The organism is Microcella sp., from assembly GCF_025808395.1.
GTDB lineage: Bacteria > Actinomycetota > Actinomycetes > Actinomycetales > Microbacteriaceae > Microcella.
The window spans coordinates 56,430-170,315 of record NZ_CP075524.1; the positions used below are offsets into that span (position 1 = coordinate 56,430).

The following is a 113,886-nucleotide window of genomic DNA, read 5'->3' on the forward strand; positions in this document are numbered from 1 at the left end:
CGGGCGCCGGGGTCGAGCACCCCGCGAGGGCGACGAGCGTGAGTGCGGCCACTGCCGCGAGTCGAGTGCGCATGAGCCCAGCATTGCGCGTGCGAGTTGCGCGAGGCAATGAGCAGTATCTACTCGGGGTGCTCAACAATAGGTATGATCTATGCATGAACACTGCGGTTCACACGACTCTGCTCATGCACGACACCGTCGACGACGCGTTCGTCGAGCAGTACGCGCGCGACGGCTACGCGATTCTGCGCAGCGCCCTCACCCCGGCCGAAGTGGCTGAGGTCAACTCCGAAGCCTTGCGCATCTGCCGGGCCGGTCTGAACCCGGTCGATTCTGGGGCGGATGCTCACCCGGGGCAGAGCGACGCCGACGTCTTGCGGCAGTACCTGTGCATCCACCACCCGCACAAAATCAGCGACGTCGCCCGGCAGATCATGCACCACCCTCGGATCGTCGACGGCCTCACGCGGGTGATCGGCCCGAACGTCAAGGCTATGCAGTCGATGCTGTTCATCAAGAGCGAGGGCAAGCCCGGCCAGGCTTGGCATCAAGACGAGCACTTCATTCCGACGCGCGACCGCTCGCTCGCCGGGGTCTGGATCGCCCTCGACGACGCCACCACCGAGAATGGCTGCCTGTGGGTGCTGCCCGGCTCGCACGCGTGCGGCGTGCTCTACCCCGACCGCGAGCAGACCGACGAGCGCTTCGACTGCACCGACGAGGCCTTCGGGTTTCCGTACACGGACGACGAGGCGGTGCCGGTCGAGGTGCCCGCGGGCGCTGCGCTGTTCTTCAACGGCTACTTGCTGCACCGTTCGCTCGAGAACTCAGGCGCCCACGGCTACCGACGCGCGCTCGTCAACCACTACATGAGCGCCGAGTCGCTGCTGCCGTGGCAGAACGCCGAGGGTCGGCACTTCGCCGAGTACGACTTTCGCGACATCGTCATGGTTGCGGGCGAAGACCCGTATGCCTACAAGGGGCTGCGCGACCTCAACGTTCCCGGCTCGCGTGCCGACAAGTCGGGCGGCTGCGACCGCTGAGGCCGACCTCGCCTGTTGCGGTTCGCGACGCCGTCGGCAGTGCCGGGGGGCGACGGTGCCAACGTCAGCGCGAAAGGGCACCACCATCATCCTCGGCATAACATAAGTGCCTCACTTTGACGAGACGCCACACGTTTCGACGCCCGTCGCTCCGCGGGAGCTGGTGACTACGACGCTAGAAGAGGGTTTCAGCGCGCGACGCGACGTGCGTTGGGTTACCAGGCTGTAGCGGCGGCTAGGCGGTAAGTAGAAACTCCGAGAACGAGTCGACGGGCGTCTGGCCGAAGTAGTGCCCGTGCGTACGCATGACCGTATCGATGCTGTCCGAGCCAATGAGGACAATCTCATAGTCGACTTCGTCGTGATGAAGCTTCTCCGCGGCCGTGTACGCAGCAGTCGCACGCGTCGAATCCGAGTAGGTGTTGGTGCTGATGAGCTTCTGCTGCGAGTGGCTGTACACGAGCAAGAAGTGAACTGTGGGCGCTGGCATTATTCTCCCTTTCGGCGGAAGTAGCCATCGTTGATGACTTTCTCCCGGGCCTCGCGGAACTTCGTGATGGACGAATCGCTACGCGGCACTCCGTATTCGAGACTATAGATCATCTCACCAGCTCCTGAGAAGTAGTCCATGAGGCTTTCGGGGCCGACTCCGTCCTTGAGGGTAAGGCCGTGTCGCGAGTCCGTTCGCTCGATGGAGTCGGCCCATCTCTGTTGACCAACGGTTCGCAACTGCACTTCTATCTTGCGGTCGAACTTGAGGATGGTCAGGTGGTAGGCGCGATACCCCATTGACGTCGGCGAGTGCACGTTCCGACGCTCAGCGATGATGATGTCTTTCCAAGTGCGGCCCACATGCTCTCGAACATGCTCCAAGACGTCCGCGTCCGGGAGTACCGCTCGACAACCCCCGATGTCTTCGAGGCGAGCCAGACCGCCATGACCCATCCGGTTGAGCTTCCTCAGTATTCGAGGGACGCGCTTGAGTCTTTGGGAAACGATCGGTTGTACGCCGGTCTCGCTACGTACGATCTGACGAAGCCCCTGGGAAGTAGCACCGAGAGGTCTTTGATGCGCAGCGCGGTAGTCACTTACTACCCTTACGGCCGCGGCATATTTCTCCGGGTCGTAGTTCTTGACGAAGTCCACCCCGCTCATAGCAAGCAGATCGGACAAGTAGTCGCCCGCTTTGTTGATCTGGTTCTTGCTCGGTAATTGAGGGACGGATGGCACGGCCTGAGCATACGGGATGTGTGAGTTATGGTCAGTGGCGTATCCAGCGTTTTTGCCGTGCCGTGCCGTGCCGGGCACGGCGTCACCCCTCTCCGACAGAATGACTACATGCTCGATGCGAAGATCTCCCAACTTGTCGCCGACTATGGCGTCGAAGTGAAGGCGAAGCTGGCCGGCACGGGCGAGCCCGAAGAGGCGTTGCGCGTTCCCATCGAGCACCTCGTCACCGCGATTGGCGAGTTCGGCGGCAAGAAGACCATCCTCGACGGCGAGGCGCACCTCACCGAGCTGAGCTCGCGCCCCGACTTCGCCGTGCGGGTGAAGGGCGCCGTCGTCGGCTACATCGAGGTGAAGAAGGCGGGGCTCTCGCTCGACCCGAGCACGTTCTCGGGCCACAACCGGGACCAGTGGAACCGCCTGAAAGACCTGCCGAACCTCGTCTACACGAACGGCTCAGAGTGGCGCCTTTACCGGGGCGAGCCGCAACCCGCGCTCGTCGCGCAACTGAGCGGAGGCCCCCTCGATGTCGCCGGTGCCGCGCTGACCCCCGACTCGAACTTTGCGCACCTCGTCTCTGACTTCTTGAACTGGTACCCCGTGCCGATCAAGACCGTTCCCAAGCTCGTCAGCACGATCGCTCCGATCACGCGGATGCTGCGCACCAAGGTCATCGAACAGCTCGCCTTTGAGACCGCGCGGGTGAAAGCTGGCGCCCCGAAGCACCAGCAACTCTTTCTCGGCCTCGCGAACGACTGGCGCTCGCTGCTGTTTCCCGACGCGAGCGACGAGGTCTTCGCCGACGGCTATGCCCAGACGGTCACCTTTGCTCTGCTGCTCGCGCGCACCGAGCAGATCGACCTCGAGTCGACGAGTCTCTATGAGGTCGGCCAGCAGCTTGGCGCCGACCACTCGCTCATGGGCAAAGCCTTGCAGTTGCTCACGAACGATGTGAAGGGCGACTTCGTTCCGACGATCGACCTGCTACGGCGGGTGATCGGCGCGGTGCAGTGGGATGCCGTGCGCAAGAACAAAGACACCTACCTACACCTCTACGAGAACTTTCTCGCCGAGTATGATCCCGAACTACGTAAAGCCACCGGCACCTACTACACCCCGCACGAGGTCGTCGATCAGATGGTGCGCTTGGCCGAAGAGGCGCTCGTCATCAAGCTCGGCAAGCCCAAGGGTTTTCTCGACCCGAGCGTAACCACGATCGACCCCGCGATGGGCACCGGCACCTTTCTCCACTCGATCATCGAGCATGTAGCCGAGAAGGTCGAGCACACCGAAGGCCCCGGTGCCGTGCCCGGTACGATCACCGAGCTCGCCTCGCGGCTGATCGGCTTCGAGCTGCAGCTCGGCTCGTACACGGTCGCCGAGCTGCGCACCACCGACCTGCTGCGCAGCTACAAAGCGAACCCGCCTAAGGGTGGAATGCGCATGTTCGTGGCCGACACGCTCTCTTGATCCGGATGCTGATGTCACCGCGATCTCGTCTGGTCTCGCCGCGATTTCGGAGAGCAAGCGGCAGGCCAACCGCATCAAGGCCGACGTGCCGGTCACGGTCGTCATCGGAAACCCGCCCTACGCCGAGCGTGCGGAGGGCATGGGTGGCTGGATCGAGAAAGGCTCGGCCGCTACACGCAACGACAAGAAGTCGGTCGCGAAGGCAAAGCTCGATGACTTTCGGATGCCCGGCAACGGTCTCACCGAGTACGTGCTCAAGAACCTCTACATCTACTTCTGGCGCTGGGCGACGTGGAAGGTCTTTGAGTCGGTGCCTGCCGACCAGGCCGGTGTCGTGTGCTTCATCTCGACCGCCGGGTACCTGCGCGGGCCTGGCTTCAAGGGCATGCGCTCGTACTTACGCCGCGAGGCCGACGAAGGCTGGATCATCGACCTCACCCCCGAGGGCCAGACGCCGGACGTTCCGTCCCGCATCTTCCCCGGTGTGCGCCAGCAGCTTGCCATCGGCATATTCGTGCGCCGGGCCGACCACGACGCCGCGACTCCCGCGCCCATTCAATACCGGTCGCTGCACGGGAAGCAGGCTGACAAGTTCCGGGCTCTCGCGCAGCTCGATCTGACGACTGGGTGGGAGCGTGCGCGTGATGGGCTGACCGAACCGCTCACGCCCGCCGCCGGCGCGTGGGACGCCTTTCCCGCGGTCGGCGATCTACTCGCCTGGGTCTCGCCAGGAGTTAAGGCCAACCGAACGTGGGTGTACGCGCCGAGTGCAGCAATCCTTCGCGATAGATGGTCGACATTGCGAACCTCACGCGGTACATCGAACTTTGTGTCCAACTTCAAGGTCACCCGGGACTCTCGAGTGGACCAGGGCAAAGCCCCGCTTTCTGGCTCGGCCAGCGTGGATTCGACCGTTGGCCTGGACAAGTCGATGGATGGTGAGCCCGATACGAGTCGTGTCTCCTACCGTTCGCTGGACCGACAGTGGATAGTTAGCGACCACCGCGTTATTGATCAAGCACGTCCGGACCTTTGGGCTGCCAACGAAGCCGCCAGGTCCGTCTTCGTGAACGAGCAGCATTCGAAGCCCATTTCAAGCGGACCGGCATTGACGTTTTCCGCGCTACTTCCAGACATGGACAACTTCAAGGGGAGCGAGGGTGGCCGAACCCTGCCGCTCCTGCACCCCGACGGAACCCCGAACCTCGCGCCGGGGCTGCTGGAGGGGCTCGCCGCCGAGGCGAGCATCCAGGCTGATCATGAAGACCTGCTCGCCTACGTGGCGGGGGTCGTCGCGCATCCGGCGTTCACGGCGACCTTCGTCGACGAGCTGACCACTCCGGGGGTGCGCGTGCCGATCACGCGTGATGTGGCGCTGTGGGCGCGGGCCGTCGAGCTCGGGCGCGAAGTGATCTGGCTGCACACCTACGCCGAGCGCTACGTCGACCCCGCCGCGGGGCGCGAAGCCGGCAATGTTCGCAGCGGCTGGCCGATGGATGCTCAACCCAAGTCGCTCGAAGCCGTCACCACCATGCCGGTGAAACTGCAGTACGACGACGTGCGCGGGCACATCGTGTTCACCGACGATGACGGCGACCGCAACGGAGCCTGGGGTCCGGTGCCGCGCGAGGTCTTCGACTACACCGTCGGCGGCATGAACGTCATCAGCAGCTGGTTCAAGTACCGCAAGAAGAACCCCGGCGGCAAGAAGACGAGCCCGCTCGACGACATCCACGTCGACGAGTGGCCGCACGAGTGGACGCTTGAGTTCACCGAACTGCTGACCGTGTTGACGCGGCTTGTGAGTCTTGAGCCCGCTCAAGCGGAGCTGCTTGAGCAGGTGCTTGCCGGTTCGTTGATCACGAAGGACGAGTTGGCGTCGGCGGGGGTGCGGTGGCCAGAGACGCGCGACGACCGCAAGCCGCGCCGCAAGGTGGCCGCCAACACTCTCGACATTTTCGGCGACGAGACCGAGTAGTGAGGGAGTTCGCGAAGCATGAGGCGCGGTGACTACATCGTCTATGTGGACGAAAGCGGCGACCACAACCTGGTTGACTTCGACCCTCACTACCCGCGCTTCGTGCTCGCATTCTGCATAGTCAAGATCGACCACTACGTCGATCACGTCGTGCCATTCGTGCAGCGCCTCAAGTTCGATTTCTTCGGCCATGACATGGTCGTTCTTCATGAGCGGGAGATCCGCCAGAGGGCTCAACCATTCGACATTCTGATGAGGGAGGACACTCGCACGAAGTTCATGAGTCGCCTCGATGAGTTAATCAGTTCTTCTCGAATCGGAATCGTCGCAACGGTGATCCGCAAGCCAGAGTTCCGCGATCGTCGGGGCTCACAGTTGAACCCCTACGAAGTAGCCCTCGAGTTCGGCCTCGAACGCGTCTTCCTTCAACTCCAGGTTCGGGGACAAGTGGGGCGCAAGACATTCGTTGTTTTCGAGGGTCGAGGCCGTCTCGAAGACAAGGAACTCGAACTCGCCTTCAGGCGAATTCTCGACACCACGAAAATGCGCGGCATGGCGCAGACGCTGGACTTCATGTGTGTCGACAAGAAGACCAACAGTTCGGGACTACAGATCGCAGACCTTGTCGCACGACCCATCGGTATCCACGACTTAAGGCCGAAGCAGCCGAACCACGCCTGGGCCGTCATCGAGCCGAAGCTGGTCAAGTCTGACGACGGGCAGGTGCGCGGCTACGGGCTCAAGATTTACCCGTGAAAGCGAAAAGCCCCCGGAAATCCAGGGGCTAGACGCCGACCGGGCACTCCCAGTCCACTTGCCCAAAGTCTACCAAAGTAGACCCATCGGTGCACTAGTTCTCCCGAGCCAGGGACTCGATCCTCGACCATGGGATGAGCCTGCGGATCGCCGCGCATTGAGAGGCAGGTCGGCCGAAACCGCTAGCCGATTGAGCCGCTCCATGCACCACCTCCGGATCTTCGCCCAATGCTTCCGCGATCCACAACAAGCCCGGCGCGCACTGGAAGTGGTTGTAGGCGTGCCGCGCGCCAAGCCCGCGCGTCACTCGCCCGTATGCTCCTGGCCCGTCGATCTCGTCGAGCCACGCAGTGACGTGCTCTTGTTGGCTCGACCACCAGTGCGCACCCGGAAGGTATACCCGCTCGTACTCGTCAGAGATCGGATAGTGCGGCTCGGCTCTGCGAAGAATTTCGGCAAACTCTGCGCCAGTCATGTCGAACCGTTCTGCCATATTCGCTTTACCCGCCGCCTAAGCCAGCGCGGCAGGACGACGGTCGGCAGCATCTACATCAGCCGCTGCGCCGGTTCGCCCGACGCTCGTGCCGCAGATGCGCGCGAGGTCGGCGACCTCGGTCACGTCGTGCCGCTTCGCCGCGTGCACGATGATCGCGGCGCAGGCCTCGGCGTCGGCGAGGGCGTCGTGGTGGGCGAAGTCTTCGAAGCCGGCGGCCATCGCCGCGACGGGCAGGCGGTACGAGTCGAGGTGGTAGGTCTTGCGGGCGACCCGCAGGCTGCACACGTACGACAGTCTCGGCACCTCGAGCGCGCTCGCCCGCTGCGCGGCGCTCAGCACGCCTATGTCGAACCCCGCGTTGTGGGCCGCGAGGGTGTCGCCGTCGACGAAGTCGAGCAAAGCATCCACCTGTTCAGACCACAGGGGAGCGTCGACGATGTCGGCGGCGGTGATGCCGTGGATGCGCGTGTTCCACTCGAGCATGTCGTCGAAGCCGAACGGCGGGCGGATCAGCCAGCCCGCGCGATCGACCACTCGGCCATCGCGCACCTTCACGAGCCCCACCGAGCACGCCGAGGCCGCATTGTTGTTGGCGGTCTCGAAGTCGATCGCGGTGAAGTTCAGCGGCACCCCTCGATGCTCGCATGCGCCGCCGACGCGGCACGTCGGGCACGCCGCGCGGGCCTAGCCTTAGCTGGTGAACCTGCTTCGCCGCTACTCGCCCGCCGTGCTGGCGCAATTGTTCTGGGCCATGAACTTCGTCGTCGCCGATCGGGTGATCGCCGAGTTCACGCCGCTCGAGCTGACGTTCTTGCGCTGGCTCGGCGCGTTTCCGATTCTGCTCGTGATCACCGTGTTCATCGAGCGACGGCACCGAGACAAGTGGCGGCTCGCGGCGCGCGAGTGGTGGATCCACGTCATTCAGGCCGTGCTCGGCATGGTCGGATACACCCTGCTGCTGTACGCGGCACTCGAGACCACCTCGCCGGTGAACGCGAGCGTGATCAGCGCCGTCAACCCCGCGCTCATCGCGCTCGCCGCCGTCGTGGTGCTGGGCGAGCGCATCCGTCGCGGGGGTGTGCTCGGCATCGTCATCTCGTTCGTCGGCGTCGTCATCGTGGTGGTGCTCGGCGGGTCTGCTGCGGTCGAGGGGTTCAGCATCGTGCCCGGCGACCTGCTCATTCTCGGAGCCATCGCCACCTGGACCGCCTACGTCATCATCAGCCGCCGCATCACGACTCCGCCGATCACGGCGACGACCGTGCAGGTGGGGCTGAGCGCGCTCATGCTCGCGCCGGTCATGGCTATCGTCGGCATCCAGGCCCAACCGACCGCCGAAGGCTGGTGGGGGCTGGCGCTCATCATCGTCTTTCCGAGCGCGCTCGCCTACCTGCTGTGGAACGTCGCCGTCACCCAGCTCGGCCCGTCGCGCACGGGAGTCTTCTTGAACCTGCTGCCCGTCTTCACGGCGATCATCGCCGTCTCGCTCGGTGATGCTCTCACCGTCTGGCAGGTGATCGGTGGTCTCGTCGTGCTCGCGGGCGTGTATCTGACGACGAGGCCGGGGGCGACGGTGGCGGCGGTGGATGCTCGCGCCGAGCATCCACCGAGGGAATAGTTCTTCATTCGCACGCATTGACTCGGGTATGACGAAGCTCGGGTTTCTCTCGTTCGGGCACTGGCAAGACGTGCCCGGTTCGCGCACGCGCACCGGTGCCGAAGTGCTGCAGCAGGCGATCGAGCTTGCAGTCGCGGCCGAAGAGGTCGGCGTCGACGGCGCATACTTTCGAGTGCACCACTTCGCGCGGCAGCACGCGTCGCCATGGCCGTTGCTCGCCGCCGCGGGTGCGCGCACGAGCCGCATCGAGCTCGGCACCGGGGTCATCGACATGCGCTACGAGAACCCGCTCGCGATGGCCGAGCTCGCCGGGCAGGCCGACCTCATCGCGGGTGAGCGCCTGCAGCTCGGCATCAGCCGAGGGTCACCCGAGACGGTCGTCGACGGCTGGCGCGCGTTCGGTTTCGAGCCCGCCGAGGGTGAGACTGATGCCGACATGGCGCGGCGCCACACCGAGGTCTTCCGTCGAGCGATCGCTGGCGAAGGCTTCGCAGCGGGTAATCCGCGCATGACGGGCACGAGCGCTCCGCAGCCGGTTCAGCCGCAGTCGCCGAGTTTGAGCAACCGCATCTGGTGGGGTGCAGGCACCCGCGCGACCGCCGTCTGGACTGCCGAGCAGGGCATGAACCTCATGAGCTCGACGCTGCTCACCGAAGACACCGGGGTGCCGTTCGATGAGTTGCAGGCTGAGCAGATCGCGATGTTCCGGGCGGCGTGGGTGTCGGCTGCGCACGCGCGCACGCCTCGGGTGTCGGTGAGCCGCAGCATTCTGCCGATCATCGACGACGAGACGCAGTACTACTTCGGCGTGCAGGCGCAGGGGCCGCAAGAAGACCAGGTCGGCATTCTCGACGGATCCCGCTCGCGCTTCGGCCGCTCGTACATCGGCACGCCCGACGCGATCGCCGCCGAACTCGCCCGCGACGCGGCCGTGCAGGCCGCCGACACGCTGCTGGTGACAGTGCCGAACCAGCTCGGCGTCGAGTTCAACGCGCGCGTGCTGCAGTCGATCGTGCGCGACATCATGCCGGTCGTCGACGCCGAGGTCGCGCCCTCGCTGGCCTAGACGGGTCGCACGCTGAGGGCGAGGCCGTCAGCGCTCGCTGTGTCGAGCAGGATGCCGGCCTCGAGCTCGGCGAGGGTCATCCGCTGCTCGGCGCCGCTCCACTCGTCGCGCACGAGCCAGGCATCCGCGCTCGACGCGAGCAGGGGGTGCCAGCGCACCTCGGCGCCCACGGCAGACTCGGTGACCGCGAAGGTCGCGAGCTGCGCGCCATCGGGCCGCGGGGTGCACGCGAGACCCGTCACCCCGGCCGAAGAACCCGAGAGCACGGGCGGCACCGCGCGAGCATCCATCGACGCCGTACGCCAGTCGCGGTAGATCTCGATCGCGCGCTGCATCTCGGCAAGCTGCGAAGGCGCCCAGCCCGGCAGGTCGCCCATGAGAATCCACGGGCCGCCGACGAGGTACGGTGCGAGCTGCGCCCGCAGGGGCTTGTTCGGCTCATCGCCCATGTACTTGCTCGTCCACGACGAGGGCAGGTAGACGCCGAGGCCGAGGGCCGCGAGCCGGTTCTCCTCCGAACGGCACCAGTCGTCGCCGATCGTCGTGTCGTGGTGGGCGATCATCTGGAGGTCGAGGGGCTTGCCGCCGTTCCAGCAGTTCTCGATGAGCAGCGCGGGGTGCGACTCGCGCAGCGACGCCAGCACCGAGTACCAGCCCGCGACCCCAGCCGCCTCGCCTGCACCGGGGTCGTGCGTGTGGTGCTCGGCGTCGCACCGGCTGATGGTCTCGAAGTCGTGCAGCAGCCAGTCGACGCCGTCGCGCACCAGGCGGTCGAGGCAGGCGAGCACGTGCTCGCGCGCGGGCTCGTGCCCGAGGCACAGCGAATGGTTGCGGTGCGACACCATCTGGTGGCGGCCGTTCCAGGTGGCGAGCCAGTCGGGGTGCGCGGTCGCGACCGCCGAGTCGGGGGAGGCGTTGCCAGCCCCCACCCAGAGCCCGAGCTTCATTCCGCGATCGTGCGCAAGCGCGGCGATGCCGGCGACCCCGCCCGCGTAGCCGGCCTGCGCGTTCCAGTCGCCGACGTGGTCTTCCCAGCCCTTGTCGACCGTCACGACCTCGACGCCGAGGCCGGCCGCGACGTCGAAGAACGCCGTGACGCGCTCGGGGTCGATGTCGGTGCCGAAGCCCCAGGTGTCGGCGATGAGCGGTGGCGGGGCGGTGGATGCTCGGCTCGGCACCGTCGCGGCCAGCAGCTCGCGCAGCCAGGCCTCGGCGGTGTCGTGGCCGCCGACGCCGTGGCGCACGAACAGGCCCGGGAGGGCATCCGGGGCCGGAAGCTCGGCGGGGCGGAAGGTCTGCCACGGCAGGCGCGACTGCACGGTCAGACCGTGGTCGTCGGCGAGCAGGTCGAGCAGCACGCAGTCGCTGCGGTCGAGGGCCATCGCCAGCGCGACCTCCCGCCCGTCGGCGTCGACGCCTGCCACGGTGCACCAGCCGGCTGCATCCTGATAGCGCTCGTCGACCTCGGGGGAGTGCCCGACAGAGCGGTAGAGCACTCCGTCGTGGCGGTCGCCTTCGGGAAAGTCGAAGGGCGTGCGCGAGCCGCGTGCGTCGTCGTGATTGAGCACGGCGGCATCGGCGACCGAGTAGGCGCCGCTCACGAGCGTGCGCGGCCGGGCCGGGCTCATCGCGAGCTCATCGATGCGGAAGCCGCGAAACTTCGCATCCCACGTGAAGGGGTGCAGCACCCGCACGGTCACGTCGTGCCAGCCGTCGAGCCGCAGGCGGGCGACGATCGTGTCGCCGGGCTGTGCGGCGGAGTGGTCAGGACGCTCGGGGTGCGCGACGATGCGCTCGAAGCCGTTGGGCATGACTTAGATCATACCTTTGCTGTTGCCCCGAGGGGTTCGCACCCACGTCACCCGTTCGGGAACCCTCCTCCTGTTCCGGGACGGGTGCAGTGTTCCCCGTGGGGCGGGTGAGCCTGCGAGTGCCTCATCGACCCGAGCCCGCGGTAGTGCTCGATGGTCACGGCGGCAGGCGCAGCGCCTTGGCCAGCGAGCACGAACGGATGCTCTCCCGCGGGCGCCACGATCGCCGTCAGGTCTCCGCCCGGCCCGTTGAGGTGCGGCTCGACGACGTGCAGCACGAAGGCGGCGGGCACGGCGGCGTCGACCGCGGTGCCGCCCCGCCCGAACAATGACGCCCCCGTACCAGCGCCGCGCATCCGGAGCCCCGGTCGACCGCCGGTAGGCTGACCTCTCGTGGCTCTCACTATCGGCATCGTCGGCCTGCCCAACGTCGGCAAGTCCACCCTCTTCAACGCGCTCACCGAGAACGACGTGCTCGCGGCGAACTACCCGTTCGCCACGATCGAGCCCAACGTCGGGGTCGTCGAGCTGCCCGACCCTCGCCTTAAGGTGCTCGCCGAGATCTTCGGCAGCGAGCGCATCCTGCCCGCCGCCGTGTCGTTCGTCGACATCGCGGGCATCGTGAAGGGCGCGAGCGAGGGCGAGGGGCTCGGCAACCAGTTCCTCGCGAACATCCGCGAGTCCGACGCGATCGCGCAGGTTGTGCGCGCCTTCACCGACTCCGATGTCGTGCACGTCGCCGGAGCCGTCGACCCCGCCAGCGACATGGAGACCATCAACACCGAGCTCATGCTCGCCGACCTGCAGACGCTCGAGAAGGCGATCCCGCGGTATGAGAAAGAGGTGAAGGGCAAGAAGCTCGACCCCTCGGTCTTGCAAGCGGCACAGGATGCTCACGCGCTGCTCTCCGCCGGCACCACCCTCTCCTCCGCCGGATTCGACGCCGCGCCCATCCGCGAGCTCGGCCTGCTCAGCGCGAAGCCCTTCATCTACGTGTTCAACGTCGACGAGGGGGTGCTCGGCGACACCGCGCGCATGGACGAGCTCGCCGCGCTCGTGGCGCCCGCCAAGGCCGTCTTCCTCGACGCGAAGATCGAGAGCGAGCTCATCGGCATGGACGCCGACGACGCGGCCGAACTATTGGCGTCGACGGGTCAAGCCGAGAGCGGGCTCAACCAGCTGGCGCGCATCGGCTTCGACACCCTGGGTCTGCAGACCTACCTCACGGCCGGCCCGAAAGAGTCGCGCGCCTGGACGATCGGCAAAGGCTGGAAGGCTCCGCAGGCCGCGGGCGTCATCCACACCGACTTCGAGAAGGGCTTCATCAAGGCCGAGGTCATCGGCTTCGACGACCTCGTGGAGTGCGGCTCGGTCGCCGAGGCCCGCGCAAAGGGCAAGGCCCGCATCGAGGGCAAGGACTACGTCATGCAAGACGGCGACGTGGTCGAGTTCCGGTTTAACGTCTAACGCCCAACAGTGGCGCTCGTTGCCTGCACGCCGAACAACGTCGGCTTCGCAAACTCCCAGTAGCCGAAGAGGTCTCCGGCAGCGGCCTCGTCGCGGCCCGTGTCATCGGCTCCGGCTGTACCTCGATGGCTACCGTTCCTCGTGCGATGCAGTACAGGGTGGTTGAGTAGCTGGCGAGGCGTCCACAGTGATCGCTCTCTGAGGGCGATGTCGATGAACGGCTTGCTGAGGACGGTACTCAGCGGGAGGATGTCGCCTGCACCCCTCGGAACGCAACTCCACTCGGTGGCACACCGTGCACGCCAATATTCCTTGACAAGACTATTCGTGTATACGAATATAGAGTTGTGTTCGACTCGTTCAAGGCCGTGGCTGACCCCGCGCGATGGCGGCTGGTGGAGCTGCTGGCCGAGCGCCCTCGGCCTGTTGGTGTCCTTGCGCAACTCGCTGGGGCGCGTCAGCCACAGACGACGAAACATCTTCAGACGCTGGAGGCCGCAGGGCTCGTGACCGCACAGCGCAGCGCGCAGCGTCGTATCTACGCGCTTCGGCCTGATGCGTTGCGTGAGCTGGCTGCCGAGCTGTCGCGGATCGCGGACGTCAACGACCGGTCGAATCGTGAGACTTTTGATCGCTATGGCCAGAATCTGGAGATGGAGCGGCACACTGCCCAGCAGCCCGGCTGGGCAGATGGTCGTTCGTTCCGATTCCGCCGCGCCCTGGCGGCGCGACCCGACATTGTGTGGGCGCACCTGACAGAGCAGGCTTTGCTCCAGCAATGGTGGAAACCAGACGACCTGCGCGTCTCCCGGCTGGAGTTCGACGCCCGCTTCGGAGGGCGGATCGTGCACGAGTACCGGGATGTTGAGGACGTGGACGATGCGGATGTCGTCGCAGGTCACGCCGAGGGGGTCGTCGACCTCGTCGATCCGGAGAAGCGCCTCGCGTATCGCCTGTCACCGGTACTTCCCGACGGGCGCGTGGCCTTGACAGCGCACCTGGATATGCGCCTCTCCCCGGCACCGATCGGGACCGTGCTCGATGTCGAGTTCCGCATCACGGACTCGGCCGTCGAAGGAGCGGACTTCGTCGCCGGCATCGAGATCGGCTTCGGCCAGAGCCTCGACAAGCTCGCCGCGATCCTCAGCGCAGAGACCGCGGAGGGACGGTAGCTCCGCAATCACACCATCACCTCGCACAACAACACGCATATCGGAAAGCATGGAGAAAGAGAGAACATCATGGGGCGACTGATCATCAACGTGGCGATGACCGTCAACGGGGCGTTCGAAGCGCCGGCACCGGAGCCGATGGGGGGCTGGCTCGTCACCGACGCAGACAGCATGGAGGCCGGTCGGGAGATGTGGCAGGCCGCGGACGCGATGCTGCTGGGCCGTAAGACCTACGAGGGACTGGCAGCCGCCTGGCCGCAGCTGGCGGACGCACCCGGCTTCGAGGCCTACGCGGCACGCATGAACAGCATGCCGAAGTTCGTTGCCTCCCGAACGCTCACCGCACCCCTTGAATGGAACGCGACCCTGCTCGGCGGCGACATGGTCGACGCGATCCGACACCTCAAGCACGAGCACCCCGGTACCCTGATCGCTCCCTCCGCCGGCGAGTTCGCTCGGGAACTGATCGCGCACGACCTCGTCGACGAATACTGGATCACCGTCAGCCCGTATCTCTGGGCGAACGGCCCCCGGCTTTTCGACGGTATCGGGCCGATCCGTCTGGAGCCGACAGGAACCACGATCTACCCCTCTGGGCTGGTTCGCCTCAGCTACCGACGGGTTCCGCAGGTCGAAGCATGAGAACGCAGAGGACGTCGCGAACGGCGATACCCAAGAGGCTGGTGAGTGTTGTTCCCAACGGTGACGACGTGGTCGAGTTCCGATTCAACGTGTAGGTCTGCGGTGTCTCGTCCCTTCACGCCGCATGAGCGCGAGGTCTTGCTGCGGATTGTCGACAAGGCTCCCGATGCCGAGATCTTGCGTTTGCAGATCGACGCGAGCGAGTACGGCGAACCTTGGTTCGAGGGTTCTCAGAGTCATTCCTAATGGCGATGCGCCTCTATACCCGCACTGCGAATCGATCGGAGGCGGGCGCGCGATAGTGTCAGGCGTCGGCGTCCACGAAGCTGGGGCCACTCCACACCGGGACGAAAACTTCACGGGCTCGATGTTTCTCTGGCTGTACGACGGCCGTATCGGTGACCTTGAGTACTGGTGGGTGACGGACGAGATGCCCGATTGCCTTCCACGCCTCGACCAACTGTCTGATTGAGCTCCGAAAGATCAGCGCGGTGCGATGCCCTCTTCGATGATCACCGCCAGGTCGGCAACGTCATCGAGCCCGCCGGCAGCAGTGCTCCCGATGAGGTCGTGCGCCTCATCGTGAGCACTGCTGTCGGTGGCGCCGGGTAGCCTTGGCCACGCGCGAGGGCGCGGCCTTTCTGCCGGGGATGGTTCCTTGATCTGGATGGTGGTCCATGTCCGATACTCCGGGTGTCGAGTTGTATCGATCCGCGTCAGGCGGATTCGAGTTGTCCGTCAAGACGGATGGCGAGGCAGTGTGGCTTTCGCGCGGGCAACTCGCGTTGCTGTTTGGCCGAGACGTCAAGACGATCGGCAAGCACGTGCTGAACGCTCAACGCGAAGAGCTCGACGGAATCGCAACTGTCGCAAAATTTGCGACAGTTCAGCGCGAGGGCGATCGACTAGTTGAGCGCCAGGTGGAGCACTACAACATCGACATGATTCTCTCGGTCGGGTATCGCGTGAAGTCGGCCGAGGGCGTGCATTTTCGACGTTGGGCGAATGACGTACTTCGCCGATACGTGCTCGAGGGCAGCGCCCTGAACGAACGACGGCTACAGGAGCTTGGGTCCATCGTGCAGGTGCTATCCCGGTCGTCAGACGAACTCGTCGCGGGTGTCGCTGAGGTCGTCGACCGCTACTTGCCGAGCCTTCGCACACTCCGTGACTACGACAACGGGAGAGTCGACGAGTCGCCAGGTACGGCTCCGACGTGGCAGCTGACCTACGAAGAAGCCCGATCAGTGATCGACCAGGTCGCGGCCGAGTTTCCGGCAGACACGCTTTTCGGCGGCGAGCGCGGCGACGCACTGCGCGGCATCATCGCGACCCTCTACCAGGGCTTCGGAGGCGTCGAGCTCTACCCGACCGTGCAGTCCAAAGCGGCGAACCTGCTGTACCTCGTCATCAAAGACCACCCGCTCACCGACGGCAACAAACGCAGCGCTGCTGCGCTGTTCGTCCACTTCCTCCAGCGGAACGGTGCGCTTGCGGGCCGCAGCGGGTCATCCCTCATTTCCAACAACGCACTCGCCGCCATCACCCTCATGGTTGCCATGAGCGACCCCAAGGAGAAGGAGCTGATGATCGCGCTCGTCGTCAGCATGCTCGCCGACGCCCCGCTGTGACAGCGCGACGATTCAACTCGTCTCGCAAACAATGCTGTGAGTCGCCCGAAGGCCAAGTCGCGACGACGTGACTCGACAGTGCCGTGCCGTCGGCGAGTCACTCTGAGACGAGAACGCACTCGTAGCCGGCGCCTTGAAGAGAAATGGCGTGAAAGGTGTGTTCCGCGTCGGGCGGAGTGTCTCGCAATCGGTGCGCGGCGAATCTCTGCCGGGTCCAACGCGTCTTGTTCCATTCCTGCTCGCCCGAACTCGTGACAGCGGACGATCCACTCGCCGACGGCGTGGAAAGATGAGGCATGACCACCCCATACCCACCCCGCACGAACACGCTTGCTCTGATCGGCTTTCTGGCCAGTTTCATCATTCCGATCGCCGGCATCGTGCTGGGTGTCATGGCGCAACGGCAGATCGCCGTCACACACGAGGGGGGCCGCGGGTTGGCGCGTGCGGCCATCATCATCGGAGCCGTCTTCACGACCGCGGCGGCCATCTACTTCGTCGTCTTCATCTCGATCTTCATCACGGCGATCAGCCAAGCGCCGTTCTTGCGCTGAAGGGAACCATCGCAGTGGTGTAGCAGGCCCGCACACTACGCACTGGTCTCGTCAGGGTCTGCCGTTGTGTCGGCGAGTAGAGCCGTGACCTCCTCGGCAACCACTGTCGGAAACCGCACCATGAGTTCACCGCCGTTGGTGGTGATGATGAAGCCCACACCGGCGACGTCACCGGCGAGCGCGTTGGGAGTCGGCGCACGACGGATGCTGTGCACGGGCACCATGCGGTCGCCGACGATGCCAACCGATGGGCTGAAGCGCAGCATCCCACGTTCAATGTGCGCGATGCCTCCGCTCCAGTTGGTGCCGATATTGAGCACACGCCGGTCGATCGCGCGCATCGAGCACCGCACCTCGCCGTCGAGCAGCCGCTTGAGGTCGCGTCGTCTGTCGACTTCTTCGGGAACAAGCCACCACAACCACCCCAAGAGCAGGTCGCCGAGAATCCCGAGCACGAAGGTCACTCGAGCATTGTTGTGCGTGTCTGAGAGCCGAGTCACCCCTTTTATCGACGCCGCGATTTCACTACCGTCGAGGGCATGATCACCGGCATCCACACTGTTCTCTACAGCGACGACCCGCCCGCCACGCGCGCCTTCTTCCGCGACGTCATCGAGTGGAGCTTCATCGAGCCCGCGCCCGGTTGGCTCATCTTCGCGTCGGGCCCGAGCGAGCAAGGCATCCATCCGCGCACGTGGAAAGGTCAAGACGAACCATACGATCAGCGCCACGAGATCTCGCTGCTGTGCGACGACCTCGACGCCACGCTCGCGCAGCTGCGCGCCAATGGTGCCGAGTTCGACGACGAGATCTGGCAGCAGAACTACGGGCGCGGCCTGAATCTGCATGTTCCCGGAGTGGGGCCCGTCATGCTCTACGAGCCGAATTACGCACCCGCCTGGAAGTGACGAGACGGGGTCATCGTCGTCGTCGCCCCGGGGTCACTGGCCTTTCGGAACAACTCACGACTGGGTGAGCTCTTCGCGCAGTCGCGGCTCGACTCGGTGCTCGGGTCGCACCCCCGACTTGTCGGCGTAGAACGCGCGAATGCGGTGCATGTCAGCCGCCACATCGCCGGTGAGGTCGATCGTCGGGCCGAGCCCGGTGGTCATCGTGGTGCGGTCGACATAGCCGAGCGTCACGGGCAGCTGGGCCTCGCGGGCGATGCGGTAGAAGCCTGACTTCCAGTGCGTGTGCCCCTTGCGAGTGCCGTCGGGGGTGACGACGAGGCCGAACACGTTGCCCGAGCGGATGCGCTCGAGCACCTCCGAGACCACGAGAGACGGAGCATCCCGGTCGACCGGTATGCCGCCCAGGCGCAGCATGATCGGCCCCTTCCACCCGCGGAACAGGCTCTTCTTGCCGAACCAGCGGAAGCTCATGTCGAGTCGCCATGCGATCGCGAGCATGAACACGAAGTCCCAGTTCGAGGTGTGGGGGGCGCCGATCAGCACGGTGGGCCGGTCGGGTGCGGGCTCGGTGACGAGCTTCCACCGGCTGAAAGCCCAGAAAGTGCGGGCGAGGAGTCGTCGAAGCGCCATGGGTCAAGCGTAGGTTGCTGTGAACCTCAGATGTCGGCGAAGTCGTTTCCTGGCACTTGCATACTCACGACGACGTCGCCTTCCATCAGTAGCAGCACGAACTGCCGCCCGACGGTTCCTGGGCGAACGAGTGACTCGGTTCCAGGCACGTCAACCGCATCGAGGCCCAAGAGGTCTGCGACGCCATCGCCGTCGCGATCCCACTCTTCAAAGGCCCCGGCTGTCACGGCGTCGGCGCGAGACGACCCGACACCTATCCCCGACTCAGTCACAATGATCGTTCGGTCGGACTGCGAAGACGTGATCGAGATGGAGCTTCCGGAGCCATCATTGTTGGCGGTGACCGTGATGCCGGCCCACGCGTAGCTCGTCAGCTCAAGATCGAGTCCGTCGTAGGGCGGAACTGCGACTCCGGCCGGAATCGGCCCGGCCGCGAGAGCGACGATCTCGAGTATCGCAGCGGCGTCAGCGAAGTCTGCTTGCGACTCTTCACCGTCCGCCAAGAAGGTCAGTCCTTCCGTCGACACGATGAGCATGGGTGGCGGGCTCGAGACGACACTCTCTGAGGGTGCCGATGAAGGGCTCTGAGTTGACGGTGCTGGGCCGCTATCGGGCCCCGCGCAACCAACCAGGGCGATGGCGAAGATGCCCACGGTGAATGTCCAGACCTGTAGTTTCCTCACAGCGACAGCCTAGATTCTTCTCTCGGTCGAGGCATGTGCCATCCGCGGCACACGCCCGAGCGCGGAGACCCGGTGGACGCGCCCCACGGCTCAAGAGTAGCCTCACGCGCATGTTCCTTCTCGAGCTCAACTGGCTGGGCGTGCTTGCCGGCTTCGTCGTCTACTTCATCTCGGGTGCCCTCTGGTTCGGCCCCAAGACCTTCTACCCGGCGTGGATGCGCGCCAAAGGCAAAGACCCCGCAGAGCCGCAAGGTTCGCACGGCATGGCCGTCGTGTTCGGGATGACCGCTCTCGGCGCTCTCGTGCAGGTCATTGCGCTCGCGAGCGTCATCTGGTTCGTGGCCGAAGTGCAGGGCCCCGTCGGGCCGCTCGGCGGAGCGATCGCCGGATTGCTCGTGGGCATCGGGTTCGCCGCCGCAAGCTCGCTGTCGCACCGGCTCTTCGGCGGCGACGGTTTCAAGGTCTGGGCGATCGAGGTCGGCGGCGACGTCGTCGGCCTCACGCTCGCGGGCCTCGTCGTCGGGCTCATCGGCTGACCCCACACCGGGTGAACCCATAGGGTGATGCGGTGACCGACCCCACCCTGAGGCTGCCGAACCAGAGGTTTCGGGCCGTGCTCGACCTGGGCGATGGCATCGGCACCCTTCCGCCGATTCCGCGCGGCTTCGGGCGACCCGAGCTCGACGCCGACGTCGACGACGAGACAGGAGTGGTTAGCCTGTTCGTGCACTTCCCGACCGGCCAGCTGCACCTCGACGTGAGCGACGAGGGGGTCGAGCACCACTTCCACACCGCCCGCGGCGACGACGTCGACGGCAGCCCGTGGAAGCGCGAACCGACCGCCGCTCTTCTCGACTGGGCGCGGCAGTTCGCGATGAGGGCGTTTGCCGTCGTGCCCGACCTGCTGGCCGACGCCGAAGAGGCGGCCGAGTGGCACGCGGCCGGCCTTCGCGTCTTCGCCCGCGAGACCGGTCCGGTTCCGCTCGAGATCATCGAGGTCGAGCTCGAAGGCGAGCTGATGCTGCTGCCGTGGCTCGGCAGTGGCAGCGTCGAGCACGAGCACATCGACGGCGATCATCACCCGATCGAACTGCTGTGGGACCCTCTGGGCGTCGAGCCGAGCATCCGCATCGCGCGCGCCTGGCTCGACCCGCGCACCGACGCGCCACGCGCAGCCGCCGAGCCGGGCATCGACTGGAACGCGGTGGGCATGCCGCCGGCCGAGGTGCTCACCTGGCTCGAAGGCGTCTACCTCAACCACCATGTCATCGCCCACCCCGCGCACGTCATCGTGCAAGCCGCGCTCGAGCGTCTCGCGGGCATCGACTGAGTCCCCCGTCGCGCCCGTCGCGCATCCATGCGGGCAGGGCAGGATAGAGCCGTGGATGCTCGCCGCGCGCTGACCGACGCCCGAGCCGCGCTCGCCGCGGCCGCCGAGCGACTCGCCGCAGCGGGTGCCACCCCTGAGCAGCTCGCCGTCACCGTGCCGGCCCGCCGCGTTCTCGGGTTCATTCCGCGGCCCGAGACTTTTCGACCCGACGGCGAGGCGTTCTTGCTGGGCGCGCTGCTCGTCTCGAGCACCGGTGACGCCTTCGAGCCTGGGCGCATCGCGCGCGCGAGCAGGAAAGTGCTGCCCGGCCACCAGTCTGAGAGCGCTCGCGAACGCAAAGAGCTGCGGCAGCGGCTGCTCGATGCGCGCTTTGCTGAGGGCACCACCGTCGTGATCGACGCTCGGCCCCTGCCGCTCGACGACCCGGCAGCGATGGCCGCCGAGCGTGGGCCGCTCGTGCTGAGCGAGAGCGAGAGCGAGTCGCGCGCGGCGGTGCTCGTGCGCTGGGTTCCGACTGCGCCCGACACCGCGCTGCGACCGCTCGACGCCTATCTCGCCGAGCGCCTCGACCTCGCGCTCGGTACGCTCGAGTCGCTGCGAGCAGAGAGCGAGCATCCATGAGCACGCCGCTGAGAGAACGCCGCCCCGACCCGGTCGTGCGCGCGGTGCGCGCCGTCGTCGCGCCGCTGACGCGCACGAGGGCTTTTCGCTGGGCTGCGCCGCGCGTCATGCCGCCCATCGAGCAGGCGATCGCGGCGATGACCGGCCGCAGCGTGCAGTTGAGCAGTCTGCTCGTGCCCTCGCTGATTCTCACGACCACGGGTGCGAAGAGCGGCCTGCCACGCGACTCGGTGCTCATGTACACGGCCGATGGCCGGGGCAGCGCGATCGTCGCGGGCACGAGCTTTGCCCGCGACAAGCACCCGGCGTGGACATACAACCTGCTCGCGCACCCCGAGGCGCACATCGAGGTTCGCGGGCGCCGCTTCTCGGTGCGTGCTTCGCTCATCGACGGCGTCGACCGCGACGCGGCCTGGCAGCGCATCGAACGGCAGTGGCCCGGCTACCGCGCCTATGAGCGCGAATCGGGTCGCGTCGTGCGACTCTTCAGGCTCGTGCTCAGGGCAGAAGTGCCGACATCGGGTGCCGAGCGGTGACCGAGCTTCGACCCCTGCCCACCGCCGACCCGGTCGTGACGACGGTGCGCACAGTCGTCTCGGCGATCACGCGCACGAGCGCCTGGCGGTGGGCGGCGCACCGGGTGATGCCGCCGATCGAGAGCGCCCTCGCTGCCGCCACCGGCGGTCGAGTGCAGTTCAGCAGCCTGTTCGTGCCCTCGCTCATCCTCACCACGATCGGCGCGAAGAGCGGGCTGCCGCGCGACACCGTGCTCATGTACACCGCCGACGGCTACGGCCGGGCGATCGTCGCCGGCACCAACTGGGCGGCGACGACCCATCCGGCGTGGACGTACAACCTGCTCGCGAACCCTGAGGCAGAGATCACGGTGCGGGGGCGGCGATACGTGGTGCGGGCATCCCTCATCGAGGGGGATGCCCGCGAGCGGGTCTGGCGCCACCTCGAGTCGCAGTGGCCCGAGTACCGGGCCTACGAGCGCGACTCCGGGCGCACCGTCAGGCTGTTCCGCCTGCGATTGATCGCCGAGCTCTGAGGCGGCTGACCGTGTGGCGCACGGCGGGCTGACCGAGCAGGATGCCCGCCACGACGATCGCCATACCCGCCACTTGCGCGCCGCTGAACGCTTCGGCGGCGACGATGACACCGAGTGCGACACCCGCCACGGGGTTGAGCAGCCCGATGAGCCCGACGGCCCCAGCCGTGAGGTGCTGCAGTGCCGCGAACCAGGTGACGTAGGCGAGAGCCGTGGCGATGAGGGTGAGGTAGGCGAAGCCGAGCAGTTCTGCGGCGTCGAGCGGGGGCGGAGCGCCTTCGACGATGAGTGCCGCGATGACGAGCGCGAGCCCACCGCCCGTGAGTTGCCAGGCGGTGACGGCGAGCACCGGCGTGCCGTCGTTCCAGCGGCGTGCGAGCACGAAGCCGAGCGATGACATGAGCATCGCGGCGAGCGAGGCGGCGACTCCCCACGGGTCGATGGGGCCGGTCGCACCGGCCAGCAGCACGACGACGCCGGCGAAGCCCACCGCGGCACCGGCGAGCGACAGCAGGGCGGGGCGCTCTGCGGCGAGGGGCCACGCGAGCAGCAGCATAACGGCGGGCGCCGTGGCCATGAGCATGGCGGCGACGCCCGAGGGCAGCAGTTGCGCCGCCACGTAGACGAGCACGAAGAAGGCGCCGACGTTGAGCACGCCCAGCACGGCCGATCGCCACCACCATGGGCCGCGCGGCCGTTGCCGCGCGAGGGCGAGAAGGATGAGCCCTGCCGGCAGCGCGCGCAGGGCCGCGCCCCACACCGGGTTGTCGATCGGCAGCCACTGAGCGGTGACGACATACGTCGACCCCCAGGTGATCGGAGCGATCGTCGCCACCAGAATCCAGCGCCACGGTGAGTGCATGAGGGGCAAAACCTTTCCGTGGAAAGTATTATTCCCGCATGAGCGCGCGCAGCACGACGCCCCCCACCGATGCGCCCGACCGAGTCGCCCGCATCCAAGCCGAGTGGCGTCGCGAGCGCCCCGAGCTCGACGTGTCGCCGCAGGGCGTCTTCGGCAGGCTCGCGCGTCTGGCGGCGGCGATCGAGGAGGAGCTCGACCGCGTCTTTCAGCAGTTCGACCTGTCGGCGGGGGAGTTCGACGTGCTCGCAACCCTGCGCCGGGCTGGTGCGCCATACGAACGAACCCCGAGCGCCCTCGCCGACAGCACCATGATCACCGCAGGCGGTCTCACCAAGCGTGTCGACAGACTTGAAGCGGCCGGCCTCGTGCAGCGCCGCATCCCGCCGCACGACGCGCGTGTTCGGGTCGTCGCGCTCACCGACAGAGGCCTGGCGCTCATTGACCGGGCGTTCACGGCACACCTGGCCAACGAGCACCAACTGCTCGAGTCGTTGTCAGAGGCCGACCGACGAGACCTCGAACGGTTGCTGTGTCAATGGCTTACCGGCCTGCGCCCAGACTCGTAGGCTGAACCCGTGCTGCTATTAGACATCGTGCTCGTCGTCGGCGGGCTCGTTCTTCTCGTGGCGGGCGGTGAAGCGCTCGTGCGTGGGGCCTCAACGCTCGCTGCGAAGGTGGGCGTGTCACCGCTCGTGATCGGCCTCGTCGTCGTCTCGGCGGCGACCTCGGCTCCTGAGCTAGCGGTGACCGTGGGCGCCGTGTTGAGCGGAGAGCCCGAACTAGCACTCGGCAACGTCATCGGCAGCAATATCGCCAACATCCTGCTGATTCTGGGCCTCTCTGCCCTCGTACTGCCGTTGCTGATCAAGCGCCAGATCGTACGCTTCGACCTGCCGGTCATGGTCGGCATGTCGGTGCTGCTCGTCGTCGTGAGCCTCGACGGCGAGATCGGCCTGCTCGACGGAGTGCTACTGCTCGCGGGTCTCGTCGCTCACGCTGTGATGAGTATCATCGTCGGTCGTCGCGAGGTGGTCGACGCCAGCGCCCCGGTCGACAGCATGCCGCTCAACAGCCGACCCGTGCCGCTGTGGCTGGCCGCACTGCTCGTCGTCGCCGGCATCGGTCTGCTCGTCGGCGGAGCCCAGTTGCTCGTCACCGGTGCCGTGAGCATCGCGACCGGTCTCGGAGTCAGCAGCCTCATCGTCGGCCTCACGGTCGTGGCCGTCGGCACGTCGTTGCCCGAGCTTGCGACGTCGATCATCGCCGTGCGCCGGGGCGAGCGAGACATGGCGGTCGGCAACATCGTGGGCAGCAACATCTTCAACATTGGCATGGTGCTCGGGGTACCGGCGATCATCTTCGGCCAGGGCATCCCGGTGCCGCCCGCTGCCATCGCCCTCGACCTGCCGCTCATGCTGGCCGCCGCGATCGCGCTGCTGCCGATCGCGTTCACGGGCTTCATCATCGCGCGCTGGGAGGGCGGCATGTTCGTGGCCCTCTACGTGGCCTACACCGCGTATCTCATCCTCGCCGCGACGCAGCACCGCGCTCTCGAAGGCTTCACCGACGTCATGCTGTGGTTCGTGCTGCCGCTCATCGCGATCACGCTCATCGTCGTCACCGCGTTCGAGGTGGGCGTGCACCGCGGGCGTCGACTTGCTGCGCGTGAGAAGGCCGGCGGCGCGTCGAACGCACCGCCGGCCGAGTGACGACGTCTCGAGCTAGCCGAGCAGGTCTTTCATCTGCTTGTAGATGAGCCCCGCGGCATTCTTGGGGTTCAAGCGCGACAGTCGCGACATGATGCGCGCATCGCCGCCGATGAAGATCTCGTAGCTGCCCTTTTCGATCGCCTCGACGATCTGCCGGCCTGCCTCGGCAGGGGCAGTCGTCTTGCGCGGCTTGCCGTCGCCCGCTTTCGCGGCCATGGCCTCCATCTCGGCGGCCGTCATGATGCCCGAGTTCTGAGCGATGTTCGTGCCGATGGCTCCCGGAAACACGCCCGTGACCTGCACGCCGGTCTCCATGAGCTCAGAGTGCAGCGAACGGCTCAACTGGGCGACAGCCGCCTTGGTGGCGCCGTAGACCGACTGGCCGGGAACAGGAGCATACGCACCCATGCTCGCGACGTTGACGATCGAGGCCTCGGGCCGCGTCAGAAGCTCGGGCAGGAAGGCCTTGACGGTGTTGAGCACCCCGTACAGGTTGACGTCGATGACCCGTTCGATCTGGTCCCAGTCGAGTTCGTTGACCTTGACGAACTTCTGAATGATGCCGGCGATGTTGAGCAGCCCATCAACCTGTCCGTGCTGCTTGATGATGGCGGCGGGCAGCTTCTCGACGGCCTTGCGGTCGGTGATGTTGACGACGTGCGTCGAGATGCGCTCGCCGTGGTCGCCGGCGAGCCGAACGGTCTCGGCGAGCCCTTCCTCGCTGAGGTCGAGCGCCGCGACGCGCCCGCCCTTGGCGACGAGGGCGAGCACGACCTCGCGCCCGATGCCGTTGCCGCCACCGGTCACGGCGAAGACTTTGCCACTGATCTGCATGATGCTCCTTGATCTGAAGGGATACGCGGCGATGCGCTCCTCCAGGCTACGGGCTTTCCGACCGATCGGTCAGGGTCGAACGTCCCGAGCGCTCTCGCTGTGCTGAGCGCCGGTGCACCACTTGTGCATCACCCCGATTCGGTGTGGAGTGACCCCATGAGAACTCAGCGACGCATGATGGCGGCGGCAGTGCTCGCCATCACGCTGTCGGCGTGTGCTCCGGCATCTCCACCGGCGACGCAGAGCGTGACCGTCGACGTGTTCTTCGCGCACGCGCAGCCGACCAGGGTGACGCTCATTAGCGAACCGCACACGATCGAGGTCGTCGATGACGTGATCGCGGGCGTGCTCAGCGCGCTCGTTGCCGGCGAGGTGCAGCCGCTCGACGCCGACTACGAGAACCTGTGGGGCGCGGGCAGTGCTGTGCTCTCGACGAGCCGATCCGCAGACGTGCTCACAGTCGACCTCAGCGTCGCTCCGCTGTCGCTGGGTGCCGAGGCCGAGAGCATCGCGCTGGCGCAACTGGTCTGGACGGCGACGTCGATCGACACCTCGCTGTCGGCGGTGCTCGTCACGATCGACGGTGCCGGCGCTGAGACCCTCGCGGGTCATGTCGACATCACGCGGCCGATTGCTCGCGATCGCGCCGAATCCGTATTGTCTCCGCTGCAGATCCTGGCGCCAGAAGAGGGGTCTGCCGTCAGCAATCCGGTGGTCGCCGCCGGCATGGCCTGCACGTTCGAAGCCTCGTACTCGTGGACTCTTGAGGGGCCGAGCGGCGTTGTCGATGAGGGGTTCGGGATGGCCTCCGAGGGCTGCCCGACGCGCGCACCCTGGCAGCTCGAGCTCGGCAGTCTCTCTGCTGGCGACTACGTGCTGACGGTGTTCGAGCTCTCGGCAGACGACGGCTCGGTGTGGGCTGCCGACAGCAAGAGCTTCACCGTCACGAAGTAGCGCACTGTCTTGCCTGCCAACGCGCAGAAACGGATGGCACGCTCGACGCATGACCGTCATGCCGATGTTCCCCCTCGGCTCAGTGCTGTTTCCGGCGATGCCGACCGCGCTGCGGGTGTTCGAAGAGCGCTACATCGTCATGCTGTCGACGATTCTGGGTGACGAGCCTCCTGAGTTCGGCATCGTGCTCATCGAGCGCGGCAGCGAGGTCGGAGGAGGCGAGCACCGGTTCGCGATCGGAACCGTCGCGCAGATCACCAGGGTCGAGACCAGTGAAGGGTTCATCGGGCTGATCGCGCACGGCGAGCGCCGCATCGAGGTGACTTCGTGGCTCGACGATGACCCCCACCCGCGTGCCGAGGTGCGCGACCTGCCCGCGTTGGCCTGGGATGACGAGCTGCAGCCCCTGTTCGAGCGAGCCGAGCAGCTCGTGCGGCGCACCATCGCGCGCGCGAGCGAGTTCGTCGAGCAGCAGTGGCCGGCAGACATCGTGCTCAGCGATGACCCCGTCGAAGCGTCGTGGCAGCTCGCCGGTATCGCACCCCTCGGCCCTCTCGACCAGGTTCGACTCTTGCAGTCTGCTTCAGCGGGCGAGCTGCTGTCGGGCGTGATCGAGTGCACCGAGGCCGCGGCAGAGATGCTCACCGCACCCTGGGACGACGGCTTTTCGGCATTCTCCGACGACGACGGCACCGACGGCCGGTAGCCTGCCGTGATGAACGAGTTGCTCGCGTTTCCGATTCCCGTCGACGGCGTCGCATCGCCGTGGCTCGCCCCGATCTTCGGGCTCATGGCTCTCGCCGGGTTCACCGTGGTCATCTGGCAGGCAGTGCGATACCTGCGCAACAGCGACAACGACAGCGACCCTCGATTCGACGACGAGCCTGGCGCACCGCCGCGCGACGACCGAGTAGAGTGAGCGCCAGCAGCACCCTCAAGTGAATACCGGCCGTTTCTGCGATGCGGGAGAGCCGTGAGCTTCGGCTTCGCGGCACCGAAGGAGCAAGCCTCCCCGCCAATCTCTCAGGTATCTGTACCGCATCAGCAAGGCCACTCTGAAAAGCAGGGAACGAACGCGTTCGCGCCCTCGCCCACGGTGAAAGCGCCGCTCGATCTGAGTCGAGGGCGTGAAACTCTCAGGCACCATGACAGAGGGGGAGTTCCACCGGCCTTCGGCGTCAGGAGAACTCAGTGACACTCGACACCCCGTCAGAACACCTCGCACCGCTGCAGCAGTCGCCGCTGCACCGAGAGCACGAGGCGCTCGGCGCCGCCTTCACCGACTTCGGTGGCTGGCAAATGCCCGTTCGCTACCAGAGCGACCTCATCGAGCACCACGCTGTGCGCGATGCCGCGGGGCTCTTCGACATCTCGCACATGGCAGAGATCTCGGTGACCGGTGCTGATGCCGGTGCCTTTCTCGACTACGCCCTCGCCGGCAGGCTGTCGACGCTGCCGCTGCTGAAGGCAAAGTACTCGCTGCTGCTCGACGAGAGCGGAGGCATCGTCGACGACCTCATCGTCTATGCCAGCGCCGAGGCCGAATTTCTGGTGGTCGCGAACGCGAGCAACCGCCACGCCGTCGTCGAAGCGCTCGTCGCTCGACAATCTGGCTTCGATGTGCAGCTCGCCGACCTCACCGAGCAGCTCGCCCTCATCGCCGTGCAGGGCCCCGCCGCCCGAGCGGTGCTCGCCGCGGTCGACGATCTCGAGTTGCGCGACGACCTCTCGCGGGGGCGCACCCTCGAGACGCTCGGGTACTACGCGGCGATGGGAATGGCGTGGCACGGCACCTCGGTGTTCGTGGCGCGCACTGGCTATACGGGTGAAGACGGCTTCGAGCTCTACGTCGACGCCGAGCAGGCTGTCGACCTGTGGCGTGCCCTGCTCGCGGCGGGGCAGGCCTACGGGCTCGTACCGTGCGGGCTGGCTGCGCGCGACACGCTGCGGCTCGAGGCAGGCATGCCCCTGTATGGGCATGAGCTGGGGCGCAGCATCCAGCCGGTGCAAGCGGGATTGGGGCGTGTGGTCGTGACCGACAAGCCGGCCTTCGTCGGCAAAGCGGCCATCGAGGCAGGCCCGGCACCCGATGCGCGAGTGCTCGTCGGGCTCAGCACCGAAGGGCGCCGCGCACCCCGCGCCGACTACGTCGTGCTGCACGGCGACACCGAGGTCGGTGTCATCACGAGCGGTGCGCTCTCGCCGACCCTCGGGCACCCGATCGCCATGGCGTTCGTCGACCCCGCGCACCGAGAGCCCGGCACCGTGCTCGATGTCGACGTGCGCGGTACGCGCATCGCCGCCACCGTCGTCTCCCTTCCCTTCTATCAGCGAAAGGCCACATCATGAGCGTTCCGAACGACCTGCAGTACACCGCCGAGCACGAGTGGGTTCGCCTCGACGGCGACATCGCGACCATCGGCATCACGCAGTACGCTGCCGACGCTCTCGGCGATGTTGTCTATGTCGACCTGCCGAAGATCGGTGCCACCCTGACCACGGGGTCGATCGTCGGCGAAGTCGAGTCGACGAAGTCGGTCGGCGAGCTGTACGCACCGCTCGACGGTGAGGTCGTCGAGGCCAACGAGGCCGTCGCCGCAGCGCCCGAGACCATCAACGCAGACCCCTACGGCGACGGCTGGCTCGTCAAGATTCGGGTCACGGGTGAGCACGCCCTGCTGAGCGCCGACGACTATCGCGCCCTCATCGGCGGCTGACACCGCACCCCGACCGACCACGCACTGAGACGAGAACACCACGTGAGCATCCCCTTCGCCGAACGCCACATCGGCACCGACCACGACGCGCAGCAGCTCATGCTCGATGCGCTGGGCTATCGCAAGCTCGACGAGCTGATGGATGCCGCGGTGCCGACCGCGATTCGCCAGACGTCGGTGCTGCGTTCGCTGCCGGCGCCCGCCACCGAGGCCGAGACGCTCGCCGAGCTGCGCGCACTCGCCGCCGAGAACCGAGTGCGGCGCAGCATGATCGGTCAGGGCTACTACGGCACCGTGACACCGTCGGTGATTCAGCGCAACGTGCTCGAGAACCCCAGTTGGTACACGGCATACACGCCGTATCAGCCCGAGATCTCGCAGGGCAGGCTCGAAGCGCTGCTCAACTTTCAGACGATGGTCGCCGACCTCACGGCACTGCACACCGCGAATGCCTCGATGCTCGATGAGGCGACCGCCGTGGTCGAGGGCATGCTGCTCGCGCGCAGGGCATCCGGTGTCGCGGTCAACCGCTTCATCGTCGACTCCGACGCTTTCGCGCAGACCCACGCCGTGCTCGCCGGTCGAGCCGAAGCGCTCGGCATCGAGCTCGTCGTCATGCCGCTCGCCGACGCCGACCCCATCGATATGCCCGAGGCCTTCGGCGTGCTCGTGCAGTATCCCGGAGCGTCGGGCCGGCTGTGGGATCCGAGCGCGGTCATCGCGCAAGTGAAAGGCACGGGGGGCCTCGCCGTCGTCGCGGCAGACCTGCTCGCGCTCACCCTCGTGACGCCTCCCGGAGAGCTCGGCGCCGATGTCGCCGTCGGCTCGACCCAGCGCTTCGGCGTGCCCATGGGCTTCGGCGGCCCGCACGCCGGCTACCTCGCCGTGAGCGAAGGCCTCGAGCGCCAGCTGCCCGGCCGCCTGGTCGGAGTCTCGCGCGACGCAGACGGACGCCCCGCCTACCGCCTCACCCTGCAGACGCGCGAGCAGCACATCCGGCGCGACAAGGCCACCTCGAATATCTGCACCGCCCAGGTGCTGCTCGCCGTCATGGCGGGAATGTACGGGGTCTATCACGGGCCAGACGGCCTGCGCCGCATCGCCGAACGCGTGGCGGGGCACGCGGCGACCCTGGCTGCCGCGCTGACCGCTGCTGGCCATGAGGTGCAGCACGCCGGCCACTTCGACACCCTCAGCGTTCGACTGCCCGGCAGAGCCGACCACGTCGTCGACGCCGCCGCCGACCGAGACGTGCTGCTCTGGCGTCAGAGCGACGACGAAGTGCGCATCTCAGTCGACGAGACGACGACCGCGGCCGACGTGCGCGCAGTGCTCGCCGCCTTCGAGGTGACCGATGCGCCCGAGGTCGATGACACTCGAGTGCCGGCGAGCCTGCGGCGAGCATCCGAGTTCATGACGCACCCGGTGTTTCACGCCCACCGCAGCGAGACCGCGATGATGCGATATCTGAAGCGGCTTGCCGACCGAGACTATGCGCTCGATCGCGGGATGATCCCCCTGGGTTCGTGCACCATGAAACTCAACGCGGCCACCGAGATGGCGGCCGTGAGCTGGCCCGAGTTCAGCGCGCTGCACCCCTTTGCGCCGCTCGACGACGTGCAGGGCTCGCTCGTGCTCATCGGCCACCTCGAGACGTGGCTCGCCGAGCTCACCGGATACGACGCCGTGTCGCTGCAGCCCAACGCCGGGTCGCAGGGCGAGCTCGCCGGGCTGCTCGCCATTCGCGGGTATCACCGCTCACGCGGAGACGAGCACCGCACCGTCTGCCTCATTCCGTCGAGCGCGCACGGCACCAACGCGGCCTCGGCAGTCTTGGCGGGCATGCGCGTCGTCGTCGTCGCGACGACCGATACCGGAGACGTCGACCTCGCCGACCTGCGCGCCAAGATCGAGACGCACCGCGACGAGCTGGCGGCCCTCATGATCACCTACCCTTCGACGCACGGGGTCTACGAGCACGGCGTCATGGAGGTCACCGCCGCTGTGCACGAGGCGGGCGGGCAGGTCTACATCGACGGCGCCAACCTCAACGCGCTGCTCGGCTATGCGCGCTACGGCGACATCGGCGGCGACGTCAGCCATCTCAATCTGCACAAGACGTTCTGCATTCCGCACGGCGGGGGAGGGCCGGGCGTCGGCCCGGTCGCGGCCAAGGCGCACCTTGCAGAATTCTTGCCAGGGCATCCGCTCGCCCAGATGCATCAGCACCCGCCGTTCGACCACACCACCGGAGCGGTCGGGGCGGTCGAGCACCGCGGTGCGCCCGTCTCTGCGGCGCCCTACGGCTCGGCGAGCATTCTGCCGATCTCGTGGGCCTATGCCCGCCTCATGGGGGCCGAGGGCCTGCGCGAGGCGACCGCGAGCGCCGTGCTCGCCGCCAACTACATCGCCGTGCGGCTGCGAGAGCACTACCCGGTGCTCTATGCGGGCGAGAACGGGCTCGTCGCGCACGAGTGCATTCTCGACCTCCGGCCGCTGCGCGACGCGACCGGCATCACTGTCGACGATGTCGCCAAGCGCCTCGTCGACTACGGATTCCACGCGCCCACCATGTCGTTCCCCGTCGCGGGCACCCTCATGGTCGAGCCCACCGAGAGCGAAGACCTCGCCGAGCTCGAACGCTTCGTGAGCGCCATGATCGCCATACGGCTCGAAGCCGACGCTGTGGCGCGCGGCGAGTGGCCCGCCGACGACAACCCGCTCGTGAACGCTCCGCACACGGCCGAGAGCGTCATCGCCGGCGAGTGGACCCACCCGTACTCGCGCGAGATCGCGGCATACCCCTCGACCCTCGCCGGTTCGACCGTCGACGGCGGATTCGGAGCCACACGAGCCGACAAGTATTGGCCGCCCGTGCGGCGCATCGACCAGGCCTTCGGCGACCGCAACCTGGTCTGCGCCTGCCCGCCGATTGAGGCGTTCGCCTGAGGGCGAACGCTTCAATCGGCGTCCCCGCGATGCTTGTTGGCGCGCCTTCGGCGCGCCGTGACGCGTTCGCCTAGCGGCGAACGCTTCACTCGGCGTCCGTGCGGGCAACTGCTAAGGGGCGGGGGGTGCGAAGAGGCCGGGCCAGGCGGCCGCTGCCCACGCGTAGCCGACGAACACCGCCGCGTCGATGAGAAAGTGCGCGAAGACGAGCGGCAGCAGCCGACCGTAGCGCGTGTAGAGCCAGCCGAACAGCACGCCCATGGCGAAGTTGCCGATGAACCCGCCGAACCCTTGGTAGAGGTGGTAGGTGGCACGCAGCAGAGCACTCGTGAGAATGATCGCCCACGGCCCCCAGCGCAGGTCGCGCAAGCGTGCGAACAGATATCCGACGACGATCACCTCCTCGACGATGCCAGCGCGCGCGGCCGCGAGCAGCAGCACCGGCACCGTCCACCAGTGCTCATCGAGGGCGGTCGGTACAACAGTCACGGTCAGGCCGAGTTCGCGCCCGGCGAGGTAGACGAACAGGCCGGGCACGCCGATGAGCAGCGCCAGCCCCACGCCGTCGCGGGCGTCGCGCCACGGCCTCGAGCCGTCGATGCCGAGGCGGCCAAGGTGGGGGCGGGTCGTGCTCCAGAGCAGAAAGACCACAAGAGCCACCGGCACGAGGTCGGCGACGACGCCGAGCAGCTGGTAGATCAGATCGAAGATCGGTCGTTCGCTGCGCGACGGGTTCAGGGTGGCCGTCTGATCGCCGAGCGGCACCTCGCGCGTGAGCCGATTGATGATGGCGACGAGCGAGTACACGGCGCTGATGCCGAGTGTCAGGCCGAGCACGATGAGTATCTCTGCTCGCAGGCGCCGCGGGCTCGGGCGAGCGGCGGGCGCGAGGGGGGCATCCGGTGGCAACGGCACGCCCCCATTCTCGGTCACCCCGCCCTCGACGGCGACGCGGTCGACCCGGCGCCTTGTGCAGAACCGGCAAGGTGACCAGTTGCGATGTGTCGAAATTGTCGGGTGGCGACAGGCGCTCGGGCGGTGTGATGGGCGCCGTCGTCGCACGTTCACCTGGTGCGGTGAAAGATCTGACCAATGGCGCACGATTGTTGCGTATGGTGGGGGATGCTCTGCACCAATCCTGCGTTTGTGCTCGGTAGCGCGCGGTGGCGTTACCGGTGTGTAACGAAACGGCCTACAGTTTGGCGGGGGTGTCTCTGGGTATCTAGGGTCGAACCCAACAGGCGCGTCGGTGCGCTCACGAGATGTGCCGCCGCGTATCCATCTTGCACAGGAGGAAAATTGCGTATCAGCAGATTCGGGGTCGCCGGCATTGCCGCGATCGCGGCGAGCACCCTTGTGGTGAGCGCCTGCGCGACACCCTATGAGTCCGAAGTCATCGAGGGCACAGAGATCACTGTGGCCTGGAACGACCTCATCAACGAGTTCAACCCGAACAGCGCGAGCGGCAACAACACCGCCAACGCGATCGTCACCTACATGACGAGCTCAGGGTTCAACTACTACAACAGCGACCCCGCGCTCATCGACGACACCGGCTTCGGCACCTACGAGAAGACGAGCGACGACCCGCTGACGGTGGAGTACACCATCAACGACGGCGTGGTCTGGTCTGACGGAGTCGACATCGACGCCGCCGACCTGCTGCTCGCCTGGGTCACCATCTTCGCCGGTGTGACCGACGCCGATGGCAACCCGCTCTTCCTGCACGCCAACCCGCGCGCTGAGCTCGCCACCGCGACTCCCGAGATCGACGGCCGCAAGCTGACCCTCGTCTACGACATCGCGTACGTCGACTGGCCCACGCAGTTCGGTCTCGGCGTCTCGGCGCACGGCACCGTGCAGATGGCCTACCCCGAGATCGAAGACGCTGGCGAAGCCAAGCGACTGCTGATCGAGGCGATTCAGGAGAAGGACGTCGAGTGGCTGACCCCGGTCGCCGAGGCCTGGAACACCGGCTACCAGTCGCCGAACACTCCTGAGAACCCGCTGGTGACGCTCTCGAGCGGCCAGTACGTGGTCGAAGAGCTCGTCGAAGACAGCTACGTCACGCTCGTCGCCAACGAGCGCTACACCTGGGGCCCGAGCCCCAAGTACGAGCGCATCACGGTGCGCGAGATCAGCGACCCGACGGCCGCTGTGCAGGCCGTCGACAACGGTGACGTGCAGGTGGCCTCGGGCCAGCCCACGCCCGACGTGCTGCAGCTCGTGCAGGCGCTCAGCAACGGTGAGTACGCCACGGGTGACGAAGCGACCTACGAGCACGTCGACCTGACGTTCAACAACGGGGGTCCCTTCGACCCCGCTGCCTACGATGGCGACGCTGAGACCGCGAAGCTCGTGCGTCAGGCGTTCCTCTCGGTGATCCCGCGTCAGCAGATCATCGACACGCTCATCGCGCCGCTGAACCCCAACGCCGAGATCCGTAACTCGATCCTGCTCATCCCCGGCTCGCCCGGATACGACGACATGGTCGCGCAGAACGGTTCGGCGTTCTACTCCGAGAGCGGCACCGAGGCTGGCATCGCCCAGGCTCGCGACCTGCTCGCGCAGGCTGGCGTCGAGACGCCGGTGGATGTTCGCTTCTGGTACCCCGAGGGCAACGTTCGTCGTGCCGCTGAGTTCGAGCTGATCGCCCAGGCGGGCGCCCAGGCCGGCTTCAACGTCATCGACACCTCAGAGCCCAACTGGGAGTTCACCGACCCGTCGATCAACCCCGTGAACCCGCACGACGCGGTCATCTTCGCGTGGCAGTCGACGAGCCTCGCGGTGACGGGTTCTGACCAGTTCCTCGGAACCGGCCAGCCCTCGAACTTCGGTGGCTACTCGAACACCGAGGTCGACCGTCTGCTGAAGAGCCTCGAGACCGAGCTCGACGAGGCGCGTCAGATCGAGATCCAGATTGAGGTCGAGAAGCTCCTCTGGGAGGACGCTTACGGCACCACGATCTTCCAGTTCCCCGGTCTGACCTGGTGGGACGCGGGAGTCGAGGGCATCGACCCGAGCCCGCTGTCGCCGACCTACTTCTGGAACTTCTGGGAGTGGGCACCGGTCGGAGCGGTTGCGCAGTAAGCGCTGATCCGATCACGGTCGGGTCGTCGAGCGATCGACGGCCCGACCACGGATAGCCCCGCCGCGGTGCCGGTCGCTCAGCTCGAGTGACCGGCACCGCGCATCCCACTCGATCTCGGAAAGTTCCTCGTGCTCACTTTCGTGCTCCGGCGCACTCTTGCAACCATCGTCGTGCTGCTGATCGCGTCGTTCGTGGTCTATCAGCTCACCGCCAACTCGGGTGACCCCCTCGAGCAGCTGCGCGGCAGTCGCGACCCCGACGCCCAGCAGAAGATGGCAGACCTCAGTCGCCGTCTCGACCTCGACACACCTCCCCTGCTGCGCTACTTCAAGTGGCTCGGCGGAGCGGCAGGCTGCCTCATCGGCCGCTGCGACCTCGGCATCTCGGTCTCGCGCGGCGACCAGCCCGTCATCAACGCGATCGGCACCGCTGCAGCATCGACGCTGCAACTGGTCACGCTCGCCACCATCCTCGCCATCCTGGTCGGCGTCGCCATCGGCATGACGACCGCGTTGCGCCAGTACTCGGGCTACGACTACACCGTCACCCTCTTCGCCTTCATCTTCTACTCGCTGCCCATCTTCTGGGTCGCGGTGCTGCTCAAAGAGTACGGAGCGATCCGCTTCAACCAGTTCCTCAGCAATCCAGAGTTTCCGTGGTGGTTCATTCTGATAGCGACGCTCGGGCTCGGCTTCATAGGCTCTGCCGTCGTCGGCGGCGAGATCAGAACCCGATTGCGCAGCTTCGCGCTCGTGGGTGGAGCAACCGCGGCCTTCTTGATCTTCTTGCAGGTGACGCAGTGGCTCGCGAGCCCGTCGCTCGGCATCATCGGCGTGGTCGTGCTGAGCGTGCTCATCGCTGCCATCGTGGTCGTGCTCTCGACCGGTGTCACCAACCGCCGCGCCCTGCTGACCGCGGGCATCATGATCGCGGCCGCGGCTGCGCTGTGGTACCCCTTCCAGTTCTTGTTCTTCTACCTGAAGAACCCGCTGTCGATCGTGATCGCGCTCGTCGTGCTCGTGGGCATCGGCCTCATCGCGGGCTTCTTCACCGGAGGCGATGACAAGCGCATCATGATGCGAGTCGGTGTGCTGATCGGCGGCCTGCAGCTCTTGCCGTTCATCCTCGACCAGATGCTGTTGCGCTGGGACGACTACCTGCGGCTGATCCCGCTCTCGAACGGCGTCATCTCGACGATCGGCGCGACGACGCCGTCACTGGCCCGCGTCGACGACATGTGGATGCACTTCCTCGACAGTTCTGCCCACTTGGTTCTGCCGACCATCGCGCTCATGATCATCTCGGTGGCTGGCTACACCCGCTACGCACGGGCGAGCCTGCTCGAGGTCTTGAACCAGGACTACATCCGTACCGCTCGCGCGAAGGGCCTCACCGAGCGCACTGTGGTCATGCGTCACGCGTTCCGCAACGCCATGATCCCGATCGCGACGATCGTCGCCGTCGACATCGGCGCCGTGATCGGTGGGGCTGTCATCACCGAGCAGGTGTTCGCCTGGCAAGGAATGGGGCAGCTCTTCACGCAGGGCTTGAGAGCCGTCGACGTCAATCTCGTGATGGGCTTCTTCCTCGTCACGGGCGTGCTGACGGTGGTGTTCAACGTTGTTGCCGACCTGCTGTACTCGGCGCTCGACCCCAGAATCCGAGTGAGCTGACATGGCCAAGAAATCGACACCTCCCGTGACCGCACTGCCCGCCGATGAGTCGCGCGGCAACGAGATCACCATCGAGCAGAGGGCCACTGAAGGTCTCAGCCTCGGCACGCTCGTGCGCCGCAAGTTCTTCAGGCACAAGGTCGCGGTCGCCGCGCTCTTCGTGCTCGGATTCATCGTGCTGGTGGCGTTCACCTCGGTGGGAACAGTGGTCGGCGGCTCGGGCCGGCTGGTGGCCGACCCCGAGACGGGTCGGCTCGCCGTCGACGGCTTCAGAATCGCCGGCTGGTGGAAGTACAACTGGTACGAGTCGTACGCCCTCGTGAACCCGGGCGGTGCGCCGACGCTCACCCTGTGGCCGTTCGCGATCGGCGAGCACCCGTTCGGTCAAGACACGACGGGCAAAGACATCTTCGCCCGCGTGATGCGCGGCACGCAGCAGTCGATCACCGTCATCGTGCTCGTCGGTGTGCTCTCGACGGTCATCGGCACGACGATCGGTGCGACCGCCGGGTACTTCCGCGGCAAGGTCGACTCGCTCCTCATGCGCGGCACCGACGTGATTCTGATCATCCCGCTGCTCGTGCTCGGCGCCGTGCTCGGCCGCTCGGTGGGTGGCAACACGATCGCCCTCGGCATTCTGCTCGGGCTGATCGCCTGGCCGCTGCTCGCTCGACTCGTGCGAGCCGAGTTCTTGGCGCTGCGTGAGCGCGAGTTCGTCGACGCGGCTCGCGTCGCCGGCGCGAAAGACGGTCGCATCATCTTCCGGCACATTCTGCCGAACACCGTCGGCGTGATCATCGTCAACGCGACGCTGCTCATGAGTGCGGCCATTCTCATCGAGACCTCGTTGAGCTTTCTCGGATTCGGCGTGAAGACTCCCGACATCTCGCTGGGTCAGATCATCAGCGAGTACCAGGGTGCGTTCAACACGAGGCCATGGCTGTTCTGGTGGCCCGGTCTCTTCATCATCATCATCGCCCTCGCGATCAACTTCGTCGGCGACGGGCTGCGCGACGCATTCGACCCGCGTCAGAAGGGCATGCCGAACCTGCGCCCGCTGCGCAAGCAGGCCTCTGACCTGGTGCGCGGCTGGGTGGCGGGCAGCCGTCGTGAGCGCGACACCACCTCGCTGAGGCAGTGACGACGATGATGCCGAGACTGGTGGCCGCGCGCCGCTCAGATCAGCGCAAGCACTGCCCAGATGGTCAGCGCCGCGGCGATGCCGAGGGTCGCCACGTGCCACCGTCGGTGCACGGGCTGGCCGTCAGCGGGCGACTCGCCCTGCGCATCGCGCCAGCGATCCCACGCGCGGCGAACGATCTCGGCGGCCTGACCCGAGTCGCTCGACAGCGCATCGCCGGGGCGGATGGTTCCGGCCAGGTAGGTGTCAGCGGCGAGGTTCTGATTCTCGCCTTTGGTCACGCGGTACAGGCCGTGCCTGCTCGGCGCCGGAGCGGCCCAGGCTGTCACGACGCCCGACGTGGTCTGCAGCGTCAGGGCCCACCGCGTGTCGATGGTGCGGATGCTCGCCCACGGCACCTGGGTGGTGGCGATGACCCCGACCACCGTGACGCCCGAGTCGTCGACCACCACGGCGGGTCGCCAGTAGGCGGCCCAGCCGAAGCCGCCGATGAGCGCGAGCACGGGCAGCACGGTGAGGGCGCCGGCAGCGCCCTCGGTCATGACGACCGCGACCAGAGCCACCAGCGCGCCTCCCGAGATGATGCCGGCGAGCACGCGGCTGCTGGTCGATCGAAACACGATGGGCTGCCCAGTCACGACGACCATCGTGCCACGGCCACCCATGACGACGGCGACGAGAGCCACAGAGAGCGAGAAGCACAGTGACCGAGACAACGACGCCGAAGGCGCCGATTCTGGAAGCGACCGACTTGGGAGTCGACTTCTGGGTCGAGGGCGAGTGGGTGACCGCAGCTGAGGGAGTCACCTATTCGGTGCAGCCGGGTGAGGTGCTCGCCATCGTCGGCGAGTCAGGGTCGGGCAAGAGCACGTCGTCGATGGCGCTGCTCGGCCTGCTGCCGCAGAACGGCCGAGCCTCGGGCAGCGTCAGGCTCAAGGGCGAAGAGCTCATCGACGCTCCCCTCGAGCGACTGCGCGAGATCAGAGGCAGCGGCATCGCCGTCATCTTCCAAGAGCCCATGACCGCGCTCAACCCGGTCTACACCGTCGGGTTCCAGATCGTCGAAGCGCTCAAGGTGCACAACCCGCGCATGCTGCGCAAGGCGGCGCGCGAACGTGCGCTCGAGCTGCTGCGGCTCGTCGAGATGCCCGACCCCCAGAAGGCATTCGACTCGTACCCGCACCAGTTGTCGGGCGGGCAGCGCCAGCGCGCGATGATCGCGCAGTCGCTGTCATGCGACCCCGCGCTGCTCATCGCCGATGAGCCGACGACGGCTCTCGACGTGACGGTGCAGGCCGAGATCATCGACCTGCTGCGCGACCTGAACGCTCGCCTCGGCAGCGGCATCATCCTCATCACGCACGACATGGGAGTGGTGGCCGACCTCGCCGACTCGGTCATCGTCATGAAAGACGGCAAAGTCGTCGAGTCGGGTTCGGTGCGGCAGATCTTCAAGAAGCCCGAGCACCCCTACACCCAGGCGCTGCTGGCGGCGGTTCCGCACCTCGGCACCGGCATTGCGGCCGAAGAGAGCATCGCGCACCGTGAGCCCGGAGTCGAGCCCGTCTTGCGCATGAGCGACCTGGTCGTCGAGTACCCGAAGCGCGGTCGAGTGCCCGCCTTCCGCGCCGTCGACAGCGCGAACCTCGAGATCTATCCGGGTGAAGTGCTCGGGCTTGTCGGCGAGTCGGGCTCGGGCAAGACGACGATCGCTCGCGCCGTTGTGGGCCTCATGCCCGCAACGAGCGGTGAGCTGTCGGTGGCCGGCCAGAACATGGTCGGGGTTCGCAGAGACGATCTGCGCAGCATCCGTCGCAAGATCGGCATCGTGTTTCAAGACCCCGGCTCGTCGCTCAACCCGCGCTGGCCGATCGGCGACTCGATCGGTGAGCCGCTGCAGCTGGCCGGCGAGAAAGACGAGAAGGTGGTGACGGCCAGGGTCGAGCACCTGCTCGAGATGGTCGAGCTTCCGCAGAGCTACCGCAACCGTTTTCCGCACGAGCTCTCGGGGGGCCAGCGGCAGCGGGTCGGCATCGCCCGTGCGCTCGCGCTCTCACCCAAGCTGCTTGTCGCCGATGAGCCGACCAGCGCCCTCGACGTCTCGGTGCAGGCCCGCGTGCTCGCGATTCTGCAGCAGATTCAGCGCGAGCAGCAGTTCGCGATCTTGTTCGTGAGCCACGACCTCGCCGTCGTCGACCTGCTGGCCGACCGCATCGCGGTGATGCACCGCGGCGTCATCGTCGAGCAGGGCTCGAAAGAGCAGATTCTGCGCAACCCGCAGCAGGACTACACGAGGCGTCTCATCGCCGCGGTGCCGGTGCCCGACCCTGACGAGCAGCGCGAACGACGCGAAGCGCGACGCGTCGCCGGCTAGGGCTCACGAGGGGCTGACGATCGCGCTGCAGGGCTGCGAACCGAAGTCGGCTCGCAGTCTGGGAGGATAGACCAATGGCTATCCGCACCCGCACCGACTTGCGCAACGTGGCGATCGTCGCCCACGTCGACCACGGCAAGACCACCCTCGTCGACGCGATGCTGCGGCAGACCGACTCGTTCGCTGCCCACGCGCACCTCGAAGACCGCGCAATGGACTCGAACGACCTCGAGCGAGAAAAAGGCATCACGATTCTCGCCAAGAACACGGCGGTCACCTACAAGGGCAAGCACGCCGGCGGTGACGAGATCACGATCAACGTCATCGACACTCCCGGGCACGCCGACTTCGGCGGCGAGGTCGAGCGCGGGCTGAGCATGGTCGACGGCGTCGTGCTGCTCGTCGACGCGAGCGAGGGGCCGCTGCCGCAGACTCGCTTCGTGCTGCGCAAGGCCCTGGCGGCGAAGCTTCCGGTCATTCTGCTCGTCAACAAGACAGACCGACCGGATGCCCGCATCGAGGCCGTCGAAGAAGAGACCCATGACCTGTTGCTCGGGCTCGCGAGCGACTTGCAAGACGAGGTGCCCGACCTCGACGTCGACGCCATTCTCGATCTTCCGGTGATCTACGCCTCGGGTCGCGCGGGCGCTGCGAGCCGCACGCGCCCGGCCGACGGCCAGTTGCCAGACAATGACGACCTCGAGCCGCTGTTCGAGGCGATTCTGCAGCATGTGCCGGCGCCGAGCTATGACGACGAGCACCCGCTGCAGGCTCACGTGACCAACCTCGATGCGAGCCCCTTCTTGGGTCGCATCGCGCTGCTGCGCATCTTCCACGGCACGCTCAAGAAGGGCCAGACCGTGGCATGGGTGCGCCACGACGGCTCGCACAGCTCGATGCGCATCACCGAGCTCATGAAGACGCGAGCTCTCGAGCGCTACCCGGCCGAGTCGGCGATGGCCGGCGACATCGTCGCCATCGCGGGCATCGAAGACATCACGATCGGTGAGACGATCGCCGACCCCGATGACGTTCGGCCGTTGCCGGCGATCACGGTCGATGAGCCGGCGATCTCGATGACGATCGGCACCAACACCTCACCGCTCGTCGGCAAGGTCAAGGGTCACAAGCTGACGGCGCGCATGGTGAAAGACCGCCTCGACCGCGAGCTCATCGGCAACGTCTCGATTCGCGTGGTCGACGTCGGCCGGCCCGACGCGTGGGAGGTGCAGGGGCGTGGCGAGCTCGCCCTCGCGATCCTCGTCGAGAACATGCGCCGCGAGGGCTTCGAGCTCACTGTGGGCAAGCCCCAAGTGGTGACGAAGACGATCGACGGCAAGCTGCACGAGCCGTTCGAGCACCTCACGATCGATGCACCCGAAGAGTATCTCGGCGCCATCACCCAGCTGCTCGCCGCTCGTCGCGGACGCATGGAGGGCATGACCAACCACGGCACGGGCTGGGTTCGCATGGAGTTCATCGTGCCGAGTCGCGGGCTCATCGGGTTTCGCACCGAGTTTCTCACCACGACTCGCGGCACCGGCATCGCCAATGCGATCGCGCACGGCTACGAGCCCTGGGCGGGCTCGATCGTCTCGCGCAACAACGGCTCGATCGTCGCCGACCGCGCGGGTGTCGTGACGAGCAACGCGATGATGACGCTGCAAGAGCGCATGACGTTCTTCGTCAAGCCGACCGAAGAGGTCTACGAGGGCATGGTCGTCGGCGAGAACTCGCGAGCCGACGACATGGACGTCAACATCACGAAAGAGAAGAAGCTCAACAACATCCGCTCGTCGACGGCCGAAGAGCTCGAGCGCCTCACGCCGCCTCGTCAGCTGACGCTCGAAGAGTGCCTCGAGTTCGCGCGCGAGGACGAGTGCGTCGAGGTGACTCCCGAGATCGTGCGCATTCGCAAGGTCGAGCTCGATCAGACCCTTCGTGCGCGCGCGGCGTCACGGCTCAAGAAGCAGAACGCCTGAGTGGTTCAGTTAGGCTGAACAGGTGAAGATCGCGCGGTTCAGCACCGGAGAAGACCCGCAGTTCGGCATCGTCGACGACGACGAACTCGTGGTGCTCGCCGGAGACCCCATGTTTCACGGCTACGAGACCACGGGCGAGCGCGTGAGGCTCGCTGACGCGCGCATTCTTGCGCCGGTCATCCCGCGTTCGAAGGTGGTCTGCATCGGCATGAACTTCGCCGCCCACGTGCAGACCATGCAGTACGACGGGCCGCAGAACCCGCTGATCTTCTTGAAGCCGAACACCGCGGTGATCGGGCCGGACGAGCCGATCATTCTGCCTCCCGTCGACGGTCGCATCACGCACGAGGGCGAGCTCGTCGTGGTCATCGGCGCCGTTGCCAAACGGGTGAAGCGAGAGAACTGGCGAGACGTCGTCTTCGGGTACACGATCGGCAACGACGTGTCTGCACGAGACGTGATGTTCGCCGACGGGCAGTGGGCGCGTGCGAAGGGCTTCGACACCTTCGCCCCCATCGGCCCGTTCATCGAGACCGAGCTCGACCCGTCGAACCTTGAGATCACGACGTTCGTCGACGGCGAGCCGCGTCGGGCAGGCAACACTCGAGACATGATCTACGGCGTGCCCGAGATCATCGAGTTCGTCAGCGACGCGTGGACCCTGCTGCCCGGTGACATCATCATGACGGGCACGCCAGACGGCCTGGGCGGCTTCACCGACGGCCAGACGGTCGAGATCACCATCGAGGGTCTCGGCACCCTGCGCAATCCGGCGAAGAACCGCGACGACCGCGTCGACGAACCGGCCTGAGCTCGCCTTCAGTGACCACCCACACCGTCGTCTCGGTCGCAGCGCTGCAGCGACGCACTCGGACGGTGCTCATGGCGGGTCAGATTCTCGCGGGGCTGGGCATGGGCGCCACGCTCTCGATCGGCGCGATTCTGGCGGCCGAGATCTCGGGCTCGCCCGCATTCAGCGGCATGGCGGCGACCATGGTGACGCTCGGCGCGGCGCTCGCGGCGATTCCCCTCGCGCGGCTGGCACGACGCGCTGGTCGGGCGCCCGCTCTCGCCACCGGAGCCCTCACCGCCGCCCTCGGCGCCATCCTGTCGATGGTGGCAGCGGGCACCGAGAGCTTCGCGCTCTTGCTGGTCGGCATCGCCCTCATCGGTTCAGGCACTGCCGTCAATCTGCAGTCGCGCTTCGCCGCCGTCGACTTGGCCGCCCCCAGCACGCGAGGCCGAGACCTCTCGCTCGTCGTCTGGGCGACCACCGTCGGCGCCGTCTCGGGCCCGAACCTCATCGGCCCCGGCGAGACCCTCGGCGCCTACCTGGGGCTGCCCGAGCTCAGCGGGCCCTTCCTCTTCACGGTGCTGGCACAGAGCCTCGCTGCCGCGCTCTACCTCATCGGCCTTCGCCCCGACCCTCTGCGCGTCGCCGCCGAGTGGCAGGCCGAGCAGCAGCGTGCGAGTCGCGCCGACGCCGAGCTGGCCGGTGTCGAGCAGCCGATCGTCGTGGCGGCGGTCGACGATCGGCCGGGCATCCGTCTCGCCATCCTGTCGATCGCGCTCAGTCACGCAACCATGGTCTCGGTGATGGCGATGACTCCCGTGCACCTGACCGCCCACGGCGCCAGCCTGGTCATCGTGGGGTTCACCATCAGCCTGCACATCGCGGGCATGTACGCGCTGTCGCCCGTCTTCGGAATCTTGGCTGACCGCGTCGGCCGGCGATTCACGATCGCGGTGGGGCAGGGGATGCTCGCCGCGAGCCTGCTCATGACGGGCTTCGGCGCCGAGAGCGAAGGCTGGGTGGTTGCCGGGCTCATCTTTCTCGGGCTGGGCTGGAGTGCCTCGACCGTTGCCGGCTCTGCGCTGCTCACCGAGTCGGCGCGGCCGGATCGCCGCACAATCGTGCAGGGGCGAAGCGACCTCGTGATGAGTGCAAGCGGGGCGGTGGGCGGCGCCCTGGCCGGTGTGGCGCTCGCTGCGCTCGGCTATTCGGGTCTCTCGTTCGTCACGATGGTGCTCGTGGGAGTCGTGATGTTCGTTTTGAGCACTACCCCGCGAAAGGGGGGAGCGGTCGAACCGGCCCCTCTCACCTAGACTTGCCACACATCACGACAGGGGGTCGTGAGGGGCTGCTGTTCAATCGGGGGGTCGAACAGTCAGGTCGAAACGGGTTTCGGGGGGAACCGTGAAGACGCACGTTGCAACCGCAGTCGTCGTGGCATTGCTGCTGATCGCGCCACCGATGACGGCTACCGCAGCGCAAGAAATCGCCGAACCGGCCCCCGGCATCGAAGCGCCCGTCGAGCACCGCGTCGACATCTCGACGTCGACCGGAATCGATGCCACGGCGTCATTGCTGCCGACCGCGGGGGTCTTCGCCGATGAGCGAGCCCTCATCCTGCAGCAGACGAACGCGCTGCGGGCCGCGAACAACCTGCCGCCGCTGCGGTTGAACGCTGCGCTCAACGACATCGCTCAAGACTGGTCGGTGCAGCAGGCGAGCGTGTCGACGATGTCGCACCGGCCGAGCTTCCACCTCTTGTATCCGGCCGGGTGGAGCCGGGCGGCTGAGAACGTGGCCGCAGGCTACGCCGCTTCGGCCGTGGTGAATGCGTGGGCGAACTCGCCGGGGCACAGAGCCAACCTGCTCTCGACCAACACTGACATCGGCATCGGTGTCGCCGCCAACGCTAACGGTCGGCTGTACTTCACCCAGAACTTCGGTCGATACGCATCGGCACCGCCGACACCGCCCGGCGCCGTCAACCGCATCTCGGGCAACGACCGGTTCTCGACATCGGCACAGATCTCGGCTCGCACCTTTCCGTCGGGCGCCAGCACGGTCTACATCGCCTCGGGTTTCGACTTTCCTGACGCGCTGAGCGCAGCCGCGCTCGCCGGCGCAGCGAACGGACCCCTGCTGCTCGTGCAACCCGGCTCGATTCCGCCGGTCATCATGAGCGAGCTGCGGCGACTGAACCCGAGCCGCATCGTGGTGGCGGGCGGCTCGGGCGTCGTGTCTGACTCGGTGCTCGCCAGCCTGCGCACGGTGACTACCAACGTGCAACGGGTCTCGGGCACGACCCGCTACGCGACGTCGCGCAATCTCGCGCTCGACGCATACAGGTCGACCGGAGCGCCCGTGGTCTACCTCGCCACCGGCACCGGCTTCGCCGACGCACTGGCTGCCGGGCCGGCAGCGGCATCGGTCAATGCTCCGGTCGTTCTGGTGTTCGGTCTCGCCCCTGCCGCCGATGCTGAGACCCTCGCCCTGCTGAACACCTTCTCGACCAGACGAGTCGTGATCGTCGGCGGTGAGGGCGCTGTAAGTGCCGGCATCGAGCAGTCGCTCGTCGCGGCGGGGCTCGAGGTCTCGCGGTTCTCGGGAGCAGACCGCTACTCGACCGCATCGCTCATCGCCTCGCACCACTTTCCGCACGCGGCGCGCAGCTACCTCGCCACCGGCACGAGCTTCGCCGATGCGCTCTCGGGCGGTGCGGCCGCGGGTGCGCTCGGTGCTCCGCTCTTCACGGTGCTCTCGAGCTGCGTGCCGTCGTCAGCCCATTCGGCGCTCAACTCGCAAGACCCAGACGACCTCGTGCTGCTCGGTGGGCTCGGCGCGCTGAGCCCGACCGTCGCGGGGTTCTACCGCTGCTGAGCCGCGCGAGTCGAGGCGGGGCTCTCGCGAGGCGAGCATCTGGCACCGCCTAGACTGGCTCGCTGTGACCAGCCCCGCCTTCTCGACCGCGACCGGCGCCGATGTGCGCGTGCGGTTCTGCCCCTCACCGACCGGAACCCCGCATGTCGGGCTCATTCGCACCGCCCTGTTCAACTGGGCGTACGCGCGGCACACGGGCGGCACCATGGTCTTTCGCATCGAAGACACCGACCAGGCGCGCGACAGCGAAGAGAGCTACCACCAGTTGCTCGATGCGCTGCGCTGGCTCGGTATCGACTGGGATGAAGGCGTCGAGACGGGCGGACCGCACGCACCATACCGGCAGTCGCAGCGGGGCGAGATCTACGCGGGCGTCATCGAGCGCCTGCGCGCGAGCGGCCACCTCTACGAGAGCTTCATGACGGGGGAGGAGATCGAGGCGAAGAATCTCGAGCTCGGCCGAGACCCGAAGCAGGGCTACGACAACTGGGAGCGTGAGCTCAGCGACGAGCAGAAGGCCGCCTACCGTGCCGAAGGCCGCGAGCCCGCCCTGCGTCTGCGCGTGCCAGACACCGACCTCAGTTTCACCGATCTCGTGCGCGGCGAGATCACCTTCCCGGCGGGCAGCTTCGTCGACTTCGTCGTGGTGCGCCCCAACGGCGCACCGCTCTACACCTTCGTCAACCCGGTCGATGATGCGCTCATGGGCATCACGCACGTGCTGCGCGGCGAAGACTTGCTGTCGTCGACCCCGCGGCAGATCGCGCTCTATCACGCCCTCATCGAGGTTGGCGTCGCGACAGCGATTCCGCAGTTCGGGCACTTGCCCTACGTCACGGGCGAGGGCAACAAGAAGCTGTCGAAGCGCGACCCCGAGTCGAACCTGTTCCACCACCGTGATCGCGGCTTCATCCGCGAGGGGCTGCTCAACTATCTCTCGCTGCTCGGCTGGTCGCTCGCCGCAGACCGCGACGTCTTCACGATGGACGAGATGACGGCCGCATTCGACGTCGTCGATGTCAACCCCAACCCCGCGCGATTCGACGTGAAGAAGGCCGAGGCCATCAACGGCGACCACGTGCGGCGGCTGGCGCTCGACGAGTTCGTCGAGCGCAGCATTCCGTATTGCAGCGGTGCGGGCCTCTTCAACGACGTGCCCCGCCCTGCTGAGCGCGCGATGCTCGCGGCCGCGGCCCCGCTCGTGCAGGAGCGGGTGGCGCTGCTCGGCGAAGTGCCCGGCATGGTCGCCTTTCTTTTCACGGCCGACGACGACCTCGAGATCGAGTCGGATGCTCGCGCGACGCTCGGCGACGATGCTGCAGCGGTGCTCGACGCCGGGGTCGCCGCCCTTGAGCAGCTCGCCGACTTCACCCCTGCGACCATCGAAGAGGCATTGCGCGCAGCCCTCATCGACGGGCTCGGTCTCAAACCGCGGCTCGCGTTCGGGCCTCTGCGCGTTGCAGTCTCGGGGCGCCGCGTGAGCCCGCCGCTGTTCGAGTCGATGGAACTGCTGGGTCGCGAGTCGACCCTGGCGCGGCTGCGGGCGCTGCGCGCCTCTCTCTAGGGCCGATCTGCTCTCGGTGGTGCCGGCATGCGCCTCACGTCGGCGACCCGCTCTGCGATGGCCACTTGCACGGGCGGGCGCAGCAGCACCCACGCCGCGGCCATGACGACGACAGAGCCGGCGAACACGAGCACGCCGAGCCAGCTCGCGCTGTCGTCGAGGCCGAGATACATGGCGTTGAGGTTGCGGCGGGCTCCGGTGAGCAGCACGAGACCGACGTGCACGGCCGTGAAGGCGAGGTAGTACCAGAGCACGAGCGAGTGTGTCTGCCGCGCCCAGGCGTCGCTCAGCGGGCCGGTGCTGCGCATCCACCGTTGAGGCCACACCGGCGAGAGCCGCAGCCCGGTGACGAGCGCGAGCGGTGATGCGATGAAGACCGTGGCGCCGTAGAACAGCACCTGCAGGCTGTTGTACCGCACCCAGCTCTCGTGAGCGGGCCAGTCGAGCGACAGGTACTGCGCGGCCGCTGAGATCGCGTTCGGCACGACCGCCCACTCGGTGGGCACGACTCGCGCCCAGTGCCCCGTGACCACCAGCAGGGTCACGTAGACGAGGCCCGTCGCGACCCACAGCGTGACCACCACGAGGTGCCACCACGTGTGAATGCCCAGCCGTTTCGGTGCACCGGCTGTGCGCAGCGGGCCGCGATTGCGGCGCGTCACGAAGGCGATCGGCCGGGCACTCGAGCGCAGGTGCAGCCCCGAGCTCACGATGAAGAGCAAGAAGAAGCCGTTGGCGAAGTGCGTCCAACTGAGCCAGGGCGCGAAGCCTGCAGGGGTTCCGGCCGGCACGTCGACCGACCCGGGGTGGTCGGCGATGAACGCCATGCCGGCGGCCGTCGACCTCCACGCCTGCGCGGCCGCGATGGCGACCGCGAGCAGCGCCAGACCGACCACGGTGACGATGGCGATGCGCGCGATGCGAGACCGTGAAACCAGCACCTCTCGAGCGTAGGGTAAACTCGCTCACTGGCCCGCTCGCGGGCCTCTTCAGCGGGGCTCTGGCCCGGTTGATGGGGTGTGGTGTAATTGGCAACACGGCTGATTCTGGTTCAGTTGTTCTTGGTTCGAGTCCAGGCACCCCAGCTCTGAGTAACGACCGACCGCGCGTGCAGCGCGTACTCTCGAGGGCATGCGCCTCGGAGTGATCGACGTCGGCTCGAACACCGTTCACCTGCTCGTGGTCGACGCGCATCCCGGTGCGAGCCCCGTGCCTTTTCACTCGCAGCGGTCGACGCTGCGCCTGATGCGCTATCTCGACGCAGACGGTGCGATCGTCGATGAGGGGCAGCAGTTGCTCGTCGACGCGATTCGCGAGGCGGTCGACGCGGTCGACGCCATCGGGGTCGACGACCTCATGAGCACGGCGACATCGGCGATTCGCGAGGCGGCGAACGGCGAGCAGGTGCTCGCGCGCATCGCTCACGAGACGGGTGTCGCACTGCAGGTGCTGTCGGGTGAAGACGAAGCGCGCATCACCATGCTCGCCGTACGGCGCTGGTTCGGCTGGTCTGCCGGTGAGATCTTGCTGTTCGACATCGGCGGCGGTTCGTTCGAGATCGCCCAGGGCGCCGATGAATATCCCGATGTGCAGGTGTCGATGCCTCTCGGGGCCGGTCGCACGACTCTCAACTTTCTGCGCGACGACCCGCCGCGGCGCGAGGCGGTCTCGGCGTTGCGCGCGCATGCTCGATCGACGTTCACCGAGGTGCGCGAGAGGCTGTTCGCCGGGCGCCCGACGCCGACGCGAGTCGTGGGCACCTCGAAGACCATCCGTTCACTGGCACGACTCGTCGGCGGCCCCGCCGACCCGGTCACTGGTCGGCTCGCGCCCATCCACTACACGGGGCTGCGCGAGTGGGAGCCGACTCTGCGCGAGATGCCGTCAGAGGTGCGGCAGTACCTGCCGGGCATCACCCCCGAGCGCGGGTATCAGATTCTCGCCGGAGCGATCGTGCTGCGCACGGCCATGAAGGTGTTCGAGGTGTCGACCCTGACGGTGTCGCCGTGGGCGCTGCGCGAGGGCGTCGTGCTGCGCTACATGGATGCCCTCGCCGCGTCGCCTGGTCTGTCGCGCTAGTCGCGCGGCCGGGTGCACGCTGGGTGCACGGTCACTCGAGCCAGTCGGCGTCGTCGGCGGGGCGAGCGTACGCGGTGCCCGTCGCGCGGTCGAACTCGATCTCGCACCGCCAGCAGACGTGCGTCGGGTCAGGGTCGCGTTCGCCGACGGTGCATCCGCCGAGCACGATGCGCCCAGCCTCTGCCGATTCGCGGTCGGCACTGCCCGGGTAGCCGTAGATGATCGGCACCACCTCGGTCGAGCCGCATCGGGGGCACTTGGCGCGTTGTGCGGTCATGAGGGCAGTGTGACGCGGCCCTCTGACATCGTCGGCAACTCAGGGGCGCCCACCTCGGCATAGATATAGACAGTGGCACTATCGATAGTGTTACTATCTGTGCATGAGGATGTCCGAGCTCAGCTCCACGACCGACACACCTGTGCCCACGCTCAAGTTCTACCTGCGCGAGCACCTGCTGCACGCCGGCGAGCGCACGAGCCCCAATCAGGCGCAGTACGACGATGGTCACGTCGAGCGCGTTCGCCTCGTGCGCGCGCTGCTCGAGGTGGGGGGCCTCAGCGTCGCGCAGGCCGCCCGCGTGGTTGCCGCCCTCGACTCTGAACTGCCGTTGTCGAGCGTCTTCGGTGTGGCGCAACGCGCGGTGAGCATCCCCGCCGCGATCGCAGGCGACGACACGACACCGGATGCTCCCGCCCGGCCGAGCGCAGGCCGAGCCCGCATCGATGCCCTGTGCGAGAGCCGCGGCTGGCGGGTCTACCCGAACAACCCCGGCCTGCCGCTCGCCGCGCGCGTGCTCGACACCTATGCCGAGCTCGGGCTGCAGCACATCACCGACACAGCGCTCGAGGGCTACGCCGAGGCGGCAGATCTCGTCGCCGCCGCAGACCTCGCGGCGGTCGGTGCGGTCGCCGAGCCCACCGAGATGACCCGCACTGTCGCCGCGGGCACCGTGCTCGGCGATGCGCTGCTCGCGGGGCTTCGCCGCATCGCGCAAGAGGCAGAGTCGTTCCGCCGGTTTCCCGCACCACCCTCCACCACGACAACCACGACCGACCCTGAGGACTGCTGATGCACACCACACATCCCGAACCCCAACCCGCCTCGAGTGGTCAGTTGTTGTCGCAACGCACTGCTGAGGCGGCAACAACTGACCACTCTGGGCGAGGAGCAGCCGACTGGCGCCTCGACCTTCCGCCGAGCCGCTGGCACCGCCCCCTGCTCGCACTGGGCATCCTGCTGGCAGGCCTGACGGTGGCGACGGCGGTCGGCTGGCTCATCGACGACCGCGAGCTGCTCGGCGTCAATCTGTGGGAGAAGCCGCTGAAGTTCGCCATCTCGGGCACCATCTACGCCGTCACCTGGGCGTGGATCATCGGCCACTTCACCCGCTGGCAGCGCGTGGCGTGGTGGGCCGGCACGGTGATCGCGATCACGCTCGCGATCGAGCTCGTCGTCATCACCGGTGCCGCGATGGCGGGCATCACGAGCCACTTCAACGTGTCGACTCCGCTCGCGACCACCCTGTGGTCGATCATGGCGGCAGCGATCACCACGCTGTGGGTCGCCACGTTCGTCGCCGCCGCCGCCCTGTGGCGCAACCCGGGGGCCGACCCCGCGCGTCAGGCGGCGATTCGCACCGGCGTCGCGATCTCGTTGCTGGGCATGGGTCTCGCCTTTCTCATGACGGGCCCGAATGCCGAGCAGCTGAACGACTTTCAAGGCATCGCCGGTGCCCACGCGGTCGGAGTCGCCGACGGCGGCCCCGGCCTGCCCCTGCTCGGCTGGAGCACCGAGGGCGGCGACCTGCGCATTCCGCACTTCATCGGCATGCACGCCCTGCAGGCGCTGCCCCTGCTCGCGCTGCTGCTCGAGCTCGGCGCGCGCCGACTGGGTGTGCTGCGCGACTGGGCCGTTCGGCGCGGCCTCGTGCTCACGGGCGCGGGCGCCTACCTCGCGGTCGTCGGTCTCGTCACGTTGCAGGCTCTGCGCGGCCAGTCGATCGTGGCACCGGATGCCCTGACTCTCGCCATCGCTGCCGCCATCGCCGCACTGGCTCTCGCCGCATCGCTCGGGGTGCTCGTCGCGGGATCGCGACGGCGAGCCTCCCGAACGACCCACGAGCAAACCCTGTGAATGGCCCCCAGGGCGCCTGAGCGCCCCGTACGTTGGAGGCATGAGCTCGAACACGGCAGTGGTCGTCGGCTCGGGGCCGAACGGTCTCGCGGCCGCCGCCGTGCTCGCGCGCGCCGGGGTGCGCACGACGGTGCTCGAGCGGGCCGACTCGATCGGCGGTGGCGCCCGCACCGCTGAGCTCACGCTGCCGGGCTTCGCGCACGACCTGGGTTCGGCGGTGCATCCGCTCGCCGTCTCGTCGGGGTTTTTCCGCCGGTTCGAGCTGCAGAAGCGCATCGAGCTCGTGACGCCCGAGGTCTCGTACGGCCACCCGCTCGATGACCGACCGGCGGTGCTCGCCTATCGAGATCTCGAGCGCACCGTCGAGCATCTGGGTGTCGACGGCTCGGCATGGCGCAGCCTGCTGGGCCCGCTCGTCGAGCGCGCCCAGCGCGTGGCGCAGTTCGCTGGGTCGTCGCTGCTGCGGGTTCCTGCCCACCCGGTGACGACCGCACTGTTCGGCCTCAGAGCACTCGAGCAGGGCAGCCCTGCCTGGAACCTCCGCTGGCGCGAGGCGGCTGCTCCGGCGCTGCTCTCGGGTGTCGCGGCGCACTCGGTGCAGCCGATGCCATCGCTGTCGACCTCGGGTGCCGCTCTCGCGCTCGCCACGGCGGGGCACGCGGGCGGCTGGCCGATTCCGATCGGCGGCAGTCAGTCGATCATCGACGCGCTCGTCGCCGACCTTCGAGCGCACGGGGGAACGATCGAGACCGGCGTCGACATCACGTCGCTCGCCGAGGTGGAGCACGCCGATGCCGTGCTGCTCGACATCACTCCTCGCGCCCTCGTGCGCCTCGCGTCAGACAGCATGCCCGCGTCGTACCGCCGACGACTGCTCGCATACCGTCACGGCGACGCCGTCGCGAAAGTCGACTTCGCTCTCAGCGGCCCCGTGCCGTGGATCGACCCCGCGCTGAGAACCGTGCCGACCCTGCACCTCGGCGGAACCCGCGAGCGCATCGCCGCCGCCGAAGCCGCGGTCGCGCGAGGGCAGCACGCCGACGACCCCTACGTGCTCGTCTCGCAGCCGTCGACCGTCGACCCTTCTCGAGCGCCCGACGGCAAGCACGTGCTGTGGACGTACACGCACGTGCCGCACGGCTCGACGCTCGACCAGACCGAGGCGATCATCCGCCAGATCGAACGGTGGGCACCAGGGTTCCGCGACGTCATCGAAGCGTCGACGAGTGCGACGGCGATGGACATGCAGCGCCAGAACGCCAACTACATCGGCGGCGACATCGCGACAGGGGCGGCGACGCTCTGGCAGTTGGCCGCCCGGCCCACCCTCGCGATCACCCCCTGGCGCACGCCGATGCCAGGGGTCTACCTGTGCTCGTCGGCGACGCCACCGGGGCCGGGGGTGCACGGGCTCGCGGGCGCGTACGCCGCACGGTCAGCGCTGCGGCACGAATTCGGCATCGAACGGCTTCCGTTTCTGGGAGTCACCAAGGGGGAACACTGATGGCACGCACGACCACAGTCATGAACTGCCCGCCCGAAGCAGTCTTCGCGGTGCTCGCCGACGGCTGGACGTATCCGTCGTGGGTCGTAGGGGCGTCGCGCATGCGCGGCGTCGACGAGTCGTGGCCCGAGCCCGGCTCGTGCATCCGCCACTCCGTCGGTATCTGGCCGGCGGTCATCGACGACGAGACCGAGGTGATCGCATGGGATGCCCCGCGCCGAGCAGAGTTCATCGCGCGCGGGTGGCCGATCGGCGAGGCACGCATCGTCATGGAGGTGCGGCCGCACCCGAAGGGCTGCATCGTGCGCATGACCGAGTATGCGGTGCGCGGGCCAGTGCAGTACCTGCCGCGATTCGTGACCGACCCGCCGCTCGATCTGCGCAACCGCGAAGCGCTGCGGCGCCTCGGCTATCTGGCCGAGGGCATGTGGCAGAACGACGAGACCGAAGAGCGGTCGAGTGCCGAAGACCGCGGCGAAGAGTAGTCAGTCGAGCTCGAGAGATTCGCCCGGCTGCAGCACGGTCACGCGACCTCCGTGCGCTTCGACCGCCGAGGTGATGCGCGCGTTCGCCATCGCGTTGCCGATCTCGGAGTTGACGCGCTCGTGGGTCGGAAACGCGTGCCGGGGCTTCACCGCGTCGAGGTAGTCGATGACCTCGCCGATCTTGAGCCACGGAGCGCTCGACGGCACCGCGAGCACTGGCACGTCGCTCGTCGGCACGGTGAACGAGTCGCCGGGGTAGTAGAGGGTCTCGTTGACGAAGACTCCCACGTTGTCGATGATCGGAATCGAGCGGTGGATGGTCGCATGGTGTCCGCCCGAAAAGGCGAGCGCGAACGGCCCGGCAGTGCGCACGTCTCCCGCGTCGACGACCTGCCAGTGGTAGTCGGGGTGCGCCGCGGCGACCCCTGCCGGAGCGAACAGCTCGACGGCGCCCGACGCGTGCGCCAGCAACCGATCGAGGTGCTCGCGCGTCACATGGTCGGCGTGCTCGTGCGTGACGACGATCGCCGCGAGCGCGTCGACGACGAACGGTTCGGTGTAGGTGCCAGGGTCGATGACGAGCGTCGCCCCATCGTGCTCGACGACGAGGCACGCGTGCTCTCGTTTGGTGATGTTCATGCCGCCACCCTAGCCAGCGCGCCTCGACGCGACACCCCCGGGGGGTACCCTGGTCTCGTGATCGACGACATCAAGAAGCGCGCCCTGCACCGCTCACGCATCCTCCAGGGCCAATTGCGCGGCATCGAGAAGATGATCGAGAGCGAGGAGTACTGCGTCGACATCATCACGCAGTCGCTCGCCGTGCAGAAGAGCCTGCGCAGCCTCAACAAGCTGCTCGTCGAGAACCATCTGCGCACCCATGTCACCGACATGTTCGACGCGGGCGCCGACGAGCGCGAGAAGGCGGTCGCCGAGCTGCTCGCAGTCTTCGAGCTGCAGCAGAACCGGGGCAGCTGAGCCGCGCGCGGGGCGGGCCGCCGACGCGCCATAATCAGCGCATGACATCGTCGTCGAAACGCATCGTCGTGGCCATCAACCCGAACGCCTCGTTCGGCCGCGGTCGAGAGGTCGGCCCGGCCGTCGTCACAACGCTGCGAGGTCTCGGCCACGAGGTCACGAGCCTCATCGAACCCGACTTCGCCCAGCTGCTCGAGGCGACTCGCGCCGCCGTGCGCGAGAAGCCCGACGCGCTCGTCGTGGTCGGCGGCGACGGCATGGTCAACCTCGGGGTGACCGCGCTGCAGGGCACGAAGGTGCCCCTCGGGCTGGTGCCGAGCGGCACCGGCAACGACGTGGCGCGCGGGCTGGGCATCCCGATCGGCGACACCGAAGCGGCCATCGAGCACCTCGCAAGCGCCCTGCAGAAGCCGCCCCGAGCGATCGATGCCGGGTCTATCTCGTTCGAGGGCGGGCGAGCGCGTTTCGGGTGCATTCTGTCTGCCGGCTTCGATGCCCTCGTCAACGAGCGCGCCAACCGCATGACTCGCCCGCGCGGACGCAGCCGCTACACGATCGCCCTGCTCGTCGAGCTCGCCAGACTGCGCCCCATCGACTACACCCTCACCCTCGACGGCGTCGTGCACCGCGAGCGGGCGATGCTCGTCGCCGTCGCCAACAACCTGTCGTTCGGCGGCGGCATGAAGGTGGCCCCCGATGCGAGCCTCGACGACGGGCTGTTCGACGTCGTCTACGTGAAACCGCTGGGCCGGCTCGCGTTCTTGCGCATCTACCCGCGCGTCTTCGCCGGAACTCACGTGACCGACCCCCGCGTCGTCGCGCAGCGCGCTCGCTCGGTGCGCATCGAGGCAGCCGGCGTCGTCGCCTACGCCGACGGCGAGAGAATCGCGCCGCTGCCGGTCGATATCGAGATGGATGCCGGCAGCCTCCGCGTGCTCGCCTGACCCCGGCCCGCGGTTTGGTCGGGGTGAGAGCGCTGTGGCATACTCGTACGGTTGCAGCCGCGGCCCCATCGTATAGCGGCCTAGTACGCCGCCCTCTCACGGCGGTAACGCGGGTTCGAATCCCGCTGGGGTCACCACCAGAAACCGCCCGGAGTCGTCCGGGTGGTTTCTTTGGTTAACGCGCGAAGCGGTGCTTCGCGGGGTTCGAATCCCGCTGGGGTCACCACCAGAAACCGCCCGGAGTCGTCCGGGTGGTTTCTTTGGTTAACGCGCGAAGCGATGCTTCGCGGGGTTCGAATCCCGCTGGGGTCACCACCAGAAAAGCGCTCTCGACGCGCCCCCCGCCGAGGTCTACGCTGAGCGCATGACCCGACTGCGCGCCTTTGCCGCCATTGCTCTCTCGCTTGCTCTCGTCGCCGGCACCTCGGCGTGCTCGCTCATTCCCGGCCTCGCGCCCGACGCGACTGGTGAGCCCCTCATCGACACCACGTGGTCGGGCACCGACTCCGACGGCGACGAGTGGGGCCTGCTCTTCGAGGACGACGGCACCGTCGGTCTGACCTACAACGGCAACGAGTACGACGACGCCACCGACACCTGGCGCGTGGCGAACAACACCCTGACGATCTCGATCGCCTTCAGCGAGGGCGTCGCCACGATGACCGGCCCATACTCAGACGGTGCGACCTCGGTCGACCTTGAGGGCAGTCAGGGTGCGGCAACGTGGACGCTGACGATCACGCAAGACTGAGGCACCGGCTCCGATAGGCTTGCCCGCAGCGAAGGGGAGTATCCCGCTCTCGCCGATCCCGTCATCACGGCGCGCACCGTAGCGAGCCCGGGTTCGGCGCCGCCTGAGGGCGGGGGAGAGACTTTCGAGTTTCACCGACCCTCTTCGAAAGGCCACTGTGTCGAGCTTCGTCATTCCCGTCTGGTTCGAAGTGGGCTCGCTCGTCATCTTGAGCGTGATCCTCATTCTCGACCTGCTGCTCGTCATCAAGCGGCCGCATGTGCCGAGCCCGAAAGAGTCGAGCCTGTGGGTGGCGTTCTACGTCACGCTCGCACTCATCTTCGGCGGGCTCATGTTCGTGGTCGTCGGGCCGCAGGCGGGCGGCGAGTTCATCGCCGGCTGGCTCACCGAGTACAGCCTCTCGATCGACAACCTGTTCGTGTTCGTGCTGATCATGTCGCAGTTCGCGGTGCCCAGGCGCATGCAGCAGCGGGTGCTCATGATCGGCATCATTCTGGCGCTGCTGTTCCGCGGCATCTTCATCCTGCTCGGCGCAGCGCTCATCGAGAACTTCAGCTGGATCTTCTACATCTTCGGCGCCTTCCTGCTCATCACGGCGGTGCAGCAGGCGCTGTCTGGGCGTGAAGACGATGAGGCGCGCGAGAATGCGCTCATCAGGTTCTTGCGCAAGCGCATCGCGATCGCCGACGACTTCCACGACATGAAGATGCGCGTCACGGTCGACGGTCGACGGCTGTGGACTCCGCTCATCATCGTGCTCATCGCCATCGGCACGACCGACGTGATCTTCGCGCTCGACTCGATTCCGGCGATCTTCGGCATCACGCAGAGCCCGTTCATCGTCTTCACCGCGAACGTCTTCGCACTCATGGGCCTGCGGCAGCTCTACTTCTTGCTCGGCCACCTCGTCGACAAGCTCGAATACCTCAAGTACGGCATCGCCTTCATTCTCGCGTTCATCGGCGTCAAGCTCGTCTTCCACGCCATGCACGAGAACGAGCTGCCCTTCATCAACGGCGGTCAGCCGATCGAATGGGCGCCCGACATCAGCACCTGGACGTCGCTCATCGTCATCATCGCGGCCATGCTCGTGGCCGTCGTCGCCAGCCTCGTGAAGCTGCGGTTGAGCAAGCGATACATCCCCACCGCCTTGCTGAGAGCAGAGATCGATGATGAGGTGGATGCTGTGGCCGACCAGGCAGCACGCACCCCGTCAGACAGCGCTGCGAAAGAGGGCAATTCGTGATTCCGCACCCCACCGAAGAGCAGTTTCTCGCCGGACACGTCACGCCCGACGAGAGCCGCGAGTGGCTGGAGAGCGTCGAGAGCGAGTTCGAGCACGCGTTCCAGACGCTGGGCGGCATGCGGTTGGGGGTGTCGGTGTTCGGTTCGGCGAGGGTCGCTCCCGAGCACCCGCGATACGCCCTCGGTGTCGAGGTGGGTCGCCGCATCGCCGAAGCGGGCTTCCCCGTCATCACGGGTGGCGGCCCGGGGCTCATGCAGGCCGCCAATAAGGGCGCGCACGGGCGAGACGTGCCCTCGGTCGGGCTGACCATCGAGCTGCCGCGTGAAGAGCAGGCGAACCCTTACGCGACCACAGTGGTGCCCTTCGAGCACTTCTTCGTGCGCAAGACGGTGTTCGTGCGCTACTCGTGCGCGTTCGTGACGCTGCCGGGCGGCTTCGGCACGCTCGACGAGCTGTTCGAGGCGCTGACGCTCATTCAGACCGGCAAGCTGCAGAACTTTCCCGTCATCCTCATCGGCACCGAGTTCTGGTCGGGCGTGGTCGAGTGGCTGCGCGACGCCCTGCTCGCCGACGGCAAGATCTCGCCGCGCGACCTCGACCTCATCACCGTCACCGACGATCTCGACGAGATGATCCGCATCATCGAGGCGTGCGTCGAGTGCCACACTCCGCCCAGCTCCGCGCTCTGAACGACCACTGACCGCCCGGTGCTACCCTGAACTCCATGCAGCGCGTGCGTCTTCTCCTTCGTCGCCGCGGCGAGTCCTGATCACCCAGGTCGCTCTCTCGCCGCGGAGTTCTGACGCGGCCGATTCGCACAGTTCGCTAGAAGGGTGATCTCACCGTGAATGACATTGACCGCCGCCCCCGCACCCTGGCCGAGAAGGTCTGGGATGCCCATCTCGTCGCTCAGGGCGAGAACGGCGAGCCCGACCTGCTGTACATCGACCTGCACCTCGTGCACGAGGTGACGAGCCCCCAGGCCTTCGACGGCCTGCGCATGGCGGGCCGCCCCGTGCGCCGCCCCGATCTGACGATCGCGACCGAAGACCACAACACGCCGACGCTCGCGATCGACAAGCCCATCGCCGAGCCCACGAGCCGCAAGCAGATCGAGACACTGCGCGCCAATTGCGCCGAGTTCGGCGTGCGCCTGCACTCGCTCGGCGACATCGAGCAGGGCATCGTGCACGTCGTGGGCCCGCAGCTGGGTCTCACCATGCCGGGCATCACCGTGGTGTGCGGCGATTCGCACACGAGCACGCACGGCGCGTTCGGCGCGATGGCCTTCGGCATCGGCACGAGCGAGGTCGAGCACGTGCTGGCCACGCAGACCCTGCCGCTGAAGCCGTTCAAGACCATGGCCATCACGGTCGAGGGCGAGCTCAAGCCGGGCGTCACTGCGAAAGACATCATTCTCGCCGTCATCGCGACGATTGGTACCGGCGGCGGGCAGGGCTATGTGCTCGAGTACCGTGGCTCGGCCATCCGGTCGCTGTCGATGGATGGCCGCATGACGATCTGCAACATGTCGATCGAGGCGGGCGCGCGGGCCGGCATGGTCGCCCCCGACGAAACGACCTACGCCTACCTGCAGGGCCGGCCGCACGCGCCGCAGGGCGCCGACTGGGATGCCGCCGTCGAGTACTGGAACACGCTGAAGACCGACGACGACGCCGTCTTCGACGCCGAGGTGTTTCTCGACGCCAACGAGCTCGAACCCTTCGTCACGTGGGGCACCAACCCTGGGCAGGGCATCTCACTCAGCGACTCGGTGCCCGACCCTTCGACGATCATCGACCCGAATGAGCGGGCCGCCGCAGAGCGGGCTCTCGAGTATATGGCGCTGACTCCGGGAACCCCGATGAAGCAGATACCGGTCGACGTGGTCTTCATGGGCTCGTGCACGAACAGTCGTCTCGACGACCTGCGGGCGTTCGCGTCGATCATCAAGGGCCACAAGAAGGCCGAGGGCGTCGACGTCATCGTCGTGCCCGGCTCTGCGCGCGTGCGACTCGAGGCCGAGGCAGAGGGCATCGACAAGATCGTCGAAGCATTCGGAGGCGAATGGCGCTTTGCCGGATGCTCGATGTGCCTGGGCATGAACCCCGATCAGCTCGAGCCCGGCCAGCGCTGCGCCTCGACGAGCAACCGCAACTTCGAGGGTCGGCAGGGCAAGGGCGGGCGCACCCACCTCGTGTCGCCGCTCGTGGCGGCGTCGACCGCGATTCGCGGCACGCTGTCGAGCGTGAGCGACCTACTGGCCGACGGCATCGACGTCGACGACAGATTCGTCTCGATCGAAGGGGCGGCGGTGTAGTCATGGAGAAGGTCAGCACCATCACCGGAGTCGCCGTGCCGTTTCGGCGCAGCAATGTCGACACCGACCAGATCATTCCCGCCGTGTTCCTCAAGCGAGTGACGAAGACCGGCTACGACGACGCGCTGTTCTCGGCGTGGCGCCAAGACCCCGAGTTCATTCTCAATCGCCCCGAGTACGCCCACCCGCGCATTCTCATCGCAGGCCCCGACTTCGGCACCGGGTCGAGTCGTGAGCACGCCGTGTGGGCCTTGCGCGACTTCGGGTTTCGCGCGGTGATCAGCCCCAAGTTCGCCGACATCTTCCGAGGCAATTCGGGCAAGCAGGGGCTGCTGACGGGCGTCGTCGACGAACCGACCGTCGAGCGGCTGTGGGCCGAGCTCGAAGCGCACCCCGGCATGGAGGCCACGGTCGACCTCGAGGCCCGCACGGTCACCGTCGGGAATATCACCGTCGCTTTCGAGATTGACGACTACACGCGATGGCGCTTGCTCGAGGGGCTCGACGACATCGGCCTCACCCTGCGCGACGAGCAGGCGATCACCGACTTCGAGGCTCGCCGCGAAAGCTGGCGGCCGACGACCCTTCCCGCCCGCTGAGGGCCGACCACCACCACCTGAGGTCACATGAACTCGCTCTCGAAAGACTCGCAGAAGGCCGCCGCGCGCGTCGGTCTCACCTCTGACACGATCGTCATCCACGGCGGCAAGCCGCTGCGGGGCCGCATCGAGGTGCGCGGGGCGAAGAACCTGGTCACCAAGGCTATGGTCGCCGCGCTGCTCGCCGATACTCCCAGCGTGCTGCGCGGGGTTCCCGAGATCAGCGATGTGCACGTCGTGAGCGGGCTGCTGAAGGCGCACGGGGTCGAGATCACCAGCACGGCGCCCGGCGAGCTCACGCTCGACACGAGCAACGTGGTCGGCGCGCACTTCGCCGAGATCGACGCGCACGCCGGCTCGAGCCGCATTCCGATTCTGTTCTGCGGCCCTCTCCTGCACCAGCTCGGCGAGGCGTTCATTCCCGACCTCGGGGGCTGCCGCATCGGCGATCGCCCGATCGACTTTCACCTCAACGCGCTGCGCGCCTTCGGCGCGGTCGTCGAGAAGTCGCACCAGGGCATTCACCTCACCGCTCCGCAGAAGCTCGTCGGCGCCCACATCGAGCTGCCGTTCCCGAGCGTCGGCGCCACCGAGCAAGTGCTGCTCACCGCCGTGCGCGCCGAAGGCACGACCGAGCTCAAGAACGCTGCGATCGAGCCCGAGATCATGGATCTCATCGCGATTCTGCAGAAGATGGGTGCCATCATCTCGGTCGAACCCAATCGGGTCATCGTCATCGAGGGCGTCGAGACCCTCAGGGGCTACCGGCACACCGCCATCGGCGACCGCAACGAGGCCGCGAGCTGGGCCGCTGCCGCGCTCGCCACGAAGGGCGACATCACCGTCGGCGGGGCGAAGCAGCAAGAGCTCATGACCTTCTTGAACGTCTACCGCAAGGTCGGCGGCGAGTTCGAAGTGCTCGACGACGGCATTCGCTTCTGGCACCCCGGCTCGCCCCTCAAGCCCGTCATGATCGAGACCGATGTGCACCCCGGCTTCATGACCGACTGGCAGCAGCCCCTCATCGTCGCACTCACGCAGGCCGAGGGCGAGTCGATCGTGCACGAGACCGTCTACGAGAACCGCTTCGGCTTCACCGAGGCGCTCAACGAGATGGGTGCCAACATCGTCGTGCACCAAGCCGGCATCGCGTCGATCACCCGTCGGGTGCCGCGCCGCCCGCTCGAGCAGGCCGCCGTCATCACCGGGCCGACCGCGCTGCACGGCGCATCCGTTCGCGTTCCCGACCTGCGGGGCGGCTTCAGCCACCTCATCGCCGGTCTCGCCGCGACGGGCACGTCGACGATCAGCAACGTCGGCATCATCAGCCGCGGGTATGAGCTGTTCATCGACAAGCTGCGCGCACTCGGGGCCGACTTCGAACTCGTCTGAGGCGCGCCACGCACTACCCTTGAGCCGTGCCTGACACCGCGAAGAAGCCGAAGCGCCGGCGAGAGAAGACCCTGCTCTGGCATGCCATCGCCGCACTGTGCCTGCCGCTCTTGACGGTCATGGCGCGGTTTCCGGTGATCGACGGCGAGAAGCTGCCCAAGACGGGTGCCTTCATTCTCGCGCCCAACCACTACAGCGAGATCGACCCCGTCATCATGGGTCGCTTCATGTGGAAGCTCGGTCGGGTGCCGCGATTTCTCGCCAAAGCGTCGGTGTTCAAGGTTCCTGTGCTGGGCGCCGTGCTGCGCTGGTCGGGGCAGATTCCGGTCGAGCGTGAAGGGCGCGGGCGGTCGGATGCCCCGCTCAAGGCGGCGCAGCAGCTCGTCGAGCGCGAACTCGCCGTCATCATCTACCCCGAAGGCAGCCTGACGCGCGACCCCGACCTGTGGCCGATGCGCGGCAAGAGCGGCGCGGTGCGCATGGCGCTCACGGCCGGGGTGCCCATCATTCCCGCAGCCCACTGGGGCACGCAGCAGATCATGGCTCGCTACTCGAAGAAGATCAGCTTCTTTCCGCGCAAGACCATCTACTGCAAGATCGGCGACCCTGTCGATCTGAGCGACCTCGTCGGCCGGCCACTCGACCAGGCGACGCTCAACGAGGGCACCGAGCGGGTGATGGCCGCGATCGCCGCGCTGCTCGGCGACTTGCGCGAAGAAACCCCTCCGGCCGAGCGGTGGGACCCACTGAAGCACGGCCAGAGCGAGACGGGCAAGCTGTGAGCGGGGGACGGCAGGCGCAGGGGCACGACGCGACCCAGACCGAGCATCCGCCCCTCACCGAGGCGATCTCGCTGCCGTCACCGGTCGTCGCGAACGGTGCGCTGCGCATCGCCGTGCTCGGCGCCGGATCGTGGGGCACCACGTTCGCCAAGGTGCTCGCCGATGGGGGAGCCGACGTGCTCATCTGGTCGCGCCGCCGCGAGGTCGCGCATGAGATCACCGAGACCCACCGCAACTCGGGGTACCTGCCCGGCATCAACCTACCGCGCAACCTGCGGGGGCACGACTCGCTCGAGACCGTGCTGGCCGGCGCCGACCAGGTGTACCTCTCGGTTCCGAGTCAGAGCCTGCGCAGCAACCTGCACTCGATTCGCGACATCGTGCCAGTCGAGGTGCCCATCGTCTCGCTCATGAAGGGCGTCGAGCGGGGCACCGGCCTGCGCATGAGCGAAGTCATCGAGACCGAGCTCGGGGTCGACCGCGAACGCATCGCGGCCGTGAGCGGCCCCAACCTGGCGCTCGAGATCGCGCGGCGCGAGCCGACCGCGGCGGTCGTGGCAAGCATCCACCGCCCCACAGCGGTCGCCGTCGCGCAAGCCGCCACCAACGACTACTTCAGAACCTTCGTCAACACCGACGTCATCGGCACCGAGTTCGGCGGTGTGCTCAAGAACCTCATCGCGGTCGCGGTCGGCATCGCCGACGGCGTCGGGTATGGCGAGAACACGAAGGCCTCGATCATCACGCGGGGGCTCGTCGAGCTCACCGACTTCGCGGTCGCGTTCGGCGCTCGACCCGAGACGATGGTCGGGCTCGCGGGGCTCGGCGACCTCATCGCGACGTGCGAGTCGCCGCTGTCGCGCAACAACGCGGCCGGGCGCCTGCTCGGGCAGGGCTACGGATTCGAGCAGGTGATCGCGCAGATGAACCAGACCGCTGAGGGGCTCGCCTCGGTCGGCCCCATTCTCGAGCTCGCGACGTCGAAGGGTGTGGCGATGCCGATCGTGGCGCAAGTGGCGCGCGTGCTCGAAGGCACTCTCGACCCGCGCGAGCTCGCGCCGCACCTCGCCACCGACAGTGACGAGCCTCAGGCCGAGTGATCGGCGCCGCGAGCCTCAGGCTGAGTGATCGGTGCCGCGAGCCTCAGGCTGAGTGGGCGCGCCGATAGGCTTGCCGGGTGATCACGTCGTTGGCCGGGGGCCGTGTTCTGGCCGAGAAGCACGGGGCGACGCCGCCTCGCGTGGTGGCCCTGCACGGCTGGGGTCGCGACGGCACCGACTTCGCAACGGTGCTCAGCGGCCTCGACGCGGTGAGCATCCACTTGCCGGGCTTCGGCCCTGCGCCCGCGCCCGAAGAGGTGTGGGGCAGCGAAGACTACGCCGAGCTCGTCGCCGAGGCCGTGGCCGCCTTTGCTCCCGTCGTCATCGTGGCGCACTCGTTCGGAGGTCGCGTGGCCGTGCGCCTCGCGGCCCGACGGCCCGAGCTCGTGCGCGGACTGGTGCTCACGGGGGTTCCGCTCGTGCGCCTCGCGCCGCCGACCCGCCCGCCGCTCAGCTTTCGCCTCGCGCGCTGGGCGAATGCTCGCCGACTGCTGAGCGACCGACGAATGGATGCCCTGCGCGACCAGCGCGGATCAGCCGACTATCGCGCGGCCCACGGCGTCATGCGCGGCATCATGGTGCGCGCTGTCAACGAGCACTACGACGACGAGCTCGCGGCGCTCGCCGGCCAGACGATTCCGACGCGCTTCGTCTGGGGAGGCGACGACACCGCGGCCCCCACCGACGCCGGTCGGGTGGCTGCCGAGCGCGCGGGCGCACCGTTTCGCACGGTCGAGGGCTGCGCGCACCTGCTCACCGGCGATCTCGAGCTCGCCGTGCGCGAAGAACTGCTGGCCGTGCTGGCCGAGACTGAGGAGCCTGCGTGATCGAGCTGCTGCTCTACCCCCCGACGCTGGTGTCGCTGGTCGTCGCCCTCGTGGCCGCGGTGCCGATCGCAGCCCGCTGGCTGAGGGTCGCCCAGCGTGAGCACTACGTGCCTGGCTCCGTCTCGCGCATGGCCTGGCTGTGGGTGATGCGCGAGCCGTTCACGGCGGTGATTCTCGTGCTCGTGATCGGGGCTACCTACGCTGCGGTACTGAGTGGTGTGCCGCCCCTGGGCCCCTACTGGTCGCTCGTGTCGCTTCTGCTGCTGGCGCTCGTGCCGCTCGGGCTGCCGGTGCGCGGGCGCTCTGCGAAGTTCGCCATCACCGCTCGCGTCAAGCGCCTCATGGTGTGCTGGATCTCTCTGCACGTGGGTGTGACGGTCGTGCTCGTGTGGGTGCTGGGCTATGGAGCAGCCGCCGCACCCGCCCTCGTTCTGCTGCTGAGCGCGCCGCTCACCGACCTCGCGCTCGCGATCATGGCGCCCATCGAGAAGGCAGCGTCGCAGCGCTTCGTCACGCAGGCTCAGAAGCGGCTGCAGCAGACGGGCGCTCGCGTGGTCGCGATCACGGGCTCGTACGGCAAGACGAGCACGAAGAACTACGTGGCGCACCTCTTGAGCGCCTCGTTCACGACGGTGGCGAGCCCGGCATCATTCAACAATCGACTGGGTCTCGCACGCGCGGTCAACGACAAGCTCGTGCCCGGCACCGAGATGTTCGTCGCCGAGATGGGCATGGCCGCGCCCGGTCAGATCGCGCAACTGTGCCGACAGTTTCCGCCGTCGATCGCCGCGATCACGGTCATCGGCGAGGGGCACTTGCAGCGCATGCGCACGACTGAGGCGATTCTGCGCGAGAAGTCGTCGATCACCGAGCACGCGCCGATCGTGGTGCTGCCGATCGACGACCCGCGGCTGGCCGAGCTGGCCGACCGCTGCCGTGCCGCGGGCAAGACCGTCGTCACGACGACGTGCCAGGCGGGCGTCGACGCCGACGTCGCGCTGACGCCGCCGGCCGACGGGGCGCCGGATGCTGAGCCGTGGTTGATCCGCCTGGGCACGGGTGCTGAACCCGTGCCGGTGAGCATCGGCAGCACGGGTCATGCGGTGAACGTGGCCGTCGCCGCCGGTATCGCCGTGGCGGCCGGGGTGCCCGCGGCGGCGATCGCGGCGCGCCTCGGCGACCTGCCCGGCTCGCAGCACCGCGCAGAGGTGCAGCAGGCTCCGACCGGTGCGCTCGTGATCGACGACACCTACAACGCGAACCCCGTCGGTTCGCTGCGCGCCCTCGAGGGCGCGGCATCCCTCGCTGCTGAGCGTGGCGGCACGCTCGTGGTGGTCACGCCCGGCATGGTCGAGCTGGGCCCGGTGCAGGCCGAGCGCAACAGGGCGTTCGGTGCCGCGATCGGCGCGGCGGACGGCCTGCTCTTCGCGGTGGCGCGCACGAACCGCGCGGCTCTGCTCGCGGGCTATGCGAGCACGGCGACGAGCGAGGCTCCGGGGGCGATGGCGGTGACGACGCGCGAGCAGGCGGTGCGGCGGGCGGTCGAGGCGGCGGGCGACCGGGGCGTTATCCTCTACGAGAACGATCTGCCCGACCACTACCCCTGATCGGCCGCCCGGGCAGGGGTGCGACTGCCGCGGCGAACGATCACGTGAGGTGTGAACATGGCTGGTACTGCCCCTTGGGCCGTCGTCTTCGGCGGCCCGAGCCCCGAGCATGAGATCTCGATTCTCACGGGGCTGCAGGCCGAGCGCGTGCTGACCGCGGCGGGCCACAGCGTCGTGCCGATCTACTGGTCGCCGACGGGCGAGTGGTTCCGCGTGCCCGACGCGACCGAGGCGAAAGACTATCTCGAGGGCGCGCCGCAGGGTTCGACCCCGCTTGAGGCCCGCATCTCGGGCGAGCCGGGGCTGTATCGCCGCAAGAAGCTCGGCTCTGAGCGCCTCAACGTCGAGGCGGCGCTGCTGTGCTTGCACGGTGGGGTAGGCGAGGGCGGCGGGGCGGCCGCGCTGTTCTCGCTGCTGGGCATTGCTGCCACGGGCTCCACTCTCTTCGCGGGAGCAGTCGGCATGGACAAGCTCGCGTTCGGCGGCCTCATGACGGCGGCGGGCATCCCTTCGCTTCCTCGTGAGGCTGTGTCGACGCTCGTCGAGCCGAGCTTCGCGGGCCCGTACATCGTCAAGCCGCGCTTCGGTGGCTCGTCGATCGGCATCGAGATCGCTGACGACGTGGATGCTGCGCGCGCGCTCGCCGCCACGAGCGTTCACCTGCGCACCGGCGCTGTCGTCGAGCCGTACCGCCCCGAACTCGTCGACCTCAACATCGCCTTCCGCACGTATCCGTCGCTCGAGATCACGCAGCTCGAGAAGCCCTTGCGCGGCGAGGCGGGCAGCGCGCTCTACTCGTACGCCGAGAAATACCTCGCCGGCGGCGCAGGAGCCGAGGCGGGCTTCATGAGCGCCCCGCGCGAGTTTCCGGCCGACGTGCCCGAGGCCGTGCACGCGCGTGCTCGCGAGCTCGCCGAGCGCGTGGCCGAGGTCACGCGGCTCACGAGCATCGTGCGCGTCGACCTGCTGCTCGACGAGTCGACGGGCGAGCTCTTCGTCAACGAGGTCAACTCGATTCCGGGCGCCCTCTCGCTCTACCTGTGGGCACCTCAGCAGCCGGCAGCCACTGTGCTGCTCGACGCCCTCACCGAGGCCCGCGACCGCCGAGTGGTGTTCGCGCAGGCCGGCTTCGGCGGAGGGGCCGCGCTGCGTGCCGCGGGCGGCATCGCCGGCAAGCTCGTCGGGCTCGACGGCCCCCGCGCCTAGATCTGCCTAGGGCGTCGGCTCGGGCGAGGGCGTCGGCGTCGGGCTCACGGTGCCGCCGCCGAAGACGTCGGTGGCCGCGAGGCACCGGGCATCAGCATCCACCGCCGAGACGGGGCCGCTGAGAGCGCGCACGGCGTCAGATCCCGCGATGAAGGTGATGTCGACGATGACCTCGGTCACCGGAGTGCGCCCGTAGGTCGTGAAGACGTAGCGCGGGGCGTTCGACTCGTCGAGCAGCCAGTCGACCCCGTCGACGTCGAAGCAGGGCAGGTCGCTGGGCGGTTGGGGCGGCAGCCCGCAGCGGTAGATGACGGCGGCAGGGTTGCCCCACGCGGCGGTCGCCTGAGCGTTGGTGGTGCGCCGCTCGAGGCCGCCGATGGTGTCGGGCACGCGCACCGAGATCGCCGCGCACTCGGGGTTGTTCGAGTCTGGCCCTGGGTCGAGCGGCACTGTTCCCGCGCAGCCGGCGAGGGCGAGCGCGGCGACGAACGCCATGACGGATGCCCGGCGGGCGCGAGCGGGCAGGGTGCGTGTCGACATCGACACCACGCTATCGCGGCGCGGGTGGGCGCACGCTGCAGGTGGCTCAGCCGCCCCCGATGATGACGCCGACGACGAAGCCGAGACTCAGCAGCAGCACGACCGCGATGACGCTCACGACGGCCAGCGCGAGGGTGACGCCGATGATGAGGCCGACCCGTCCGCCCGAGGTCATGCGCCCCAGCGGGCGCAGCAGCATGCGCCAGATCAGCAGATTGAGCGCGATGACGAACAGCACGGGGCTGCCGAAGACCATGACCCACGTGATGGCTTCTTCGACGCCCGCGAGGTCGTTGTTGGCGGTGCCGAGCCCCAGTGAGATCAAGATGATGAGGCCGATGAGCAGCAGCACTGAGAGGCCGCCGGTGATGAGCACGGCGAGCAGCAGAATTCTCTTGCCCTGGGCGACCCACGCCGGTGAGTCAGGCTGCGGCGCGGGCGGGTTCGGCGAGGCGGCGGGGACCGGCGGCTCAGCGGGGTTCGGCGGCTCAGTGGGATTCGGCGGCTCAGTGGGGTTCGCCGGCCCGTAGGGAGATTCTGCCGATGCTTCGCTCATGAGCAGACAGTACTGCGGCTGCGCGGTCGGGGGCTAGCGTTGAGTCGTGAGCCGCGACCAGCACCCCGACGCCACCCTCGGTGAGGTGGGTGAGCTTGCGGCGCTAGCGCGCATCATTCCTCTGCTGCCGTCGAGCGATGCCACCGTGCTCGGCCCCGGCGACGATGCCGCTGTTCTCGCGGCCCCCGATGGTCGCTACGTCGTCACGACCGACATGATGATTCACGGCCCCGACTTTCGCACCGCATGGTCGACCATGCACGACCTCGGGTTCAAGGCCGCGGCCACGAACCTCAGCGACGTCGCGGCGATGGGCGCGCGGCCCACGGCGCTCGTCGTGGCGCTCGCGGCCCCCGCCGATACCCCGGTCTCACAGCTCGAGGCGCTCGCCGAGGGGCTGCGCGACGCGTGCGAGGCGCTCGCGCCCGGCTGCGGAGTCGTCGGGGGCGACCTGAGCGTGTCGAGCGTGCTGACCATCGCCGTGACGGCCTTCGGTGACCTTGACGATCGTGAGCCCGTGACACGCTCTGGCGCGCGGCCGGGCGACTGGGTCGCGGTCTCCGGCCCGTTGGGGTTGGCGGCCGAAGGGCTGCGTCTGCTGTTCGAGCGTGGGGTCGATGCGACGGGGGCTCCGGATGCTGATGCCGCGGCTCGGCTGCGTGCCGAGCATCCGGTGCCGATCGTCGCCCAACTCACCCCCCACCCGCCGATCGCCGACGGGGTCGCAGCCGCCCTCGGCGCGGCCTCGTCGATGCTCGACCTCAGCGACGGTCTCGCCCTCGACGCGCGCCGCATCGCCCGCGCGAGCGGCGTCTCGCTCGACTTCTCGAGTGCGCGGGTGCGCGAGGTCGCGCTCGCCCATGGGCTCGACCCCGCCGCGCCGGCGTCGCTCGCGCTCACCGGGGGAGAAGACCACTCGTTACTGGCGACCTTCCCACCCGATGTGGCACCGCCGCTGGATGCTCTTCCCGGCGGCTTCCGCGTCATCGGCCGGGTCGTCGCGGCTGACCGTCACGGGCCGGCGCTACTCGTCGATGGCCGCGTCTTCGACGAGCGCGGCGGCTGGGACCCGTTCGCGGAATGGAGCGGGCAGGGTGGGTGACCCCCTGATGTACATCGAGGGTTCCAAGATGTACAATGAGAACGTGAATCCCCTCAGCGTCGCCGACGCCCGCAAGCAGTTCTCTGAGGTCATCGATCGCTCGCAGACCGAGGCGGTGTTCATCGAGCGCCGCGGACAGCGCGCAGCGGTCGTCATCAGCCCCGAGCAGTACGAGCGCATGCTCGACGCCCTCGAAGAGGCCGACGACGCGGCCGCGTTCGACGCGGCGATGGACGAGGAGGGGCCGAGCGTCCCCTGGGCGCAGGTGAAGGCCGACCTGGGCTGGACGTGAGCTACCGCATCGAGTTGCGACCGGCCGCGATTCGAGCCCTGAAGAAGATTGAACACCGCGATCGCGAGCGCATCCGCGGGGTGATCGCCCTGCTTGGTGACGACCCTCGGCCGCCCGCGGCTAAGCCCTTGCGGGGACGTCCCGCCTGGCGCGTGCGCGTCGGCGACTATCGCATCATCTACACGATCGATGACGGCGTGCTGCTGGTTGTCGTCGTGACGCTCGGGCACCGCCGCGATGTGTACGAGCGCTGAGCAGCCACATCCTTAATCAGTGGTTTCCGGGTTCAGCCAATAGATCGCCGTCTCGCCGTAGCGCGACACCTTGTCGAGCTCGAGCCCGGCAGGCCAGGCCGGAGCCGGGGTGCGCGTCGAGCGCTCGAGCGCGACCACAGCATCCGGAGCCAATCGCGGCACGAGCCCTTCGAGCACATGGTCGAGCTCGAGCCCGCCCACCTCGTAGGGAGGGTCGATGAAGACGAGGTCGAACTCGTCGAGCGCCGACGAGAGGTATGAGGTCGCGGGTTTGCCGATGATGCGGATGCTCGGCCTCTCGCCGTGCCCCGCTCGACCACTGACGAGCGCAGCATTGGCCTTGCACACCTGCACCGCGGCGTACGACTTCTCGACGAGCACGGCCGAGGCGGCGCCGCGACTGATGGCTTCGAGCGCGAGGGCTCCCGAGCCGGCATAGAGGTCGAGCACGCGCGCCCCGGCGATCGCGTCGCGGGCTTCGAGCGCGCTGAAGAGCGCCTCGCGCACGCGGTCGCTCGTGGGCCGGGTGCCGGCGCTGGGCACCTTGAGCGTCAGCGAGCCTGCGAACCCGGAGATGATGCGTGTCACGGCCTCCACGCTACTCGGCGCGAGCATCCCGAACCTCGCGCGTGGCCGCCCGACCGCAATGCCGCGCCGCTCACTGCGGCCCATCGCACCCTCTATCGGTCACTTGTTGTCGAGTGCTGCGGTTTACGGCGCAACAAGTGACCGATACACGCGTGCAAGGCACGCACGTGATGTTCGGGGCGGCGCCCGCGCCTCGGCGCGAGACGGTCGGGCGGCGCGAGTAGCGTTGAACCCGTGAACACCGGCCCGGGCGTTGTGGACCCACTGAGCGCCAAGCTCAGCAGCGCCGTGGGCGACCGCAGTGCGAACTCGCTGAAGAAGGCGTTCGGGATGCTCACCGTCGGTGATCTGCTCACCCACTATCCGCGGCGCTACGCCCGGCGCGGCGAGCTCACGGCGCTGAGCGAATTGCGCGTCGACGAGTCGGTGACGATCGTCGCCGAGGTCATCGAGGTGGTCGAGCGGTCGATGCGGCAGCGCAGGGGCAGCATTCTCGAGGTGCGCATCACCGATGGCAAGGGCATTCTCGTGCTCACGTTCTTCAACCAGGCCTGGCGCAAGAACGACCTCACCCCGGGCAAGCGGGGCATCTTCGCGGGCAAAGTGGGCGAGTACCGCGGCACTCGGCAGCTCGCGCACCCCGACTACGAGCTGTTCGACGAGGGCGACGAGCGCGACTCGGGGCCCGAGGCGAAGAAGTGGGCGATGCAGCCGATTCCGATCTACCCGGCGACGTCGACCGTCGCGAGTTGGCAGATCGCGAAAGCGCTCGAGGTGGTCGTCACCTCGTTGCCGCCCCTCGACGACCCGGTGCCTGCCGAGGTGCGCGCCGAGCAGCAGCTCATCGACCTGCGGCAGGCCTACCAGTGGGTGCACCGGCCCGACGACGACAGCCAGTGGCGGCGAGCGCGCGACACGCTGCGGTTTCACGAGGCCTTCGTGCTGCAGGCCGCACTGCTGCAGCAGCGGGCGGCGTTGCGGGCGCAGCCTGCGACTCCTCGCACGCCCGGCCTCGAGCTCGCGGGCTTCGATGCCGAGCTGCCCTTCACCCTCACCGACGATCAGGTGCTCGTCGGCGACGAGGTCGCGCGCGACCTGGCGGCACCAGTGCCGATGAACCGACTCGTGCAGGGCGAGGTGGGTTCGGGCAAGACCCTCGTGGCGGTGCGCGCGATGCTGACCGTGGCCGAGAGCGGCGGGCAGAGCGCCCTGCTCGCTCCGACCGAGGTGCTCGCGGCGCAGCACCTGCGCTCGATCGTGCACACTCTCGGCCCGGATCGCGCGGCGCGACTGCGGCCGGTACTGCTCACTGGGCAACTGCCGACGGCCGAGCGGCGCAAGGCGCTGCTGGCGATCGCGAGCGGAGCATCCCGCATCGTCATCGGCACCCACGCCCTCTTGGGTGACCAGGTGCAGTTCGCCGACCTCGGCCTCGTGGTGGTCGATGAGCAGCACCGCTTCGGGGTCGAGCAGCGCGAGAGCCTGCGGCGCAAAGGCGCCCGACCGCCGCACGTGCTCGTGCTCACGGCCACGCCGATTCCGCGCACGGTCGCCATGACGGTGTTCGGCGACCTCGACATCTCGACGATCGCGATGCTGCCGGCGGGTCGCACGCCCATCGTCAGCCACGTCGTGCCGCTCGCCGATAAGCCGGGGTGGTGGAATCGTGTCTGGCAGCGCCTCGGCGAAGAGCTCGAGCTGGGCCGACAGGGCTTCGTCGTGGTGCCCGCGATCGACCCAGCGACACGTGAAGACGACCCTGATGCGCTGGCCGACGATCCGAGCGATGGATCTGCCGACGACGTGGATGCGGTGGCTCGCCCACCCGCGACGGTCACCGAGCTGACGCCCCTGCTGCGATCGCACCCAGCGCTCGCCGAGCGCCGAGTCGAGCCGTTGCACGGCCGCATGTCGACCGACGAGAAAGACGCCACGATGCAGGCCTTCGCGCGCGGCGAGATCGACGTGCTCGTCGCCACGACCGTCATCGAGGTCGGGGTCGATGTGCCGAACGCGTCGACAATGGTCGTCGTCGACGCCGACCGGTTCGGCGTGAGCCAGTTGCACCAGCTGCGCGGCCGCGTGGGGCGCGGCGGGGTTCCTGGGCTGTGCCTGTTCGTGACCGCCGCGCTGCCCGAGACGCTCGCTCGCCAGCGCGTCGAAGCGGTGGCGAGCACGCTCGACGGCTTCGAGCTCGCGCAGATCGACCTCGAGCTGCGGCGCGAGGGCGACGTGCTCGGCGCGACCCAGAGCGGCGGGCGGTCAAGCCTCAAGCTGTTGCGCGTGGCGACCGACGGCGACCTCATCGGCACCGCTCGCGAAGCCGCGGCCGGGGTGCTCGAGGGCGACCCGACGCTCGGCGAGCATCCCGCGCTGAGGTCAGCGCTCGATCGCCGCCTCGATGACGCGGCTCGAGAGTTTCTCGCCAAGAGCTGACCGCACCCTCGATTTCGCGCGCGCCCGTGCCCGGGAGAGGATAAGGGCGTGAGGGTGATTTCGTACAACCTGCGCAAGCACGCCGCGCGCAACGAGCTCGAGCAGCTCGTCGAGACCTACACTCCCAACCTGCTCTGCCTGCAAGAGGTCGACACCGCAGATCTGCCGCGCGAGCTCGGCCCGCTGCACCTTGCCGACTCGACGAGGCTGAACCGCCTCGGCCTGGCGATCTTCTACAACCGCGAGCGGTTCGACGCCCTCAGCACGAAGGCTTTCGCGTTGAAGCGCTCGCTGCACGACATCATCGCGAAGCCCGCGCACGAACGCCTGCTGGGCACGCACCTCATCGATCGTGATCACGACCGCGAACTGGTCGTGGGCTGCTTCCACGCCGCCCCGCTCACGGCGCTGAACTCGTTGCGGCGCACCCAGATTCGAGCAGCTCACGAAGCGCTCGACAGCTTCGGGCCCACCCTGCCGACCCTCATGGTGGGCGACTTCAACTACCCGATCTTCAAAGATCACTTGTCGACGAGTGTGCAAGAGACCGGGCATGAGGTGACCCTGAGCGACTCGCGCACCTACACCCGCTACAAGTTCTTTCGCGGCCACTTCGACTTCGCCACCTCGATCGGTCTCACGATCATCAAAGTCACGACGCTTCCGCAGGGGCAGTCAGACCATCTGCCGATCTTGGTGACCGCGAACTATGCAGACTCCGTCATCGAGCCGGTGGAAACACCGCTGCAATGAGCGCTCGGTAGGCTGAGGGGCATGAGCAGGATCGCCGTTGTTCCTGGGTCGTTCGACCCCGTCACCCTGGGCCACCTCGATGTCATCGAGCGCGCGTCGGCCATCTTCGATGAGGTGCACGTGGTGGTGGTGCACAACCCTGCGAAAGAGGCGATGCTGCCGATCGCGCGGCGCGTGTCGCTCATCGAGCAGGCTGTGGCCGATCGTGCTCTGCCGACCAGCATCCTGGTGACGAGTTGGAGCGTGGGCCTGCTCGTCGACTACTGCACCGATGTGGGGGCGAGCGTGCTCGTGAAGGGGGTTCGCAGCCAAGTCGATGTCGCCTACGAGACTCCGATGGCCATCGTGAACCGCAACCTCGCGAACGTCGAGACCATCTTCATGCTGCCCGACCCTGCGCACGCTCATGTGTCGAGCTCGCTCGTGCGGCAGGTGTCGGCGCTCGGCGGCGACGTCGCCCCGTATGTGCCGCGAGCGGTGGCCGAATACCTCGACACGGTCGACCGCGACTGACGGCGACGCGCCGCGTCGTCAGAAGCTGCTGAGCGCTTTGCCGATGAGCAGCACGCCGATGAGCAGCAGTATCGCCCCGACCATGGCCGAGTTGTGCTGCACCAGCCACGCGCGCAGTCGCGCGAGCGAGGCGCTGACCCGGTCGAGCGCGACGAGCGAGACGATGACGGGCACCAGTATCGGTATCGACGCGATCACGACGACCATGGCGAGCACGGCGCCCGCTTCGGCAGCAGTGAGTGCTTCGGCTTCGAGACTGATGCCGAGGCCGATGCAGAGCAACAGGTTCTTGGGCTTGATGCCGCCGAAGATGGCGCCCAGCGTGAAGGCCGACGCCGTCGTGATCGTCTCGACCTTCGAGATCCACCCCGGCAGCTCGAGCTCGTCATCGCTCGTGGGTCGTGCGCGCCACTGCCGCAGTGCGAGCGCGACGGCGACGACACCGAGCCCCAGCAGCAGGAAGGGGGCAGAGATCGACACGTCGTCGTCGCTGTGGGGCAGCACCGACGCGAGTAGGTAGGCGAGCGATGTGACGACCGTGATGGCGATCGCGAATCCGAGCAGGAAGGCGACGCTGGCTGCTCGCGGTCGGCTCGACAGCAGCATGAGCACGACGGAGGCGATGGCGAGCGGGCTCAGCGCCAGTGCGACCGCGAGCGGAAGGGCGTTGCCGAGGGCGTCGAGCATGGTGACTCCTTGGTGTGGCTGCGCGGTTGCACCGCGCACCTGCGCGACCACCTCACAGTGAACACCAGCCCAGTCACGGGCGCCAGTGGCTAGGTTGGTCACACTCGGCCGCGCGGCGACGCCGTTGAGATAGCGGATTCTGGATACAGTATGCAAGAATGGCGACCATGACTCTTCCCTTGACTCTCGGATACAAGGCCTCGGCCGAGCAGTTCGACCCGCGCGAGCTGGTCGAGATCGCGGTGGCGGCTGAAGCGCACGGCATGCAGAGCGTCGCCGTGAGCGACCACTTTCAACCCTGGCGGCACACCGGCGGGCACGCTCCGTTCTCGCTGACGTGGATGTCGGCGGTCGGCGAGCGCACCTCGAGCATCCGGATCGGCACGTCGGTGATGACGCCGACCTTCCGTTACAACCCCGCTGTGCTGGCCCAGGCCTTCGCGAGCATGGGCGTCATGTACCCCGGCCGCATCTTCTTGGGGGTGGGCACGGGAGAAGCGCTCAACGAGATCGCCACCGGGTTCGCGGGCGCGGGCGAGCAGGAATGGCCCGAGTTCAAAGAGCGCTTCGGGCGGTTGCGCGAGGCGATCGAGCTGATGCGTCAACTGTGGTCAGAAGACCGTGTGAACTACCGCGGGCAGTACTACTCGACGCACGACGCGTCGATCTACGACCGGCCCGACGTGCCGGTGCCGGTGTACGTGGCAGCGGGCGGGCCCTTCGTGGCGAAGTTCGCCGGAAAGGTCGGCGACGGGTTCATCTGCACCTCGGGCAAGGGCGTCGAGCTCTACACCGAGAAGCTGATTCCGGCCGTCATGGAGGGCATCGAGCAGGCTGGCAAGTCGGCAGACGACGTCGACCGCATGATCGAGATCAAGCTCTCGTACGACACCGACTACGACGTGGCGCTCGACAACACTCGCTTCTGGTCGCCCCTGTCTCTCTCGGCCGAGCAGAAGCACGACATCACCGACCCGGTCGAGATGGAACGCGCGGCAGATGCGCTGCCGATCGAGCAGATCGCCAAGCGGTGGATCGTCGGCAACGACCCAGACGCGGTCGTCGCCGAGGTCGCCAAGTACGTCGACTACGGCATGAACCACCTGGTGTTCCATGCTCCCGGGCAAGACCAGCGGCGCTTCCTCGAGCTGTTCGAGCGCGACCTTGCCCCCCGATTGCGGGGGCTCGCGTAACACAAGCGCAACCTGCGCGGAACGAGGCACGAACACTGCCGCCCTAGCGTCAGTGTCATGAGCGAGCCAGCACCTGTGCCACCCCTGCCGTCGGGGTGGACGGGAGCTGCGATGGCGATTCATGCCGCACGACGCATGCCGAGCGCCATGCTCGTGAGCCTGCAGCCCGAGGGCCTCGAGCCGATGCTCATCGACCTGCGCGGCTATGTGTATCGCTGGAGCCTGCCCCTGGATGATCTGCCGCTGTCGCCGAGCTCGGTGGCCATCGGCACGACGGCGCTCGAAGAGGCTGCTCCTGCGTTCGCCGGAGCCGATTACTCATACGTGCGACCGGCCTTCGCCGGGCGCCCTCTCGAAGAGCTGCTGTGGCTCATCGGCACCCGTGCCTTCGACGGCGGTCGCGCGTCGTGGCTTCGCGCTGGCGACCGATACCGACTGTATCGCTGGCCCGAGTTCGAGAAGCTGTCGATCACCGCCGAGCAGCAGCACATCGTGAAGGTGAGTGCCCGGGGGTTCATGGTCGTCGAGAAGCTGGCGGCGAAGGCCAAGGTCGAGGTCGATGCCGCGCAACGTGTCATCAATGCCCTCAGCCTGATGGGCCTGCTGCGCCGTCATCCCGCATCGAATGCGGCTCCAGATGCGCCGCCGCCTCCGCCGCCGGGGTCGTTCGCGGTCGAATGAGGGTGGCGCTGGTAAACTGGAAGACTGTCGTGCGCCGGTCACCTCGCGCACGCGCTCTACCGGGGGATGCCACACCATGTCGAAGCACCGTCACGTCAGGCGAGGGTCGAGCTATCGGCGGCATGTCTGGTCGAGCACCCGTACGGTGTTCGTCTCGATCATCTCGAGCCTCGTGGTCTTGGCCAGCATGGGCTTCTCGACCCCGACTCGCGATGAGCTCTTCGCGGCCTACATCGATGAGAACGCTCAGTCTCTCGAGGTGCAGATCTCGGCGGTGGATGCTCTGCCGATCGCCGAGCGCCATGACTTCAGTGCCACGCCGGGCTATGAGACGTTCATCGCCGGTGGCACGAATCATGACTGGGCGAAGCTCGTGCTGCTCATGGGCGAGTTTCCGCTCACCGACAGCAATGTGATCGTCGTGACGCGGTGGATGCGTCAAGAGAACTACGTCGACCGGTGGTGGACCCGCAACAACCCCCTCAACAACGGCTGGGGCTCGGGCGGAGGTGGGGGCACGGGCCGCTACGCGACGCTCGTCGATGCCGCCGAGAACGCAGCCGAGGCGCTGCACGCTCTGCCGCGGTATCGCGAGATCGTGCGCACGCTCAACGAGTCGGCGCCCACGAGCGAGGTCGAGCGGGCGATCTGGTTCTCGGGCTGGGCAACGGGCATGTACAACAACGGTGCGCACTGGTCGTACGCCGATGTGCCGGTGGTCACGGCACCGCCGAGCGCCTGGGGCCGATAGCTCCCAGGCGCCCAGCTGAGCACCCCATCCACGATCACTACCGTGGGGGCAGCAGCTGCAGCATGAGTCGCTGCATCTGGCGCTCGCGTTGCTCGGTCGTGAGCTCGCGCTCGACGCGTCGCGCCAGCCGGTCTCGCGAGTCGAGCTCGCGCGGGCGACGGCTCCACGCGACGAGTGCCACGCCCAGTCGCAGGGCGAGCCGGTCGACGAGGCCGACGCGCTGCCGTTGCCACGAAGCATCGCTCGTCGAACTCGGCGGGTGCTGGTGTTCGGTGCGACCCACAGGGGTCGCCAGGGTGGTGTTCATCAAGAGATTCCTCACTGCAGTCGAGCGCGTGAGTGCGCACTCGCACGGGTGACCGCGCTGGTGGCGCGGCCTGCGGTCGCGGCGTGCCTGCGTGGGCGCGTCGCGGGATGGCTCTGCTGTGTGCGACCTGGTGGGGTGCGGGCGTCAGAGCCGTGGCGGATTCGAGCTGGGTCGAATCGGGCTTCGAGAGCGTCGCCACCGGATGAACGGGCGGCGTCAGAGTCGCTGCGGCCCGATCAGGCGGTGAGGTCGCCGACGAAGCCGGCGGTGAAGGGGGCGATCCCCTGGGTGATGATCAACATTCCGCGGCCTCCTTTCGTCGTATGGCGCTCGCAGAATCTAGCGCCTTTTCCGTGCCGCGCGCAACGACCTCATCCGTGGCGCGTCGCGACCGTTGCCAGTTCGTTACATGACCGGCGGTGAGGCCGGATCAATGAATACCCCAGGGGGTATGCGCTAGAGTGGTGCAGACGATGTCGAAGGGAGCCATGATGTGCCAGAAGATCACCTGCCGCAAGTGCGGCAAAGCCAGTTGGACGGGGTGCGGCCAGCACGTCAATCAGGTCATGAGAGGAGTCGCGCAGCGTGACCGGTGCCAGGGTCACGAGAACGAGCCGGGCTTCTTCGCCCGTCTGTTCTCGCGCGCATAGGGCGCCTTTTCTTCACCGTCGCGCCCCGATCTCCTACAGTGCATCTGTGCTGGTCGCGCACGGCGCGGGTCACGTGAGAGGAAGAGCGATGTCATTTCAGGCGTATCTCGATGCGATCGAGGCGAAGACGGGCAAGACGCCACGGGCGATTCTCGACGAAGCGGTAGCGAAGGGTTTCGACGATGCGAGTGTCAAGGCCGGCGTGATTCTGCAGTGGCTCGCTGACGAGTACCAGCTCGGCCGAGGTCACGGCATGGCGATGGTGCACGTGATCAAGAAGGGCACCACGATCGACGCGAAGCACGTCGGTTCGACCGGAACTCACCGCGACGCCAGCGATACTCTCTGGATCGATGGGGTCGCGACGAAGCCCGAGTAGCAGGCGTCGCACCTCGCGCCTACGCTGACACCGTGGTCGCGAACTCTGAGAAGCCCATCCTGCTCTTCGAGAGCGTGGCGTCATGGGAGCAGTGGCTCGACGCCAACGTCGATCACGTGGGCGTTCGTCTGAAGATGCGCAAGAAGCGATCGACCGCACCGGGCATCACCTATGGCGAAGCACTCGAGTCGGCGCTGTGCTTCGGCTGGATCGACGGCCAGATCTACCGGCTCGATGACGACTACTCGTTGCAGGTCTTCACCCCGCGGCGACCCCGGTCGGTCTGGTCGCAGCGCAACGTGGGGTTCATCGAAGAACTCACCGCGGCGGGGCGGATGAGACCGACGGGGCTGGCGCAGGTCGAGCGTGCGAAGGCCGACGGTCGGTGGGATGCCGCCTATCGGCAGAAGGGCATGGTGACGCCCGACGACCTGCAGGCCGCTCTCGACGCGTCGCCGGCCGCCAGCGCAACCTACGCGGCTCTCAGCGCTCAAGTGCGTTTCGGCATCGTGTTTCGCCTCAATGGCGTCGTTCGCGCCGAAACCCGCGCGCGCAAGCTCGACGCGTTCGTCGAGATGCTCGCCCGCGGCGAGTCGCCCCTCTGACGCACGTCACGACGACCCGACAGAATGGGCGCATGACCGCACCCGCCATCGGCTACGCCACTGCGCTCGAGCAGCTCGAGCCCCGCGAAGCGGTGCGGCTCGCCACTCTCGCCGAGCACCACGGGTTCAGTGGCGTGATCGCGGCAGACGCAGCGCAGCCGTTCACACCCACGCAAGGGCAGGCGGGCTTCGTGTGGAACATCGTGTCGGCTCTCGGCGCGCACACGACTGGCGAGCTGGGTGTGGGAGCCTTGGCACCCACCTACCGTTGGCACCCGGCCCTTGTCGCTCAAGCGTCGGCGACGCTCGAGAGCCTGTACCCCGGCCGGCACTGGCTGGGCCTCGGCAGCGGTGAGGCGATCAGCGAGCACGTCGTCGGCAGCTACTGGCCAGAGCCCGCCGAGCGCATCAACCGCATGTTCGAAGCAGTCACCATCGTGAAGAAGCTGTTCTCATCGGCGATGAGCGGCCGCGATGTCAAGCATGAGGGCACGTGGTATCGACTCGAGTCGAGTCGCGTGTGGTCGAGCCTCGCTGCGCCGCCGCCGATACTCATCGCCACGGCCGGCCCGGTGACGGCGAAGCGCGCGGGGCAGGTCGCCGACGGCCTGCTGATCGACTCGGTGCCGTTCGACAAGATGAGCGCGCTGCTGCACCGGTTCGCCGAGGGTGCACGAGAGTCGGGTCGCGACCGTGAGCATGCGGTGCGGCATGCGGTGCGCATCCACCTCTCTTGGGCGCCCACCGATGCTGCCGCGATGGCGAACGCGCTCGCTGAGTGGCCGCAAGCGGGCATGCGGTTCGCCAAGAGCGACATTCGCTCGCCCTACGATCTCGAGCAGATCGCCAAGCTCGTGCGCGCCGAAGACTTCGACGAACGGATGCTCATCTCGAGCGATCTCGATGCGCACCGGGCGAACATCCAGCGATACCTCGACCTCGGGTTCTCACGCCTCTACCTGCACAACGTCGGTCGCAATCACGATGAGTTCGTGCAGGTCTTCGGCCGCGAGGTGCTGCCGCGCCTCGTGGCGTGAGGGGCGAGCGCTCGGCGCACCGGCCGGTGAGAGAGAATGGGAGCATGCCGAACCCGCTTCCTCCGATCTCGATCTTCGGCATCGACGGCCTGCCCGAGATCGCCGTCGGGGACGACCTCGCGGCGATCATCACTGCTGCAGCGCACGACGCGGTGCAGCCCGGCGACATTCTCGCTGTCACGAGCAAGATCGTCAGCAAGGCAGAGGGGCGCATGCTGCAGGCGGCCGATCGAGAGCAGGCGATCACCGATGAGTCGGTGCGCGTCGTGGCCACGCGCGAGCACCCCGGCGGCGTGACGCGCATCGTCGAGAATCGACTCGGGCTCGTCATGGCCGCCGCCGGTGTCGACGCGAGCAACACCCTCGATGGCACCGTGCTGCTGCTGCCTCTCGACCCGGATGCGAGTGCTGCGGCGATTCGTGCGGCGGTGGGTGCGGCGGTCGGCGGCGAGGTGGGCGTGGTCATCACCGATACCGCAGGGCGGCCGTGGCGCGAAGGGCAGACCGACATCGTCATCGGCTCGAGCGGGGTGCGCCTGCTCGACGATCTGCGCGGTCAGCACGACGCCGCCGGAAAGCTGCTCGAAGTCACCGCTCCGGCCGTCGGCGACGAGATCGCCGCAGCCGCCGACCTCGTGAAGGGCAAGAGCAGCGGTGTTCCGGTCGCCGTCATTCGAGGGCTCGACCGCTTTCTCGACGAGCAGGCGCCCGGCGCGCGATCACTCGTCAGGCCAGCGCACGATGATCTCTTCTCGCTCGGCACCGCTGAAGCGCACCAGCGCGGCTACGACGAGGGCTACGAGCAGGGCTACCGCTCGGCCGTCGCTGAGAGCGTGCGCGACTGAGCCTCGACCGGTTGAGCGTCGACCGGTGCAGGGCCCTCGCCCCGCGGGGCGTAGAAGATGGCGCGGTGCCCCGATGCCGGATCGACGACGATGCTGGCTGCGACCCCGTACACGGTGCTGATGAGGTCGGCGGTGAGCGTCTGCGCTGTCGGCCCTGATGCGATGCGGATGCCCCGCGACAGCACGAGAACGGCATCGCTGAACTGCAGCGCGAGGGTGAGATCGTGCAGCGCCACCACGATGGTCGTGCCGTTGTCGGCGAGCTCGCGCAGCAGCGACATGACGGCCAGTTGCGCCGCGATATCGAGATGGTTCGAGGGCTCGTCGACCAGCAGCAGTCTCGGCTGCTGCGCGATGGCCATGCCGACCGCCACGCGCTGGCGTTCACCGCCCGAGAGCGAGGCGAGAGGTCGATCGGCGAATGCCCGCATGCCGACTGCGCGCAGGGCGTCGTCGACGGCGTCAGGGTTGTCGTCGTCACCCCACGTGCTCCTGTGCGGCGTGCGGCCCAACTCGACCGCTTCTCGCACCGAGAGATCGACCTCGGTCTCGGTCGACTGCTGCACGAGCGCGACCCGTCGAGCGCGCTCGCGACGAGTGAGGGCGTCGAGGTCATCACCGCCGAGGCGCACGACGCCGGTTCCCTGCAGTCGTGCGATCGCAGCGAGCAGCGTCGACTTGCCCGCACCGTTCGGTCCGACGACGGCGGTGATCGATCCCGCGACTCCCGTCACATCGATGCCGTCGATGAGCAGCGTTCCGTTCGCGCTGACCGTCATGCCGAGACCCTGCAGCGTGTTCATGGTCGACCTTTCGACTGTGCCCGGCGGCTCAGCAGCAGCGCGAAGATCGGCGCGCCGACGAGGGCTGTGATGACGCCGACCGGCAGTTCGCGCGGCTCGAACACCGTGCGGGCGAGCGTGTCGGCGAGCACGAGAAACGTCGCGCCCCACAGGGCGACGAGGGGTAGCACGACTCGATGCCCCGCGCCCGCGACGAGGCGCACCATGTGCGGCAGCACGAGCCCCACGAAGCCGATCGAGCCGCTCACCGCGACCATCGCTCCCGTGAGCAGCGCCGTCGCGACGAGCAAGGCGAGTCGGGTGCGGTCGACATTCACGCCGAGCATGGCGGCAGAACGGTCTCCGAAGGCGAAGGCGTCGAGCAGGCGCCCGCTGCCGAGCAGCAGCCCCCCGATCACGATCACTGCTCCGCCCGCGATCGAGACGCTGTGCCAGGTGGCTGCGCCGAGCGTGCCGAGCAGCCAGCCCAGAATCTCTCGGTACGAGTCTCCGGTGGCGCTCCAGAAGATGACGAAGCTCGTCAGCGAGCCGAACAGGGCCGAGACGGCCACCCCCGCCAGCACGGTGCGTGCCGGCGTCACGACGCCGCCACGCCGCGCGATCATCAGCGTGGCGACGAGGGCGACCAGGGCTCCGATGAAGGCGGCGAGCGGCAGCACGAGGGCGAAACCGAGCACGATCACCGCGACGGCGCCCAGAGACGCACCCGCGCTGAGTCCGAGCAGATAGGGGTCTGCCAGTGGGTTGCGCGTGACCGCCTGCATGACGGCGCCGCACAGCGCGAGCCCTGCGCCCACTGCGGCGGCGGTGAGCACCCTCGGCACTCTGAGATCCCAGACGATGCTCGATCGCAGAGCGCTCTCGGCATTCGCACCCAGCACGCGGTCGACCAGGATGGTCGCGAGCTCGCCGACACCGATGTCGGCGGGGCCGACGACGATGCCGAGCACGATCGAGGCGAGCAGCGCGGCTGCGCCGGCGATCGCCATCACTGTCGTCGAGCGTCTGCGCGCTCGTGGGCGAGCCACTGCCGGTGGAGCGGGGTTCAGCTGGGGTCGAGCCGGGCGGGGCGCGAGCATCCGAATCACCGCACCGTGATCGTCGAGAGTTGCACGGCGAGGTCGGCGGCCGCCCACGCGGTGCGTGCTCCCGCCTCGGTCGAGGCGAAGGGGATCACGAGGTAGCGCTGGTTCTGCACGGCCGCGAGCTGAGCGGTCGCCGGGTTGCTCTCGAGTCGTGCGATCTTCTCGACTGCGCTGTTCCAGCTCGCGTCGACGAGCACGATGACATCGGGGTCGGCGTCGACGATGGCCTCCCAGCTCATCGAGGTCCAGGTGTCGCTGACAGCGGCAGCGATGTTGGTGAGGCCCACCAGGTCGAGAATGAGCTGCGGTGTGCCGATTCCCGCTCCGACGTAGGGAGTCTCGCTGCCGGAGGAGTACCAGAGTGCCGTGAGGGCGCGCGAGTCGACGTCGATCGAGTCGAGCGTCTGCCGTTGCTCGGCGATGAACGGTTCGGGGTCGGCGGCGAAGATGCTCGCAACCTCGCGAATCTGGCGCTCGAGCTCGGCGACGGTCATGCGTTCGGGTTGATGCAGCTCTCCTTTGCAGGCGCTCGCAGCGACGTAGGTGTCGATGCCGAGCGCGGCGTACGCCGACCGTTCGCCTGCGCTGTCGGCGCTGAACACCGACTCCCACCCCGCGAAGACGAGGTCGGGTTCGAGAGCCAGCACCGCTTCGCGCCCCGGAGCCGACTCAGACAGCAGCGGAATCTCGTTCGTCGGCTGCCACTGCTCGGCGATCGGGCCGTCGGGAAAGGCGTGGGCGATGATGCGATCACCCAGACCGAGAGCGAGCAGCAGCTCGGTCGTGGACGACTTGACGGTGATGACCCTTTGGGGCGGTGAGTCGATGCGCACTTCGGTGCCGCAGTTGTCGATCACGACGCCGAGGTCGCGTGCAGTTTGATCGTCTGCCGCTGGAGCGCCGGTGGCACCGGAGGTGCACCCGGCGAGTGCGAGTGCAGAGGCGACAACGATGGCAGTCAGGCTGAGTGGAGTGCGCATGAGGCTCCCGGGTGTGAGTGGGCGTGGTCGGTGAGCAGCCGAGAGAACATCGGCGACCGGGGGCCTCACAGTGGGCGCTCCTGCGTCAGCCAGCATCAGGCAGACGGTCTTGGATACAGTATACACAATGCGAGACTGCGGTTTGAGCGACTTTCGGGATACCGTATTCGTTGCGCAGAGTGCACGATCGTGAACGCTCCTGACGAAGGGAACCCCATGGCAGCGGAGAAGACCTCCGTACCCTCAGAGTCGAGCTCGACGACTCCAGAAGGGCTGCCCGGCTTGCAGGGGCTCGCGAGCCGAGCCGCGATCGGGTATCGATCGGTCGGCTCGATGGTCTACGACGTGCTGCGCGAAGCGATCTTGACCGGCATGTTCTCACCGGGGGAGAAGCTGCGGCAAGAAACGCTTGCCGAGGCGATCGGAGTGTCTCGCGTTCCTGTGCGGTCGGCGCTCATTCAACTCGAAGCTGACGGGCTGATCGAGATGCAAGACCGCAAGGGCGCCGTGGTGCGCTCGCTCTCGCCCGAGCAGGTGGCCGAGATCTACGAATTGCGCATTCTGCTCGAGCAGCACGCGCTCGTGAAGTCGATGGCCACTATGGATGCTGAGCGGATCGCGCGACTCGAGATGCTCGCCGACACGTCTGACACCGAGCACGAGGGCGCTGACTTCGTGCGCGCTCGCGAAGAGTTCTACGCAGTGCTCTACGACAGCCAGAACAACCCTGTGCTGTGGGAGATGATCGAAGACCTGAGACTCAAGGTCGGCCGCTACATGCTGGGCTGGCGCATCGCCGACGAGCACGATCACTCGCACCGTGAGCTCGTCGACATCGTCATCACGGGTGACGTCGAGGCGGCGCTCGACGCCCTGCGGCACCACCTCGGCCACGTGCGCGACGGCGTGCTCACGATGATCGACCGCGAGCGCGCGCACCGCGTGCGCACCTGAGCCGACTCCGAGGCGCCTGTCTTCTCACCCTTCGGCGAGTGCCGGGAGGGTCGAGGAGCACTCTTTTTACCGGGTACTGGATTCTGGATACAGAATGCGGCATACTCTCCTCAGGCCGACTGAACGGCCGCCCCCGATGACGAGGAGTAGCCGTGGCAGAGGTGAGTGTGGGCTTCGCCGCGATGAGCGAGCGCTTCCACCCCACTGAGCTGATCGAGCTGTGCGCGAAGGCCGAGGCGGTCGGCTTCTCGGGCGTCATGGCGGCAGACCACTTTCAGCCCTGGGTGCCCGCGCAGGGCCATGCCCCCTACATCTGGAGTCTGCTCACCGCTATCGCCTCGCGCACGACCGGCAATCTCGGCCCCGGCGTCGTCTGCCCGTCGTTCCGCACGCACCCGGCGGTCGTCGCGCAGGCGAGTGCCACCGTCGCCGCGATGTTTCCCGGGCGGCACTGGCTGGGGCTCGGTTCGGGGGAGGCACTCAACGAGCACATCGTGGGCGGCTACTGGCCAGAGGCCTCAGACCGGCTCGAACGGCTGTGGCAAGCGATCGAGATCATCAAGAAGCTGTTCTCAGGCAAAGAGGTCAAGCACAAGAGCGAGAGCTTCACGCTCGAGAAGACTCGGCTCTGGACCCTCGACGAGCGGCCCCCGATCTACGTCTCTGCGGCCGGACCGTTGACCGCGAAGCGCGCAGGGCGCGAGGTCGACGGCATCATCACCCCTGGCGCGCCTGTCGAGAAGGTCGCGCAGCTCTACGCGCGCGCCGATGAAGGCGCTCGTGAGGCAGGCAAGCCCGAGCCCGAGAAGATTCTGCAGCTGCATCTCTCGTGGGCAGACGACTACGACGAAGCGCTGCGCAGCGCGCTCGTCGAATGGCCCAACGGCGGCATGAAGTTTCCGAAGAACGACATTCGCAGCCCCTACGACTTCGAGCAGCTGGCCAAGCTCGTCAGGCCAGAAGACTTCGCCGAGCGGATGCTCATCTCGAGTGACCCCGATGAGCACCGTGCGCGCATCCAGTCATACCTCGACGCGGGCGCGACGCGCGTCTACCTGCACAACGTCGGGCGCAACCAGAGCCAATGGCTCGACGTCTTCGCTCGCGAGGTCGTACCCCGCTTGCACCGCTGACCACCGCTGACCACCCCACTCACGAATGAGGATCCCATGAGAGAAACCGCTGTCGAGTTCTACAGCGAGGGCGATCGCATCGCCGGCATCTGGCGAACTCCCGAGACTGCTGGCCCCTACCGAGCCATCGTGCAAGGTCCGGGCTGGCTCGGTCTGAAAGACGCGAAGCTGTACGTGCGGTATCACGAGGCACTCGTCGCGGCAGGCTTCGGGGTGCTCATCGTCGACTACCGAGGGTTCGGTGAGTCTGGGGGAGACCGCGGAGTGCTGTCGCCCTCGCGACAGCTGCAAGACCTCGTCAACGCCGTCACCTACCTCACGACGCGCGACGACGTGATCGCAGACGCGATCGGAACCTTCGGCACCGGCGGCACGGGCGGTGGCAACGCAGTGTTGCTCGCCGGTGCCGATGCTCGCGTGAAGGCAGCGGTGAGCCAGGTGCCGGTCGCCGACGGCGAAGACTGGCTGCACCGCATGCGGCAAGAGCACGAATGGCTCGCCTACCTCGCGGCGCTCGACGACGACCGCCGTCAGCGGGTGCTGACGGGCGAGGGGCGCCGGGTGCACCCTCGCGAAGAGATCATGGTGCCGACCCCTGAGCGTCGGGCGACGACGATCAAGGCCGACGTCGACGACAAGATTCCCACGTCGATCTCGCTCGCGGCAGCCGAAGAGATCATCGCCTACAAGCCGATCGTCGCGGCACGCGAGCTGACCACACCGCTCATGGTCATCGGTGTGGCGGGCGACGCGACGACCCCGACTGATCACGCCGAGGCGCTCTACGAGGCTGCTCGCGGGCCGAAGTCGCTGATCATGCAGAACCACACGACGCACTACGCCGCGTACGACCGCTATTGGGAGCACACCACACCTCGCATCGTGGAGTGGTTCGACCGCTATGTTCGACCGGCCGACGTCGAGATTCGCACCACCGTGCCGGACGCAGCCGGCGAAACCATCGAACAACTGGAGGCTTCGCAGTGACCATCGATCTTCGACTGACCGGGGGCCGCGTGGCGACCCCGAACGGGCTTCTCGACGCAGACGTGCTGGTGAGCGGCGAGCGCATCGCCGGTATCGTGTCGCGCGAGACCGCCATCGACGCAGCGACCACCGTCGACGTCACGGGCAAGCTCGTGCTGCCGGGCATGGTCGACGTGCACGTGCACACTCGCGAGCCCGGCTACACGCACAAAGAAGACATTCGAACCACGACCGAGCAGGCGGCAGCGGGCGGAGTGACGACGATCTTCGGAATGCCCAACCTGAACCCCCCGACGACCGACACGGCGACGCTGCGCGATGTCTTCTCGATGTATGCAGCCAGCTCGATCGTCGACTACAACCACAACCCCGCGCCGACCAAGCTCGACGAGGTCGTCGGCATGAGCGAGATGGGCATTCGCGCTTACAAGATCTACATGGTCGTCGACACCGGCCGCACCTACCCGCACCCCGCGGGCACGGGCATGCACGATCACGGTCACTTGCTGCAGCTCATGGACGAGATCGCCACGACGGGCAAGCGCTTCATCATCCACCCTCACGACCAGGCGCTCATGGACTACATCGAGGGCGCGTTCTTGGCACGCGGAGAGAACACTCCCCAGGGCTACGCGCAGGCCTATGCCGCCCGTGAAGGGGTGATCTGGGATACCGCGATCGACGTCGTGCTGAGGCTCGCCGAGGCCTCGGGGTGCCCCATTCACATTGCGCACATTCAGACTCCGCGCTCGATCGAGGCCGTGCGGCGTGCAAAGTCGCGCGGAATCGACGTGACGTGCGAAGTGAACCACTGGGCGCCGTTCTTGTCGACGTGGAACGACGTCGAGACGCTCGGCCCCTATGCGCTGTCGTACTGGGTGCCCGATGAGTCGCGGGCCGCGATCTGGGAGGGCATGCGTGACGGCACCATCGACATCGCGTCGTCAGACCACGCCCCGCACACTCGCGAAGAGAAAGAAGTCGGCTGGACGGAGATGTGGAGCGCCCACACCGGCACCCCCGGCATCCAGTACTACTACCCGCTCATGCTCGACGCGGTCAACAAGGGCGAGCTCACGCTCGATCGCGTCGTCGACATGGTCGCGGCGAAGCCGGCAGAGGCGTTCGGTCTGGGCGGGGTGAAGGGCTCGCTGCAGGTGGGGGCCGACGCCGACATCGTCGTCGCCGACATGAACTCACCGTGGACGATCACCCACGAGGGCGCTCTCTCGCGCATCGGGTGGACCTGCTACGACGGCCGCGAGATCTCGGCCCGCGTCGACCGCACCTACGTGCGGGGCATCGAAGTATTCGCCGAGGGGGTCGTCACCGGCGCCCCCGGCACCGGAAAGCTCGCGCTGTCGAGCACTGACAGAGAAGGAAACGCACGATGAAATTCGGACTCTTGCTGCCGCACTTCGGCGAGCACGCGAGCAAAGACAAGCTTCTCGAGGGCTCGATCCTCGCCGAGAAGATGGGTTTCGACTCTGTCTGGGTGCGCGATCACCTGGTCTTCGAGCCGCACGGCGAGATGGAGAAGCCCAACCGCACCTTCTACGACGCCATGGTCACGCTGACCGCGATCGGTGCCGTGACCGAGAAGCTCGAGCTGGGTACGGGCTCGCTCATCCCGTTCCGCCACCCGCTCGTGACAGCTCTGATGGCGGGCACCATGACCCAGCTGCTCGGCGACCGCCTCATTCTGGGGTTCGGTGCCGGTACCTTCGACCACGAGTTCGAGGCGATCGGGTGGGGAGACCTCGACCGGGTCGAGCTCGTGCGGTCGAACGCCGAGATCTTCAAGCGCGTCTTCACCGAGAACGATGTGACGTACGACGACGGAGTGTTCTCATTCGAGAACGTGACGATCGAGCCCAAGCCCGTGGGTGGTCGCATTCCGTTCTGGTACTGCGGAGCGACTCCGCGATCAGCCCGACTCGCAGTCGAGTACGCCGATGGCTGGATGCCCGGGCGCATCTCGCTCGACACGATGGCGAAGCGCATCGACAACATGAGAGAGCTGTCGGCCGAGGCGGGCCGCGCGATGCCCACCGTCGCCGTCATCCCGCCGACGAGCATCGAGTCCACTCGCGACGAGGCCCTCAAGCATGTCAACATTCCCGGCCTGCTCGCCTGGGCGAACAAGGCGAAGTTCGCGGTGAAGCCGCCGTCGGGCTCGTTCGAGACGGTGGAAGACCTCGAGGGGCAGCTCATCGTCGGCAACCCTGACGAAGCGGTCAACGAACTGAAGAAGTTCGAAGCGCTCGGTGTCGAGCACCTCGTCTTCGACTTCCGTTTCAAATTTGACCGATACTTCGACCAGATCGAACTTCTAGGTAACGAAGTCATTCCGAAAATGCGATAACCGGCACGAGTCTGGAATCCTGTATCCAGGATTCCAGACTCGGCCCTCAGCTCCTCCGCCACAAGTCGACAACAGTTAGGAAGCTCCCATGGCGTCACAGGCTTCAGACGCGAAGCGGCCGTTGATCGAGGTCAAGAACCTCACGGTGCGCTACAACATCGCCCGCACAGGGCAAACCCTCACGGCAGTCGAGAACGTCAATCTCACCGTCGATCAGGGCGAGTTCGTCACGGTGCTCGGGCCGAGCGGCTGCGGCAAGACGACGGTGATGAATGTCATCGCCGGTCTCGTCGAAGCCACAGAGGGCGAAGTGCTGGTCGATGGTCAGCCCGTCACCGGCCCGAACCCCGACCGCGCCGTGGTCTTTCAAGACTATGCACTGCTCCCGTGGCGCACCGTCTACGACAACGTGCGGTTCGGCGTCGAGATGCAGAAGCGATTCGCGGGCTCGTCGATGCACGACAAGATTCAAGAGACGATCGAGCTCGTCGGCCTCGGCGGGTTCGAGAAGGCCTACCCGCGCGAACTCTCGGGGGGCATGCAGCAGCGAGTCGGTCTGGCCCGAGCCCTTGTCGCCGAGCCGCGCATTCTGCTCATGGATGAGCCGCTCGGCGCAGTCGACGCCCTGACTCGTGAAGTGATGCGTTCAGAGCTCGAGAAGCTCATCGCGCTGACGGGCAAGACAGTGGTCTTCATCACGCACTCGATCGAAGAGGCCATTCTGCTCGGCGATCGCGTGGTCGTGTTCAAGTCGCACCCCGGCTCGGTGCTCGAGGTGCACAACGTCGACATGCAGCGACCGCGCTCTGAGCGCGGCGCGCAGTCAGAGCCGCGCTATCTCGAACTGCGCGATCACCTGTGGTCGGCTCTCGAGAAAGAGGCCACGAGCGCCGTGCGAGAACGAGCATGACAGCGATCACCGCTCCCGCAGCAGTGCGGGTCGGCACCTGGAAGCGGCTGCGGAGCCGCCGCGGGCTCTGGTTCACGATCGCAGACTTCGCACTCATCATCGCGATCTGGCACATCGCTGTCGTCAACCTAGAACTGGTCAGCCGCGTGTTTCTGCCGGCACCGGCCGACGTCCTGGTCGGCTACGGCGAGCTCGCCGACGCCGGAGTGCTCTGGAACAACATGGGCCACAGCGCGCTCACCTGGGTGATCGGCTACGGTCTGGGTCTCATCGTCGGCGTCATCGTCGGCCTGCTCGTCGGCTCACTCCATGTGGCATACAAGTTGGGAATGCCCCTGCTCTGGGCCGCGTGGGCGACGCCGCTCGTGGCCATTCAGCCCATCATCGGGGTCTGGTTCGGGTTCGGCATCGCGCCCAACATCGTGCTCGTGTTCTTGAGCGCGGCGATCCCGATCGCCCTCAACACGGTCGCGGGGGTCGCGGGCGTGAGCCCCTCGCTCATGCGCGCCTCGCGCGTGTATGGTGCGTCGCGCTGGCAGACCTATCTGCTGGTCAGGCTGCCGTGGACAGTGCCGTACATCATCGGCGGCATCAGACTCGCGGTTCCGACGAGCCTCATCGGTCTGCTCATCGGTGAGATGGTCGGGTCTCCCAGCGGCATGGGCTCGTTGATCGTCGTCTCGCTCGCCCGATTCCGCACGAATCAGGCCTTCGCAGCGATCATCTTCTTCATCATCGTCGCCGTGATCATGGTGAGCGCGGCCGACGCCCTCGAACGACGAATCGGAAAGTGGAGAGAGGTGAGTGCGCGATGAGCACCCCCACCCTGAGAATCGCGACGCTGAGCGATGCGCCGCGACGCAACCCCGTCGTGTCGTTCTTCATCGCGTCGCGGTGGCAGTGGGCAGTGGCCGGCGAGGTGATCTTGTTCATCGCCGTCTGGCAGCTCGTGCAAGGAACCCTCGAGCTCTGGAACCCGACCTTCCTGCCGCCGCCCAGCGACGTCTGGATGGCGCTGGTGGGTATGAGCGAGTCTGGAGTTCTCTGGGGCAGCTTCTGGTACTCGAGCTACAACGCAGCCGTCGGCTTCATCATCGCTGCGGTGCTCGGTGTCTTCACCGGGCTGCTGCTCGGCAGGTCGAAGCTGTTCTACGACATCGTCGGGGGCCCGTTCTGGACCCTCTATGCGACGCCGCGCATCGCGTTCCAGCCCCTGCTCGTGCTGTGGTTGGGGTTCGGCAACGGCCCGAAGATTCTCATCATCTTCCTGCTCGCGTTCTTCCCCGTCGCGATCAGCACGATGGACGGCATCAGAGGTGTCGACCGATCGGTGGTGAAGGCTGCCCGCGTCTACGGCGCCTCGTCGGCTCAGATCTTCTTCAAGGTCGAGCTCTGGGCCGCCCTGCCGCTCATCTTGACAGGCCTTCGCATGGGTGTCGCACGAGCCATGATCGGCATCGTCGTCGGTGAGTTCATCGGCGGCAGCGAAGGAATCGGGTTCTTGATCAGGCGCCGGGCGGGTGATCTCGACCTTGCGTCAGCGATCGGGCTGACCATCATGCTCGTGGTCATCGCGCTCGTCGGCATGGGTCTGTTGAACCTTCTGCGTCGCATCGTCGCGCCCTGGTACATCGAAGGTGTGGCCAAGTCGTGACCCCCCAGACTCCGCTTTCGGGCGGGGACATCGCACCATCCCTTAGAGAGAAAGTAGGCACCATGAGAAAGAGCTTCATTGGCGCAGCTCTGGTCGGAGTTCTCGCTCTTGCCGGTTGCAGCGCGCCCGCCGAGCCGGGCGAGCAGCCCGACGACGCGATCACGGTCGACACTCCGATCGGCGAGCCCGAGAAGACCACACTGACCATCGCCCTCTCCGCTCCGAACGTCGACAGCCAGGCGCCAGTGCGCATCGCCATCGATCAAGGGTTCTACGAGGAAGAGGGCCTCACGATCGAGATCATCGACGCCGACAACGCCCGAGAGGGACTCGTCGGCGGCAGCCTCGACCTCGCGGTCGACGGCTCGGTCAACCTCGTCGACGCTGCCGCTGCCGGCACGGGCATCACGATCGTCGCCGGATACCGCCAGCGCGAGCCGTTCTTGATCGCGGCGCGCAACTCGGTGCAGCAGCCGTCTGACCTCGAAGGCAAGCAGATCATTCTCGGCGACGCGCCCGGAACCCCTCGCGTTGAGCTGCGCGAGACGCTGCTGGCCGAGGCTGGCTTCGACCTGAGCGGTGTGAACTTCCAGGCCGTGTTCCCTCCGGGCTTCTCGAACGCATGGGTCGAGAACTTCGTTCAGGGGCAGGTCGAGATGACGGTGCTCTTCCCGCGCCACATCCCGCTGATCGAAGAGGCTGACGGATACCTCATCCTCGAAGAGCTCAAAGAGTGGCCGAACGACTCGCTGGCCGCGACCGAGAGCTGGGTCGAGCAGAACCCGAACACGCTCGCGCGCTTCATTCGCGCGACCATGAAGGGTATTGAGATCTACAAGGATCTGTCGCAGAAAGACTACGTTCTCGAACTCATGGAAGGCCTCGACTTCACCGTGACCGACGCCATGCGCACCGATCTGGTGTACGCATACGGTCCGCTGCTGTACGACACCGACATGGGTCTCAACGAGGCGAGCTTCCGCGAGGCGCTCGAGGCTGAGGGCGCTGAGGCGCCCGAGTGGTCGGTGTACACCAACACCGTCAACCTCGAACGCGCACAGAGGTCGGCAGAGTAACCCTCTGACGACGGGCGTGGGAGTGTAGAGAGAACACTCCCACGCCCTCCCTCCATCCTCACATCGATCGACCTGAAAGGCGCTCCGTGCGTGCAGTGATTGTTCGAGAACCGGGCGAGGCGGGTTTCACGCTCGCCGAGGTGCCGGCACCCGAGGTCTCGGGTGACGAGGTTCTCATCGAGGTTCGCACGGTCGCCATCAACCAACTCGACCTCAACGTGATCGCCGGCGTCGGCCCCGGCCATCAGGCGAGGTTGCCGAGAGTGCTCGGCATCGACCCGGCCGGCATCGTCGTCGCTCAGGGCGTCGATGTTCCCGGTGACCTGATCGGGATGCGCGTCGTCGTGAAGCCCAACATCGCGTGCGGCGAGTGCAGCTACTGCGCCGAGGGTCGCGAAGGAGACTGCCCGCGTCAGACCGTTGTCGGCGTGCATCGTGACGGCGGCGCGGCAGAGTTCGTGAGTGTGCCGTACCGCAACGCCATCGCCATCGGCGACCTCGACTTCGCCACCGCCACCGCCGCAATTCACAGCGTGCCGATCGCGCTGCACACGCTCAACGCGGCGAATGGCGTGGGCCCGGGGCGCACGGTGCTCGTCACCGGCGCGGGAGGAGCTCTGGGCTCTGCCGCCGTTCAGTTGGCGGCATCGGCTGGTGCGCGCGTGATCGCAGCAGTCCGGCGCAGTGATGCCGTGGTTGCCGCCGGCGTCACCACGGTGCTGCACAGCACCCCAGAAGAGCTGCTCGAGGGCGTGCGGGCGAGCGCACCAGACGGTGTCGACACCGCCATCGACGCGACCGGAAACGGGTCGATCGCCGCAGTCTGCGTTCGAGCCCTCGGGTGGGGTGGTCGACTCGTCTTCTGCTCGGCGACCGTCGACCCCGAGATCACCCTCGATCTTCGGTCGCTGTATCTGGGCCGTCGCAGTGTCGTCGGCACGGCCAGCGCCAACCTGGGCGAGGCGCGCGAAGCGATCGACCTGGTTGCTCGAGGCGCTGTCGTGCCGAATATCGAGAGGCACATCGCACTCGACGACGCGATCGAGGCATACCGTTCGTTCGGAAAGCGCACTCGCGGAGGAAAGGTGATCGTGCATGTCGTCGACTGACGCCCGCCAGGCTGCCGCCCAGAAACGTGACCTCGCTCGTGCTCGTGCCGCGGTCGCCTCGCAGGCGATGACCGATATCGCACTCGTGAGACGGCGTCCGTGGGTGACCGCTCGCCCGACGGGCACTCTCGCGGTCGATGTCGAGTTCGAGCAGTACGGTCGGCAATGGCACCTCGTCAGCGACGAGGCTCTCGAACGCGGAGGCAGCGAACTCGGCCCGAGCCCGATGAGGTACTTGCTGGCGGGCATGGCTGCCTGTCTCATCGGCTGGGTCGTCAAGATCGCCGACGAGCAGAGCGAGCGGGTCGAGATCGCCGACCTCACCATTCGCACCATGCTCGACATGCGTGGCGAGAACGCGATCGCCGATGTGCCCGCACACCCGCAGTGGTTCGTCGTCGACGTGACCCTTCGAGAGGGCTCGGCGACGAGTTCGCTGTCGATCGTGCGATCAGCGATCTCGCGATGCCCGCTCACGTCTCTGGTCTCGACCGCTGCCCCCACTCACGTGCTCGTCCGGCAGGGCGCGCGCATCATTGCTGATGATCGGCCAGAGCCGATTCGTGCCGCCGACGATGAGGAGCTCACACGGTGACAGAGACCATACTGGCCCCCTCTGGGCCGTTGCAGGGCATTCGAGTGATCGAGCTCGGGCAGTACATCGCCGGGCCGTACGCCGCGAAGCTGCTCGGTGATCTGGGTGCCGATGTCATCAAGGTCGAGGCACCTGATGGTGACCCGATGCGCCGGTGGCAGGGAACCGAGGGCTACAGCCCCCAGTTCGCCGCCTACAACCGCAACAAGCGCTCGGTGGTGCTCGATCTCAAGACCGACGAGGGCCTCAGCGCACTGCTCAGCCTGGCAGAGAGCGCTGACGTGCTGCTCGAGAACTTCAGGCCAGGTGTTGCCGATCGCCTCGGCTTCGGGCCAGCGGTGCTCGCCGAGCGAAATCCTCGCCTGATCAGCTGCGCGATCACGGGGTTCGGCTCGGTCGGTCCGATGGCGGCGCGCCCCAGCTACGACACGGTGATCTCGGCCGTCGGCGGCATGTACAGCCAGATCGTGCCCGCCGACTCGGTGCGCCCTCTCGGCCCGGCGTTCTCAGACCTGCTCGCGGGTCAGGCAGCGTCACAGGCGGTGCTCGCCGCGCTCGTGGCGCGAGGGCGAACAGGGGTCGGAGAGAGCATCTCTGTTCCGATGGTGGGGGCGCTCATCGACTTTCTCACCGAGTCGGCATCGACCTTCTTGCAGACCGGTGAAGTGTCGCACCCCGACTCCCGCCCGCGTCGCGCGCAGGCCTACGGATTCACCGGCAGCGACGGCCGAGCTTTCATCGTGCACCTGTCGGTGCCCGAGAAGTTCTGGACGGGCTTGCTCGACGTCATCGAGCGCCCCGACCTGGCTGACGATGACCGCTTCAGCAGTCGCGAAGGCAGAGTTCGTCACTACGACGAGCTCGATCGCGAGTTGAAGAGCGTCATGAGCACGCGCCCGAGAGCGGAGTGGTTCTCACGGCTCGAGGCGGCAGACATTCCGCACGGTCCGCTGAACACCGTCGCAGACCTCTTCGATGACCCGCAGATCGCCTCCATGGAGCTCGTCGAGAATCTGACCCAGCCTGACGGCACCACGGTGCGGATTCCCCGGCACTCCGTCGACTTCTCCGCATCGGCACGACCCGTGTACCGCGCTGCGCCCCTGCTCGGGGCCGACACCGCAGCAGTGCTCGCCGACCTGCCCATCACTGAAGGAGCACGCTCGTGACCATCGCCGACGACATCGTGGCCATCGATGTGCATACGCATCCGCAGACGGCAGAGTTCATTGCCGCCATGGGCTCTCGGCATGCCCAGATGTCGAAGCACTTCGGCCGCGAGCGACCGGTGGTCTCGTTCGCCGAGCAGGCCGATGCCTATCGCGAGCGCAAGATGATGGCCGTCATCGTCAACTCAGACTCTGAGACGACCAGTGGCATCAAGGGGGCGCCGAACGATCTGCTGGGCCGAGCTCAAGCCGAGCATCCTGATGTCTTCATCGCCTTCGCCGGAATCGACCCGTGGAAGGGCGAGGCGGCGATCGAAGAGATCCGGCGCATGCACGGCGAGTTCGGCATCAAGGGCGTCGGCGAGCTGAACCCTTCTCGGCAGAAGTTTCTGGCCAACGATCGACGGTTCTACCCCATCTGGGAGGTGTGCTCAGAACTCGGACTGGTCGTGATGTTCCACTGCGGCTTTCCGGGAGCGGGAGCAGGCACCCCCGGCGGGGGAGGGTATCGGCTCGAGTACGCCAAGCCGGTTCCGTACATCGACGATGTCGCTGCCGACTTCGCCGACCTGAAGATCATCAGCGCCCACCCTGCGTGGCCGTGGCACCTCGAGAACCTGGCGATGGTGTGGCACAAGTCGAACGTCTACCTCGACCTCTCGGGATGGGCGCCGAAGTACCTGCCGCCCGAGGTCGTCAAGTATGCCGACTCGCTCATCTCTGATCGGGTCTTGTTCGGGTCGGATTGGCCCGTCATGACCGCCGACCGGTGGATGGCCGAATTCGACGAGCTGCCGCTCAAACCAGACACTCGACGCAAGATTCTGCTCGACAACGCTCGCACGTTGTTCGGGCTCTGACGACGGAAGAACGCTCATGGCACAACTGGTGATGGCCGCGGCAACACCGCACAACCCTCTGCTCTGGCGCACGATGCGCGAGCCCATGCCCGACGACCTCACGAGAGTGGCGGCCAATTTCGCACTCATCGGCGACACGATGCGCGAGCTCGGCGTCGACGTCATCATCGAGGTGGGCACCGACCACGTTCGCCAGTTCTTCTCAGACAACTGCCCGGCGTTCATCATCGGCAAAGCAGACAGCTACCACGGCACATTCGAGAACGAGGTGCGCACCTTCGGCATGGAGTACTGCGAGGTCGTCGGGCATCGCGAGCTCGCCGACCACATCGCGGGTCGAACGGTGCTCACCGACGCGATCGACTTCGCCGTGAGCCATGAATGGCGACTCGACCACGGCTTCATCATTCCGCTCGCCTACACGACGCCCGCGTTCGACATACCCGTCGTGCCCATCCACGTCAACGCCACGCTGCCGCCGCTGCCGCGCCCCGAGCGTTTCGCCGCACTGGGAAGGCACCTCGCCGAGAGCGTGCGCACCTGGGAGTCTGACGCGCGCGTCGCACTGCTCACGTCTGGCCACATGGCCACCGAGATCGGTGGGCCGCGACAATTCATGGGCGCAGGGTCTCCTGACCCTGAGTTCGATCGAGACGCCGTGTCGTGGTTTCGCAACGGCGATCTTGATGCCGCCCTACGCGGATGCACGTATGAGCGGGTCATGGCCGCCGGCAACGTGACGTATCAGCACGTCAACATCATCACCGCGCTCGCGGCGATGGAGAGCCGCCCGGCCGACCTGGCCGAAGCCACCGAGTCGCGCTACGCCTCGAGCCCCTTCTTTCTGTGGAGGAACGCATGAGCAAGTACATGATGAACAAACTCATGCGCGCGATCGAGATGAGCGACGCCGATGTCGCCGCCTACGTCGCCGACACTGCGGGCTTCGTCGACGACTGGCTGGCGGGAAGCGCCGGGCCCGCCAGGGTGACCGACGACCGCGAGCTCTCGGCCGACGAGTACGCGGCGTTCGTGGCGCGTGACTACGGCGAGCTCTATCGGCTCGGCGCTCACCCCTATCTGCTGTGGCACTTCATCGAGGCCGTCTACATTCACGAGGTGTCGTGGCCCGAGTTGAATGAGCGCTATCGCGATGCCGTTCGGCCCCACGGCTACCCCGACTATGTCGCCTGAGGCTCGCCGCGCAGAATGGACGGTCGTGGTTCCGATCAGAGGAACCTCGAGCTCGAAGTCTCGCCTCATCGTCGACGGAGTCGCGTCGTCTGAGCTGGCGATCGCGTTCGGGCTCGATGTCATCGCAGCCTGCAGGGGAGCACGATCAGTCACTCGAACCGTCGTCACGACAGCGTCGCCGTATCTCGCCGCCGCGGCTGCGGCACTCGGCGCTGCGACCGTGATCGACGATGCCGCAGCTGATCTCAACAGCTCAGTCTCGTCGGCCGTGAGACGAGTCCGCGCACTCGACCCGCGCGCCGACATCGCCGTGATCGTGGGCGACGTCGCCATGGTCACCCCGGTCGACATCGACGATGCGCTGGCGGCCGCGGCCGCGCATCCTCGCGCGCTCGTCTGCGACAGGCACGGAATCGGCACGGTGCTCATCACCGCTCGGGCGGGACTCGCCCATCACCCCCGCTTCGGAGGGGTTTCTCGAGTGAGCCATCGAGCCTGGGGGTATCGAGAGATCGACATCGACCCCCACTCGCGGCTACGCCATGATCTCGACACCCAGGTCGACCTCATCGAGGCGCGCGCTCGCGGCCTCGGCGCCGCGTCGTCTCGACTGCTGGCAGACGCCGGACTCTAGTCGAGTGAGAGAGTTCTCGGCTCACTTGTCAGAATTCGTGGCAGAGTCGACCGGGTGAGCACGACGACGAGCACCCCTCAACAGCCCGAGACCGTTCAGCACTCGACCGCGCCGCTGAGCACCGAAGAGTTCGCCGAGCTCGGTGCGGGCATCCGGCGGGCCATGAACGGCGTGCTCGATGGCAAGCCGGAGGCCGTCGATATCGCGCTCACCGTGCTGCTGGCCGAAGGCCATCTCTTGATCGAGGATGTGCCAGGAGTGGGCAAGACCATGCTCGCTCGTGCTCTTGCGCGGTGCATCGACGGGCGCGTCAACCGCATCCAGTTCACTCCAGACCTGCTGCCCGCCGACATCACGGGTGTCAGCGTGTTCCGTCAGCAGCTCGGCACGTTCGAGTTCACTCCCGGCCCGGTGTTCGCCCACATCGTCATCGGCGATGAGATCAACCGTGCGAGCCCGAAGACGCAGAGCGCGCTGCTCGAGTGCATGGAAGAGCAGCAGGTCACGGTCGACGGCCACACGCATCGGCTCGAGAGCCCGTTTCTCGTCGTCGCTACGCAGAACCCCATCGAGATGGAAGGCACGTATGCGCTGCCTGAAGCTCAGCGCGACCGCTTCATGGCCTGCATCTCGATCGGATACCCCGATGCCGAGAGCGAAGCGCTCATGGTGCGCGACCGCGAGCACGGCAGCCCACTCGACCGACTGGCACCCGTCGTCGATGTCGCGGGCCTGCGCTGCATGATCGCGACCGTGCGAGAGGTCTACGTCAGCCCGGCGGTCGAGCGGTACGCAGTGGCGATCGTGCAGGCCACGCGCGACGACTCAGCGCTGCGGCTCGGAGCCAGCCCGCGCTCGACGCTGCAGCTCGTGCGGGCCAGTCGTGCGCGCGCCGCACTCGAGGGCCGAGACTTCGTCGTGCCAGACGACATCGATGCGCTCGCGACGACGGTGCTCTCGCACCGCATGCTGCTCGTGCCGCGCGCCCAGCATCCAGATGGCCGGCCCGTGCGCGGCGTCGATGAGGTCGTCGACCGCATCGTGGCTGCCACGGCCGTGCCGGTGCCCACCGCTCGAGCCTGAGGTTCGCTGTGCCTCGACTCACCGCCCGCGGCGTCGCCTTTCTGCTCGTCGGGCTGGCGGCGGGCGTGATCGCCTACCTGTCGGCTCGCCCCGAGCTTCTGGCGATCGCAGCGGTGGCGGTCGCGGCTCCGCTCATCGCGCTGGTGATGGTGGCGACGTCGAGGCCGCGGGTTCGCGTGACTCGGCAGCTCGAGCCGGTGGTGGCCACCGAGGCCGAGACGGTGCGGGTGAGTGTGACAGTCTCGGGGCGCGCACGCGCGGCCGAGTGGGTCGAGCGCGTGCCGATGCCGCCCGGTTTCGCAGGCCCCGGGCGGTTGCGAGAGGTGCGCGAAACGCGGCCTGCCGCCTTCGGATACCGTTTCGCTCCCGCCCGACGCGGCCTGGTCTCGGTCGGCCCTCTGCTGATCGAAGACCGCGACCCGTTCGCGCTCGCCGTGCGCGTGAGCGACACGATCGCCACGACCACGCAACTGGTGATCCCGGCGGTCACTGCACTGCCGCCCGGGCCGGTGCCCGACCCGTCGACCGATGCAGGCCCTCGAACGACGCGTTCTCGCGAGCGTTCTGACGACGACGTGGTGACGCGCGAGTATCGCGACGGCGATGCCCTGCGGCGCGTGCACTGGCGCGTCACCGCCCGGCACGGCGAGCTCATGGTGCGGCAAGACGAACCCCAGGCGGGCCCGCACGCCCGCCTCATCGTCGACACCCAGTCGCCGTCGTACCTCGACTCTGTCACGGCTCCCCGAGGTCGACGTGGGGCCGGCAGCGCCGACTTCGAGTGGGTCGTGCGCATGGCGGCATCGGCGGCTGTGCACCTCGCCGAACGGGGCTACTCTGTCGACCTCGCCACGTCGGCTGCTCGCAGCGATGACGAGCCAGATGTCGCGCTCGCTGATGGCCCGGTCGGTGCGGTGCTGGGCGAGCTCGCGCTCGTGCAGCTCGCGGCGCGCGTCGACGACCTCTCTGAGGGTCTGCCGTCGCTCACGCGGGCCGGCTCCTTCCCGGTCGTGGCGCTGTCGGGCGCCCCCGATGTCGAGACGGTGCGGTGGATGCTCTCTCAACGCGCCCCCGCTTCGCCCGCCGTCGCTCTGCTCGTCGGCCCTGCGGCGCCGGTCACGCGCCCTGACGGGTCGATCGACGACGACCCTGCACTGGATGCGTTCGCGCGAGCCGGGTGGCGGGCAGCGCGGGTGTCTGCTCGCCTCACCCCCGACTCGGCGTGGCTCGCCCTGCTCGGGGTCGCCGAGCCTGACCTGCCCGACTGGGCGCTGGCGCGCACGGAGTCGCATGCCTGAGCCTTCGACGTCGCAGATTCCGCAGCAGCGCCCGACGGTCTGGCTCAGCGCGGCCGCTCTGCTGTGCGTGGCCGCTGCTCTGACGGGTTTCGGGGTGCTGCTCGACGAGGGGCTCTGGGGCCCGAGCGCCATGCTCGTCGCGGCAGCAGCGGTCGCGAGCGGCGTCATCGTTCGTGCCACCCTGCGGCGCGCTCGCCGGCTCGTCGTCACGGTGACCGCGCTCGGCGCTTCGCTCGTCGGGGGTCTCATCGCCTTGACGGTCGCGTTCGCCGCCGATACCGCCGTGTTCGGGGTGGTGCCGCTGCCGTCGACACTGCAGCGCTTCTCTGAGCTCATCGCTGCGGGGGAGCTGTCGATCGTGCAGCAGTCGATTCCTGCGGCGGCAGACGATGGCATTCGCTTCTTGGTGGCGTCGGGGGTCGCCGCGTTCGCGGTGCTCATCGACGCCGTGGCGACGATGAGCCGTCGACCAGCGCTCGCCGCGATTCCGCTGCTGGGAATGCTGGCGGTGCCGGTCATCCTCGCTCCTGGCGGGCTGCCGCTGCTCTCGGTGATCGCCACCACTGCGGCGTTCTTGGTGCTGCTCGCTCTGCACCGGCCTGCGGCGAGTGGCGGCGTGTCTGCGGCGGGCCGCGCCGTCGCGGCGGCGACGGCGGTGCTGGCGACGGCGCTCATCGTTCCGCCGCTGCTGCCGTCGGTCGTCGCCGGCGCCGCCCCGTCGGGGTCGGGCCCTGTCGGGCTCATCACCGGCATCAACCCTTCGCTCACGCTCGGCAACGATCTGCGTCGGTCGAATCCGGTGACGGCGCTGCGGTACAGCACCGATGCCGGTGGAGGGTTGTATCTGACGCTCTCGCATCTGGCCGAGTTCGATGAGCGCAGTGTGCAGCCTGTGCTGGCGACACGCGAGACGTCAGCCGAGCAGATCGGCCCTCCTGCGTGGCTCGGTGCTGACGTCGCGACCACTCCCGCGTCGACCCGCATCCGCCTCGAGAGTGTGCGCACGAGGTGGGTGCCGTTGCCGAGCGCTCCGACCGGCATCGCGGGGCTGGGGGCTGACTGGCTCGTGAACGATGCCGGCATCACGCTCAGCACGGTCGAGGGCACCATTCGCAATGCCGAGTACGTCGTCGACAGCCTCGTGGCCGAGCCCACGCCCGAGCAGTTGCGCGCCGCCGCCGTCGATGCGGCGGGTCTCGACGTGTTTCGCGCGGTGCCTGCCGGCATCGACCCCGTCATCGCGAGCACGGCTCGCCAGGTCGCCGACGCCGCCCTCGGCGACTCGCCATACGATCAGGCACTCGCTCTGCAGCGCTTCTTCACGAGCGGCGATTTCGAATACTCCGAGTCGGCGCCGGTCGAACTCGGCTATGACGGCACGAGTGCCGACATCGTGGCCGTGTTTCTCGAGGTCAGGTCGGGCTATTGCGTGCACTACGCGGCCGCGATGACGCTCATGGCGCGCACGCTCGGTATTCCGTCGCGCATCGCCGTGGGCTTCTTGCCGGGCGCGCGCAATCCCGACGTGCCGAACGAGTTCGTGGTGAGCACTGATGATCTGCACGCGTGGCCAGAACTGCACTTCGACGAGGTCGGCTGGGTGCGCTTCGAGCCGACCCCGTCTCGCGGCGCAGTGCCCGACTACGCCTCGGCCGACATCGCGCCGCCCGACGTCGAGCCTCAGATCGACCCAGAGACCGGAGAGGTCATCGACCCGAGCCCGGTCGAACCTGAGGCGCCCGAGCCTGTCGACCCGGTCGACCGTGTGACGGGCCCGATCGACGCCCCCGACGCCTCTGAGTTGACAGACCCTGGCGCTGCGGGGTCGCCCGACGATGCCGACACCGGCGCAGCCCTGAATGATGGCAGGGATGCCCGCCTGCTGGGCACGCTCATCAGCGGGCTGCTCGTGGTGCTCGTCGTCGCCCCAGGTGTCTGGCGTGTGCTGCGCCGCGCGGCGCGACTGCGCAGCGGAGACGCCCTCGAGCACTGGCGCGAGGTGCGCGACACTGCTCGCGATCTGGGGCTGCCCGCCGACCCCGAGTCGACTCCTCGCCAGTTGGCGGCTCTCTGGGCGCGCGAGTGGTCGAGCGATGACCGCGAGCGGCTCGAGAGGGTGCGCTCGGCGCTGGAGTCGCGCGCGTTCGACCGCACGTCGACGGTTGTCGAGTCTGACGATGCACGAGCGCTGCTGCCCGCCCTGCGGCGATCGGCACCGTGGTGGTGGAGGGGCCTCGCGCTCATCGCTCCGACGTCGTTGCTCGAGCGTGCGCGCCGTGATGAGAGGCTCGTCGTCGAGGGCGTCTCGTCGGGCGCGCCGCCGTCGGCGTCATAGGCTGAGCGCCGTGGCAGCCCTCGTCAGCCTGGTGATTCCGGTGCGTCCGGCAGCGACCGCGAAGTCTCGCCTGGCCGTCGACCGCTCTGCAGAGGCGCACTCGCGTCGGGCTGCTCTCGCTGCCGCGATCGCGCTCGACACCGTCGAGGCAGCGCGCGCGAGCCTCTCGGTCGGCGAGGTCTTCGTCGTCGGCTCTCTCGCTGAGCCTGTCGCCGGCGTGCAGCTCGTCGACGAGCCGGGGCTGGGGCTGCTCGTCGCGATCGCTGAAGGGTTGGCGCGCTGCGACGCTGCGGCACCCACCGCGGTGCTGCTCGGAGACCTGCCGGCCCTGCAGCCCGCCGACCTCGACGCTGCACTGCTCGGCGCGAGCGAGCATCACTGGTCGTTCGTCGCCGACGCCGATGGTGCCGGAACCACGCTCGTGGTCGCGCAGGCCGGTCTGCCGCACTCGTTGAGGTTCGGGGTCGGGTCGGCCGAGCAGCACAGCCTCGCCGGTTACGCAGAGCTCGACGTGCCCGTCACGTCGGGCCTGCGCCGCGACGTCGACACCCTCGAGCAGCTCGACGAGCTGACGCGCCTCGCGCGTGAGGCAGTCGTGCGGCTCGGCCCGCGCACGAGCGCTCTCGTGCAGTGAGCGTGGGTGGGGCCGCTACGCGCCGCTGCGCACGTCGGCGACGGTGAGCGACAGTCGTCGGCCTGTCGCTGCATAGCCTTGTTCGCGGTGCGCTTGCGCGACGGCGACGCGCTCGGGGTCGGGCTCGCCGTAGGTCGTCGTGCGCTGGCGCGCGACGCGGCCGATCGACTCGGCCAGGGCCTCGAGCTCGGCGACCGTCTTCTCTGAACCGTTGTCGGCGCCCGCCATGCGGCTGATGGTCTCTTCCATGAGGGTGCCGCCCACGTCGTCGGCACCGCCGCGCAGCATGAGCCGAGTGCCGTCGTCGCCGAGCTTGACCCACGAGGTCTGCACGTGGTCGATGCGACCGTGCAGCATGAGGCGCGCGACGGCGTGCACCGCCCGGTTCTCTTGCGGCGTCGGGCCGGGGCGCGCCACACCCGCGAGGTAGACCGGCGAGTTGGCGTGCACGAAGGGCAGCAGCACGAACTCGGTGAAGCCTCCGGTGTCGTCGTGCACGCGAGCCAGGGTGCGCAAGTGGGCGACCCAGTGGTGCGGAGCATCCACGTGCCCGTACATCATCGTGCTCGACGAGCGAATGCCGAGCCGATGCGCGGTCGAGACGATCTCGATCCATTCGGCGGAGGGCAGCTTGCCCTTCGTGAGCACCCAGCGCACGTCGTCGTCGAGAATCTCGGCTGCCGTACCAGGGATCGTGTCGAGCCCCGCCTCTTTCGCGGCGGTCAAGAACTCGGCGAATGAGAGCCCGGTTCGGGATGCTCCGTTGACGATCTCCATGGGGCTGAAGGCGTGCAGATGCATGTCGGGCTGTCGACGCTTCACTTCGCGTGCGAGGTCGAAGTATGCCGTGCCGGGAAGGTCGGGGTGGATTCCGCCTTGCATGCAGATCTCGGTCGCGCCGAGGGCCCACGCTTCGTCGACCCGGTCGCCGACCTGCTGCATCGAGAGCGTGAAGGCGTCGGCGTCGGTGCGCCGTTGCGCGAAGGCGCAGAAGCGGCAGCCGGTGTAGCAGACGTTGGTGAAGTTGATGTTGCGGTTGACGACGTAGCCGACGCTGTCTCCGACGGTGTCGCGGCGCACTCGGTCGGCGAGGTCGGCGAGCGCGTCGAGGTCGGCGCCGTCGGCACCGAGCAGGGTGAGGTAGTCGTCATCGTTCAGACCGGCAGGGGCATCCTCGGCCTTGCGCAGCACTGCGGCGACGCCGGTGCTGATGCCGACGGTGCGCTCGCGAGCCTCGGTCGTGCTCTCGCGAAGCTCGGCCCAGTCGCCGTAGACGTCGTCGAAGTCGCTGCGGGTCTGCGTGCGCCGGCCCTCGGTGTCGATCTCGACGTGCAGGTCGGTGCGGCCGGTTCCGGCGCGCGTCGCCCAGTCGGGGTCTGGCTCTTGCCACGGGATTCCCCGCAGCACCGCCGACTCGTTCGCGAGCCCGTCTGGCGCGGCGAGCGCCCGCACGTGCGGCACGATGCGGGGGTCGAGCCACGGTTCTTCGGCGCGCACGTAGTGCGGGTGCGCGGTGAGGCGCTCGCGCAGCGTGTAGCCGCTCTCGGCGGTGAGGCGGGCGAGTTCGTCGATCTGCGGCCAGGGGCGCTCGGGGTTGACGTGGTCGGGGGTGAGCGGGCTCACTCCGCCCCAGTCGTCGATGCCTGCGCGCACGAGCAGCTGCAGCTCTTCGGCGTCGGTGAGGTTCGGGGGTGCTTGCACGCGCGCGCCGGGCCCGAGCACGAGTCGGCTGACGGCGACGGCGGCGATGTACTCCTGCAGGGCGAGGTCGTCGGCGGCGCGCATGGCCGTGCGGGGTTTGGCGCGAAAGTTCTGAATGATGACTTCTTGCACGTGCCCGTGCCGTCGTGCGGTCGCACGGATGGCGAACATGCCGTCGACGCGTTCGGCGTAGGTCTCGCCGATGCCGAGCAGCAGTCCGGTCGTGAAGGGTATGGCGCTGCGGCCGGCGTCTTCGAGCACACGAAGACGCAGCTCGGGGTCTTTGTCTGGGCTGCCGAAGTGGGCGAGCCCGCGAGTCTCGAACAGTCGGCGCGATGTCGTCTCGAGCATCATGCCCATGCTGGGCGCGACGGGCTTGAGCCGCTGCAGCTCTTGCCAGGTCATGACGCCGGGGTTGAGGTGGGGCAGCAGTCCGGTCTCTTCGAGCACGAGGATGGCCACGGAGCGCAAGTAGTCGATCGTCGAGTCGTAGCCGCGCGCGTCGAGCCACTCGCGCGCGGCGGGCCAGCGATCTTCTGGGCGGTCGCCGAGTGTGAAGAGGGCCTCTTTGCAGCCGAGTGCGGCGCCCTGGCGTGCGATCTCGAGCACCTCGTCGGGGGAGAGGTAGGGAGCTTTGCCCTCTGCGGCGAGCTGGTTCGGGGTCTGCACGAAGACGCAGTAGTGGCAGCGGTCGCGGCACAGGTGCGTCAGCGGTATGAAGACTTTGCGCGAGTAGGTGATGACTCCGGGGCGTCCGGCGCGTTCGAGGCCTGCGTCGCGCACTCGGCTGGCGACGGCGAGCAGCCTGTCGAGGTCGTCTGCCCTGCAGTGCAGCAGCGTCTCGGCTTCTGTGGTGTCGAGGGTCACACCGGTCTCGGCGCGTTTGAGTGCTCGTGAGATCGCCGAGGCGGTGGGCACGAACGAGGTCGTGGTGTCGGTCATGAGTGCTCCCAGAGAACCGTTCGAGGGCGAGCACGCTGAACTCACCGGGTCGGCCGCGTCAAGATTCGCGCCCGATCGCTCCCCAGTCCGGGCGCGATGCGTTGGTGCGCCCACTCTACTCGGCACAGCGTCGCCCACTTAGCATCGCGCGCCGCCGCGCCCGCTCCCGCGCCGCCGCCGCTCTCGCCTGCCCCAGCGCTCCCGCCCCGCCCCGCCGCCTCGCCCCGCCCCGCCCCGCCACCCGGCCCGCCACCCGCCCGCCACCCGCCTCGCCACCCGCCACGCCACCCCCCCCGCCCCCCCCCCCCCCACCCCCCCCCCCGCCCCCGCGCTCGCCCCCGCGCTCGCCCCCGCACTCACTCCCGCCCCGCCGCTGCTCCCCGGTGGAGCACCAACCTGCAGACTTCAACAACTACGGAGTAACATGACGCTCATTCACATACCTCCGTAGTTGTTGAAGTGTCTGCGAGCAGTGCACCCGCCCCATTGCGCGATGTGCTCGACGCCATGCTCGTGTGCGACCTCAACGTTCGGCCGGAGCGTTTGGCCTGCAGGCACGGCCACCGCGACTCGCAGTCCGCAACCGGGAGCCTGCCATCCGCGGCCTGCCACCCGCAGCCCTCGACCCGCAGCCCTCGACCCGCAGCCCTCGACCCGCACCTCGCTGATCCCGGTGCTCCTCCCCAGCCTCCGCGAGCGCGACCGTGAGGCGTGTGAGTACGAGCTTTCGCTGCACGGCCCGCTCGCCGCACCCACACTGACGCCATGCGCGGCTTCTCTGGCTTCGATCCGGTCATCAGCAGGCTCGGCGGCATCGCCTCGCGCCGAGAGCTGCGCGACGCTGGCTGGGATGAGACCGAACTGTGGTTCGCCTGGAGCTATGGCCGACTCGACCGGATTCGCCACGGGTGGTACGCCTCGACAGACCTACCCGACGACGCGCGCGCTGCGTGGAGAGCGGGCGGGCCGCTCGCCTGCGTCAGCGCTCTTCGTCACCACGGGATGCTCGACGACAGTGACCTGCCGCGCGACCTGCCCCTGCACATCTGTGTAGCCTCAGACGCTCATCTGCCCCGGAGTTCACAGGCTCACGACTCGCCTGCAGACGTCGTCGTGCACTGGAGCACGGCTGACCGGTACTCCGGCTCGCGTCAGGCGGTCGCCCCGCGGGTGGCCTTGCGTCAGGCGCGCGCCTGCTCCAGCCCAGTCGCCAGGGCCGCCGCGGCCAGGGCGGCTGAGGTGTCGAGGTCTCGCATCCAGAGGGGCACCGCGGCGGCGGCGAAGCCGTCTGCGCGCAACCCGGCCACGAGCGACTCGTCTTCGACGCCGACCAACCAGGCGTCGAGCAGCCCACCAGCTGGCCGGGCCCCGTAGAGCCGAGCGACAGCGCCGGCATCCGTCGCCACACCGATCGCCGACAAGCACGCATCTGCCATGCCGCGCACCGCCGCGCCCGCGATGATCGGCGACACTCCAACAACGGGAGCAGTACCGGCGCCCGCAGTGAGCACCGCCTCGCGCATGCCCGGAACACTCAGAATCGTGCCGATCGAGACGACCGGGTTCGACGGCGCAATGATCACGACGTCGGCGGCCTCGAGCGCCGCGAGGACCCCCGGCGCAGGGCGGGCCTCGGCGACACCCTGCTGCTCGAAGCGTGCGACGGGCAGAGTCGCGCGATGGCGAGTCCACCACTCCTGAAAGTGCAGACGCTCACCCGCGGTCGTGACCACGTGCGTATCGACCTCGTCGTCGGTCGCGGGGTGCAGTGTCACCCCGAGCGGCCACCGCTGCTGCAGCCGGCGCGACACCTCTGACGGGCTCAGCCCCGCGCGCAACCATGCCGAGCGAGCAATGTGGGTGCCCAGGTCGAGGTCGCCGAGCGTGAACCAGTCGGGAGTCACCCCGTGGGCCTGCAACTCGGCCGACACCCGCTCGGTCTCGCCGACGCGGCCCCACCCCCGCACCTCGTCGTTCTGACCAGACAGCGTGTACAGCAGCGAATCGTGGTCGGGGGCGATGCGCAAGCCCGCGAGCCACCAATCGTCACCCGTGTTCACGATGACATCGATGTCGGCGTTCGCGAGCGCAGCATCCGGGGCCGCACGGCGCACCGCCTCACGCACGCCGCGCACGAAACGTGCGCCTCCGACCCCGCCGGCGAGCACCACGATCTTCATGCCTGCAACGCTAGCCCTCACGGCGACCTGCTCATGTGCGCGTGGCGCTGTTCAGGTGCGCAGATGCGCCCTACCGTGTAACTCACGCGTCACTGGGCGAAACGAGTCGGAAACGCTCGAAGCGCACACTGGCCCCAGTTCGATGAAGAAGAGGGGAACCACCCATGACCACCATTCGCGCAGCGATCACCCAGACCACTTGGACGGGCGACAAAGAGTCGATGATCGCCAAGCACGAGCAGTTCGCGCGCGATGCCGCCGCCGACGGTGCTCAGATCATCTGCTTTCAAGAGCTCTTCTACGGGCCCTACTTCGGCATCATCGAAGACGCCAAGTACTACGACTACGCAGAGCCGGCCGACGGGCCGATCGTGCAGCGCTTCGCCAAGCTCGCGAAAGAGCTGAAGATGGTCATCGTCTTGCCGATCTACGAAGAAGACATGCCCGGCGTGTACTACAACACCGCGGTGGTGGTGGATGCTGACGGCACGATTCTCGGCAAGTACCGCAAGCACCACATCCCGAACCTCGACCGGTTCTGGGAGAAGTTCTACTTCCGCCCCGGCAACCTCGGCTACCCCGTGTTCGACACGGCCGTCGGCAAGGTCGGCGTGTACATCTGCTACGACCGACACTTTCCTGAAGGGTGGCGCGAGCTCGGCCTGAACGGCGCCGAACTCGTGTTCAACCCGAGCGCGACCAAGCCCGGCCTCTCGAACCGCCTGTGGGAGCTCGAGCAGCCCGCAGCGGCCGCCGCGAACCAGTACTTCATCGCCGCCAACAACCGCATCGGCACCGAGAGCGACGAGTTCGGCGACCTCGCCGTCACCTTCTACGGCAGCTCGTACTTCGTCGACCCCCGCGGCAACTATGTGGGAGACGTCGCCAGCCAAGACCAGACCGAGATCGTCACGCGCGATCTCGACCTCGGCCTCATTCGCGAAGTGCGCAACAGCTGGCAGTTCTACCGCGATCGTCGCCCCGAGTCGTACACCGCGACGGTGAAGCCCTAAGGAGGCCCGGCCATGACCACCACCCTCATCACCGGCGGCACCGTCGTCAGCGCCACCGGCCGCGGCGAGGCCGACGTGCTCATCGACGGCGAGACCATCGTCGCCGTGCTCGCGCCCGGCTCGACCCTGCTCGGGCACGACCTGGCCGCATCCGTCGACACTGTCATCGACGCCACGGGCAAGTACGTGATTCCCGGCGGCATCGACGCCCACACCCACATGGAGCTGCCCTTCGGCGGCACCGCCGCGATCGACACCTTCGAGACCGGCACGATCGCCGCCGCCTGGGGCGGCACGACGAGCATCATCGACTTCGCCGTGCAGACGGCCGGGCAGAAGGTGTTCGACGGGCTCGCCGCCTGGCACGAGAAGGCGGGCGGCAACTGCGCGATCGACTACGGGTTTCACCAGATCGTGGGCGGCGTCGACGCCGATTCGCTCGATGCTCTGCCGAAGCTCATCGACGAGGGCATCACGAGCTACAAGATGTTCATGGCGTACCCCGGCGTCTTCTACGCCGACGACGCGCAGATCCTGCGCGCGATGCAGGTCGCCGCCGAGCACGGACTCATGACGATGATGCACGCCGAGAACGGCCCCGCCATCGACGTGCTCGTGGCGCAGCTGCTCGAGCAGGGCAAGACCGACCCCTACTACCACGGCGTCGCACGCGCCTGGCAGATGGAGGAGGAGGCGACGCACCGCGCGATCATGCTCGCCAACCTCACTGGTGCGCCGCTCTACGTCGTGCACGTGAGCGCCAAGCAGGCCGTCGAGCAGCTCGCCGCCGCCCGCGACATCGGGCAGAACGTGTTCGGCGAGACCTGCCCGCAATACCTCTACCTGTCGCTCGAAGAGCAGCTCGGTGCAGTGAGCGAGCAGTACGGTGCCTTCGAAGGTGCCAAGTGGGTGTGCTCGACACCGCTGCGGTCACGGGCCGAAGGGCACCAAGACCACATGTGGCAGAGCCTGCGCACCAACGACATCCAGATGGTGTCGACCGACCACTGCCCGTTCTGCATGAAAGACCAGAAAGAGCTCGGGCTCGGCGACTTCTCGAAGATTCCCAACGGCATCGGCTCGGTCGAGCACCGCATGGACTTGATGTACCAGGGCGTCGTCACCGGTCAGATCACGCTCGAGCGCTGGGTCGAGATCACCTCGACCACGCCCGCGCGCATGTTCGGCCTCTACGGCACGAAGGGCGTCATCGCTCCGGGCGCGGACGCCGACATCGTCGTCTACGACCCGAACGGCCACACCTCGATCGGCATGCCCGTCGACGAGGCCGGCAACCCCACGGGCCGCAAGCACCACATGAACATGGACCACGCGGCGTGGGAGGGCTTCGAGATCGACGGCAAGGTCGACACGGTCATCTCGCGCGGCTCGGTCGTCATCCAGAACGATCAGTTCCACGGGCGGGCCGGGCACGGGCAGTACCTGCGCCGTGGCCTGAGCCAGTACCTGGTCTGAGCCGACGACGAAGAAGAGACGAGCATCCATGGACTTCGGAGCAGTACTGCAGACCAACCCGCCCGCCAGCCGCACGGTGCACCTCGCCAAGCTCGCCGAGCAGTACGGCTTCAGTCACGTGTGGACCTTCGACAGCCACATCCTGTGGCAAGAGCCCTACGTGATCTACTCGGCGATTCTCGCCGAGACGCACCGCATCACCGTCGGCCCCTTCGTCACGAACCCCGCGACGCGCGACTGGACGGTCACCGCGAGCGTCTTCGCGACCCTCAACGAGATGTACGGCAACCGCACAATCTGCGGCATCGGCCGGGGCGACTCGGCGGTGCGGGTGACGAACGGCACGCCCACGACGCTCGCTGAGCTGCGAGAGTCGATCCACGTCATTCGTGAACTCGGCAACTCGCGGGCCGTCGAGTACAACGGGTCGACCCTGCAGTTTCCGTGGAGCCACGGCAGCGAGCTCGAGGTGTGGGTGGCGGCGTACGGCCCGCTCGCGCTCAAGCTCACGGGCGAGGTCGGCGACGGCTTCATCTTGCAGCTCGCCGACCTCGACATCGCGAAGTGGATGATCGAGACGGTGCGCACGGCCGCCGACAACGCGGGCCGTGACCCGATGAGCGTGAAGTTCTGCGTCGCGGCACCGATGTACATCGGCACCGACTGGGATCACATGCGCAATCAGGTGCGCTGGTTCGGCGGCATGGTCGGCAACCACGTGGCCGACATCGTGGCGAAGCACGGCGACAGCGCAGATGTTCCGCGGGCGCTCACCGACTACATCGCTGGCCGCCAGGGCTACGACTACAACACGCACGGCAAGGCCGGCAACGACCACGTCGGCTTCGTGCCAGACGAGATCGTCGACCGCTTCTGCGTGCTCGGCGACGGCAAAGACCACATCGAGAAGCTCGAGGCGCTGCGCGACCTCGGTGTCGACCAATTTGCCGGCTACCTGCAGCACGACAACAAGGAAGAGACGCTGCGCGTCTACGGCGAGCACGTGATTCCGGCCCTGCGCGGCTCGAAACAGGCGCGCGTATGACCGATGCCGCCTCCGTGCTCGCGACGCCTCGACGACGCGCGGGCTCGGGCGCGCGGTGGAGGGCCTTCGGCTATGGCGTGCTGGGCATCGCCACACTCATCGTCGTGTGGGAGGTCTACAAGTGGCTCGGCCCAGCGAATGGTCTCGTGATCGGTGACACGCGCGTGCTGCCACGAACGAGCGACCTCGCCATGCCGCATGTCATCGACATGGTCGCTCGACTATTCGAACCGGTGACCCGTGCGCCGGGGGCGCGCGTGCTGTGGCTCGAGGTGGTGCTCGCCGCGTCGGTGACGCTCGGCATCGCCGCCGTCGGGTGGATCGTCGGCGTCATCGTGGGCATCGGCCTTGCGCTGCTCATGCAGCGGTGGGTCGTCGCCGAGTCTGCGGTGCTGCCCTGGGTGATTCTCAGCCAGACGGTGCCGCTCATCGCCTTCGCGCCGCTCGTCAAGAGTTGGGGCTCTCGCCTCGAGCTCGGCGTCGTCGACTGGCAAGACTGGATGAGCGTCGCGGTCATCGCGAGCTACCTGGCATTCTTCCCGATCGCGGTCGGTGCCCTCAAAGGATTTCAGGCGGCCGATCGCACGCACCTCGAGCTCATGCACACCTACTCGGCCGGCTGGTGGTCGACGATGCGCCACCTGCGGTTTCCGACCGCCGTGCCCTATCTGCTGCCCGCACTGCGTCTCGGTGCCGCGAATGCGGTTGTCGGTGCCGTCGTCGCCGAAGTGTCGACCGGTCTGCAGGGCGGCATCGGGCGCATGGTCATCCAGTTCGCCGGGCAGGCGAGCGGCGACCCGGCCAAGGCCTGGGCGCCCATCTTCGGGGCTATCGCGCTCGGGCTCATCGCCGCGGGCTCGGTCGCTCTGCT

116 protein-coding genes, 2 tRNA genes and 1 riboswitch (2 of these 119 running past the window's edge) are annotated in these 113,886 nt (G+C 67.5%); of the genes, 92 read left to right on the forward strand and 26 right to left on the reverse strand.

Features of this window, described 5'->3' with window-relative positions; genetic code table 11:
- A protein-coding gene (locus KIT89_RS00275) for a hypothetical protein (protein ID WP_297602451.1) crosses the window boundary here: on the reverse strand, positions 1–73 show its 5' end (the start). Its footprint begins 599 nt before the window's first position; only the first 73 of its 672 coding nucleotides appear in the window; the start codon lies at positions 71–73; the stop codon falls past the left edge of the window.
- Positions 74–155: 82 nt separating this feature from the next.
- Here KIT89_RS00275 and KIT89_RS00280 point away from each other — a divergent pair, with 82 nt between their 5' ends.
- A complete protein-coding gene (locus tag KIT89_RS00280; protein ID WP_297602452.1) occupies positions 156–1,043 on the forward strand; it encodes a phytanoyl-CoA dioxygenase family protein in 888 nt (295 codons plus the stop codon).
- Between the two features lie 235 nt (positions 1,044–1,278).
- Here the strand turns inward: KIT89_RS00280 and KIT89_RS00285 are convergent, their stop codons facing one another.
- Together KIT89_RS00285 and KIT89_RS00290 are read right to left on the reverse strand one after the other, a co-directional pair.
- Positions 1,279–1,503, reverse strand: a complete 225-nt coding sequence (locus KIT89_RS00285) for a hypothetical protein (RefSeq protein WP_297603979.1) — start codon at positions 1,501–1,503, stop codon at positions 1,279–1,281.
- 29 nt (positions 1,504–1,532) lie between these two features.
- The gene (locus KIT89_RS00290; protein WP_297602453.1) at positions 1,533–2,351 is read right to left on the reverse strand and encodes a RelA/SpoT domain-containing protein; all 819 of its coding nucleotides are present in this window, start codon (positions 2,349–2,351) and stop codon (positions 1,533–1,535) included.
- A gap of 30 nt (positions 2,352–2,381) precedes the next feature.
- Here KIT89_RS00290 and KIT89_RS00295 point away from each other — a divergent pair, with 30 nt between their 5' ends.
- The 3 genes from KIT89_RS00295 to KIT89_RS00305 all read left to right on the forward strand — a co-directional run bounded on the left by KIT89_RS00295 (position 2,382) and on the right by KIT89_RS00305 (position 6,474).
- Entirely contained in the window at positions 2,382–3,740 is a 1,359-nt protein-coding gene (locus KIT89_RS00295) for an N-6 DNA methylase (protein ID WP_297602454.1), read from the forward strand.
- An 85-nt stretch (positions 3,741–3,825) separates the two neighbouring features.
- Positions 3,826–5,718, forward strand: coding sequence for a type ISP restriction/modification enzyme (locus tag KIT89_RS00300; RefSeq protein ID WP_297602455.1), 1,893 nt, complete (start codon positions 3,826–3,828; stop codon positions 5,716–5,718).
- Positions 5,719–5,736: 18 nt separating this feature from the next.
- Positions 5,737–6,474: a DUF3800 domain-containing protein gene (locus KIT89_RS00305; RefSeq protein WP_297602456.1), complete on the forward strand. Its 738-nt coding sequence runs from the start codon at positions 5,737–5,739 to the stop codon at positions 6,472–6,474.
- 511 nt (positions 6,475–6,985) lie between these two features.
- On the opposite strand, the gene KIT89_RS00310 is transcribed toward KIT89_RS00305, so the two are convergent.
- Positions 6,986–7,600, reverse strand: coding sequence for an exonuclease domain-containing protein (locus tag KIT89_RS00310; protein WP_297602457.1), 615 nt, complete (start codon positions 7,598–7,600; stop codon positions 6,986–6,988).
- Between the two features lie 67 nt (positions 7,601–7,667).
- Here KIT89_RS00310 and KIT89_RS00315 point away from each other — a divergent pair, with 67 nt between their 5' ends.
- Positions 7,668–8,588, forward strand: a complete 921-nt coding sequence (locus KIT89_RS00315) for a DMT family transporter (protein WP_297602458.1) — start codon at positions 7,668–7,670, stop codon at positions 8,586–8,588.
- A 28-nt stretch (positions 8,589–8,616) separates the two neighbouring features.
- On the forward strand, positions 8,617–9,654 hold the full coding sequence (locus KIT89_RS00320; protein WP_297602459.1) for an LLM class flavin-dependent oxidoreductase: 1,038 nt from the start codon (positions 8,617–8,619) through the stop codon (positions 9,652–9,654).
- Here the strand turns inward: KIT89_RS00320 and KIT89_RS00325 are convergent.
- Complete coding sequence (locus KIT89_RS00325) at positions 9,651–11,465, reverse strand: glycoside hydrolase family 36 protein (RefSeq protein WP_297602460.1); 1,815 nt, start codon at positions 11,463–11,465, stop codon at positions 9,651–9,653. The genes KIT89_RS00320 and KIT89_RS00325 overlap by 4 nt on opposite strands.
- 47 nt (positions 11,466–11,512) lie before the next feature.
- On the reverse strand, positions 11,513–11,821 hold the full coding sequence (locus KIT89_RS00330) for a gamma-glutamyltransferase (RefSeq protein WP_297602461.1): 309 nt from the start codon (positions 11,819–11,821) through the stop codon (positions 11,513–11,515).
- A gap of 37 nt (positions 11,822–11,858) precedes the next feature.
- On the opposite strand from KIT89_RS00330, the gene ychF reads away from it, so the two are divergent.
- The 6 genes from ychF to KIT89_RS00360 all read left to right on the forward strand — a co-directional run bounded on the left by ychF (position 11,859) and on the right by KIT89_RS00360 (position 16,931).
- Entirely contained in the window at positions 11,859–12,932 is a 1,074-nt protein-coding gene (gene ychF / locus KIT89_RS00335; RefSeq protein WP_297602462.1) for a redox-regulated ATPase YchF, read from the forward strand.
- Positions 12,933–13,279: 347 nt separating this feature from the next.
- Positions 13,280–14,104: a metalloregulator ArsR/SmtB family transcription factor gene (locus KIT89_RS00340; protein ID WP_297602463.1), complete on the forward strand. Its 825-nt coding sequence runs from the start codon at positions 13,280–13,282 to the stop codon at positions 14,102–14,104.
- Between the two features lie 69 nt (positions 14,105–14,173).
- Positions 14,174–14,746, forward strand: coding sequence for a dihydrofolate reductase family protein (locus KIT89_RS00345; RefSeq protein ID WP_297602464.1), 573 nt, complete (start codon positions 14,174–14,176; stop codon positions 14,744–14,746).
- A 468-nt stretch (positions 14,747–15,214) separates the two neighbouring features.
- Positions 15,215–15,358 carry a hypothetical protein gene (locus tag KIT89_RS00350; RefSeq protein WP_297602465.1) on the forward strand — a complete coding sequence of 48 codons (144 nt, stop codon included), beginning with the start codon at positions 15,215–15,217 and terminating at the stop codon, positions 15,356–15,358.
- A 146-nt stretch (positions 15,359–15,504) separates the two neighbouring features.
- The gene (rhuM, locus tag KIT89_RS00355; RefSeq protein ID WP_297602466.1) at positions 15,505–16,377 is read left to right on the forward strand and encodes a RhuM family protein; all 873 of its coding nucleotides are present in this window, start codon (positions 15,505–15,507) and stop codon (positions 16,375–16,377) included.
- Positions 16,378–16,673: 296 nt separating this feature from the next.
- The gene (locus KIT89_RS00360; protein ID WP_297602467.1) at positions 16,674–16,931 is read left to right on the forward strand and encodes a DUF4190 domain-containing protein; all 258 of its coding nucleotides are present in this window, start codon (positions 16,674–16,676) and stop codon (positions 16,929–16,931) included.
- 35 nt (positions 16,932–16,966) lie between these two features.
- Here the strand turns inward: KIT89_RS00360 and KIT89_RS00365 are convergent, their stop codons facing one another.
- Positions 16,967–17,395, reverse strand: a complete 429-nt coding sequence (locus KIT89_RS00365) for a hypothetical protein (RefSeq protein ID WP_297602468.1) — start codon at positions 17,393–17,395, stop codon at positions 16,967–16,969.
- A gap of 75 nt (positions 17,396–17,470) precedes the next feature.
- Here KIT89_RS00365 and KIT89_RS00370 point away from each other — a divergent pair, with 75 nt between their 5' ends.
- Positions 17,471–17,839, forward strand: a complete 369-nt coding sequence (locus KIT89_RS00370; RefSeq protein WP_297602469.1) for a VOC family protein — start codon at positions 17,471–17,473, stop codon at positions 17,837–17,839.
- A gap of 54 nt (positions 17,840–17,893) precedes the next feature.
- On the opposite strand, the gene KIT89_RS00375 is transcribed toward KIT89_RS00370, so the two are convergent.
- Together KIT89_RS00375 and KIT89_RS00380 are read right to left on the reverse strand one after the other, a co-directional pair.
- The gene (locus tag KIT89_RS00375) at positions 17,894–18,472 is read right to left on the reverse strand and encodes a 1-acyl-sn-glycerol-3-phosphate acyltransferase (RefSeq protein WP_297602470.1); all 579 of its coding nucleotides are present in this window, start codon (positions 18,470–18,472) and stop codon (positions 17,894–17,896) included.
- 26 nt (positions 18,473–18,498) lie between these two features.
- Positions 18,499–18,999 carry a hypothetical protein gene (locus tag KIT89_RS00380; protein ID WP_297602471.1) on the reverse strand — a complete coding sequence of 167 codons (501 nt, stop codon included), beginning with the start codon at positions 18,997–18,999 and terminating at the stop codon, positions 18,499–18,501.
- Positions 19,000–19,265: 266 nt separating this feature from the next.
- Here KIT89_RS00380 and KIT89_RS00385 point away from each other — a divergent pair, with 266 nt between their 5' ends.
- The 5 genes from KIT89_RS00385 to KIT89_RS00405 are packed head-to-tail and all read left to right on the forward strand — an operon-like array spanning position 19,266 to position 22,157.
- On the forward strand, positions 19,266–19,691 hold the full coding sequence (locus tag KIT89_RS00385) for a DUF1761 domain-containing protein (protein WP_297602472.1): 426 nt from the start codon (positions 19,266–19,268) through the stop codon (positions 19,689–19,691).
- 32 nt (positions 19,692–19,723) lie between these two features.
- Complete coding sequence (locus KIT89_RS00390) at positions 19,724–20,485, forward strand: hypothetical protein (RefSeq protein ID WP_297602473.1); 762 nt, start codon at positions 19,724–19,726, stop codon at positions 20,483–20,485.
- A 51-nt stretch (positions 20,486–20,536) separates the two neighbouring features.
- Positions 20,537–21,106: a hypothetical protein gene (locus tag KIT89_RS00395; RefSeq protein ID WP_297602474.1), complete on the forward strand. Its 570-nt coding sequence runs from the start codon at positions 20,537–20,539 to the stop codon at positions 21,104–21,106.
- Positions 21,103–21,642, forward strand: a complete 540-nt coding sequence (locus KIT89_RS00400) for a nitroreductase family deazaflavin-dependent oxidoreductase (RefSeq protein WP_297602475.1) — start codon at positions 21,103–21,105, stop codon at positions 21,640–21,642. Before KIT89_RS00395 ends, KIT89_RS00400 begins: the two co-directional genes overlap by 4 nt.
- The gene (locus KIT89_RS00405) at positions 21,639–22,157 is read left to right on the forward strand and encodes a nitroreductase family deazaflavin-dependent oxidoreductase (RefSeq protein WP_297602476.1); all 519 of its coding nucleotides are present in this window, start codon (positions 21,639–21,641) and stop codon (positions 22,155–22,157) included. The genes KIT89_RS00400 and KIT89_RS00405 overlap by 4 nt, the downstream gene beginning before the upstream one ends.
- Here KIT89_RS00405 and KIT89_RS00410 read toward each other — a convergent pair.
- On the reverse strand, positions 22,120–23,019 hold the full coding sequence (locus KIT89_RS00410) for an EamA family transporter (RefSeq protein WP_297602478.1): 900 nt from the start codon (positions 23,017–23,019) through the stop codon (positions 22,120–22,122). The two genes, KIT89_RS00405 and KIT89_RS00410, sit on opposite strands and share 38 nt — an antisense overlap.
- Positions 23,020–23,057: 38 nt before the next feature.
- Between KIT89_RS00410 and KIT89_RS00415 the strand changes: the two genes are divergently transcribed.
- Both KIT89_RS00415 and KIT89_RS00420 read left to right on the forward strand, forming a co-directional pair.
- On the forward strand, positions 23,058–23,585 hold the full coding sequence (locus KIT89_RS00415) for a MarR family winged helix-turn-helix transcriptional regulator (RefSeq protein ID WP_297602479.1): 528 nt from the start codon (positions 23,058–23,060) through the stop codon (positions 23,583–23,585).
- Between the two features lie 9 nt (positions 23,586–23,594).
- The gene (locus KIT89_RS00420; RefSeq protein ID WP_297602480.1) at positions 23,595–24,728 is read left to right on the forward strand and encodes a calcium/sodium antiporter; all 1,134 of its coding nucleotides are present in this window, start codon (positions 23,595–23,597) and stop codon (positions 24,726–24,728) included.
- Between the two features lie 12 nt (positions 24,729–24,740).
- Here the strand turns inward: KIT89_RS00420 and KIT89_RS00425 are convergent, their stop codons facing one another.
- Positions 24,741–25,562, reverse strand: coding sequence for an SDR family oxidoreductase (locus tag KIT89_RS00425; RefSeq protein WP_297602481.1), 822 nt, complete (start codon positions 25,560–25,562; stop codon positions 24,741–24,743).
- A gap of 156 nt (positions 25,563–25,718) precedes the next feature.
- Between KIT89_RS00425 and KIT89_RS00430 the strand changes: the two genes are divergently transcribed.
- The 6 genes from KIT89_RS00430 (at position 25,719) to gcvP (ending at position 32,182) form a co-directional block, all read left to right on the forward strand.
- Positions 25,719–26,516 carry a Gmad2 immunoglobulin-like domain-containing protein gene (locus KIT89_RS00430; RefSeq protein ID WP_297602482.1) on the forward strand — a complete coding sequence of 266 codons (798 nt, stop codon included), beginning with the start codon at positions 25,719–25,721 and terminating at the stop codon, positions 26,514–26,516.
- Between the two features lie 49 nt (positions 26,517–26,565).
- Entirely contained in the window at positions 26,566–27,222 is a 657-nt protein-coding gene (locus KIT89_RS00435; protein WP_297602483.1) for an LON peptidase substrate-binding domain-containing protein, read from the forward strand.
- 9 nt (positions 27,223–27,231) lie between these two features.
- Complete coding sequence (locus KIT89_RS00440; RefSeq protein ID WP_297602484.1) at positions 27,232–27,435, forward strand: hypothetical protein; 204 nt, start codon at positions 27,232–27,234, stop codon at positions 27,433–27,435.
- A gap of 34 nt (positions 27,436–27,469) precedes the next feature.
- A riboswitch (glycine riboswitch) is annotated at positions 27,470–27,565 on the forward strand.
- 142 nt (positions 27,566–27,707) lie between these two features.
- Complete coding sequence (gene gcvT, locus KIT89_RS00445) at positions 27,708–28,865, forward strand: glycine cleavage system aminomethyltransferase GcvT (protein ID WP_297602485.1); 1,158 nt, start codon at positions 27,708–27,710, stop codon at positions 28,863–28,865.
- Positions 28,862–29,233 (forward strand): glycine cleavage system protein GcvH, encoded by a 372-nt coding sequence (gene gcvH, locus KIT89_RS00450; protein ID WP_297602486.1) that lies wholly within the window; start codon positions 28,862–28,864, stop codon positions 29,231–29,233. The genes gcvT and gcvH overlap by 4 nt, the downstream gene beginning before the upstream one ends.
- 42 nt (positions 29,234–29,275) lie before the next feature.
- Positions 29,276–32,182 carry an aminomethyl-transferring glycine dehydrogenase gene (gene gcvP / locus KIT89_RS00455; RefSeq protein WP_297602487.1) on the forward strand — a complete coding sequence of 969 codons (2,907 nt, stop codon included), beginning with the start codon at positions 29,276–29,278 and terminating at the stop codon, positions 32,180–32,182.
- A 111-nt stretch (positions 32,183–32,293) separates the two neighbouring features.
- On the opposite strand, the gene KIT89_RS00460 is transcribed toward gcvP, so the two are convergent.
- Positions 32,294–33,091, reverse strand: coding sequence for a CPBP family intramembrane glutamic endopeptidase (locus KIT89_RS00460; protein ID WP_297603862.1), 798 nt, complete (start codon positions 33,089–33,091; stop codon positions 32,294–32,296).
- 390 nt (positions 33,092–33,481) lie between these two features.
- Between KIT89_RS00460 and KIT89_RS00465 the strand changes: the two genes are divergently transcribed.
- The 3 genes from KIT89_RS00465 (at position 33,482) to KIT89_RS00475 (ending at position 38,087) form a co-directional block, all read left to right on the forward strand.
- A complete protein-coding gene (locus KIT89_RS00465; protein WP_297602488.1) occupies positions 33,482–35,272 on the forward strand; it encodes an ABC transporter family substrate-binding protein in 1,791 nt (596 codons plus the stop codon).
- Between the two features lie 129 nt (positions 35,273–35,401).
- On the forward strand, positions 35,402–36,946 hold the full coding sequence (locus KIT89_RS00470) for an ABC transporter permease (protein ID WP_297602490.1): 1,545 nt from the start codon (positions 35,402–35,404) through the stop codon (positions 36,944–36,946).
- 1 nt (position 36,947) lies between these two features.
- The gene (locus KIT89_RS00475; protein ID WP_297602492.1) at positions 36,948–38,087 is read left to right on the forward strand and encodes an ABC transporter permease; all 1,140 of its coding nucleotides are present in this window, start codon (positions 36,948–36,950) and stop codon (positions 38,085–38,087) included.
- A gap of 35 nt (positions 38,088–38,122) precedes the next feature.
- Here KIT89_RS00475 and KIT89_RS00480 read toward each other — a convergent pair whose 3' ends face one another.
- On the reverse strand, positions 38,123–38,773 hold the full coding sequence (locus KIT89_RS00480; RefSeq protein ID WP_297602493.1) for a PH domain-containing protein: 651 nt from the start codon (positions 38,771–38,773) through the stop codon (positions 38,123–38,125).
- A 17-nt stretch (positions 38,774–38,790) separates the two neighbouring features.
- On the opposite strand from KIT89_RS00480, the gene KIT89_RS00485 reads away from it, so the two are divergent.
- The 6 genes from KIT89_RS00485 to gltX all read left to right on the forward strand — a co-directional run bounded on the left by KIT89_RS00485 (position 38,791) and on the right by gltX (position 47,677).
- Positions 38,791–40,461, forward strand: a complete 1,671-nt coding sequence (locus tag KIT89_RS00485) for an ABC transporter ATP-binding protein (RefSeq protein ID WP_297602494.1) — start codon at positions 38,791–38,793, stop codon at positions 40,459–40,461.
- Positions 40,462–40,535: 74 nt separating this feature from the next.
- Positions 40,536–42,443, forward strand: coding sequence for a translational GTPase TypA (typA, locus tag KIT89_RS00490; RefSeq protein WP_297602495.1), 1,908 nt, complete (start codon positions 40,536–40,538; stop codon positions 42,441–42,443).
- Between the two features lie 22 nt (positions 42,444–42,465).
- Positions 42,466–43,254: a fumarylacetoacetate hydrolase family protein gene (locus tag KIT89_RS00495; protein ID WP_297602496.1), complete on the forward strand. Its 789-nt coding sequence runs from the start codon at positions 42,466–42,468 to the stop codon at positions 43,252–43,254.
- 11 nt (positions 43,255–43,265) lie between these two features.
- The gene (locus KIT89_RS00500) at positions 43,266–44,549 is read left to right on the forward strand and encodes an MFS transporter (protein ID WP_297602498.1); all 1,284 of its coding nucleotides are present in this window, start codon (positions 43,266–43,268) and stop codon (positions 44,547–44,549) included.
- Between the two features lie 91 nt (positions 44,550–44,640).
- A complete protein-coding gene (locus KIT89_RS00505) occupies positions 44,641–46,113 on the forward strand; it encodes a cell wall-binding repeat-containing protein (RefSeq protein ID WP_297602500.1) in 1,473 nt (490 codons plus the stop codon).
- 64 nt (positions 46,114–46,177) lie between these two features.
- Positions 46,178–47,677, forward strand: a complete 1,500-nt coding sequence (gltX, locus tag KIT89_RS00510) for a glutamate--tRNA ligase (protein WP_297602501.1) — start codon at positions 46,178–46,180, stop codon at positions 47,675–47,677.
- Here gltX and KIT89_RS00515 read toward each other — a convergent pair.
- The gene (locus KIT89_RS00515; RefSeq protein ID WP_297602502.1) at positions 47,674–48,618 is read right to left on the reverse strand and encodes a cytochrome b/b6 domain-containing protein; all 945 of its coding nucleotides are present in this window, start codon (positions 48,616–48,618) and stop codon (positions 47,674–47,676) included. The genes gltX and KIT89_RS00515 overlap by 4 nt on opposite strands.
- 72 nt (positions 48,619–48,690) lie before the next feature.
- On the opposite strand from KIT89_RS00515, the gene KIT89_RS00520 reads away from it, so the two are divergent.
- A tRNA-Gln gene (locus KIT89_RS00520) sits at positions 48,691–48,762 on the forward strand.
- Positions 48,763–48,808: 46 nt separating this feature from the next.
- Complete coding sequence (locus KIT89_RS00525; protein WP_297602503.1) at positions 48,809–49,756, forward strand: Ppx/GppA family phosphatase; 948 nt, start codon at positions 48,809–48,811, stop codon at positions 49,754–49,756.
- Between the two features lie 31 nt (positions 49,757–49,787).
- Here the strand turns inward: KIT89_RS00525 and KIT89_RS00530 are convergent, their stop codons facing one another.
- Complete coding sequence (locus tag KIT89_RS00530; protein ID WP_297602505.1) at positions 49,788–50,033, reverse strand: hypothetical protein; 246 nt, start codon at positions 50,031–50,033, stop codon at positions 49,788–49,790.
- Positions 50,034–50,136: 103 nt separating this feature from the next.
- Here KIT89_RS00530 and KIT89_RS00535 point away from each other — a divergent pair, with 103 nt between their 5' ends.
- From KIT89_RS00535 to KIT89_RS00550, 4 genes are read left to right on the forward strand one after another with little or no spacing between them, the layout of a single operon-like run.
- Positions 50,137–50,826 carry a MerR family transcriptional regulator gene (locus tag KIT89_RS00535; RefSeq protein ID WP_297602506.1) on the forward strand — a complete coding sequence of 230 codons (690 nt, stop codon included), beginning with the start codon at positions 50,137–50,139 and terminating at the stop codon, positions 50,824–50,826.
- Positions 50,826–51,890 (forward strand): hypothetical protein, encoded by a 1,065-nt coding sequence (locus KIT89_RS00540; protein WP_297602507.1) that lies wholly within the window; start codon positions 50,826–50,828, stop codon positions 51,888–51,890. The genes KIT89_RS00535 and KIT89_RS00540 overlap by 1 nt, the downstream gene beginning before the upstream one ends.
- A 40-nt stretch (positions 51,891–51,930) precedes the next feature.
- Positions 51,931–53,394, forward strand: coding sequence for an NAD(P)/FAD-dependent oxidoreductase (locus tag KIT89_RS00545; protein ID WP_297602508.1), 1,464 nt, complete (start codon positions 51,931–51,933; stop codon positions 53,392–53,394).
- Positions 53,394–53,879: an SRPBCC family protein gene (locus KIT89_RS00550; protein ID WP_297602509.1), complete on the forward strand. Its 486-nt coding sequence runs from the start codon at positions 53,394–53,396 to the stop codon at positions 53,877–53,879. The genes KIT89_RS00545 and KIT89_RS00550 overlap by 1 nt, the downstream gene beginning before the upstream one ends.
- Here the strand turns inward: KIT89_RS00550 and KIT89_RS00555 are convergent, their stop codons facing one another.
- Entirely contained in the window at positions 53,880–54,518 is a 639-nt protein-coding gene (locus KIT89_RS00555) for an MBL fold metallo-hydrolase (protein WP_297602511.1), read from the reverse strand.
- A 57-nt stretch (positions 54,519–54,575) separates the two neighbouring features.
- Here KIT89_RS00555 and KIT89_RS00560 point away from each other — a divergent pair, with 57 nt between their 5' ends.
- The 14 genes from KIT89_RS00560 to KIT89_RS00625 all read left to right on the forward strand — a co-directional run bounded on the left by KIT89_RS00560 (position 54,576) and on the right by KIT89_RS00625 (position 67,631).
- Positions 54,576–54,857, forward strand: a complete 282-nt coding sequence (locus tag KIT89_RS00560; RefSeq protein ID WP_297602512.1) for a metal-sensitive transcriptional regulator — start codon at positions 54,576–54,578, stop codon at positions 54,855–54,857.
- A 41-nt stretch (positions 54,858–54,898) separates the two neighbouring features.
- Positions 54,899–55,801, forward strand: coding sequence for a diacylglycerol kinase family protein (locus tag KIT89_RS00565; protein WP_297602514.1), 903 nt, complete (start codon positions 54,899–54,901; stop codon positions 55,799–55,801).
- A gap of 61 nt (positions 55,802–55,862) precedes the next feature.
- Positions 55,863–55,938 (forward strand) — tRNA-Glu (locus KIT89_RS00570).
- A 227-nt stretch (positions 55,939–56,165) separates the two neighbouring features.
- A complete protein-coding gene (locus tag KIT89_RS00575; protein ID WP_297602515.1) occupies positions 56,166–56,552 on the forward strand; it encodes a hypothetical protein in 387 nt (128 codons plus the stop codon).
- Positions 56,553–56,709: 157 nt separating this feature from the next.
- A complete protein-coding gene (locus tag KIT89_RS00580; RefSeq protein WP_297602516.1) occupies positions 56,710–57,798 on the forward strand; it encodes a TerC family protein in 1,089 nt (362 codons plus the stop codon).
- Positions 57,795–58,487 carry a TIGR00730 family Rossman fold protein gene (locus tag KIT89_RS00585; RefSeq protein WP_297602517.1) on the forward strand — a complete coding sequence of 231 codons (693 nt, stop codon included), beginning with the start codon at positions 57,795–57,797 and terminating at the stop codon, positions 58,485–58,487. Before KIT89_RS00580 ends, KIT89_RS00585 begins: the two co-directional genes overlap by 4 nt.
- Positions 58,488–58,642: 155 nt before the next feature.
- Positions 58,643–60,118 carry a 3-isopropylmalate dehydratase large subunit gene (gene leuC / locus KIT89_RS00590; RefSeq protein WP_297602518.1) on the forward strand — a complete coding sequence of 492 codons (1,476 nt, stop codon included), beginning with the start codon at positions 58,643–58,645 and terminating at the stop codon, positions 60,116–60,118.
- Between the two features lie 2 nt (positions 60,119–60,120).
- Positions 60,121–60,717, forward strand: a complete 597-nt coding sequence (gene leuD / locus KIT89_RS00595; RefSeq protein WP_297602519.1) for a 3-isopropylmalate dehydratase small subunit — start codon at positions 60,121–60,123, stop codon at positions 60,715–60,717.
- 27 nt (positions 60,718–60,744) lie between these two features.
- Positions 60,745–62,109 (forward strand): UDP-N-acetylglucosamine 1-carboxyvinyltransferase, encoded by a 1,365-nt coding sequence (murA, locus tag KIT89_RS00600; RefSeq protein WP_297602520.1) that lies wholly within the window; start codon positions 60,745–60,747, stop codon positions 62,107–62,109.
- A gap of 26 nt (positions 62,110–62,135) precedes the next feature.
- Entirely contained in the window at positions 62,136–62,891 is a 756-nt protein-coding gene (locus tag KIT89_RS00605; RefSeq protein ID WP_297602521.1) for a 1-acyl-sn-glycerol-3-phosphate acyltransferase, read from the forward strand.
- Between the two features lie 71 nt (positions 62,892–62,962).
- A complete protein-coding gene (locus KIT89_RS00610) occupies positions 62,963–63,991 on the forward strand; it encodes an NAD(P)H-dependent glycerol-3-phosphate dehydrogenase (RefSeq protein WP_297603863.1) in 1,029 nt (342 codons plus the stop codon).
- Positions 63,992–64,068: 77 nt separating this feature from the next.
- Positions 64,069–64,818 (forward strand): alpha/beta fold hydrolase, encoded by a 750-nt coding sequence (locus KIT89_RS00615; RefSeq protein WP_297602522.1) that lies wholly within the window; start codon positions 64,069–64,071, stop codon positions 64,816–64,818.
- A complete protein-coding gene (locus tag KIT89_RS00620) occupies positions 64,815–66,425 on the forward strand; it encodes a Mur ligase family protein (RefSeq protein WP_297602523.1) in 1,611 nt (536 codons plus the stop codon). Before KIT89_RS00615 ends, KIT89_RS00620 begins: the two co-directional genes overlap by 4 nt.
- Before the next feature lie 57 nt (positions 66,426–66,482).
- On the forward strand, positions 66,483–67,631 hold the full coding sequence (locus KIT89_RS00625) for a hypothetical protein (RefSeq protein WP_297602524.1): 1,149 nt from the start codon (positions 66,483–66,485) through the stop codon (positions 67,629–67,631).
- Between the two features lie 6 nt (positions 67,632–67,637).
- Here the strand turns inward: KIT89_RS00625 and KIT89_RS00630 are convergent, their stop codons facing one another.
- On the reverse strand, positions 67,638–68,171 hold the full coding sequence (locus KIT89_RS00630; protein ID WP_297602525.1) for a DUF3515 family protein: 534 nt from the start codon (positions 68,169–68,171) through the stop codon (positions 67,638–67,640).
- Between the two features lie 46 nt (positions 68,172–68,217).
- Complete coding sequence (locus KIT89_RS00635) at positions 68,218–68,727, reverse strand: hypothetical protein (RefSeq protein WP_297602526.1); 510 nt, start codon at positions 68,725–68,727, stop codon at positions 68,218–68,220.
- A 46-nt stretch (positions 68,728–68,773) separates the two neighbouring features.
- On the opposite strand from KIT89_RS00635, the gene thiL reads away from it, so the two are divergent.
- From thiL to KIT89_RS00650, 3 genes are read left to right on the forward strand one after another with little or no spacing between them, the layout of a single operon-like run.
- Entirely contained in the window at positions 68,774–69,829 is a 1,056-nt protein-coding gene (gene thiL, locus KIT89_RS00640) for a thiamine-phosphate kinase (protein WP_297602527.1), read from the forward strand.
- A 43-nt stretch (positions 69,830–69,872) separates the two neighbouring features.
- The gene (locus KIT89_RS00645) at positions 69,873–70,121 is read left to right on the forward strand and encodes a type II toxin-antitoxin system Phd/YefM family antitoxin (RefSeq protein ID WP_297602528.1); all 249 of its coding nucleotides are present in this window, start codon (positions 69,873–69,875) and stop codon (positions 70,119–70,121) included.
- On the forward strand, positions 70,118–70,375 hold the full coding sequence (locus tag KIT89_RS00650; RefSeq protein WP_297602530.1) for a type II toxin-antitoxin system RelE/ParE family toxin: 258 nt from the start codon (positions 70,118–70,120) through the stop codon (positions 70,373–70,375). Before KIT89_RS00645 ends, KIT89_RS00650 begins: the two co-directional genes overlap by 4 nt.
- A gap of 12 nt (positions 70,376–70,387) precedes the next feature.
- On the opposite strand, the gene rsmD is transcribed toward KIT89_RS00650, so the two are convergent.
- The gene (rsmD, locus tag KIT89_RS00655; protein WP_297602531.1) at positions 70,388–70,963 is read right to left on the reverse strand and encodes a 16S rRNA (guanine(966)-N(2))-methyltransferase RsmD; all 576 of its coding nucleotides are present in this window, start codon (positions 70,961–70,963) and stop codon (positions 70,388–70,390) included.
- Positions 70,964–71,197: 234 nt separating this feature from the next.
- Here rsmD and KIT89_RS00660 point away from each other — a divergent pair, with 234 nt between their 5' ends.
- The 3 genes from KIT89_RS00660 to coaD are packed head-to-tail and all read left to right on the forward strand — an operon-like array spanning position 71,198 to position 74,665.
- The gene (locus KIT89_RS00660) at positions 71,198–73,399 is read left to right on the forward strand and encodes an ATP-dependent DNA helicase RecG (RefSeq protein ID WP_297602533.1); all 2,202 of its coding nucleotides are present in this window, start codon (positions 71,198–71,200) and stop codon (positions 73,397–73,399) included.
- A gap of 48 nt (positions 73,400–73,447) precedes the next feature.
- The gene (locus tag KIT89_RS00665) at positions 73,448–74,152 is read left to right on the forward strand and encodes an endonuclease/exonuclease/phosphatase family protein (RefSeq protein ID WP_297602534.1); all 705 of its coding nucleotides are present in this window, start codon (positions 73,448–73,450) and stop codon (positions 74,150–74,152) included.
- A 21-nt stretch (positions 74,153–74,173) separates the two neighbouring features.
- The gene (gene coaD, locus KIT89_RS00670) at positions 74,174–74,665 is read left to right on the forward strand and encodes a pantetheine-phosphate adenylyltransferase (protein WP_297602535.1); all 492 of its coding nucleotides are present in this window, start codon (positions 74,174–74,176) and stop codon (positions 74,663–74,665) included.
- A gap of 18 nt (positions 74,666–74,683) precedes the next feature.
- On the opposite strand, the gene KIT89_RS00675 is transcribed toward coaD, so the two are convergent.
- Positions 74,684–75,352: a GAP family protein gene (locus KIT89_RS00675; protein ID WP_297602536.1), complete on the reverse strand. Its 669-nt coding sequence runs from the start codon at positions 75,350–75,352 to the stop codon at positions 74,684–74,686.
- A gap of 167 nt (positions 75,353–75,519) precedes the next feature.
- Between KIT89_RS00675 and fgd the strand changes: the two genes are divergently transcribed.
- From fgd to KIT89_RS00690, 3 genes are all read left to right on the forward strand, one after another.
- Positions 75,520–76,545, forward strand: a complete 1,026-nt coding sequence (fgd, locus tag KIT89_RS00680) for a glucose-6-phosphate dehydrogenase (coenzyme-F420) (protein WP_297602537.1) — start codon at positions 75,520–75,522, stop codon at positions 76,543–76,545.
- Between the two features lie 57 nt (positions 76,546–76,602).
- Positions 76,603–77,226: a hypothetical protein gene (locus tag KIT89_RS00685; RefSeq protein WP_297602538.1), complete on the forward strand. Its 624-nt coding sequence runs from the start codon at positions 76,603–76,605 to the stop codon at positions 77,224–77,226.
- A 76-nt stretch (positions 77,227–77,302) separates the two neighbouring features.
- Positions 77,303–77,977 carry a hypothetical protein gene (locus KIT89_RS00690; protein WP_297602539.1) on the forward strand — a complete coding sequence of 225 codons (675 nt, stop codon included), beginning with the start codon at positions 77,303–77,305 and terminating at the stop codon, positions 77,975–77,977.
- Positions 77,978–78,014: 37 nt separating this feature from the next.
- Here the strand turns inward: KIT89_RS00690 and KIT89_RS00695 are convergent, their stop codons facing one another.
- Positions 78,015–78,284 carry a hypothetical protein gene (locus tag KIT89_RS00695; RefSeq protein ID WP_297602540.1) on the reverse strand — a complete coding sequence of 90 codons (270 nt, stop codon included), beginning with the start codon at positions 78,282–78,284 and terminating at the stop codon, positions 78,015–78,017.
- A 738-nt stretch (positions 78,285–79,022) separates the two neighbouring features.
- On the opposite strand from KIT89_RS00695, the gene KIT89_RS00700 reads away from it, so the two are divergent.
- Genes KIT89_RS00700 through KIT89_RS00715 form a run of 4 tightly spaced genes read left to right on the forward strand, consistent with a single transcriptional unit; the run spans position 79,023 to position 81,800 of the window.
- A complete protein-coding gene (locus KIT89_RS00700) occupies positions 79,023–79,313 on the forward strand; it encodes a DUF4287 domain-containing protein (protein ID WP_297602541.1) in 291 nt (96 codons plus the stop codon).
- Positions 79,314–79,345: 32 nt separating this feature from the next.
- On the forward strand, positions 79,346–79,918 hold the full coding sequence (locus tag KIT89_RS00705) for a YdeI family protein (protein WP_297602543.1): 573 nt from the start codon (positions 79,346–79,348) through the stop codon (positions 79,916–79,918).
- Complete coding sequence (locus KIT89_RS00710; protein WP_297603864.1) at positions 79,915–80,955, forward strand: TIGR03557 family F420-dependent LLM class oxidoreductase; 1,041 nt, start codon at positions 79,915–79,917, stop codon at positions 80,953–80,955. The genes KIT89_RS00705 and KIT89_RS00710 overlap by 4 nt, the downstream gene beginning before the upstream one ends.
- Before the next feature lie 44 nt (positions 80,956–80,999).
- Positions 81,000–81,800, forward strand: coding sequence for a coenzyme F420-0:L-glutamate ligase (locus KIT89_RS00715; RefSeq protein ID WP_297602544.1), 801 nt, complete (start codon positions 81,000–81,002; stop codon positions 81,798–81,800).
- Here KIT89_RS00715 and KIT89_RS00720 read toward each other — a convergent pair.
- The 3 genes from KIT89_RS00720 to KIT89_RS00730 all read right to left on the reverse strand — a co-directional run bounded on the left by KIT89_RS00720 (position 81,764) and on the right by KIT89_RS00730 (position 84,668).
- On the reverse strand, positions 81,764–82,603 hold the full coding sequence (locus KIT89_RS00720; RefSeq protein WP_297602545.1) for an ABC transporter ATP-binding protein: 840 nt from the start codon (positions 82,601–82,603) through the stop codon (positions 81,764–81,766). The two genes, KIT89_RS00715 and KIT89_RS00720, sit on opposite strands and share 37 nt — an antisense overlap.
- Positions 82,600–83,592 carry a putative F420-0 ABC transporter permease subunit gene (locus tag KIT89_RS00725; protein WP_297603865.1) on the reverse strand — a complete coding sequence of 331 codons (993 nt, stop codon included), beginning with the start codon at positions 83,590–83,592 and terminating at the stop codon, positions 82,600–82,602. Before KIT89_RS00725 ends, KIT89_RS00720 begins: the two co-directional genes overlap by 4 nt.
- A 95-nt stretch (positions 83,593–83,687) precedes the next feature.
- The gene (locus KIT89_RS00730) at positions 83,688–84,668 is read right to left on the reverse strand and encodes a putative F420-0 ABC transporter substrate-binding protein (protein WP_297602546.1); all 981 of its coding nucleotides are present in this window, start codon (positions 84,666–84,668) and stop codon (positions 83,688–83,690) included.
- Positions 84,669–84,884: 216 nt separating this feature from the next.
- Here KIT89_RS00730 and KIT89_RS00735 point away from each other — a divergent pair, with 216 nt between their 5' ends.
- The 20 genes from KIT89_RS00735 (at position 84,885) to KIT89_RS00830 (ending at position 104,658) form a co-directional block, all read left to right on the forward strand.
- Positions 84,885–85,622 carry a GntR family transcriptional regulator gene (locus KIT89_RS00735; RefSeq protein ID WP_297602548.1) on the forward strand — a complete coding sequence of 246 codons (738 nt, stop codon included), beginning with the start codon at positions 84,885–84,887 and terminating at the stop codon, positions 85,620–85,622.
- 152 nt (positions 85,623–85,774) lie between these two features.
- Entirely contained in the window at positions 85,775–86,755 is a 981-nt protein-coding gene (locus tag KIT89_RS00740) for a TIGR03557 family F420-dependent LLM class oxidoreductase (RefSeq protein WP_297602549.1), read from the forward strand.
- Between the two features lie 36 nt (positions 86,756–86,791).
- Complete coding sequence (locus tag KIT89_RS00745; RefSeq protein WP_297602550.1) at positions 86,792–87,742, forward strand: CocE/NonD family hydrolase; 951 nt, start codon at positions 86,792–86,794, stop codon at positions 87,740–87,742.
- Positions 87,739–89,136 (forward strand): dihydroorotase family protein, encoded by a 1,398-nt coding sequence (locus tag KIT89_RS00750; RefSeq protein ID WP_297602551.1) that lies wholly within the window; start codon positions 87,739–87,741, stop codon positions 89,134–89,136. The genes KIT89_RS00745 and KIT89_RS00750 overlap by 4 nt, the downstream gene beginning before the upstream one ends.
- A complete protein-coding gene (locus KIT89_RS00755) occupies positions 89,133–90,107 on the forward strand; it encodes an LLM class flavin-dependent oxidoreductase (RefSeq protein WP_297602552.1) in 975 nt (324 codons plus the stop codon). Before KIT89_RS00750 ends, KIT89_RS00755 begins: the two co-directional genes overlap by 4 nt.
- Before the next feature lie 88 nt (positions 90,108–90,195).
- A complete protein-coding gene (locus KIT89_RS00760; RefSeq protein WP_297602554.1) occupies positions 90,196–91,017 on the forward strand; it encodes an ABC transporter ATP-binding protein in 822 nt (273 codons plus the stop codon).
- Positions 91,014–91,832 carry an ABC transporter permease gene (locus KIT89_RS00765; RefSeq protein ID WP_297602555.1) on the forward strand — a complete coding sequence of 273 codons (819 nt, stop codon included), beginning with the start codon at positions 91,014–91,016 and terminating at the stop codon, positions 91,830–91,832. The genes KIT89_RS00760 and KIT89_RS00765 overlap by 4 nt, the downstream gene beginning before the upstream one ends.
- Positions 91,829–92,671, forward strand: coding sequence for an ABC transporter permease (locus KIT89_RS00770; RefSeq protein ID WP_297602556.1), 843 nt, complete (start codon positions 91,829–91,831; stop codon positions 92,669–92,671). Before KIT89_RS00765 ends, KIT89_RS00770 begins: the two co-directional genes overlap by 4 nt.
- 62 nt (positions 92,672–92,733) lie before the next feature.
- Positions 92,734–93,747 (forward strand): ABC transporter substrate-binding protein, encoded by a 1,014-nt coding sequence (locus KIT89_RS00775; RefSeq protein ID WP_297602557.1) that lies wholly within the window; start codon positions 92,734–92,736, stop codon positions 93,745–93,747.
- Positions 93,748–93,833: 86 nt separating this feature from the next.
- Positions 93,834–94,856 carry an alcohol dehydrogenase catalytic domain-containing protein gene (locus KIT89_RS00780; protein ID WP_297602558.1) on the forward strand — a complete coding sequence of 341 codons (1,023 nt, stop codon included), beginning with the start codon at positions 93,834–93,836 and terminating at the stop codon, positions 94,854–94,856.
- Positions 94,843–95,451, forward strand: coding sequence for an OsmC family protein (locus KIT89_RS00785; protein WP_297602559.1), 609 nt, complete (start codon positions 94,843–94,845; stop codon positions 95,449–95,451). The genes KIT89_RS00780 and KIT89_RS00785 overlap by 14 nt, the downstream gene beginning before the upstream one ends.
- On the forward strand, positions 95,448–96,620 hold the full coding sequence (locus tag KIT89_RS00790; RefSeq protein ID WP_297602560.1) for a CaiB/BaiF CoA-transferase family protein: 1,173 nt from the start codon (positions 95,448–95,450) through the stop codon (positions 96,618–96,620). The genes KIT89_RS00785 and KIT89_RS00790 overlap by 4 nt, the downstream gene beginning before the upstream one ends.
- Complete coding sequence (locus KIT89_RS00795) at positions 96,617–97,480, forward strand: amidohydrolase family protein (protein ID WP_297602562.1); 864 nt, start codon at positions 96,617–96,619, stop codon at positions 97,478–97,480. Before KIT89_RS00790 ends, KIT89_RS00795 begins: the two co-directional genes overlap by 4 nt.
- Before the next feature lie 16 nt (positions 97,481–97,496).
- Complete coding sequence (locus tag KIT89_RS00800; protein WP_297602563.1) at positions 97,497–98,342, forward strand: hypothetical protein; 846 nt, start codon at positions 97,497–97,499, stop codon at positions 98,340–98,342.
- On the forward strand, positions 98,339–98,674 hold the full coding sequence (locus tag KIT89_RS00805; RefSeq protein ID WP_297602564.1) for a hypothetical protein: 336 nt from the start codon (positions 98,339–98,341) through the stop codon (positions 98,672–98,674). The genes KIT89_RS00800 and KIT89_RS00805 overlap by 4 nt, the downstream gene beginning before the upstream one ends.
- Before the next feature lie 25 nt (positions 98,675–98,699).
- A complete protein-coding gene (gene cofC / locus KIT89_RS00810; protein WP_297602565.1) occupies positions 98,700–99,308 on the forward strand; it encodes a 2-phospho-L-lactate guanylyltransferase in 609 nt (202 codons plus the stop codon).
- A gap of 162 nt (positions 99,309–99,470) precedes the next feature.
- Positions 99,471–100,391 carry a MoxR family ATPase gene (locus KIT89_RS00815; protein ID WP_297603866.1) on the forward strand — a complete coding sequence of 307 codons (921 nt, stop codon included), beginning with the start codon at positions 99,471–99,473 and terminating at the stop codon, positions 100,389–100,391.
- 8 nt (positions 100,392–100,399) lie between these two features.
- A complete protein-coding gene (locus KIT89_RS00820; protein ID WP_297602566.1) occupies positions 100,400–101,689 on the forward strand; it encodes a DUF58 domain-containing protein in 1,290 nt (429 codons plus the stop codon).
- The gene (locus KIT89_RS00825) at positions 101,682–104,024 is read left to right on the forward strand and encodes a DUF3488 and transglutaminase-like domain-containing protein (RefSeq protein WP_297602567.1); all 2,343 of its coding nucleotides are present in this window, start codon (positions 101,682–101,684) and stop codon (positions 104,022–104,024) included. The genes KIT89_RS00820 and KIT89_RS00825 overlap by 8 nt, the downstream gene beginning before the upstream one ends.
- Before the next feature lie 10 nt (positions 104,025–104,034).
- Positions 104,035–104,658, forward strand: a complete 624-nt coding sequence (locus tag KIT89_RS00830; RefSeq protein ID WP_297602568.1) for an NTP transferase domain-containing protein — start codon at positions 104,035–104,037, stop codon at positions 104,656–104,658.
- 15 nt (positions 104,659–104,673) lie between these two features.
- Here the strand turns inward: KIT89_RS00830 and KIT89_RS00835 are convergent, their stop codons facing one another.
- Entirely contained in the window at positions 104,674–107,301 is a 2,628-nt protein-coding gene (locus KIT89_RS00835) for a bifunctional FO biosynthesis protein CofGH (protein ID WP_297602569.1), read from the reverse strand.
- A 1,181-nt stretch (positions 107,302–108,482) separates the two neighbouring features.
- Positions 108,483–109,481 carry a 2-phospho-L-lactate transferase gene (cofD, locus tag KIT89_RS00840; RefSeq protein WP_297602570.1) on the reverse strand — a complete coding sequence of 333 codons (999 nt, stop codon included), beginning with the start codon at positions 109,479–109,481 and terminating at the stop codon, positions 108,483–108,485.
- Positions 109,482–109,645: 164 nt separating this feature from the next.
- Here cofD and KIT89_RS00845 point away from each other — a divergent pair, with 164 nt between their 5' ends.
- The 4 genes in view from KIT89_RS00845 to KIT89_RS00860 are tightly spaced (at most 28 nt apart) and all read left to right on the forward strand, a layout consistent with a single transcriptional unit that may run on beyond the window.
- Positions 109,646–110,494, forward strand: coding sequence for a nitrilase-related carbon-nitrogen hydrolase (locus tag KIT89_RS00845; RefSeq protein ID WP_297602571.1), 849 nt, complete (start codon positions 109,646–109,648; stop codon positions 110,492–110,494).
- A gap of 12 nt (positions 110,495–110,506) precedes the next feature.
- The gene (gene hydA, locus KIT89_RS00850; RefSeq protein WP_297602572.1) at positions 110,507–111,970 is read left to right on the forward strand and encodes a dihydropyrimidinase; all 1,464 of its coding nucleotides are present in this window, start codon (positions 110,507–110,509) and stop codon (positions 111,968–111,970) included.
- A gap of 28 nt (positions 111,971–111,998) precedes the next feature.
- Entirely contained in the window at positions 111,999–113,015 is a 1,017-nt protein-coding gene (locus KIT89_RS00855; RefSeq protein WP_297602573.1) for a TIGR03842 family LLM class F420-dependent oxidoreductase, read from the forward strand.
- A protein-coding gene (locus KIT89_RS00860) for an ABC transporter permease (RefSeq protein ID WP_297602574.1) crosses the window boundary here: on the forward strand, positions 113,012–113,886 show its 5' portion. The gene runs 46 nt beyond the window's last position; 875 of the gene's 921 nt are visible here — the first part of the coding sequence; it begins with the start codon at positions 113,012–113,014; the stop codon falls past the right edge of the window. Before KIT89_RS00855 ends, KIT89_RS00860 begins: the two co-directional genes overlap by 4 nt.

Bases quoted from the DNA above. Each gene is read 5' to 3' on its own strand.
- KIT89_RS00725 (WP_297603865.1), bottom strand. From the start codon at position 83,592: ATGGCGATCGCCGGCGCAGCCGCGCTGCTCGCCTCGATCGTGCTCGGC.
- KIT89_RS00800 (WP_297602563.1), top strand. From the start codon at position 97,497: ATGGCACAACTGGTGATGGCCGCGGCAACACCGCACAACCCTCTGCTC.
- KIT89_RS00540 (WP_297602507.1), top strand. From the start codon at position 50,826: ATGCACACCACACATCCCGAACCCCAACCCGCCTCGAGTGGTCAGTTG.
- KIT89_RS00555 (WP_297602511.1), bottom strand. From the start codon at position 54,518: ATGAACATCACCAAACGAGAGCACGCGTGCCTCGTCGTCGAGCACGAT.
- KIT89_RS00330 (WP_297602461.1), bottom strand. From the start codon at position 11,821: ATGCGCGGCGCTGGTACGGGGGCGTCATTGTTCGGGCGGGGCGGCACC.
- KIT89_RS00720 (WP_297602545.1), bottom strand. From the start codon at position 82,603: ATGAACACGCTGCAGGGTCTCGGCATGACGGTCAGCGCGAACGGAACG.
- KIT89_RS00295 (WP_297602454.1), top strand. From the start codon at position 2,382: ATGCTCGATGCGAAGATCTCCCAACTTGTCGCCGACTATGGCGTCGAA.
- KIT89_RS00410 (WP_297602478.1), bottom strand. From the start codon at position 23,019: ATGCACTCACCGTGGCGCTGGATTCTGGTGGCGACGATCGCTCCGATC.
- KIT89_RS00545 (WP_297602508.1), top strand. From the start codon at position 51,931: ATGAGCTCGAACACGGCAGTGGTCGTCGGCTCGGGGCCGAACGGTCTC.
- murA (WP_297602520.1), top strand. From the start codon at position 60,745: ATGAACTCGCTCTCGAAAGACTCGCAGAAGGCCGCCGCGCGCGTCGGT.
- KIT89_RS00770 (WP_297602556.1), top strand. From the start codon at position 91,829: ATGAGCACCCCCACCCTGAGAATCGCGACGCTGAGCGATGCGCCGCGA.
- KIT89_RS00425 (WP_297602481.1), bottom strand. From the start codon at position 25,562: ATGCAGATCAGTGGCAAAGTCTTCGCCGTGACCGGTGGCGGCAACGGC.
- fgd (WP_297602537.1), top strand. From the start codon at position 75,520: ATGACTCTTCCCTTGACTCTCGGATACAAGGCCTCGGCCGAGCAGTTC.
- KIT89_RS00675 (WP_297602536.1), bottom strand. From the start codon at position 75,352: ATGCTCGACGCCCTCGGCAACGCCCTTCCGCTCGCGGTCGCACTGGCG.
- KIT89_RS00690 (WP_297602539.1), top strand. From the start codon at position 77,303: ATGTCGAAGCACCGTCACGTCAGGCGAGGGTCGAGCTATCGGCGGCAT.
- KIT89_RS00475 (WP_297602492.1), top strand. From the start codon at position 36,948: ATGGCCAAGAAATCGACACCTCCCGTGACCGCACTGCCCGCCGATGAG.
- leuD (WP_297602519.1), top strand. From the start codon at position 60,121: ATGGAGAAGGTCAGCACCATCACCGGAGTCGCCGTGCCGTTTCGGCGC.
- KIT89_RS00855 (WP_297602573.1), top strand. From the start codon at position 111,999: ATGGACTTCGGAGCAGTACTGCAGACCAACCCGCCCGCCAGCCGCACG.
- KIT89_RS00625 (WP_297602524.1), top strand. From the start codon at position 66,483: ATGGCTGGTACTGCCCCTTGGGCCGTCGTCTTCGGCGGCCCGAGCCCC.
- KIT89_RS00525 (WP_297602503.1), top strand. From the start codon at position 48,809: ATGCGCCTCGGAGTGATCGACGTCGGCTCGAACACCGTTCACCTGCTC.
- KIT89_RS00435 (WP_297602483.1), top strand. From the start codon at position 26,566: ATGACCGTCATGCCGATGTTCCCCCTCGGCTCAGTGCTGTTTCCGGCG.
- KIT89_RS00700 (WP_297602541.1), top strand. From the start codon at position 79,023: ATGTCATTTCAGGCGTATCTCGATGCGATCGAGGCGAAGACGGGCAAG.
- KIT89_RS00785 (WP_297602559.1), top strand. From the start codon at position 94,843: ATGTCGTCGACTGACGCCCGCCAGGCTGCCGCCCAGAAACGTGACCTC.
- KIT89_RS00575 (WP_297602515.1), top strand. From the start codon at position 56,166: ATGACCCGACTGCGCGCCTTTGCCGCCATTGCTCTCTCGCTTGCTCTC.
- KIT89_RS00760 (WP_297602554.1), top strand. From the start codon at position 90,196: ATGGCGTCACAGGCTTCAGACGCGAAGCGGCCGTTGATCGAGGTCAAG.
- KIT89_RS00775 (WP_297602557.1), top strand. From the start codon at position 92,734: ATGAGAAAGAGCTTCATTGGCGCAGCTCTGGTCGGAGTTCTCGCTCTT.
- gcvH (WP_297602486.1), top strand. From the start codon at position 28,862: ATGAGCGTTCCGAACGACCTGCAGTACACCGCCGAGCACGAGTGGGTT.
- KIT89_RS00385 (WP_297602472.1), top strand. From the start codon at position 19,266: ATGTTCCTTCTCGAGCTCAACTGGCTGGGCGTGCTTGCCGGCTTCGTC.
- KIT89_RS00430 (WP_297602482.1), top strand. From the start codon at position 25,719: ATGAGAACTCAGCGACGCATGATGGCGGCGGCAGTGCTCGCCATCACG.
- KIT89_RS00375 (WP_297602470.1), bottom strand. From the start codon at position 18,472: ATGGCGCTTCGACGACTCCTCGCCCGCACTTTCTGGGCTTTCAGCCGG.
- KIT89_RS00320 (WP_297602459.1), top strand. From the start codon at position 8,617: ATGACGAAGCTCGGGTTTCTCTCGTTCGGGCACTGGCAAGACGTGCCC.
- KIT89_RS00695 (WP_297602540.1), bottom strand. From the start codon at position 78,284: ATGAACACCACCCTGGCGACCCCTGTGGGTCGCACCGAACACCAGCAC.
- KIT89_RS00305 (WP_297602456.1), top strand. From the start codon at position 5,737: ATGAGGCGCGGTGACTACATCGTCTATGTGGACGAAAGCGGCGACCAC.
- KIT89_RS00805 (WP_297602564.1), top strand. From the start codon at position 98,339: ATGAGCAAGTACATGATGAACAAACTCATGCGCGCGATCGAGATGAGC.
- KIT89_RS00765 (WP_297602555.1), top strand. From the start codon at position 91,014: ATGACAGCGATCACCGCTCCCGCAGCAGTGCGGGTCGGCACCTGGAAG.
- hydA (WP_297602572.1), top strand. From the start codon at position 110,507: ATGACCACCACCCTCATCACCGGCGGCACCGTCGTCAGCGCCACCGGC.
- KIT89_RS00635 (WP_297602526.1), bottom strand. From the start codon at position 68,727: ATGAGCGAAGCATCGGCAGAATCTCCCTACGGGCCGGCGAACCCCACT.
- KIT89_RS00535 (WP_297602506.1), top strand. From the start codon at position 50,137: ATGAGGATGTCCGAGCTCAGCTCCACGACCGACACACCTGTGCCCACG.
- KIT89_RS00440 (WP_297602484.1), top strand. From the start codon at position 27,232: ATGAACGAGTTGCTCGCGTTTCCGATTCCCGTCGACGGCGTCGCATCG.
- KIT89_RS00630 (WP_297602525.1), bottom strand. From the start codon at position 68,171: ATGTCGACACGCACCCTGCCCGCTCGCGCCCGCCGGGCATCCGTCATG.
- KIT89_RS00550 (WP_297602509.1), top strand. From the start codon at position 53,394: ATGGCACGCACGACCACAGTCATGAACTGCCCGCCCGAAGCAGTCTTC.
- KIT89_RS00845 (WP_297602571.1), top strand. From the start codon at position 109,646: ATGACCACCATTCGCGCAGCGATCACCCAGACCACTTGGACGGGCGAC.
- KIT89_RS00735 (WP_297602548.1), top strand. From the start codon at position 84,885: ATGGCAGCGGAGAAGACCTCCGTACCCTCAGAGTCGAGCTCGACGACT.
- KIT89_RS00345 (WP_297602464.1), top strand. From the start codon at position 14,174: ATGGGGCGACTGATCATCAACGTGGCGATGACCGTCAACGGGGCGTTC.
- KIT89_RS00730 (WP_297602546.1), bottom strand. From the start codon at position 84,668: ATGCGCACTCCACTCAGCCTGACTGCCATCGTTGTCGCCTCTGCACTC.
- KIT89_RS00835 (WP_297602569.1), bottom strand. From the start codon at position 107,301: ATGACCGACACCACGACCTCGTTCGTGCCCACCGCCTCGGCGATCTCA.
- KIT89_RS00280 (WP_297602452.1), top strand. From the start codon at position 156: ATGAACACTGCGGTTCACACGACTCTGCTCATGCACGACACCGTCGAC.
- KIT89_RS00715 (WP_297602544.1), top strand. From the start codon at position 81,000: ATGCCGAACCCGCTTCCTCCGATCTCGATCTTCGGCATCGACGGCCTG.
- KIT89_RS00685 (WP_297602538.1), top strand. From the start codon at position 76,603: ATGAGCGAGCCAGCACCTGTGCCACCCCTGCCGTCGGGGTGGACGGGA.
- coaD (WP_297602535.1), top strand. From the start codon at position 74,174: ATGAGCAGGATCGCCGTTGTTCCTGGGTCGTTCGACCCCGTCACCCTG.
- KIT89_RS00360 (WP_297602467.1), top strand. From the start codon at position 16,674: ATGACCACCCCATACCCACCCCGCACGAACACGCTTGCTCTGATCGGC.
- KIT89_RS00755 (WP_297602552.1), top strand. From the start codon at position 89,133: ATGAAATTCGGACTCTTGCTGCCGCACTTCGGCGAGCACGCGAGCAAA.
- KIT89_RS00370 (WP_297602469.1), top strand. From the start codon at position 17,471: ATGATCACCGGCATCCACACTGTTCTCTACAGCGACGACCCGCCCGCC.
- KIT89_RS00400 (WP_297602475.1), top strand. From the start codon at position 21,103: ATGAGCACGCCGCTGAGAGAACGCCGCCCCGACCCGGTCGTGCGCGCG.
- KIT89_RS00415 (WP_297602479.1), top strand. From the start codon at position 23,058: ATGAGCGCGCGCAGCACGACGCCCCCCACCGATGCGCCCGACCGAGTC.
- KIT89_RS00745 (WP_297602550.1), top strand. From the start codon at position 86,792: ATGAGAGAAACCGCTGTCGAGTTCTACAGCGAGGGCGATCGCATCGCC.
- KIT89_RS00325 (WP_297602460.1), bottom strand. From the start codon at position 11,465: ATGCCCAACGGCTTCGAGCGCATCGTCGCGCACCCCGAGCGTCCTGAC.
- KIT89_RS00815 (WP_297603866.1), top strand. From the start codon at position 99,471: ATGAACGGCGTGCTCGATGGCAAGCCGGAGGCCGTCGATATCGCGCTC.
- KIT89_RS00565 (WP_297602514.1), top strand. From the start codon at position 54,899: ATGACATCGTCGTCGAAACGCATCGTCGTGGCCATCAACCCGAACGCC.
- KIT89_RS00530 (WP_297602505.1), bottom strand. From the start codon at position 50,033: ATGACCGCACAACGCGCCAAGTGCCCCCGATGCGGCTCGACCGAGGTG.
- typA (WP_297602495.1), top strand. From the start codon at position 40,536: ATGGCTATCCGCACCCGCACCGACTTGCGCAACGTGGCGATCGTCGCC.
- cofD (WP_297602570.1), bottom strand. From the start codon at position 109,481: ATGAAGATCGTGGTGCTCGCCGGCGGGGTCGGAGGCGCACGTTTCGTG.
- KIT89_RS00825 (WP_297602567.1), top strand. From the start codon at position 101,682: ATGCCTGAGCCTTCGACGTCGCAGATTCCGCAGCAGCGCCCGACGGTC.